Annotated in this window: 86 protein-coding genes, 4 tRNA genes, 5 pseudogenes and 1 riboswitch (1 of these 96 only partly in view); of the genes and pseudogenes, 50 read left to right on the forward strand and 45 right to left on the reverse strand. The window is 71.4% G+C overall.

The genetic code is table 11. From position 1 onward, the window contains the following. Positions 1–1,590: the 3' portion of a transglycosylase domain-containing protein gene (locus ACGFQC_RS11340; RefSeq protein ID WP_363092317.1), read on the forward strand. 1,107 nt of this gene lie to the left of the window's left edge; only the last 1,590 of its 2,697 coding nucleotides appear in the window; its start codon lies beyond the left edge, outside the window; its stop codon occupies positions 1,588–1,590. A gap of 131 nt (positions 1,591–1,721) precedes the next feature. Beyond that, positions 1,722–3,221: a glycosyltransferase 87 family protein gene (locus ACGFQC_RS11345; protein WP_363092318.1), complete on the forward strand. Its 1,500-nt coding sequence runs from the start codon at positions 1,722–1,724 to the stop codon at positions 3,219–3,221. 79 nt (positions 3,222–3,300) lie between these two features. On the opposite strand, the gene ACGFQC_RS11350 is transcribed toward ACGFQC_RS11345, so the two are convergent. The 3 genes from ACGFQC_RS11350 to ACGFQC_RS11360 all read right to left on the reverse strand — a co-directional run bounded on the left by ACGFQC_RS11350 (position 3,301) and on the right by ACGFQC_RS11360 (position 6,069). Continuing rightward, the gene (locus tag ACGFQC_RS11350; RefSeq protein WP_363092319.1) at positions 3,301–4,332 is read right to left on the reverse strand and encodes an alanine racemase; all 1,032 of its coding nucleotides are present in this window, start codon (positions 4,330–4,332) and stop codon (positions 3,301–3,303) included. A 91-nt stretch (positions 4,333–4,423) separates the two neighbouring features. Continuing rightward, positions 4,424–5,545: a peptidoglycan bridge formation glycyltransferase FemX gene (femX, locus tag ACGFQC_RS11355; protein WP_363092320.1), complete on the reverse strand. Its 1,122-nt coding sequence runs from the start codon at positions 5,543–5,545 to the stop codon at positions 4,424–4,426. Positions 5,546–5,757: 212 nt separating this feature from the next. After that, a complete protein-coding gene (locus tag ACGFQC_RS11360) occupies positions 5,758–6,069 on the reverse strand; it encodes a hypothetical protein (protein ID WP_363092321.1) in 312 nt (103 codons plus the stop codon). A gap of 286 nt (positions 6,070–6,355) precedes the next feature. Between ACGFQC_RS11360 and rpsF the strand changes: the two genes are divergently transcribed. The 4 genes from rpsF (at position 6,356) to rplI (ending at position 8,112) form a co-directional block, all read left to right on the forward strand. Then, positions 6,356–6,646: a 30S ribosomal protein S6 gene (gene rpsF / locus ACGFQC_RS11365; protein ID WP_006604399.1), complete on the forward strand. Its 291-nt coding sequence runs from the start codon at positions 6,356–6,358 to the stop codon at positions 6,644–6,646. 80 nt (positions 6,647–6,726) lie between these two features. After that, positions 6,727–7,329 (forward strand): single-stranded DNA-binding protein, encoded by a 603-nt coding sequence (locus ACGFQC_RS11370; protein ID WP_363092323.1) that lies wholly within the window; start codon positions 6,727–6,729, stop codon positions 7,327–7,329. 81 nt (positions 7,330–7,410) lie between these two features. Beyond that, positions 7,411–7,647 (forward strand): 30S ribosomal protein S18, encoded by a 237-nt coding sequence (gene rpsR / locus ACGFQC_RS11375; RefSeq protein WP_020130672.1) that lies wholly within the window; start codon positions 7,411–7,413, stop codon positions 7,645–7,647. A gap of 18 nt (positions 7,648–7,665) precedes the next feature. Next, positions 7,666–8,112, forward strand: a complete 447-nt coding sequence (rplI, locus tag ACGFQC_RS11380; protein ID WP_363092325.1) for a 50S ribosomal protein L9 — start codon at positions 7,666–7,668, stop codon at positions 8,110–8,112. A 134-nt stretch (positions 8,113–8,246) separates the two neighbouring features. Here the strand turns inward: rplI and ACGFQC_RS11385 are convergent, their stop codons facing one another. Beyond that, positions 8,247–9,584, reverse strand: a complete 1,338-nt coding sequence (locus tag ACGFQC_RS11385) for an MATE family efflux transporter (RefSeq protein WP_363092326.1) — start codon at positions 9,582–9,584, stop codon at positions 8,247–8,249. A 459-nt stretch (positions 9,585–10,043) separates the two neighbouring features. On the opposite strand from ACGFQC_RS11385, the gene dnaB reads away from it, so the two are divergent. Together dnaB and ACGFQC_RS11395 are read left to right on the forward strand one after the other, a co-directional pair. Then, positions 10,044–11,519, forward strand: a complete 1,476-nt coding sequence (gene dnaB, locus ACGFQC_RS11390) for a replicative DNA helicase (RefSeq protein ID WP_363092327.1) — start codon at positions 10,044–10,046, stop codon at positions 11,517–11,519. A 59-nt stretch (positions 11,520–11,578) separates the two neighbouring features. Beyond that, the gene (locus ACGFQC_RS11395) at positions 11,579–12,964 is read left to right on the forward strand and encodes a serine hydrolase domain-containing protein (RefSeq protein WP_363092328.1); all 1,386 of its coding nucleotides are present in this window, start codon (positions 11,579–11,581) and stop codon (positions 12,962–12,964) included. 86 nt (positions 12,965–13,050) lie between these two features. Here the strand turns inward: ACGFQC_RS11395 and ACGFQC_RS11400 are convergent, their stop codons facing one another. Beyond that, the gene (locus ACGFQC_RS11400; protein ID WP_363092329.1) at positions 13,051–13,503 is read right to left on the reverse strand and encodes a GNAT family N-acetyltransferase; all 453 of its coding nucleotides are present in this window, start codon (positions 13,501–13,503) and stop codon (positions 13,051–13,053) included. A 9-nt stretch (positions 13,504–13,512) separates the two neighbouring features. Further along, positions 13,513–13,977, reverse strand: coding sequence for a MarR family transcriptional regulator (locus ACGFQC_RS11405; protein WP_363092330.1), 465 nt, complete (start codon positions 13,975–13,977; stop codon positions 13,513–13,515). A gap of 143 nt (positions 13,978–14,120) precedes the next feature. Between ACGFQC_RS11405 and ACGFQC_RS11410 the strand changes: the two genes are divergently transcribed. Beyond that, positions 14,121–15,329: an MFS transporter gene (locus ACGFQC_RS11410; protein WP_363092331.1), complete on the forward strand. Its 1,209-nt coding sequence runs from the start codon at positions 14,121–14,123 to the stop codon at positions 15,327–15,329. Between the two features lie 128 nt (positions 15,330–15,457). After that, positions 15,458–15,869: pseudogene (locus tag ACGFQC_RS11415) on the forward strand (heme-binding protein); the annotation flags it as partial. A gap of 104 nt (positions 15,870–15,973) precedes the next feature. Here the strand turns inward: ACGFQC_RS11415 and ACGFQC_RS11420 are convergent. The 6 genes and pseudogenes from ACGFQC_RS11420 to ACGFQC_RS11445 all read right to left on the reverse strand — a co-directional run bounded on the left by ACGFQC_RS11420 (position 15,974) and on the right by ACGFQC_RS11445 (position 20,752). After that, entirely contained in the window at positions 15,974–16,840 is an 867-nt protein-coding gene (locus ACGFQC_RS11420) for a GNAT family N-acetyltransferase (protein ID WP_363092332.1), read from the reverse strand. A 188-nt stretch (positions 16,841–17,028) separates the two neighbouring features. After that, positions 17,029–17,511: an NUDIX hydrolase gene (locus ACGFQC_RS11425; RefSeq protein ID WP_363092333.1), complete on the reverse strand. Its 483-nt coding sequence runs from the start codon at positions 17,509–17,511 to the stop codon at positions 17,029–17,031. Positions 17,512–17,598: 87 nt separating this feature from the next. Continuing rightward, positions 17,599–18,504: pseudogene (locus tag ACGFQC_RS11430) on the reverse strand (LysR family transcriptional regulator). Between the two features lie 220 nt (positions 18,505–18,724). After that, a complete protein-coding gene (locus tag ACGFQC_RS11435; protein ID WP_363092334.1) occupies positions 18,725–19,882 on the reverse strand; it encodes a cystathionine gamma-lyase in 1,158 nt (385 codons plus the stop codon). Then, positions 19,879–20,367 (reverse strand): low molecular weight protein-tyrosine-phosphatase, encoded by a 489-nt coding sequence (locus ACGFQC_RS11440; RefSeq protein ID WP_363092335.1) that lies wholly within the window; start codon positions 20,365–20,367, stop codon positions 19,879–19,881. The genes ACGFQC_RS11435 and ACGFQC_RS11440 overlap by 4 nt, the downstream gene beginning before the upstream one ends. 7 nt (positions 20,368–20,374) lie before the next feature. After that, on the reverse strand, positions 20,375–20,752 hold the full coding sequence (locus tag ACGFQC_RS11445) for a phage holin family protein (RefSeq protein WP_363092336.1): 378 nt from the start codon (positions 20,750–20,752) through the stop codon (positions 20,375–20,377). Between the two features lie 48 nt (positions 20,753–20,800). Between ACGFQC_RS11445 and ACGFQC_RS11450 the strand changes: the two genes are divergently transcribed. The 4 genes from ACGFQC_RS11450 (at position 20,801) to ACGFQC_RS11465 (ending at position 23,117) form a co-directional block, all read left to right on the forward strand. Further along, positions 20,801–21,118 carry a cupin domain-containing protein gene (locus tag ACGFQC_RS11450; RefSeq protein WP_363092337.1) on the forward strand — a complete coding sequence of 106 codons (318 nt, stop codon included), beginning with the start codon at positions 20,801–20,803 and terminating at the stop codon, positions 21,116–21,118. Positions 21,119–21,296: 178 nt separating this feature from the next. Further along, complete coding sequence (locus tag ACGFQC_RS11455; RefSeq protein ID WP_363092338.1) at positions 21,297–21,509, forward strand: DUF5326 family protein; 213 nt, start codon at positions 21,297–21,299, stop codon at positions 21,507–21,509. Between the two features lie 268 nt (positions 21,510–21,777). Beyond that, on the forward strand, positions 21,778–22,572 hold the full coding sequence (locus ACGFQC_RS11460; protein ID WP_363092365.1) for an IclR family transcriptional regulator C-terminal domain-containing protein: 795 nt from the start codon (positions 21,778–21,780) through the stop codon (positions 22,570–22,572). 98 nt (positions 22,573–22,670) lie between these two features. Beyond that, on the forward strand, positions 22,671–23,117 hold the full coding sequence (locus ACGFQC_RS11465) for an SsgA family sporulation/cell division regulator (protein WP_363092340.1): 447 nt from the start codon (positions 22,671–22,673) through the stop codon (positions 23,115–23,117). A gap of 166 nt (positions 23,118–23,283) precedes the next feature. Here ACGFQC_RS11465 and ACGFQC_RS11470 read toward each other — a convergent pair whose 3' ends face one another. Beyond that, positions 23,284–24,807 (reverse strand): YibE/F family protein, encoded by a 1,524-nt coding sequence (locus tag ACGFQC_RS11470; RefSeq protein ID WP_393288126.1) that lies wholly within the window; start codon positions 24,805–24,807, stop codon positions 23,284–23,286. A 299-nt stretch (positions 24,808–25,106) separates the two neighbouring features. Next, a riboswitch (TPP riboswitch) is annotated at positions 25,107–25,296 on the forward strand. On the opposite strand from ACGFQC_RS11470, the gene thiC reads away from it, so the two are divergent. Together thiC and ACGFQC_RS11480 are read left to right on the forward strand one after the other, a co-directional pair. Beyond that, entirely contained in the window at positions 25,289–27,103 is a 1,815-nt protein-coding gene (gene thiC / locus ACGFQC_RS11475) for a phosphomethylpyrimidine synthase ThiC (RefSeq protein WP_363092342.1), read from the forward strand. It overlaps the preceding riboswitch by 8 nt. Before the next feature lie 789 nt (positions 27,104–27,892). Further along, positions 27,893–29,368 carry a VWA domain-containing protein gene (locus tag ACGFQC_RS11480; protein WP_363092343.1) on the forward strand — a complete coding sequence of 492 codons (1,476 nt, stop codon included), beginning with the start codon at positions 27,893–27,895 and terminating at the stop codon, positions 29,366–29,368. A gap of 75 nt (positions 29,369–29,443) precedes the next feature. Here ACGFQC_RS11480 and ACGFQC_RS11485 read toward each other — a convergent pair whose 3' ends face one another. From ACGFQC_RS11485 to ACGFQC_RS11495, 3 genes are all read right to left on the reverse strand, one after another. Further along, positions 29,444–30,328: a hypothetical protein gene (locus ACGFQC_RS11485; protein ID WP_363092344.1), complete on the reverse strand. Its 885-nt coding sequence runs from the start codon at positions 30,326–30,328 to the stop codon at positions 29,444–29,446. Positions 30,329–30,521: 193 nt separating this feature from the next. Next, positions 30,522–31,604, reverse strand: a complete 1,083-nt coding sequence (locus tag ACGFQC_RS11490) for a metallophosphoesterase (protein ID WP_363092345.1) — start codon at positions 31,602–31,604, stop codon at positions 30,522–30,524. A 630-nt stretch (positions 31,605–32,234) separates the two neighbouring features. Next, positions 32,235–33,347 (reverse strand): LacI family DNA-binding transcriptional regulator, encoded by a 1,113-nt coding sequence (locus tag ACGFQC_RS11495; protein ID WP_363092346.1) that lies wholly within the window; start codon positions 33,345–33,347, stop codon positions 32,235–32,237. A gap of 433 nt (positions 33,348–33,780) precedes the next feature. Between ACGFQC_RS11495 and hisC the strand changes: the two genes are divergently transcribed. The 5 genes from hisC (at position 33,781) to ACGFQC_RS11520 (ending at position 42,505) form a co-directional block, all read left to right on the forward strand. Further along, positions 33,781–34,863, forward strand: coding sequence for a histidinol-phosphate transaminase (gene hisC, locus ACGFQC_RS11500; RefSeq protein ID WP_363092347.1), 1,083 nt, complete (start codon positions 33,781–33,783; stop codon positions 34,861–34,863). A gap of 322 nt (positions 34,864–35,185) precedes the next feature. Further along, positions 35,186–36,691 carry a cytochrome ubiquinol oxidase subunit I gene (locus ACGFQC_RS11505; RefSeq protein WP_363092348.1) on the forward strand — a complete coding sequence of 502 codons (1,506 nt, stop codon included), beginning with the start codon at positions 35,186–35,188 and terminating at the stop codon, positions 36,689–36,691. A 20-nt stretch (positions 36,692–36,711) separates the two neighbouring features. After that, positions 36,712–37,716, forward strand: coding sequence for a cytochrome d ubiquinol oxidase subunit II (cydB, locus tag ACGFQC_RS11510; RefSeq protein ID WP_363092349.1), 1,005 nt, complete (start codon positions 36,712–36,714; stop codon positions 37,714–37,716). 78 nt (positions 37,717–37,794) lie between these two features. Beyond that, positions 37,795–41,286: a thiol reductant ABC exporter subunit CydD gene (gene cydD, locus ACGFQC_RS11515; protein ID WP_363092350.1), complete on the forward strand. Its 3,492-nt coding sequence runs from the start codon at positions 37,795–37,797 to the stop codon at positions 41,284–41,286. A gap of 151 nt (positions 41,287–41,437) precedes the next feature. Next, positions 41,438–42,505 (forward strand): M23 family metallopeptidase, encoded by a 1,068-nt coding sequence (locus ACGFQC_RS11520; RefSeq protein WP_363092351.1) that lies wholly within the window; start codon positions 41,438–41,440, stop codon positions 42,503–42,505. Between the two features lie 16 nt (positions 42,506–42,521). Here ACGFQC_RS11520 and ACGFQC_RS11525 read toward each other — a convergent pair whose 3' ends face one another. The 4 genes from ACGFQC_RS11525 to ACGFQC_RS11540 form a co-directional block, all read right to left on the reverse strand. Further along, a complete protein-coding gene (locus ACGFQC_RS11525; protein ID WP_363092352.1) occupies positions 42,522–43,403 on the reverse strand; it encodes a Cof-type HAD-IIB family hydrolase in 882 nt (293 codons plus the stop codon). 103 nt (positions 43,404–43,506) lie between these two features. Beyond that, the gene (locus ACGFQC_RS11530; protein ID WP_363092353.1) at positions 43,507–44,409 is read right to left on the reverse strand and encodes an LLM class flavin-dependent oxidoreductase; all 903 of its coding nucleotides are present in this window, start codon (positions 44,407–44,409) and stop codon (positions 43,507–43,509) included. A gap of 136 nt (positions 44,410–44,545) precedes the next feature. Continuing rightward, positions 44,546–45,094 (reverse strand): RNA 2'-phosphotransferase, encoded by a 549-nt coding sequence (locus tag ACGFQC_RS11535; RefSeq protein ID WP_363092354.1) that lies wholly within the window; start codon positions 45,092–45,094, stop codon positions 44,546–44,548. Positions 45,095–45,329: 235 nt separating this feature from the next. Then, positions 45,330–47,099 carry an SDR family oxidoreductase gene (locus ACGFQC_RS11540; RefSeq protein ID WP_363092366.1) on the reverse strand — a complete coding sequence of 590 codons (1,770 nt, stop codon included), beginning with the start codon at positions 47,097–47,099 and terminating at the stop codon, positions 45,330–45,332. A 499-nt stretch (positions 47,100–47,598) separates the two neighbouring features. Between ACGFQC_RS11540 and ACGFQC_RS11545 the strand changes: the two genes are divergently transcribed. The 6 genes from ACGFQC_RS11545 to ACGFQC_RS11570 all read left to right on the forward strand — a co-directional run bounded on the left by ACGFQC_RS11545 (position 47,599) and on the right by ACGFQC_RS11570 (position 51,949). Beyond that, complete coding sequence (locus tag ACGFQC_RS11545; protein ID WP_363092367.1) at positions 47,599–48,564, forward strand: ABC transporter ATP-binding protein; 966 nt, start codon at positions 47,599–47,601, stop codon at positions 48,562–48,564. Continuing rightward, entirely contained in the window at positions 48,554–49,462 is a 909-nt protein-coding gene (locus ACGFQC_RS11550) for an ABC transporter permease (protein WP_363092355.1), read from the forward strand. Before ACGFQC_RS11545 ends, ACGFQC_RS11550 begins: the two co-directional genes overlap by 11 nt. Then, the gene (locus ACGFQC_RS11555) at positions 49,459–50,370 is read left to right on the forward strand and encodes an ABC transporter ATP-binding protein (RefSeq protein ID WP_363092356.1); all 912 of its coding nucleotides are present in this window, start codon (positions 49,459–49,461) and stop codon (positions 50,368–50,370) included. Before ACGFQC_RS11550 ends, ACGFQC_RS11555 begins: the two co-directional genes overlap by 4 nt. Before the next feature lie 10 nt (positions 50,371–50,380). After that, the gene (locus ACGFQC_RS11560; protein WP_356569963.1) at positions 50,381–51,100 is read left to right on the forward strand and encodes an ABC transporter permease; all 720 of its coding nucleotides are present in this window, start codon (positions 50,381–50,383) and stop codon (positions 51,098–51,100) included. Between the two features lie 177 nt (positions 51,101–51,277). Continuing rightward, positions 51,278–51,547, forward strand: a complete 270-nt coding sequence (locus ACGFQC_RS11565) for a hypothetical protein (protein WP_393288128.1) — start codon at positions 51,278–51,280, stop codon at positions 51,545–51,547. A gap of 317 nt (positions 51,548–51,864) precedes the next feature. Beyond that, positions 51,865–51,949, forward strand: a tRNA-Ser gene (locus ACGFQC_RS11570). A 310-nt stretch (positions 51,950–52,259) separates the two neighbouring features. Here the strand turns inward: ACGFQC_RS11570 and ACGFQC_RS11575 are convergent. The 9 genes from ACGFQC_RS11575 to ACGFQC_RS11615 form a co-directional block, all read right to left on the reverse strand. Then, the gene (locus ACGFQC_RS11575; protein WP_363092357.1) at positions 52,260–53,072 is read right to left on the reverse strand and encodes an HAD family hydrolase; all 813 of its coding nucleotides are present in this window, start codon (positions 53,070–53,072) and stop codon (positions 52,260–52,262) included. Next, positions 53,069–54,346: a serine--tRNA ligase gene (gene serS / locus ACGFQC_RS11580; RefSeq protein ID WP_363092358.1), complete on the reverse strand. Its 1,278-nt coding sequence runs from the start codon at positions 54,344–54,346 to the stop codon at positions 53,069–53,071. Before serS ends, ACGFQC_RS11575 begins: the two co-directional genes overlap by 4 nt. A 515-nt stretch (positions 54,347–54,861) precedes the next feature. After that, positions 54,862–55,794 carry a prephenate dehydratase gene (gene pheA / locus ACGFQC_RS11585; protein WP_363092359.1) on the reverse strand — a complete coding sequence of 311 codons (933 nt, stop codon included), beginning with the start codon at positions 55,792–55,794 and terminating at the stop codon, positions 54,862–54,864. A gap of 93 nt (positions 55,795–55,887) precedes the next feature. Next, complete coding sequence (gene efeB / locus ACGFQC_RS11590) at positions 55,888–57,165, reverse strand: iron uptake transporter deferrochelatase/peroxidase subunit (protein ID WP_363092360.1); 1,278 nt, start codon at positions 57,163–57,165, stop codon at positions 55,888–55,890. A 7-nt stretch (positions 57,166–57,172) separates the two neighbouring features. Beyond that, positions 57,173–59,194, reverse strand: coding sequence for a copper resistance protein CopC (locus ACGFQC_RS11595; protein ID WP_363092361.1), 2,022 nt, complete (start codon positions 59,192–59,194; stop codon positions 57,173–57,175). 13 nt (positions 59,195–59,207) lie between these two features. Beyond that, positions 59,208–59,681 (reverse strand): copper chaperone PCu(A)C, encoded by a 474-nt coding sequence (locus ACGFQC_RS11600; protein ID WP_363092362.1) that lies wholly within the window; start codon positions 59,679–59,681, stop codon positions 59,208–59,210. Beyond that, positions 59,678–60,328, reverse strand: a complete 651-nt coding sequence (locus ACGFQC_RS11605; protein WP_393288081.1) for an SCO family protein — start codon at positions 60,326–60,328, stop codon at positions 59,678–59,680. The genes ACGFQC_RS11600 and ACGFQC_RS11605 overlap by 4 nt, the downstream gene beginning before the upstream one ends. 81 nt (positions 60,329–60,409) lie before the next feature. After that, positions 60,410–61,156 carry a YcnI family protein gene (locus ACGFQC_RS11610; protein ID WP_363090910.1) on the reverse strand — a complete coding sequence of 249 codons (747 nt, stop codon included), beginning with the start codon at positions 61,154–61,156 and terminating at the stop codon, positions 60,410–60,412. Between the two features lie 170 nt (positions 61,157–61,326). Further along, the gene (locus ACGFQC_RS11615) at positions 61,327–62,169 is read right to left on the reverse strand and encodes a hypothetical protein (protein WP_363090898.1); all 843 of its coding nucleotides are present in this window, start codon (positions 62,167–62,169) and stop codon (positions 61,327–61,329) included. A gap of 242 nt (positions 62,170–62,411) precedes the next feature. On the opposite strand from ACGFQC_RS11615, the gene ACGFQC_RS11620 reads away from it, so the two are divergent. The 3 genes from ACGFQC_RS11620 (at position 62,412) to ACGFQC_RS11630 (ending at position 64,770) form a co-directional block, all read left to right on the forward strand. After that, positions 62,412–62,870 carry an ATP-binding protein gene (locus ACGFQC_RS11620; RefSeq protein WP_363090897.1) on the forward strand — a complete coding sequence of 153 codons (459 nt, stop codon included), beginning with the start codon at positions 62,412–62,414 and terminating at the stop codon, positions 62,868–62,870. A gap of 100 nt (positions 62,871–62,970) precedes the next feature. Continuing rightward, positions 62,971–63,930: an intradiol ring-cleavage dioxygenase gene (locus ACGFQC_RS11625; protein ID WP_363090896.1), complete on the forward strand. Its 960-nt coding sequence runs from the start codon at positions 62,971–62,973 to the stop codon at positions 63,928–63,930. A 9-nt stretch (positions 63,931–63,939) separates the two neighbouring features. Further along, a complete protein-coding gene (locus ACGFQC_RS11630; RefSeq protein WP_363090895.1) occupies positions 63,940–64,770 on the forward strand; it encodes a triphosphoribosyl-dephospho-CoA synthase in 831 nt (276 codons plus the stop codon). Positions 64,771–64,886: 116 nt separating this feature from the next. On the opposite strand, the gene ACGFQC_RS11635 is transcribed toward ACGFQC_RS11630, so the two are convergent. The 4 genes from ACGFQC_RS11635 to ACGFQC_RS11650 form a co-directional block, all read right to left on the reverse strand. Beyond that, positions 64,887–66,128 carry an MFS transporter gene (locus ACGFQC_RS11635; protein ID WP_363090894.1) on the reverse strand — a complete coding sequence of 414 codons (1,242 nt, stop codon included), beginning with the start codon at positions 66,126–66,128 and terminating at the stop codon, positions 64,887–64,889. Between the two features lie 90 nt (positions 66,129–66,218). Further along, positions 66,219–67,592: a PLP-dependent aminotransferase family protein gene (locus ACGFQC_RS11640; RefSeq protein ID WP_363090909.1), complete on the reverse strand. Its 1,374-nt coding sequence runs from the start codon at positions 67,590–67,592 to the stop codon at positions 66,219–66,221. A gap of 99 nt (positions 67,593–67,691) precedes the next feature. Then, positions 67,692–69,155 (reverse strand): aminopeptidase P family protein, encoded by a 1,464-nt coding sequence (locus ACGFQC_RS11645; protein WP_363090893.1) that lies wholly within the window; start codon positions 69,153–69,155, stop codon positions 67,692–67,694. A gap of 117 nt (positions 69,156–69,272) precedes the next feature. Continuing rightward, the gene (locus ACGFQC_RS11650; protein WP_363090908.1) at positions 69,273–70,781 is read right to left on the reverse strand and encodes a PP2C family protein-serine/threonine phosphatase; all 1,509 of its coding nucleotides are present in this window, start codon (positions 70,779–70,781) and stop codon (positions 69,273–69,275) included. A gap of 516 nt (positions 70,782–71,297) precedes the next feature. On the opposite strand from ACGFQC_RS11650, the gene ACGFQC_RS11655 reads away from it, so the two are divergent. Together ACGFQC_RS11655 and ACGFQC_RS11660 are read left to right on the forward strand one after the other, a co-directional pair. Next, complete coding sequence (locus tag ACGFQC_RS11655; RefSeq protein ID WP_363090892.1) at positions 71,298–71,963, forward strand: bifunctional DNA primase/polymerase; 666 nt, start codon at positions 71,298–71,300, stop codon at positions 71,961–71,963. Between the two features lie 56 nt (positions 71,964–72,019). Next, positions 72,020–72,634, forward strand: coding sequence for a hypothetical protein (locus tag ACGFQC_RS11660; RefSeq protein ID WP_393288084.1), 615 nt, complete (start codon positions 72,020–72,022; stop codon positions 72,632–72,634). A gap of 430 nt (positions 72,635–73,064) precedes the next feature. On the opposite strand, the gene ACGFQC_RS11665 is transcribed toward ACGFQC_RS11660, so the two are convergent. The 3 genes from ACGFQC_RS11665 to ACGFQC_RS11675 form a co-directional block, all read right to left on the reverse strand. Next, the gene (locus tag ACGFQC_RS11665; RefSeq protein WP_363090891.1) at positions 73,065–74,030 is read right to left on the reverse strand and encodes a DUF5926 family protein; all 966 of its coding nucleotides are present in this window, start codon (positions 74,028–74,030) and stop codon (positions 73,065–73,067) included. 194 nt (positions 74,031–74,224) lie between these two features. After that, positions 74,225–74,863 carry an ATP-binding protein gene (locus tag ACGFQC_RS11670; protein ID WP_363090890.1) on the reverse strand — a complete coding sequence of 213 codons (639 nt, stop codon included), beginning with the start codon at positions 74,861–74,863 and terminating at the stop codon, positions 74,225–74,227. A gap of 212 nt (positions 74,864–75,075) precedes the next feature. Then, positions 75,076–75,915, reverse strand: a complete 840-nt coding sequence (locus ACGFQC_RS11675) for a glycerophosphodiester phosphodiesterase (protein WP_363090889.1) — start codon at positions 75,913–75,915, stop codon at positions 75,076–75,078. 313 nt (positions 75,916–76,228) lie between these two features. On the opposite strand from ACGFQC_RS11675, the gene ACGFQC_RS11680 reads away from it, so the two are divergent. Beyond that, a complete protein-coding gene (locus ACGFQC_RS11680) occupies positions 76,229–77,734 on the forward strand; it encodes a trypsin-like peptidase domain-containing protein (RefSeq protein ID WP_363090888.1) in 1,506 nt (501 codons plus the stop codon). Between the two features lie 84 nt (positions 77,735–77,818). Continuing rightward, positions 77,819–77,905, forward strand: a tRNA-Ser gene (locus ACGFQC_RS11685). A 168-nt stretch (positions 77,906–78,073) separates the two neighbouring features. Here ACGFQC_RS11685 and ACGFQC_RS11690 read toward each other — a convergent pair. Continuing rightward, positions 78,074–79,429 (reverse strand): hypothetical protein, encoded by a 1,356-nt coding sequence (locus tag ACGFQC_RS11690; RefSeq protein ID WP_363090887.1) that lies wholly within the window; start codon positions 79,427–79,429, stop codon positions 78,074–78,076. A gap of 437 nt (positions 79,430–79,866) precedes the next feature. On the opposite strand from ACGFQC_RS11690, the pseudogene ACGFQC_RS11695 reads away from it, so the two are divergent. Further along, positions 79,867–80,397: pseudogene (locus tag ACGFQC_RS11695) on the forward strand (MerR family DNA-binding transcriptional regulator). A gap of 61 nt (positions 80,398–80,458) precedes the next feature. On the opposite strand, the gene ACGFQC_RS11700 reads toward ACGFQC_RS11695, so the two are convergent. Then, on the reverse strand, positions 80,459–81,463 hold the full coding sequence (locus ACGFQC_RS11700; RefSeq protein ID WP_363090886.1) for a bifunctional DNA primase/polymerase: 1,005 nt from the start codon (positions 81,461–81,463) through the stop codon (positions 80,459–80,461). A 625-nt stretch (positions 81,464–82,088) separates the two neighbouring features. Between ACGFQC_RS11700 and ACGFQC_RS11705 the strand changes: the two genes are divergently transcribed. Together ACGFQC_RS11705 and ACGFQC_RS11710 are read left to right on the forward strand one after the other, a co-directional pair. After that, on the forward strand, positions 82,089–82,637 hold the full coding sequence (locus ACGFQC_RS11705) for a SigE family RNA polymerase sigma factor (RefSeq protein WP_363090885.1): 549 nt from the start codon (positions 82,089–82,091) through the stop codon (positions 82,635–82,637). Between the two features lie 155 nt (positions 82,638–82,792). After that, positions 82,793–84,436 (forward strand): long-chain fatty acid--CoA ligase, encoded by a 1,644-nt coding sequence (locus tag ACGFQC_RS11710; RefSeq protein WP_363090906.1) that lies wholly within the window; start codon positions 82,793–82,795, stop codon positions 84,434–84,436. 262 nt (positions 84,437–84,698) lie between these two features. Here ACGFQC_RS11710 and ACGFQC_RS11715 read toward each other — a convergent pair whose 3' ends face one another. After that, positions 84,699–85,904, reverse strand: a complete 1,206-nt coding sequence (locus ACGFQC_RS11715; RefSeq protein WP_363090884.1) for an MFS transporter — start codon at positions 85,902–85,904, stop codon at positions 84,699–84,701. Positions 85,905–86,034: 130 nt separating this feature from the next. Here ACGFQC_RS11715 and ACGFQC_RS11720 point away from each other — a divergent pair, with 130 nt between their 5' ends. Then, on the forward strand, positions 86,035–86,628 hold the full coding sequence (locus ACGFQC_RS11720) for a TetR family transcriptional regulator (protein WP_363090883.1): 594 nt from the start codon (positions 86,035–86,037) through the stop codon (positions 86,626–86,628). 16 nt (positions 86,629–86,644) lie between these two features. On the opposite strand, the gene ACGFQC_RS11725 is transcribed toward ACGFQC_RS11720, so the two are convergent. Together ACGFQC_RS11725 and ACGFQC_RS11730 are read right to left on the reverse strand one after the other, a co-directional pair. Continuing rightward, positions 86,645–91,126 carry a PAS domain-containing protein gene (locus ACGFQC_RS11725; protein ID WP_363090882.1) on the reverse strand — a complete coding sequence of 1,494 codons (4,482 nt, stop codon included), beginning with the start codon at positions 91,124–91,126 and terminating at the stop codon, positions 86,645–86,647. Between the two features lie 330 nt (positions 91,127–91,456). Then, entirely contained in the window at positions 91,457–91,963 is a 507-nt protein-coding gene (locus ACGFQC_RS11730) for an SSI family serine proteinase inhibitor (RefSeq protein WP_363090881.1), read from the reverse strand. A 156-nt stretch (positions 91,964–92,119) separates the two neighbouring features. On the opposite strand from ACGFQC_RS11730, the gene ACGFQC_RS11735 reads away from it, so the two are divergent. The 3 genes from ACGFQC_RS11735 (at position 92,120) to ACGFQC_RS11745 (ending at position 92,835) form a co-directional block, all read left to right on the forward strand. Continuing rightward, positions 92,120–92,210 (forward strand) — tRNA-Ser (locus ACGFQC_RS11735). A gap of 208 nt (positions 92,211–92,418) precedes the next feature. After that, positions 92,419–92,491, forward strand: a tRNA-Arg gene (locus ACGFQC_RS11740). 122 nt (positions 92,492–92,613) lie between these two features. Continuing rightward, positions 92,614–92,835, forward strand: coding sequence for a hypothetical protein (locus ACGFQC_RS11745; protein WP_363090880.1), 222 nt, complete (start codon positions 92,614–92,616; stop codon positions 92,833–92,835). A 332-nt stretch (positions 92,836–93,167) separates the two neighbouring features. Here ACGFQC_RS11745 and ACGFQC_RS11750 read toward each other — a convergent pair whose 3' ends face one another. Further along, a complete protein-coding gene (locus ACGFQC_RS11750; protein WP_363090879.1) occupies positions 93,168–93,296 on the reverse strand; it encodes a hypothetical protein in 129 nt (42 codons plus the stop codon). Positions 93,297–93,864: 568 nt separating this feature from the next. After that, the gene (locus ACGFQC_RS11755) at positions 93,865–94,224 is read right to left on the reverse strand and encodes a helix-turn-helix domain-containing protein (protein ID WP_363090878.1); all 360 of its coding nucleotides are present in this window, start codon (positions 94,222–94,224) and stop codon (positions 93,865–93,867) included. Between the two features lie 118 nt (positions 94,225–94,342). Here ACGFQC_RS11755 and ACGFQC_RS11760 point away from each other — a divergent pair, with 118 nt between their 5' ends. The 9 genes from ACGFQC_RS11760 to ACGFQC_RS11800 all read left to right on the forward strand — a co-directional run bounded on the left by ACGFQC_RS11760 (position 94,343) and on the right by ACGFQC_RS11800 (position 105,562). Further along, complete coding sequence (locus tag ACGFQC_RS11760) at positions 94,343–94,993, forward strand: NAD(P)H-dependent oxidoreductase (RefSeq protein ID WP_363090877.1); 651 nt, start codon at positions 94,343–94,345, stop codon at positions 94,991–94,993. Between the two features lie 82 nt (positions 94,994–95,075). Continuing rightward, positions 95,076–95,621 carry a YciI family protein gene (locus ACGFQC_RS11765; protein ID WP_363090876.1) on the forward strand — a complete coding sequence of 182 codons (546 nt, stop codon included), beginning with the start codon at positions 95,076–95,078 and terminating at the stop codon, positions 95,619–95,621. 314 nt (positions 95,622–95,935) lie between these two features. After that, positions 95,936–96,814 carry a DUF2797 domain-containing protein gene (locus ACGFQC_RS11770; RefSeq protein ID WP_363090875.1) on the forward strand — a complete coding sequence of 293 codons (879 nt, stop codon included), beginning with the start codon at positions 95,936–95,938 and terminating at the stop codon, positions 96,812–96,814. A gap of 455 nt (positions 96,815–97,269) precedes the next feature. Next, the gene (locus tag ACGFQC_RS11775; RefSeq protein WP_363090874.1) at positions 97,270–98,253 is read left to right on the forward strand and encodes an alpha/beta hydrolase; all 984 of its coding nucleotides are present in this window, start codon (positions 97,270–97,272) and stop codon (positions 98,251–98,253) included. 254 nt (positions 98,254–98,507) lie between these two features. After that, the gene (locus ACGFQC_RS11780; protein WP_192582816.1) at positions 98,508–99,248 is read left to right on the forward strand and encodes a response regulator transcription factor; all 741 of its coding nucleotides are present in this window, start codon (positions 98,508–98,510) and stop codon (positions 99,246–99,248) included. Continuing rightward, positions 99,245–100,849 (forward strand): HAMP domain-containing sensor histidine kinase, encoded by a 1,605-nt coding sequence (locus tag ACGFQC_RS11785; protein ID WP_363090873.1) that lies wholly within the window; start codon positions 99,245–99,247, stop codon positions 100,847–100,849. The genes ACGFQC_RS11780 and ACGFQC_RS11785 overlap by 4 nt, the downstream gene beginning before the upstream one ends. 14 nt (positions 100,850–100,863) lie before the next feature. Next, positions 100,864–102,384, forward strand: a complete 1,521-nt coding sequence (locus ACGFQC_RS11790) for a bifunctional glycosyltransferase family 2/GtrA family protein (RefSeq protein ID WP_363090872.1) — start codon at positions 100,864–100,866, stop codon at positions 102,382–102,384. Next, complete coding sequence (locus ACGFQC_RS11795) at positions 102,381–104,567, forward strand: glycosyltransferase family 39 protein (RefSeq protein WP_363090871.1); 2,187 nt, start codon at positions 102,381–102,383, stop codon at positions 104,565–104,567. The genes ACGFQC_RS11790 and ACGFQC_RS11795 overlap by 4 nt, the downstream gene beginning before the upstream one ends. Before the next feature lie 236 nt (positions 104,568–104,803). Next, positions 104,804–105,562: a TetR/AcrR family transcriptional regulator gene (locus ACGFQC_RS11800; protein ID WP_363090870.1), complete on the forward strand. Its 759-nt coding sequence runs from the start codon at positions 104,804–104,806 to the stop codon at positions 105,560–105,562. A 50-nt stretch (positions 105,563–105,612) separates the two neighbouring features. Here the strand turns inward: ACGFQC_RS11800 and ACGFQC_RS11805 are convergent. Continuing rightward, a pseudogene (locus ACGFQC_RS11805) lies at positions 105,613–105,711 on the reverse strand (PPOX class F420-dependent oxidoreductase); the annotation flags it as partial. Positions 105,712–105,798: 87 nt separating this feature from the next. Further along, positions 105,799–105,897 (reverse strand): annotated as a pseudogene (locus tag ACGFQC_RS11810) (PPOX class F420-dependent oxidoreductase); the annotation flags it as partial.

Here is a 105,897-nt window from a genome sequence, read left to right on the forward strand (position 1 = left end):
CGGGCCACGTTCACCACCCTGCCCAAGCTGGAGAATCCGCGGTCCAACACCCAGCTGAGCGGTCAGATCGGCTACCTCGTCGACCTTGCCAACGGCTACGTGATCACCCACAGCAAGGAAACGGGGATCACGCAGGACAAGCTCCAGCGGGGCGGTTACTCGATCTACACGACCTTCGACAAGAACAAGGTCAAGCAACTGGAAAAGGCTGTCTCGGCGGTCCAGGAGGCCAACATCAAGCCGAAGGAGCGCCCCGAGACGGACACCCACGTCCAGTTCGGTGGAGCGTCCGTCAACCCGGCGACCGGTGCCATCGAGGCGATCTACGGCGGTCAGGACGCGACCAAGCACTTCACCAACAACGCCGACCAGACCGGTGCCCAGGTGGGCTCCACGTTCAAGCCGTTCGTCCTCGCGGCAGCGATGAGCTGGGGCGTCCGCGACAAGGACCTCGGTTCGTCGCAGGCCCAGGACGAGCGCACCATCGTCTCGCCCAAGAGCCTGTTCAGCGGCAAGAACAAGCTCAAGATCAAGAACTACGACGGGACGATCTGGAAGAACGAGAAGGGCGAGGAGTGGCTGCAGACCAACGACGGCCAGGCCTCCTACGGCAGCCCGCCCAACTTCAAGGTCGACCTGCGTGAGGCGATGCGCGAGTCGGTGAACTCCGCCTTCGTCCAGCTGGGCATGGACGTCGGCCTGGACAAGGTGAAGGAGGCCGCCACGAGCGCCGGTATCAAGGAGAGCAGCCTCACCGGCGCCGACTTCCCTTCGTTCTCGATCGGCATCTCCGACCCGAGCGCGATCCGGATGGCCGGTTCCTACGCCACCTTCGCGGCCAGCGGCAAGCAGCGTGACCCCTACTCGGTCCAGAAGGTCACGAGCCAGGACGGCGTGATCTACACCCACAAGACCGAGACGAATGAAGGGTTCACCTCGAAGGTCGCGAACAACGTCACGGATGTCCTGAAGACCGTGGTCGAGAAGGGAACGGGTACCGCCGCGCAGCTGCCCGGTCGTGAGGTGGCCGGCAAGACCGGTACCACCGACGGCAACAAGTCGGCCTGGTTCGTCGGCTACACGCCGCAGCTGTCGACCGCGATCACCATGTTCCGGTACGACGACGACGAGACCAAGAAGAACCGCACGTTCCTGGAGATGTTCGGAACCGGTGGTCAGAAGAAGATCCACGGCGCTTCGTTCCCGGCGGAGATCTGGCACGACTACATGGCCGAGGCCATGAAGAACCTGCCGAAGAAGAGCTTCCCGGAACCCGAGCCCATCGGTGAGGTCCTCAACGAGGACCCGATCCCGTCGCCCAGCCCATCGGTCACGGAGAGCGAGGAGGCGAGCCCCTCGCCGTCCCCGAGCCCCACGGAGTCGGAACAGCCTGAGCCGTCACCCTCACCGAGCGATACCTGCAACAACTTCTTCGGTTGCGACGACAGCTCGGGCGGCGCGAACGGCGGGGGCAACACCGACGGCGGTACCGGGACGACTAGCCCCTCACCCTCACCCAGCGACACCGGGGACGACACCAGAGGCAACGGCAATGGCGGCGGCGACTTCTTCGGAGGAGCGAGCAGTTAGCAGGGCAATCGCCCCACCCATGCGTTTCACGTGAAACAAGGGGACGTTTCACGTGAAACGAGGGCCGCCCCACCGGACCAGGTGGGGCGGCCCTCGATGTTTTCCTAGGTCTGTACGGCAGGATGTGGGCCATGCCCAGTGCAGAATCGACGCCAGCGCGCGTGCACGAGCCTGATCCGGTGCAGCCGACCAGGAACGACGAGGTGGCCGCGGCCGGCAGTGAGCTGATCGGCGGCCCCTTGGGGCGGCGAGCCCTGACCGGGACGTCCCGGTTGTCGCCTGTGCGGGTGGTCGCGCTCGTGGCCATCGGGATGTTCGCCCTCGGCCTGATCCAGAAGGCGCCCTGCTACAACGGCGGCTGGTTCTTCGGCGCTGTCTCCCAGTACACACACGCGTGCTACTCGGACATTCCGCACCTGTACCAGGGGCGCGGATTCGCCGACGGACTCGTGCCGTACTTCGACAAGCTCCCCGGTGACATGCAGTACCTCGAATACCCGGTCCTCACCGGAGTGTTCATGGAAGTGGCCGCCTGGCTGACTCCGGGCAGCGGCAGCGCCCAGCATCAGGGCCAGTGGTACTGGATGGTCAACGCGGGGATGCTGATGGCGTGCGCGGCCGTCATCGCCGTCTGTGTGGCCCGGACGCACGCCCGGCGGCCCTGGGACGGCCTGCTGGTGGCCTTGGCGCCCGCGTTCGCGCTGACCGCCACCATCAACTGGGATCTCCTGGCCGTCGCTCTGACGGCCGCGGCCATGCTGATGTGGTCACGCGGACGGGCGCTGGCGTTCGGCGTCCTGCTGGGGCTCGCCACCGCCGCCAAGCTCTATCCCGTCTTCCTCCTGGGCCCGCTGTTCGTCCTGTGCTGGCGGGCGGGAAAGTGGCGGGACTTCGGCACGGCCCTCGGTGGTGCGGTCGTCGCCTGGCTGGTGGTGAACCTGCCGGTGATGCTCTTCGCCTTCGAAGGCTGGTCGAAGTTCTACACGTTCAGTCAGGAGCGAGGAGTCGACTTCGGGTCGTTCTGGCTGATCCTGGCTCAGAACTCCAGCGATCCACTCACCACCGACAGCGTCAACACGCTCGCCACGCTTCTGGTCGTGGCGTGCGGACTGGGGATCGGGGCGCTGACGCTCACGGCTCCGCGGCGCCCCCGCTTCGCCCAGCTGGCCTTCCTGATCGTGGCGGCCTTCATCCTCACCAACAAGGTGTACTCGCCGCAGTACGTCCTGTGGCTCGTGCCGCTGGCTGTTCTGGCCCGGCCCAAATGGCGGGACTTCCTGATCTGGCAGGCCTGCGAGGTGTCCTACTTTCTCGGCATCTGGCTGTACCTCGCCTACACCACCAGCGGAGAAGCCCACAAAGGGCTGCCGACCGACGGCTATCACTGGGCCATCGGCGTCCACCTGCTGGGGACGCTCTACCTGTGCGTGATGGTGGTGCGGGACATCCTGGTGCCCGAGCGGGACGTGGTCCGCCAGGCCGGGGACGACGATCCTTCGGGCGGGGTGCTCGATGGTGCGGAGGACGTCTTCGTCCTGGGCGCGACGGCTCATCCCGTCCGGCACGCGGCCCACTTCGAGGGGCCGCAGGTGGAGTGGGGCAAGCGGGACACCGTCGACGGTTCGCCCTGAGCGAACACGCCGGATTTCGGCAACGACGAAAGGCCGTACACGGAAACCCGTGTACGGCCTTTCGTCGTTGCCGTGCTGCTCAGCGGTCCACGATGCGGTCGAACTGCGTGGTGGTGTGCCGCAGATGGGCCACCAACTCGTCGCCGACCGTCGGCTCCGGTGCGTCCGAGGGGACGAACAGGATGGACACCTGCATGTGCGGCGGCTCGGCGAACCAGCGCTGCTTGCCGCCCCAGACGAACGGCGAGAGGTTCCGGTTCACCGTGGCCAGGCCGGCGCGTGCGACGCCCTTGGCGCGCGGCATGACGCCGTGCAGGGCCTTGGGGGCCTCCAGGCCCACCCCGTGGGACGTACCGCCCGCCACGACCACCAGGAAGCCGTCGGAGGCCGCCCTCTGCTGGCGGTAGCCGAACCGGTCGCCCTTGGCGACGCGCGTGACGTCCAGGACGGCGCCGCGGTACTCGGTGGCCTCGTGGTCCCCCAGCCACAGCCGCGTGCCGATGCGGGCACGGAAGCGGGTCTGCGGGAACTGCTGCTGCAGGCGGCTGAGTTCATCGGCCTTGAGGTGGCTCACGAACATCGTGTGCAGTGGCAGCCGGGCCGCGCGCAGCCGGTCCATCCAGCCGATGACCTCCTCGACGGCGTCCGAGCCGTCGGTGCGGTCCAGCGGCAGGTGGATGGCGAAGCCCTCCAGGCGGACGTTCTCTATGGCGGCGTGCAGCTGCGGCAGGTCCTGCTCGCTGATGCCGTGCCGCTTCATCGAGGACATCACCTCGATCACCACGCGCGCGCCCACGAGGCCGTAGACACCGTCGATCGACGACACCGACCGCACGACCCGGTCGGGCAGCGGGACGGGCTCCTCGCCGCGCCGGTACGGCGTCAGCACCAGCAGGTCACCGCCGAAGAAGTCCTTGATGCGCGCGGCTTCGTAGGTCGTACCGACGGCGAGGATGTCCGAGCCCAGCCGGGTGGCCTCCTCCGCCAGCCGCTCGTGCCCGAAGCCGTAGCCGTTGCCCTTGCAGACCGGGACGAGTCCCGGGAACTGCTCCTGCACGTGCTTGTGGTGCGCCCGCCAGCGCGCGGTGTCGACGTAGAGCGTGAGCGCCATGGCCGGACCTGGAACCTTTCTCGTGGCTGCGGTGTGTCAGAGGTGGGGAGCTGTCGAGACGTATGACGCCATCGAAGCAGCCGACGGGTGATCAGCGGCGCGACATGTAGATGTCGAGCGCCTTGTGGAGCAGCTTGTTCAGCGGGAAGTCCCACTCGCCCAGGTACTCGGCGGCCTGCCCGCCCGTGCCGACCTTGAACTGGATCAGGCCGAACAGGTGGTCCGACTCGTCCAGCGAGTCGGAGATGCCGCGCAGGTCGTACACGGACGCGCCGAGTGCGTAGGCGTCGCGCAGCATCCGCCACTGCATCGCGTTCGAGGGGCGGAACTCACGGCCGATGTTGTCGGAGGCGCCGTAGGAGTACCAGACGTGCCCGCCGACGATCAGCATGGTCGCCGCCGAGAGGTTCACGCCGTTGTGACGGGCGAAGTACAGCCGCATGCGGTTGGGGTCCTCGGTGTTGAGGGCCGTCCACATGCGCTGGAAGTACGACAGCGGGCGCGGCCGGAAGTGGTCGCGCACCGCCGTGATCTCGTAGAGCCGCTGCCACTCCTCGAGGTCGTGGTAGCCGCCCTGGACGACCTCGACGCCGGCCTTCTCGGCCTTCTTGATGTTGCGGCGCCAGAGCTGGTTGAAGTTCCTGTGGACCTCTTCGAGGGAACGGTTCGCCAGCGGTACCTGGTAGACGTAGCGGGGCTGGACGTCGCCGAAGCCGGCGCCGCCGTCCTCGCCCTGCTGCCAGCCCATGCGCCGCAGCTTGTCGGCCACTTCGAAGGCCCGCGGCTCGATGAAGTCGGCCTCGACGTCCCGCAGTCGCTTCACGTCCGGGTTCTGGATGCCCGCCTTGATGGAGGAGGCCTCCCAGCGCCGGATGATCACCGGCGGACCCATCTTCACGGAGAAGGCGCCCTGGTGCTTGAGGTGCGCGAGCATCGGCTCCAGCCACTCGGTCAGATTCGGCGCGTACCAGTTGATGACCGGGCCTTCGGGCAGGTAGGCGAGGTAGCGCTTGATCTTGGGGAGCTGGCGGTAGAGGACGAGGCCGGCACCGACGAGTTCACCGGTCCTGCCGTCGAACCAGCCGAGGCTCTCCGACCGCCACTCGGCCTTGACGTCTGCCCAGGCCGGAACCTGCATGTGGCTCGCCGCCGGCAGGCTCTGGATGTACGCCAGATGCTGCTCGCGGCTGATCGTCCTCAGGGTCAGGCTCATTCGGGGCGCTCCTCGGGCTGGTGTGTCCCCATGGGTACAGGGGCTCCGGCTCTCGCGCCGAAGCCTACTGCGCCTGGCGAGCGCCCTGACTGGGCGTACGGCACCTTTGCCCCGGCCGGTGGGACGGCCGGGGCGTTCCGCCGGGACGGCGCCGGTGCTCTGCGGCACCTCCTGCCGATGCCGGCGGGAGGTGCCGGGCCGGCTCTGTCAGGTCACCAGAGGCCGCCGAAGAGGCCGCCGTGGGCCATGCCGAGGAAGAAGCCGACGCCGGAGGCACCGAGCCCCAGGATCAGGCCGAAGCGCTCACGGGTGGTCTCGGAGATCCACTGTCCGTACGCGCCGGTGAAGATCCCCACCAGGCCGGCCCACGAGCTGAGCAGGTGGAGGCTGTGGAACATCGCCGTGATGAAGGCCACCGCGCCCAGGACCAGGGTGACGGCCGTGAGCGTGTCCTGAAGCGGATGAGGCCTGCCGTCGGTGGCGAAGAGAGAACCGGCGGTGTTGGGTCGCAATGCCTGTGCCATGAGGCACCTCCTGCGGAAAGCGGCGCATCGTAGCGCCATACACACCCGATGTGTACAGACTGACGGGCTCCGGGGCCGGATTTCAACCGGAAGCCGGTGTGCAGGTAGTCTGTACCGTCTGCACCGGTGTCTGCCCAGGCACAGCCAGGGACTCCGCCCAGCTCAGAGCGGGAACGTCGCGAAGCGACCCCGATTGTCAGTGGCGGCCGATACCGTTGCGTACGCATCACAACCCTCCTGCCACGGAACGACCGTGGCCGTTGAGTCCAAAGGAGGTGGGTTCCACATGCGTCACTACGAAGTGATGGTCATCCTCGACCCCGATCTCGAGGAGCGCGCTGTCTCCCCGCTGATCGAGAACTTCCTCTCCGTCGTCCGTGAGGGCAACGGAAAGGTGGAGAAGGTCGACACCTGGGGCCGTCGTCGTCTCTCGTACGAGATCAAGAAGAAGCCCGAGGGCATCTACTCGGTCATCGACCTGCAGGCCGAGCCTGCGGTCGTCAAGGAGCTCGACCGCCAGATGAACCTGAACGAGTCGGTCCTCCGGACCAAGGTCCTCCGTCCCGAGACCCACTGAGCTTCCCCGCTCAACTGGTCTCGGGATTCGAGTAGCAGCACCAGCAGCCAGCAGCAGCAAACCCGCCGAGAGGTTCCCCCATGGCAGGCGAGACCGTCATCACGGTCATCGGCAATCTTGTCGACGACCCCGAGCTGCGCTTCACCCCCTCCGGTGCGGCAGTCGCGAAGTTCCGTGTCGCGTCCACTCCCCGCACCTTCGACCGTCAGACCAATGAGTGGAAGGACGGCGAGAGCCTGTTCCTGACCTGCTCGGTCTGGCGTCAGGCGGCGGAGAACGTCGCCGAGTCGCTCCAGCGGGGCATGCGCGTCCTCGTGCAGGGCCGGCTGAAGCAGCGGTCCTACGAGGACCGCGAGGGCGTCAAGCGCACGGTCTACGAACTGGACGTCGAGGAAGTCGGCCCCAGCCTGCGCAACGCCACGGCCAAGGTCACCAAGACCACCGGCCGCGGTGGCCAGGGTGGCGGCGGTGGCTTCGGCGGCGGTGGCGGCGGTGGCGCCCAGGGCGGCGGCTGGGGCGGCGGCCCCGGCGGCGGTCAGCAGGGCGGCGGCGCTCCCGCCGACGACCCGTGGGCGACCAGCGCTCCCGCCGGTGGCAACCAGGGCGGCGGCGGTGGCGGCGGCTGGGGTGGAAACTCCGGCGGCGGTGCCGGTGGCGGCTACTCGGACGAGCCCCCCTTCTAGGCCTTCGGGCCCGGTTCTCCGGGCTCGTTCAGGCCGAGGGCGGGTCGTATCCCAACTTCTTGATCACACAGGAGAATCACCATGGCGAAGCCGCCTGTGCGCAAGCCGAAGAAGAAGGTCTGCGCTTTCTGCAAGGACAAGGTCACGTACGTGGACTACAAGGACACGAACATGCTGCGGAAGTTCATTTCCGACCGCGGCAAGATCCGTGCCCGCCGCGTGACTGGCAACTGCACGCAGCACCAGCGTGACGTCGCCACGGCCGTGAAGAACAGCCGTGAGATGGCGCTGCTGCCTTACACCGCCCAGGCGCGATAAGGGAAGGGTGACCGAAAAATGAAGATCATCCTCACCCACGAGGTCTCCGGCCTCGGTGCCGCGGGCGACGTCGTCGACGTCAAGGACGGCTACGCTCGCAACTACTTGATCCCGCGGAACTTCGCGATCCGCTGGACCAAGGGCGGCGAGAAGGACGTCGAGCAGATCCGTCGCGCTCGCAAGATCCACGAGATCCAGACCATCGAGCAGGCCAACGCTGTGAAGGCCCAGCTCGAGGGCGTCAAGGTCCGCCTGGCCGTCCGCTCCGGCGACGCCGGTCGTCTCTTCGGTTCCGTCACCCCGGCCGACATCGCCTCGGCGATCAAGGCTTCCGGTGGTCCCGAGGTCGACAAGCGCCGCATCGAGCTCGGTTCGCCGATCAAGACCCTGGGCGCCCACGAGACGTCCGTGCGTCTGCACCCCGAGGTGGCCGCCAAGGTCAGCCTCGAGGTCGTCGCGGCCTGATCGCTGCGCTCGGGCTTGTAGGGCTGAGAAGGGGCCGCACCCTCCAGGGCGCGGCCCCTTCCGCATGCCTCAGCCGATCCGCAGGTATCGGAACCGTGGTGTTTCACGTGAAACGCCGGTTTCGTGCGCCACGGTCAGCGGGTCGCGCCGGTGACCAGCCAGCGCCCTGAGCGGGCGCGCAGCCAGAGGGTCAGCATCCGGACCGCCATCATCAGGGTCATGGCTCCCCACAGTGCGGTGAGGCCGCCACCGAGAGTGGGAACCAGCAGCGCGACCGGCGCGAAGACCACCAAGGTGAGAACCATCGCCCAAGCCAGGTAGGGGCCGTCGCCCGCGCCCATCAGTACGCCGTCCAGGACGAAGACGACGGCACAGACCGGCTGGGACAGAGCCACCACCAGCAGGGCGGGCAGCGCGGCGTCCTTGACCCCCGGGTCCCCGGTGAACAGGGGCAGGAACAACGGCCGGGCCAGAACTACGAGCAGGGCCAGTACGACGCCCACGGCGAGGCCCCACTCCACCATGCGGCGGCAGACGGCCCGGGCACCGTGGGGATCGTCGGCGCCGAGGTAACGTCCGATGATCGCCTGTCCGGCGATGGCGACGGCGTCGAGGGCGAAGGCCAGCAGACTCCACAGTGACAGGACGATCTGATGGGCGGCGATGTCCGCGTCACCGAGTCGGGCGGCGACGGCGGTCGCGATCATCAGCACGGCTCGCAGGGACAGGGTGCGCACCAGTAGGGGCATGCCCGCCTGGGCCGACGCCCGGATGCCGACGGCGTCGGGGCGTAGCGAGGCGCCATACCGGCGGGCCCCTCGGATCACCACGACGAGGTAGGCCGTCGCCATGCCGCACTGGGCGATGACGGTGCCCCAGGCGGAGCCGGCGATGCCGAGATCCGCGCCGTAGACGAGACCGACGTTCAGAAGGGCGTTGGCCACGAAGCCGGCGACGGCGACGTAGAGGGGTGTCCTCGTGTCCTGGAGTCCGCGCAGAACGCCTGTTGCGGCGAGGACGACCAGCATGGCGGGGATGCCCAGTGCGGAGATGCGCAGATAGGTGATCGCGTACGGGGCGGCTGTCTCCGAGGCGCCGAACAACTCCACGAGGGAGGGTGCGGTGGGGAGGACGAAGGCGATCACGGCCGCGCCGAGCAGCAGTGCCAGCCAGATCCCGTCCATACCCTGGCGGATGGCTGCCGGAAGATCACCGGCGCCCACGCGACGGGCGACGGCCGCCGTGGTGGCGTAGGCGAGGAAGACGAAGATGCTGACGGCTGTGGTGAGCAGGGCGGAGGCCACGCCGAGGCCGGCGAGTTGCGCGGTGCCGAGGTGGCCCACGATGGCGCTGTCGGCCAGAACGAAGAGTGGCTCGGCGACGAGGGCGCCGAAGGCCGGGACGGCCAGTGCGACGATCTCCCGATCGTGCTGTCGCCGGGTGGCCTTGGGGATCGTGGGAGCCGGTGTCATGGCCACCAATCTAATCGTCCACAGGTAAGAGATGCAATTAGCTAATGACCCTTACTTCGTGACTCACTGTGCGTGCTCACCTGCACCCTTCGTGGCGAACTTGATCCGACTGGGGAAGTTTTTCTTCTGCACAGCCGGTGGACGGTAAAGACGCTGGTCAGCGAGGCCGCAGAGGAGAAGAAGAGGGCTTGTTCACAGGCCTGTCCACCGGGTCGTGCACAGGTTTTGAGTAGTTCTCCACAGCATCGGGGTCGTCGTCCACATGGCCTGTGGATAACCAGATTGGCTGAGGCCGTCGTCGGGCCTACCGTGGTCCGGCGCCCGCTCCGTTCCTCGGCTGTGAAAGTCCCGCAGAACCGACGCGCTCGAACCGGAGTTGGGCCTCTAGTTGTCAGTGCCGTGCCGTAGGAATGAGAGGCGCGGCGAGGTCCGCTCCGCGGACGGGAGGAGGTGGCTCGGTTGAGCATTTCCGAGCCCTTGGACGATCCGTGGGCCGACAGTGGTCCCAGTGATCGTCTGCCTTCCTCCCGTCGGCGTGACGGAGGCCGCGGACGCGACGAACAGCACGACCGGGGGCGGGACAGTGGTGACTGGGACAGTGGCGGGACGCCTTTCGAGCGGGTGCCACCACAGGACCTCGACGCCGAGCAGTCCGTGCTCGGTGGCATGCTCCTGTCGAAGGACGCCATCGCCGACGTCGTCGAGATCCTGAAGGGTCACGACTTCTACAAACCGGCGCACGAGACGATCTACCAGGCCGTCCTCGACGTCTATGCCAAGGGCGAACCGGCCGACCCCATCACGATCGCCGCCGAACTCACCAAGCGCGGCGAGATCAACAAGGTCGGCGGCGCCTCTTATCTGCACACGCTCGTCCAGACCGTGCCGACGGCGGCGAACGCCGAGTACTACGCGGAGATCGTCCACGAGCGCGCGGTCCTGCGCCGCCTGGTCGAGGCCGGCACCCGCATCACCCAGATGGGATACGCGGGTGACGACGACGTCGACGAGATCGTCAACCGCGCCCAGGCCGAGATCTATGCCGTCACCGAGCAGCGCACCAGTGAGGACTACCTCCCGCTCGGCGACATCATGGAGGGCGCCCTCGACGAGATCGAGGCGATCGGCTCGCGCAGCGGCGAGATGACCGGTGTGCCCACGGGCTTCACCGACCTCGACTCGCTCACCAACGGGCTGCACCCCGGCCAGATGATCGTCATCGCCGCCCGGCCCGCCATGGGCAAGTCCACACTCGCCCTCGACTTCGCCCGTGCGGCCTCGATCAAGCACAACCTGCCCAGCGTCATCTTCTCCCTGGAAATGGGGCGCAACGAGATCGCGATGCGCCTGCTGTCCGCCGAGGCCCGTGTCGCCCTGCACCACATGCGCTCCGGCACGATGACGGACGAGGACTGGACCCGCCTGGCCCGCCGGATGCCCGAAGTGTCGTCCGCGCCGCTCTACATCGACGACTCGCCGAACCTGTCGATGATGGAGATCCGCGCGAAGTGCCGACGGCTCAAGCAGCGCAACGACATCAAGCTCGTGATCATCGACTACCTCCAGCTGATGCAGGCCGGCGGCTCCAAACGCTCCGAGAGCCGCCAGCAGGAGGTCTCGGACATGTCCCGTAACCTCAAGCTCCTTGCCAAGGAGCTCGAGGTCCCGGTGATCGCGCTCTCCCAGCTCAACCGTGGTCCCGAACAGCGCACGGACAAGAAGCCGATGGTGTCCGACCTGCGTGAGTCCGGCTCCATCGAGCAGGACGCCGACATGGTGATCCTGCTGCACCGCGAGGACGCGTACGAGAAGGAGTCGCCGCGCGCGGGCGAGGCGGACATCATCGTGGGCAAGCACCGTAACGGCCCGACGGCCACGATCACGGTGGCCTTCCAGGGGCACTACTCGCGCTTCGTGGACATGGCGCAGACCTGATCGCGTGCCCTCGGCGAAATGGGCTCGACGTGGACTGCGCCGCCGGGTGGACTGGGGCCATGACGACACCTTTGGAAGAGCTGCTTCCCGGCACTCGGCGGGCGCTGCTGCACCGGATCGCCGTGGCCCAGTCCGAGGGGCGGGCACCCTCACTCGTCGCCGCGGTGGTGCGGGACGGGCGGGCCGTGTGGCACGGGGCACGGACCTCGGTCGACGGGCACGCTCCGGACGAGACGGTGCAGTACCGGATCGGCTCGATCACCAAGACCTTCACCGCCGTTCTCGTGCTGCGGCTGCGCGATGAAGGAGCGCTCGACCTCGCGGACCCGATCGAGAAACATCTTCCGGGTTCGGGTGCCGGGGAGGCGACCGTTGCCCAGCTTCTCGCGCACACGGGCGGCTTGGCGGCCGAGTCGCCCGGCCCATGGTGGGAGCGAACTCCCGGCTCGCTGCGTCCCCGCCTCTCCGACGTCCTCGGTGACCAGGACGTCCTGCATCCGCCAGGGCGTCGTTTCCACTACTCCAACCCTGGCTACAGCGTTCTCGGCGCTCTCGTCGAAGAACTCCGCGGTGCTCCGTGGGACGAGGTCCTACAGCGGGAAGTGCTCGAACCCCTGGGCCTTGAACGTACGAGTGTGCGACCTACCGCTCCCTATGCGGGTGGCTGGGCGGTGCATCCCTGGGCCGACGTGATGCTCTCCGAACCTGTCGAGGACTTCGGCCGGATGGCCGCGGCCGGTCAACTCTGGTCCACGAGCGGCGATCTCGCGCGGTTCGCCACCTTCCTGGTCCGAGGGGACGACAGGGTGCTGAGCGCGGACACCCTCAAGGAGATGCGGACGCCCGCGGCGCCGGCCGAAGCCACCGACCTTGTGGACGGTGGCACGTACGGGCTCGGGATGCGGATCGAGAACCTGGGCGGCCGGGTGCTCGTGGGGCACTCGGGGTCGGTGCCGGGGTTCCTGGCCGGTCTCACGATCGGCGTGGCCGACGACGTCGCCGCTGTGGTCCTGGCCAACTGCACGTCGGGTCCGATGGTGACTCAGGTGGCCGCGGACCTCGTACGCATCGTGGCCGAGGCCGAGCCGCGGATCCCCGAGCCCTGGCGGCCGCTGCGGGACGTCGATCGGTCCGTTCTGGAGTTGGCGGGCCAGTGGTACTGGGGGACCAGCCCGTTCGCCCTACGGGTCACTGCCGACGGTCACATCTCGCTCGGACCGCTTTCCGGCGGTGGGCGACGCTCGCGGTTCCGTCCGAACGGCGACGGAATGTGGTCGGGCCTGGAGGGGTACTTCGCCGGCGAGACTCTGCGGACCGTACGGCGACCGGACGGCACCGTGGACCATCTCGACCTCGGATCGTTCGCGTTCACTCGCCGGCCGTACGACGATGAGGCCGATGTGCCCGGTGGTGTGGACGCACAGGGGTGGCGGGGGATCGGCTAGCGCTCTGCGGAAGGAGGCAAGGTGCCGTGTTTCACGTGAAACGCCACACCTTGTCCTTGTGAGATCCGGACGCTGACCTCCGCCGTTCAGAGCTGGAGTTTGAAGCCGACGTGCGAGGCCTCGAAACCCAACCGCTCGTAGAAGCGGTGGGCATCGGTGCGCGTGCTGTCGGAGGTCAGCTGGACCAGTCGGCAGTTCTCCCGCCGGGACTCCTCGATCGCCCACTCGATGAACCGAGTACCAAGGCCGCCGCCGCGCTCGTCGGCGTGGACACGTACGCCCTCGATGATCGACCTGGTCGCCCCACGCCGGGAGAGGCCGGGCACGATCGTCAGTTGGAGGGTCCCCACGACACGTCCCTCGCGCACGGCCACGACCAGGCGCTGGTTCGCATCGGCGCTGATGCGCTCCAGCGCGCTCAGGTAAGGGGTGAGGTCGTCCGGCGACTCGCGCCGCGCCCCCAGAGGGTCGTCCGCGAGCATGCCGACGATCGCGGGAACGTCCTCGGCGACGGCTGCGCGTATTTCAAGATCTCCCATGGTCGCACCCTATGCAGCGGTGGGTGTCTTCAAGGACTCCACGACCCGGACCAGCGGAGCCAGTTCCGGGTTCTTCGCCGCCTCGTCGAGGGCCTCGCGAAGGGCGGTGTCATTGGTGGGGCGGGCCTCGTCCAACAGCTTCACGCCCGCCTCGGTGACGTTCGTGTAGATGCCGCGGCGGTCGGTGGGGCACAGGTACCGCTCGAGGAGACCACGGTCCTCGAGGCGGGTGACCAGTCGGGTGGTGGCGCTCTGGCTGAGGACGACGGCGTCGGCGACCTGCTTCATCTGCAGATGTCCCCCGTCGCCGTCGTGCTGGCGGCTGAGCACGTCGAGGAGGGAGTACTCGCGCACGCTCAGGTCGTGCCGGGCCTGGAGAGCGCGCTCGATATGGGCCTCGATCCTGCCGTGAAGCAGGGAGAGGGCGCACCAGCCCTGAGCGAGAGCGGTGAGTGCGGGGTCCGTCGCAGTCATGGGTGTTCTCCTCCGTCCCGGTGCGGCTGGATCCCAGGATAGGGCAATGCCGCAATAGACCGCTATTGCATGTAACCCGCGTCTGCAACTATTGTGAACGAACGTAAAGAGCTCCTGCAATCGTCTGGAAGGTCTACCCCACCATGCCTCTCGCGCTACTGGCCCTCGCGATCGGGGCCTTCGGCATCGGCACGACCGAGTTCGTCATCATGGGCTTGCTGCCCGAGGTAGCAGGCGACTTCGGTGTCTCCATTCCCACGGCCGGCTTCCTGGTGACCGGTTACGCGCTCGGCGTCGTGCTCGGCGCCCCGTTGATGACCGTCCTCGGCACCAAGGTGTCCCGCAAACGGATGCTGATGCTGTTGATGGGCTTGTTCGTCGTGGGCAACCTCCTGTCGGCAGTCGCCCCGGCTTTCGCCGTCATGCTGGTCGGCCGGGTTGTCGCCTCGCTCGCCCACGGCGCGTTCTTCGGCATCGGCTCGGTCGTCGCGGCGGATCTGGTCGCCCCGGACAAGAAGGCCGGCGCCATCGCGATGATGTTCACGGGTCTCACCGTCGCCAACGTCGTCGGCGTCCCGTTGGGCACGTTTGTCGGGCAGACCGTCGGCTGGCGCGTGACCTTCGGGATCGTTGCCCTTCTCGGCGTCCTCGGACTGGCGGGCATCGCCAAGCTCGTGCCCGAGCTGCCCCGCGTGGAGGGCGTGCGTCTGCGACACGAACTGGCCGCGTTCAAGAACACGCAAGTCCTGCTCGCCATGGCGATGACCGTCCTGGGCTTCGGCGGTGTCTTCGCGGCCCTCACCTACATCGCGCCGATGATGACCCACGTCGCGGGTTTCGCCGAGGGCTCCGTCACCTGGTTGCTCGTCCTCTTCGGGCTCGGCATGGTCGGCGGCAACCTCGTCGGCGGCAAGTACGCCGACCGCGCTTTGATGCCGATGTTGTACGTCTCCCTCGGCAGCCTGGCGGTCGTCCTTGCCCTCTTCACCCTCACCGCGCACAACAAGATCCTCGCCGCCGTCACGATCGTCCTGATCGGCGCCCTTGGCTTCGCCACGGTCCCACCGCTCCAGAAGCGCGTCCTCGACCAGGCCCACGGTGCTCCGACGCTCGCCTCGGCGGTGAACATCGGTGCCTTCAACCTCGGAAACGCCCTCTCCGCCTGGCTCGGCGGCCTCGTCATCGCTGCGGGCCTCGGGTACACCGCCCCGAACTGGGTCGGCGCCGCCCTTGCCGCGGCGGCTCTCGCTCTCGCTCTCGTCTCGGCCGCGCTGGAGCGCCGTGACAGCACCACCAGTGCCGTCGTCACCGGACGGACCCCGGTCGAACAGCCGGCGACCGTCCACCACTGATCCGCTCCGAGGCGCGGGAGCCAGGACCGTTGCCACACCTTTCGGTTCACCGCTCCCTTGAGAAATGCCCGCGAGGAATGCCCTTCGGGAATTCCCGCAGGAGAAACATCCACAAGGAGAAAGCCTCGATGACCACCGCCTTCGCGCCCCTGACCGGTCAGGATGCCGACGCCCTCCTCATGGCCGCCCGCCGCGCGGCTGAGGCGGCCGGGGTCGCGGTCAGCGTCACCGTCCTGGACGCGGGGGTCACCTGCTGGCCTTTCGCCGGGGCGACCGCGCGGTGCTGATCTCCGGCAAGACGAGCACACGCAAGGCCTGCACGGCGCTCCAGCTGAACACCCCACCGCCGACCTCGTCGACGCGGTCCGACCCGGCGGCCTGTTCCACACCCTGCCCACCGCACTCGACAGGCCGCTGTTGTTCATTGCGGGCGGCGTGCCGGTCCACCGTGACGGACACCTGATCGGGGCCGTTGGCATGGGTGGTGGTGTGCCGGAGCAGGACCACGGCTTCGCCACTGCGGCCGTGGAGGCGCTGGCCTGGTCTCTTCCCCCTCATGAAGGTGGGCCGGCGTCCTTCCGGAATGTGGATGCGCGCCGGTGTCCGAGACGTCCCGGACACCGGCTTCCGCGTCTCCGTCTGCCTCAGCCGGCCGCCACCGTGAGTGGAGCGAACCGCCGCCTCCAGTCGCCGGGCAGTTCGTTGAAGCCGTAAGTCATGACGGTGTTGAAGGTGACCGATGACAGGCCCCGCTCCTTGACCCAGGCCAGCAGTTCCTCGTGCCGGACGTCGATGTCGGTGCGCAGCGGCCGGTCGGAATGCTCGGCCAGGGACGCCAGGAGCGCTTTCGCCGTCTCGGTGTCGCGGGCGATCAGCGGTCCCACGACATGTGTGTCCATGTTGGGCCAGGCGGCCGCGTAGCCGACGATCCGGTCGCCGTCCTCGGCGACCCGCACCTGGTCGGCAAAGGCGGGCAGCCGGGCGATCACGGGGGTGCGGTCGGCGCCGAACACCTCCTCGTCCAGGCGGAGGATCGTGGTGAGGTCCTCTGCCGTGGCCGCACGCGTCATGACGCCGGGTCCCGGACCGCCGGGTGTGAAGCGGCCGGTCACCATCTCGGCGTGGCCCGTGGCCTTGAACCCCAGCTCCTCGTACAGCGGACGGCCGTTCGGCGTCGCGTGCAGTGTCAGTGGCGTCGTGCCCATCACGGAGGCGATGTGCCGCATGAGCCGGCGGCCGACGCCCTGCCGGGCATGCCGTTCAGCGACCAGCACCATGCCGACGGCGCCGAAAGCCGGCTGGTCGTGGGGGCCGTACTCGGTGACCACGCAGGCGCTGACGAGGCCCCCGTCAGGGTCGTCGATGCCGTAGCCCTTTCCAGCGGTGAGGAGGAGGCCCCACTTGTGTTCCTCACGTGGCCACCCCCTGTCCTCGGACAGGTCGGCGCAGGCAATGAGATCACGGTGCGTCAGACGGCGGATGGGGAGAGCGGCGAGGGAAGGAGTCGGCACGCAGGTCAGGCTGTCCGACCGGCACCTCTGACGTCCACCTGTTTCCCCACAGTCGTATGTGCTTTTGGCCAACGCGTGGCCCACTGCACAGCATGCGGACACCAGGCTCGTTTCACGTGAAACATCTGACGCGTGGGTGACCTGTCGGCAGTCCGGGGGTGTTGGAAGCCGACCTGGAACTCAAAGCCTCACCCCAGGTCGGGCGCGTGCATGGCGCGTACTCCCTCGATGTTGCCGTCGAGGTAGTGCCGCAGAGACAGGGGGACGAGGTGGACGGAGGCGATGCCGACCCGGGTGAACGGCACGTGGACGATCTCGTACTCCCCAACGGGTTCGTCGATCTCAGGGCCGTGCCGCAGGGCGGGGTCCATGGACTCCAGTCGGCAGACGAAGAAGTGCTGTACCTTCACGCCGGTCGCGCCGCCGTCCTCGCCGATGTGCTCGACGGTGTCGACGAAACAGGGGACAACGTCGGTGATCTTGGCGCCGAGTTCCTCGTACACCTCACGATGCAGGGCGTCGACGACGGTCGTGTCCTCGGGCTCGACTCCGCCACCAGGTGTGACCCAGTACGGATCGAGGCCGGGCTTGCTGCGTTTGATCAGGATCAGGTCGTCGCCGTCCAGCAGAACGGCACGCGCGGTGCGCTTGACCACAGGTCGGACGGTCATGGGAGGAATGTGGCCCGGCTGGTTCCACGTGAAACATTCCGCATCGTCACCATGTGATTCCCTTCCGTGATGACTGGACAAGTCGCTTCATCGCCAGCTGGCCGCCACCCTCAGCAGCCAGTCGTGCGTCCGCGCGATGAGCGGCATCGTCAGCGTGCCGGTGCGCACCACCAGAACGTAGGTCCGCAGCGGCGGCACCGGCGGACGGTGCAGTTCGACGCCATCTCCGCGGTCCAGGGCGACCGCGCACAGATGGCGGGGCAGTACCGCCAGACCCGCGCCCGTGGTCACACAGGCCAGGACGGCGCGCAGGTCGGGGAAGATGACGGCACCGGCGGCCGCGGGCCGGAAGTCGAAGGCGGACGCCCAGTAGCGGGAGACGAAGGGCAGCGACTCATGGACCTCGACCACGGGAAGGCCTTCCAGGGCGGCTGCCTTCGCGCGGTACGGCTTCTCGGTGCCGACCGGCCCGGGCCTGGCCCGGCGCGGCGATCAGGACGTGCTCCTCGTCGTACAGCGGGGTGGCGGTGAGCAGGGCGCTGCGCGGCCGGGCCGTGGTGATGGCGAGGTCGTGGTGACCGGCTGCCAGTCCGTCCAGAACCTCCTCGGCGGTTCCGAAGGAGGCGCGCAGGGTGAGCCCCTGTCCACCCTCGCCGGACAGCTCGGTGAGGGCGGGAAGGGCTCGTTCGGCGGTGAACTCGGGTGGCCCGGCGAGGTGCAGGGTTCGTAGGGAGGACTCGTCGTCCAGGCCGGTCTCGGTGATCTCCACGTGGGCGTCGAGGTGCGGGGCGGCCTTGGGGGCGAGCTCGGCCCCGATGGTCGTCGGCGTCACACCACGGGCCTGGCGCAGGAACAGGGGCGGCCGAGCTGCCTCTCCGGGGTGCGGATCTGGGAGGTGACGGCCGGCTGGGACAGGCCCAGCAGGGCGGCGGCGCGGGTGAAGGAACCGGCCCGGTGCACGGTCACGAAGGTGCGCAGCAAGGCCAGATCCATAGTGGGCGCTCCCCGTCCCTGCCTTTCTCGCGTGCTGGGGCAGGGCCCGACTATAAGTCGATAGGCCTCTGTCGCTCCCGTGATTGGACACTTACGCAGAGTCAACTATCCTTGTTCGCAGGGTTTTTCGAGCGGAACCGCTGACGGGCCGAGCCACGAGGGGGAGGCTCGGACCGTCCCCTGCACGGCGCGGGACGCCCGGCGGTCATCCGTGAGCCGGTCATCGCGCTGACTCCTCCAGCGCGCGCAGTACGTCCGCCACCAGATCCTCCGGGTCCTCGGCGCCCGCCGACAACCGGATGAAGCCCTCGGGCACCGCGTCCCCTCCCCAGCGCCCGCGGCGCTCGGCGGTGGAGCGCACCCCGCCGAAGCTCGTCGCGTCGTCCACGAGCCGCAGCCTGTCGAGGAAACGCTCGGCACGCGCGCGCGTGGGCAGTGTGAAGGAGACGACGCACCCGTAGCGCCGCATCTGCCGCGAGGCCACCTGGTGCGATGGATCGTCCGGCAGCCCCGGGTACCGCAGGCCGGTCACCTCGGGCCTTCCCCGCAGCGCCCGGGCCAGGGCCAGTGCGGTGGAACTCTGCCGGTCCACCCGCATCTGGAGGGTGGCGATCGACCGGTGCGCGAGCCAGGCTTCCATGGGCCCCGGGATCGCCCCGACGATCTTGCGCCAGCGCCGCACGGCGGTCATCGGCTCGCCGGAGCGTCCGGTGACGTAACCGAGGAGGACATCGCCGTGACCGGTGAGCTGCTTGGTGCCGCTCGCCACCGAGAAGTCGGCGCCCAGCTCCAGCGGGCGCTGTCCGAGTGGTGTCGCCAGTGTGTTGTCGACGGCCACCAGGGCGCCATGCGCGTGTGCCGCCTCGACGAGACGTCGGATGTCGCACACGTCCAGGCCCGGGTTCGACGGGGACTCGATCCACAGCAGCTTCGCCCCGTCGAGGGCGCCGAGCTGAGCGTCGTCACCGGTCGGCGCGGTGCGCACATCGATGCCGTACGCCTCCAGCTGGGCGCGGACCAGGGGGAGCGCCTGATAGCCGTCGCTGGGCAGGACGACGGTGTCCCCGGTGCGCAGCCGGGAGAAGAGCACGGACGAGATCGCCGCCATGCCGGAGGCGAACACGAGCGTCTCGATGCCGTCCTGCCCCGGCGCCTCCAGTTCGCCGACGGCGCGCTCCAGATGCGTCCAGGTCGGGTTCTCGTCACGGCCGTAGGTGTACGGCCCCGTGGGCTCGCCGGGCAGGTGGAAGTGCGCGGCGAACACCGGTCCCGGCAAGGTCGGTTCGTACTTGACCGGCGCCGGAAGACCCGCCCGCACCGCACGCGTGCCCTCACCGGAGCCTGCGACGGCACCCCCGGCCGCAATGGAGTCACTCATGCCACTGGCCCTTCCACGTCCGCGCGAACCGCGGCGAGCAGGCCCACGCTCGCCTCCTCCACCATCTGCAGGCACTCCTCGAAGCCTTCCCGGCCCCCGTAGTACGGGTCGGGAACGTCCAGGTCGGCGGCGGCGGGGTCGTACGCGCGCAGCAGCCGGACCTTCCGGGCGTCCTCGTCGGTCGGTGCGAGGCGGCGCAGGGCCCTGAGGTGTCCGGCGTCCATGGCGATCACGAGGTCCAGACGGGAGAACCAGGACCGTTCGAACACGCGGGCCGTGTGCTCGACGGTGTAGCCGTTCTCTTCCAGGACGGAGACGGTGCGCGGGTCGGCCTCCTCGCCCACGTGCCAGTCGCCCGTGCCGGCGCTGTCGGCCTCGACCAGGTCCTCGAGGCCGGCTTCCGCGACATGCGCGCGGAAGACGGCCTCGGCCATCGGGGAGCGGCAGATGTTGCCGGTGCAGACGAAGCAGACGCGGTACCCCATCGCGTGCTCAGTCCTCGTCGGGCAGGACGACGTTGAGCGCCCAGGAGACGACGGAGATGATCAGGCCGCCCAGGACCGCGGTCCAGAAACCCTCGACGTGGAAGCTGACGTCGAGTTGGTCGGCCAGCCACGAGGTGAGCAGCAGCATCAGAGCGTTCACGACCAGGGTGATCAGGCCGAGCGTGAGGATGAAGAGGGGGAAGGTCAGTATCTTCACGACGGGCTTGACCAAGAAGTTGACCAGGCCGAACAGCAGCGCCACCACGATCAGGGTGCCGACCTTCTCGCCCGTGTCGGCACCGGTCAATGTGATCTTGTCGAGCAGCCAGACGGCGACCGCCAGAGCGGCTGCGTTGGCGATCGTCTTGACTACGAAATTCTTCATGTGTCTGATCGTGGCAGAACTGATCGACCAGAAGGGCGGACGAGGGCGATGAAGGCATTCCGGTTGGATGAACTGGAGGCGGAGAGAGCCGCCAACGACGGCGCCTACCTGCAATTCCTGCGCGAACGGAACATGTCGGTCGGTCTCTACGCACTCGATGCCGGAGCCCACGACCCACAGAACCCGCACCACCAGGACGAGGTCTACTTCGTCGTGAGCGGACGCGCCTCCCTCACGGTCGGTCTGGAAACCACTCAGGTCGCGCGCGGAAGCGTCGTGTACGTGCCGGCCGGAGTGGCCCACAAGTTCCATCACATCAGCGAGGACCTGCGGGTCCTGGTGGTGTTCTCGCCGCCGGAGGGCTGAGCGTCTCCGCCCGGCAGCGGAGGCGCCGCCTCGGGGTTCCCTCAGGGATCGGTCAGGGGAGGACCGGGGGTGCACGGCCCCCGCAGGCACCCCCTCGGGACCTAGCATCGACGGCAGGACATCGAAAGATCCGGGCCGTCGGTGGCGCCGGACACCGCACAGACGAGGACGAGGACGAATGCGAGAGATCTTCGCGGGACTGCCGTGGTGGGTGAAGTGGGTGGCGGTGCCCGTCATCGCGCTGGTCGTGTTCGGCGGCCTGATAGCGAGCGTCGTCGGCTTCGTGATCGGTCTGCTCTTCAAGCTGCTGGTTTTCGTGGCACTGGTCGGTGGACTGATCTACGTGGTCCGGAAGGTCACGGCGGGTTCCTCCTCACGCGGCGGCTGGTGAGCGGTGCGGGGAGCGGGCACCGGTGACAGCGATCGCCGGTTCCCTCGGCCGGGGGAAGTTTTCCGGACAGCGGGACCGTCGGCGGCGGCGGGTCGTTAAAGTCCGGAACCCTTCGCGGGGTCACACTCCGTGAGCGGCGCCCCCTCCCTCCCGTGTTCCCCGCACGGACCGCCCTCTCGAACTTCGGGAGTGACCCTTGGCCACGGTTGACACCGCAGCGTTCGCGGCACCTCACCCACCCTCCATCCGCACGCGTTCCACCACACCCCTGCTCCAGCGCCCCGCGGGCAGAGGCGTCCCCGAACAGCCGCAACCCGGGGCGACGCTCATCGGGTCCGTGCAGCGCGCCATGCGGCTGCTGGAATCCGTGGCCCGGCATCACGGCGGGGCTCCGGCGAAGCAACTCGCCCGCGAGACCGACCTGGCGCTGCCCACGGCGTACCACCTGCTGCGCACCCTCGTACACGAGGGCTATCTGCAGCGGGACAAGGGGATGTTCTTCCTCGGTGAGGCGGCCGAGCGCCTGGGCGGCAGCGGAGCCGCGCAGAAACGTCGCAGCACCGTGGCCGCCACCCTCGCGCACTGGCGCGATTCGATCGGTGTTCCTGTGTACTACGCCCGCTACCAGGACGGCGAGATCGAGGTCATGTGCGTCTCCGACACCCCGGGCAATCCGGCGGTCGAGGAATGGGCCGACTTCCGTGAGACCGGACACGCGCACGCCATCGGCCAGTGCCTGCTGGCCCAGTTGGACGAGACGTCCCGCCGAGATCACCTGGACCGTTACCCGGTGCAGTCGATCACGCCGTACACCGTGCGCGACGATCACACCCTGTTGCGGCGGCTGGCCCGCATGCGGCGGATGGAGACGGTCGTCGAGCGGCAGGAGTACGCGCTGGGCACGGTGTGTGCCGCGATTCCGATCACCGTGGGTACGAGCGCCGCCACCATGGCCATTTCCCTTCCCGCTCATCAGGCCGACCGGCTGCCGACGGCGGTACAGCAGTTGCAGAGCGAGGTCGGGCGGACGCTGGGGTCACTTGCTGTCTCTATCAGCATCTGAAAAATCACTCCTTGTGATCTGTTGTGCGCGTTCAGCAAGATGCCAGCAGTGTCAGGGGTTGATTCCCAGCCAGTCGCCGGCGATGACGGGATAGGACGATGCGCGAGTCCGTGCAGGCAGTAGAGGCAGAGGTCATGATGAGCTTTCTCGTCTCCGAGGAGCTCTCTTTCCGCATCCCGGTGGAACTTGGCTACGAGACCTGTGATCCGTATGCCGTACGGCTCACGTTTCATCTGCCCGGTGATGCCCCGGTGACCTGGGCGTTCGGGCGTGAGCTGCTCATCGACGGGGTGGGCAGACCGTGCGGCGAGGGAGACGTGCGGGTCTCGCCGGCCGACCGGGATCTCCTGGGTGAAGTGCTGATCCGGCTTCAAGTGGGCTGTGACCAAGCGGTGTTCCGATCGTCGGCGGCTCCGCTCGTGGCCTTCCTCGACCGCACCGACAAGCTGGTCCCGTTGGGGCAGGAGGGTGCTTTCGCCGACTTCGACGCCCATCTCGACGAGGCCTTGGACCGGATCCTGGCGGAGGAACAGAGCGCCGGGTGAGGTCTTGGTGGCACGCCGGTGAAGTAACGCTTCTGCTGGAACGGCGACGGTGCGCCTGGCAATCGGCCCGCCCCGATCGGCGAAGCGGCCTGCAGGAGGCGGATGACGTCCCGGGTGCGCGAAGGGCGTCGTGTCCGATGCCGCCTTTCGCGCACCCGGGGGAGCGTCAGTGTTTGCGGCGCCTGCCCCTGCCGCCCCGAGCGATCTGCGCGGCCGGACCCGCCGTACCGGCCGACGACGCCCCCGGCGCCGCCGGAGCTGCCGCGGTGGGAGCGCCCGTACCCAACCGGTCCGCCGACACCACGAGCGCGGCGAGTGCCGTGGTCACCGGAACCGACGCGACCAGACCGATCGAACCGACCAGCGTGCGCACGATCTCCTGGGCGACCAGCTCGCTGTTGGCGACCGTGCCGACGCTGCTCTGCGCGATGGAGAACAGCAGGAGCAGCGGGAGGGCTGCGCCGGCGTAGGCCAGGACGAGCGTGTTGACCACGGACGCGATGTGGTCGCGACCGATCCGGATGCCCGCCCGGTACAGCCCCCGCCAGCTCATTGTGGGGTTGGCCTCGTGCAGTTCCCAGACCGCCGACGTCTGGGTGACCGTCACGTCGTCGAGGACACCGAGTGATCCGATGATGATCCCGGCGAGGAGCAGACCGCTCATGTCGATCGTCGGGTACAGGCCGTGGATCAGACCGGTGTTGTCGTCCGTGTTGCCGGTGAGCGCCGCCCAGTCGACGAACCAGGAGCCGAGGACGCCGATCAGCAACAGGGAGATGAGGGTGCCCAGAACAGCCACGGAGGTGCGGGCCGACAGACCGTGACACAGGTAGAGAGCGATGAGCATGATGGCGCTCGCCCCCACGACCGCCACCGCGAGCGGGTTCGAGCCTTGCAGGATCGCGGGCAGGACGAAGAAGTTCAGCACCATGAAGCTGATGGTCAGTGAGACCAGCGCCATGACCCCCTTCAGTCGCCCGACGACCACGACGGCGACGGCGAAGATGAGGGCGAGTACGGTCAGCGGGACGCGGCGGTCCACGTCGGTCACCGAGTACTGAAGGTCCTTCGGCGCGGAGGGCTCGTAGGCGACCACGACCTTCTGCCCCTCGTGCAGCTGCCGTGACTGGTCCGGCTGGACGATCTCCGTGAAAGTACGGCCCTTGTTCGCGCCGGTGTCCACGCGGATCGTGGCCTTCTTGCAGGTTCCGTTCGCCTGCTGGGCCGCGGAGGAGCCTTCAGCGGTGGAGGTGTCACCGGTGGGGGTGCCGCCCGAGGCGTTCGCCGATGAGCAGCTGATGCTCTCGACGTTGGAGACCGTCGCCCGCTGCGTCTGCCGGTCGAAGCCGACTCCGGTGCGCTCGTGTGCCGGGGCACCACCGGGCCACAGCACGACCAGACCGGCGAGCACGGCCACGGCGAAGGGGATGAGAACGGCCGCGATGACCTTGCGCAGATGCTTGGAAACAGGGGCGGCCGGGCCATGACTGTGGCTGTGCCCGTGGCCGCCGCCCGGACCGGGGCCATGGCCACCGCGCCCACCACCGTGCCCGTCACCTGGGCCGGGGCCGTGTCCCCAGCCTCCGCCGGCGCTTCCGTTTCCCTCATCAGCACCGCGCCCACGACCCGCACGGGGAACCCCGCCCTGGCCGGCCCCGGCCCCAGGCGTGTGCGCACCGTCGTCGGGCAGATGGCTGTGGCCCCCGCCGGAGCCCTGTCCGCCCTCGTGGCCGAAGCCGTACCCGCTGTTGGGCCCCGCACTCAGACCCGGACCGGCATCCGGACGAGGGCCCGATCCGGGAACGGAACCGCCACCGGGGCCGTACCCCTGACCTCGCCCGGAGCGTCCGGCGGGAGGAATGCCCGGGCCGCGGGGCTGTTCGGGCGGTGGGAACGGAGGATGGGGTGTCGTGGTCACTGCCCGATCATCGCAAGAACGACCGAGGCCCACTGTTCACCGCGCCACAAAGGACGCTAGCGTGGAGGCACTTTTGCACACGCGGGAGCTCGGAGCACCGGGCTGAGAGGACGCTGACCTCCATCTTCGCGATGTTTCACGTGGAACGTCACCTCCACCGAGTGATGTTTCACATGAATCGTCGGCAGACGGAAGCCGCTGCGTCGACCGCTGAACCTGTTACCGGGTAATGCCGGCGTAGGGAGTAGGTCTCATGACCAACAAGGACGCACGCACGCCTGCCTCCGCGCAGACCTCCGACGAGGTCTCTGGCGACGGGGAGGCCGGGAAGTCCATCGGATGGCACAAAGCGTATGTCGAGGGCCCGCGCTCCGACCTGCGCGTGCCGGTCCGTCAGGTGCACCTCACCAACGGGCAGTCGGTCACGCTGTACGACACCTCCGGTCCGTACACCGATCCGCTTGTCGAGACGGACGTCCGCAGGGGTTTGCCGCCTCTGCGGGAGAACTGGGTCATCGCCCGCGGTGACACGGAGGAGTACGCGGGCCGCCCCGTCCGTCCGGAGGACGACGGGATCAAACACACCTCACCGCGCGGCGGACTGCGCAACCTCGACGCGGTCTTCCCCGGACGGCCCCGCCTGCCGCGCCGTGGCCGGGACGGGCAGGCGGTCACTCAACTCGCCTACGCGCGCCGGGGTGAGATCACGCCGGAGATGGAGTACGTGGCCATCCGGGAGAACGTGGAGCCCGAGGTCGTCCGTGAGGAGATCGCGGCCGGACGTGCGGTGCTGCCCGCCAACGTCAACCACCCGGAGATCGAGCCGATGATCATCGGCAAACGGTTCCTGGTGAAGGTCAACGCCAACATCGGCAACTCGGCGGTGACCTCCTCCATCGAGGAGGAGGTCGAGAAGATGACCTGGGCCACCCGATGGGGCGCCGACACCGTCATGGACCTGTCCACCGGCCGCAACATCCACACCACCCGTGAGTGGGTGCTGCGCAACTCGCCGGTCCCCATCGGCACGGTGCCGCTCTATCAGGCGCTGGAGAAGGTCGACGGTCGGGCCGAGGAGCTCACCTGGGAGATCTACAAGGACACGGTGATCGAGCAGGCCGAGCAGGGCGTGGACTACATGACCGTCCACGCGGGCGTGCGCCTGCCGTATGTCCCGCTGACGGCGAACCGCAAGACCGGCATCGTCTCCCGCGGCGGCTCGATCATGGCCGCGTGGTGCCTGGCCCACCACAAGGAATCGTTCCTCTACGAGAACTTCGAGGAACTCTGCGAGATCCTCGCGGCCTATGACGTCACGTACTCGTTGGGCGACGGGCTGCGGCCCGGCTCGATCGCGGACGCCAACGACGAGGCCCAGTTCGCGGAGTTGCGCACCCTCGGGGAACTCAACCGCATCGCGAAGCGTTTCCATGTTCAGACCATGATCGAAGGTCCGGGACACGTCCCGATGCACAAGATCAAGGAGAACATCGACCTTCAGCAGGAGATCTGTGATGAAGCTCCGTTCTATACGCTCGGCCCGCTGACGACGGACGTCGCCCCGGCGTACGACCACATCACCTCCGGCATCGGTGCCGCGATGATCGCCTGGTGGGGTACGGCGATGCTCTGCTACGTCACACCCAAGGAACATCTGGGTCTGCCCAACCGTGACGACGTCAAGACCGGCGTCATCACCTACAAGATCGCCGCCCACGCAGCCGACCTCGCCAAGGGGCACCCCGGTGCGCAGGAATGGGACGACGCGCTGTCCGACGCCCGTTTCGAGTTCCGGTGGGAGGACCAGTTCAACCTGGCTCTCGACCCGGACACCGCACGGGAGTTCCACGACGAGACACTGCCGGCCGAACCGGCGAAAACGGCCCACTTCTGCTCGATGTGCGGGCCGAAGTTCTGCTCGATGAAGATCAGCCAAAGCATCACAGAGCGGTTCGGCGGTACGGCGGCTGCGGGTGCGACGGCTGAGGAGGTCGCTGAGGGGATGCTCCAGAAGTCGAAGGAGTTCGCGGCGACCGGGAACAGGGTGTACCTGCCGATCGCGGACTGAGACGACGCCCGCTCGCCGGCGTGGGCCCCTTCTGACGGGGGAAGGGGCCCGTACGGTGCTTCACCGATCCCATGGACGACGCTGGAACAGCGCATCTACGCTCGCGCCATGGTGGAAGTGGCTCGGAGACTGAGACGGTTCGGTGGGAGTGTGGTGCTGCTTTTCCGGGCCGTGGATCGCACCTTGGGCGGTGAACGCCCTCCAACCCGTACACAGCGCTACGCGGCGCGATACCCGCTGAGGGTAGGGCTGCTGGGCGCCGCCGCCGCGACCGGAGCTTTCGCATCGGTGGCGCTCACAAGTGAGACACATTTCGCCGACATCACATGGGTGCTCCTGGGCGGCGTGATGATGGGCGCAGTTTTTTCACTGGCTGCGTGGGGAGAGAGGGCGCGTCAAGAGCGCCTGCGACGGAAAGGGACCTGGAACGGGTCGTAGCGCGTCGGCACGTTGTCTTCATCAGTGATTCCGGCCCGAACTGGTCCTCGGTGAAGATCTCCCAAGACATCCGCCGTGAGCACGCAGGCCGCCGGGAGGAGGTCGAGGAGGGAATGGCACAGAAGTCCAAGGAGTTCGCGGCCGCGGACAATCGGGTGTATCCGCCGGTCGCGGACCGACGCGCGGTAACGGCGAGGCCGCCGTGCCGGTTGGGGGCACGGCAGCCGGGCCGTGATGTTCCGGGTCGGGGCGGCGTCGGTGGTGGTCGGGCCGAGGGTGGGACGCGGGCGGCCGGCCGTTGGTTTCCGTTGGGGGAGGTGCTTCTGGGCTGTGGCTCGGCAGACTGGTGTCATGACAGCGCAATCCATGAGCAAGGGCGCCAATCTGCCGGTCGACGTGCCGTCCGTACGCGTCGAGATCAGCTGGTCCGAACAGGGCGGCGGACCGGACGTGGACGTGTCGGCCCTACTGCTGACGGACGTCGGCAAGGTGCGTGACGACGCGGACTTCGTCTTCTACAACCAGCCGCGGCACGCCTCCGGAGCCGTGCGGCACCTGGGGAAGCGGAGCGTCGGCGGCGTCACCACCGACACGGTCGAGGTGGACCTGCGCTCGCTGGAGAGTGCCGTCGCCCGTGTCGAACTGTGCGCGTCCGCCGACGGCGGCACCTTCGGACAGGTGGCCGGTCTGACGCTCAGACTGCTCGACGCCGGGAGTCCGACGGAGCTGGCGCGGTTCGACATGCGGGGGGAGACCGAGACCGCGTTCATCGGCGGTGAACTGTACCTGAGGGAGGGGCGCTGGAAGTTCCGGGCGGTCGGACAGGGGTACGCCTCCGGGCTCGCGGGCCTCGCCAGCGACTTCGGGATCAGCGTCGATGAGGAGCCCGCCGTCACGGCAGCCGGCCCGGAGACATCGTCCGTGCCTACACCTCCGCCGCCTCCACCCGTCGTGCCCGCATCGCCCCCGCCTCCGTCGGCCGCTCCCTGGCCCCCTCCGGTCGTGCCCACGCCGCCGCCCCCCGCCACCGCCGTATCCGCGTCGTCTTCCGGGGGTGCCCGGCTGACCAAAGGAGAGGAACGCCTTCCCGTCGACATGCGCAAGCGGCTCTCCCTGCGCAAGCAGCAGGTCGCCGTCAGCCTGAGCAAGCGTGGTGCGGCCGGGGTCAGCGCGCGGGTCGTTCTGGTGCTCGACGCATCGGGATCCATGTCGTTCCTGTACTCCGGCGGTGTGGTGGCGGACGTGGTCGAGCGCATGGCCGCGGTGGCGGCACAGCTCGACGACGACGGCGAGATGCAGGCCTGGACGTTCGCCTCGAACCCGGCACGGCTGCCCGATCTGCGCCTGGGAGAGCTTCCCGAGTGGCTGCGGCTGCATGTGCGGGTGGGGGAGATCAGCCTGTTCCGGCGGAGCAAGAAGCCGCGGAAGGGGCTGCAGCCGGACCAGGTCGACATGCGATCGGTCGGCATCCAGAACGAGGAACAGAAGGTCATCGCCGAGGTCAGAGACTTCGTCCGGGCGAACCCGGCGGCAGCCCCGACACTGGTGCTGTTCTTCTCCGACGGAGGCGTCTACCGCGACGCCGCGATCGAGAAGGAACTGCGCGCCGCGGTGGAGGAGCCGATCTTCTGGCAGTTCGTCGGGCTCGGCCGCTCCAACTACGGCATCCTCGAGCGGTTCGACACGCTGCCCGGCCGACGCGTGGACAACGTGGGCTTCTTCGCCGTCGACGACATCAGCACGGTCCCGGACCCCGAGCTCTACGACCGGCTCCTGTCCGAGTTCCCGCGTTGGCTCACGGCCGCGGGGCAGGCGGGCATCCTCTGACCGGCTGACCGGCAGGGGACCCGCCCCTGCTCCGTACGGCTTGCGCTCCCCGGGTCGGGGGCGCAAGCCGAGGGCCTATTCCGGCTGGTGCTCGGGGCCTCCGAAGTCCGGGCTGGTGTAGTCCGGGCTGCTGAAGCTCGGGCGGGAGCTGCTCGACGTCCCCTCGTCGGGGCTGCTGAAGCCCGGACGGCCGTAACCGATCTTCGGCAGACGGCCGGTGGGCGCCGGCGGGGCCGGCGCGGGGTCGAGTGCGGCGCTCGTGCCGGGGCCGGCGAGGGCCTCGCGCAGGAAGGGCAGGATGCCGCGCTCCAGCAGGGCTTCCCGCCAGGCCTCCTTGGCGCGGTCCACCTCCTCGCTCAGTTCGCCGGACGGGACGGCCTCCAGGGAGGGACGGTTGCGCAGGGCGGTGAGCAGGAGGCCGACGGTCGCGACGAGGATCGCGGCCGCGGCCACCGCCCCGAACGTCCATCCGGTGGTGAGCATCGTCGTGGCGAACGCCGGCTCGGGATCGAGCATCCGCAGGATGTAGCCGACGAGCAGGAAGATCACCGCGGCGGTGCCGGCGAGGACGGGGGTGAGGACGGCGGCGACGGCCACGGCGCCCGCTCCGGCGACCTCGGCGGCCTGGGCCGCCTCCCCCATGGTGGTGGCGAATCCCGTTCCGGCGACGCCCGGCTCACCGGAGCCGGACGCATGGCCGGCCGAGGAGGGGCTGGACGGCGCCGGGTGGCGCAGTTCCTCGCGGACCTTCACGTAGTGCTGGTACTCGGTCGCCGCAGCCGCCGTGATGAGCGCGGAGGCGTTGAGCGCCATGGTGCGCAGTTGTTCGGGGTTGAGCCGCTGTCCCGCAGCGGTCGGTTCCGGGTGGTGTGGTGCGGAGCGCAGCGCCTCGTCGAGGATCCGCTCGTACTCCTGGCGGTCCTCGCTGTGCAGGTGCTGCGGAACGCTGTTCATGTGCATCCCCCGATGCTCCGTAGGGCTTGGGGCTCGCATGCCAGCGAGCCGTCGGGCAGAAACGGAGGGGAGCCTGCTACGGATGGACCGATGGTAGAGCGGCAACGGCCCGGGGTAACAGGGGGTCAGCCGAAATTGACCCCTGACCCACGGCGCCGCCGGGCGGGTCCGACGCGGGCGACGACGGACCCGGGAACGGTCAGACGGGCAGCGGAAGTTGCTGGACCAGCAGCTTCCCGGCCATCGTCACGCCACCGTCCATCGCGATGGCCAGCCCGTCGGCGTAGACGTGTGGTCCTTCGACCACGGGACGGGTCGATTCGTCGTCGTCCTCGGAGCCGACTTCGCCCAGCAGGTACGGAATCGGGCTGTGGCCGTGAACGATGCGGGTGCCGCCGTACGTATCGAGCAGGGAGCGAACGGCGTCGGAGCCCCCCTGGTCGCGGAAGGAGAAGCGCTTGGTGAACTTGCGGAACAGGTCCCACACCTCGTCCGCGTCGTTACGCGTGATCGTCTCGCGGACGGTGTCGTTGACCGCCTCGATCGAGTCGCCGTAGTCGAGGTAGGCGGTGGTGTCGGAGTGCACGAGCAGATGACCGTCGACCTCCTCCATGGCGTCGAGCCGGGCCATCCACTGCAGGTGGTGGTCCTGGAGGCGGTCCATGTCGGACTTCTGGCCGCCGTTGAGCAGCCAGGCCGCCTGGAAGGTGGCAGTGCCCGCACCGGAGTTGACGGGGGTGTCGCCGAACCGCTTGGCCCCGAGCAGGAGCAGTTCGTGGTTGCCCATGAGGGCCTTGCAGTAGCCGCCGGCCGCGGCGGCTTCGGCGGACAGCCGCATCACGAGGTCGATCACCCCGATGCCGTCGGGACCGCGATCGGTGAAGTCGCCGAGGAACCACAGCCGGGCGGTGCCCGCGCACCAGTTGCCCGCCGCGTCGACCAGGCCCTTCTCCCGGAGGGCAGCGACCAGTTCTTCGAGATAGCCGTGCACGTCGCCCACGACGAACAGCGGACCGGGACCGGTCGCGGCCTGCGGAGCCTGGGCGGTGTCCGGGTCGACGGTCACCTGAAGGGTGTCGCCCCGGTTGATGACGGGCAGGTCGCGCTGGGTGGGTGTGTAACCCTCGGGGGGCTCGAGGGGGTCATCGAGGGGCGGTACCGCGTTCCCTGGATGCCCGCTGTGGGCGTACGGACCGGTCTCGTGGACGTATGCGGGCACTCGGAAGTCGCGCACCGTCGCCGTACGCTCCACCTCGGGTCCCTGACCGGCCCCCTGAGTCATCAGACCCCTCCACCATCGCGCCGCATCTGCACCGCTTCGGACTGCATGGTCGCAACGGCCCGCGGTGCCGTGCGCCCATCATAGGAATGCGGATCGTGCCGTGTGATGACCCAGGGGTGGTGAATCGGAGCAAGGCTCCTGTTCACCGCGGCTTTCGCCCCGATTGGGTCGGGCTTCGGCAGTACTCGCTCACCCAGTGCACACCGTGCTTACACCCTCGGCCCACGTGAGGCCGGCGCCGCCGCGCCGTCCGGGGGGCGTGTTGCGTGGCGGAGCGGGGTGGGGCGCGAGCCGGGGACGATCATCCGTTCGAAGGATTCCGGGTGACGCCGGTCGGCTTCCCCCGGCTGCCGCCGGCCGATTCCGGTGCCGGCGAGCAGGGAAGCCGCCACCGTCGGAACAGCTCCCTTCGACGGGCTCGCCCCGGCGGCCTCCGCAAGCACCGGCCGGCCGCGGTCGACCCCGTCCGCCCTTGCCTCCGCGGCCGCGTGACCGCGGTTCCTCCGTGGCCGCCCGACCGGCGGGGCCACCGCAGGCTCGCCCCCACGCCCCCTGCCTAGAACCGGAATCAGGCCGTCCGACCTGTCTTGGCCCTCCGACCCGAGCACCCCGCTGATCGCCCGCATGTCCCTACTTCTCGTCCGGTACCCGGGGTGGGCTGACCGTCGTGCGCGGCGAACGTCGCTGGGACGAGGTACGCACGATCAGTTCCGTCGGTATCACCTGCTCGACCGGCCGGTCGGACTCGACGCCCTCGATCGCGTCGATGAGGAGCTGCACCACCGCGGTGCCGATGCGCCGGGGCTTCAGCGACAGCGTGGTGATGGGCGGTTCGGTGTTGGCGTAGACGGTGGACTCGCTGCAGCACACCAGCAGCAGGTCCTCCGGTACGCGCAGGCCGTAGCGGCGGGCGGCGGCGAGGAGATCGGTGCCGTTGGGGTCGAACAGGCCGTAGACGGCGTCGGGGCGGTCGGGCCGGGCCAGCAGCCGGTCGGCGGCGACGGCGCCCGCGCACGGATCGTGGGCCGGGTAGGCCTCGTAGACCGGGTCCTGGCCGACGCGTTCGCACCAGTGCAGATACGCGCTGGTCGACAGGTGGGTGTAGGTGTCGGTGGTGGTGCCGGTGAGGAGGCCGATACGGCGGGCGCCGGCGGCGGCCAGATGGTCGAGGATGTCGAGGACGGCCGCCTCGTGGTCGTTGTCCACCCATGCGGTGACCGGGAGCGGGCCGGCCGGACGGCCGTCGGAGACGACCGGTAACCCCTGCCGGACGAGTTCGCCGACCACCGGATCCTGGTCGGACGGGTCGATCACGACCGTGCCGTCCAGGGCGACGTTCGACCACACGTCGTGGCGCGAGGTCGCGGGAAGGATGACGAGGGCGTAACCGCGGGCGAGCGCGGCGGAGGTGGCGGCCCGCGCCATCTCGGCGAAGTACGCGAACTCGGTGAAGGTGAAAGGTTCATCCCCGTAGGTGGTCACGGTCAGACCGATGAGGCCCGACTTGCCGGTACGGAGGGTTCGGGCCGCGGCCGAGGGGCGATAACCCAGTCGTTCGGCGACCTCGCGGACGTGGCGTCGGGTGGCGTCCGGGAGCCTGCCCTTGCCGTTGAGGGCGTCGGAGACGGTCGTGATGGAGACTCCGGCGGCGGCGGCCACGTCCCTGATGCCCGCTCGGCCCGGCCGGTTGCCTCGGCGTGAGGTTTCCGCGCGGCTCACCTGGTGCTTCCCTGCTGCTGTCATGGCGAGCCGATAGTAGGGCTCATCCGGTGGGGTAGGGCGGACGCATATGCACGCATTGACAGGCACGTTTCTGCATGGACAGAAGGGATCAAGTGCCTTGGAAAGAAAGGTAGTTGATCCCTTTTACGTCAGGACGTGGCGCGTGGAAAGGGATGAGCCTGCCAAGGTGCCGATGTTTCGAAGAGGTCTCAACTCACCTGCACGAGGGATGCGCGCCACGGCGCGAGCCACCGGCGCGTAGATATATGTACAGCGCGCCCCCAGCGTGCACGCCTTCGTCCGCCTTCGTGCGGGGATGCCGCTGATGCGGGTGGCACGTGGTGGCCCCGCACGGGTTTCGCCGAGGGAGGTGCGTCTCCAGCTGTACGCATGCGGGCCGAATCCTCATAAGGTGAGCAGTATTGAGCCGGTGGTGGTCACGAGGAGGACTGCGGTGAGCGAGACAAGCCCCAAGCTGCGCGCCGAGCTGGAGGGAATCCCCACCTACAAGCCGGGCAAGCCGGCCGCGGCGGGCGGTCCCGTGGCCTACAAGCTGTCCTCCAACGAGAATCCCTATCCGCCGCTGCCGGGCGTGCTGGAGCGCGTCACGGCCCTCGCCGGGTCGTTCAACCGCTACCCGGACATGGCGTGCTCGGGCCTGGTGGAGGAGTTGTCCGAGCGCTTCGGCGTGCCGGCCTCGCACATCGCCACGGGCACCGGCTCGGTCGGCGTCGCCCAGCAGCTGATCCAGTCGACGGCGGGGCCGGGCGACGAGGTCATCTACGCGTGGCGGTCCTTCGAGGCCTACCCGATCATCACGCAGATCAGCGGTGCGACCTCGGTACGGGTGCCGCTGACGGCCGGCGATGTGCACGACCTGGACGCGATGGCCGACGCCATCACCGAGCGGACCCGGCTGATCTTCGTCTGCAATCCCAACAATCCCACGGGGACCGTGGTGCGGCGGGCCGAGCTGGAGCGGTTCCTGGACCGGGTGCCGGGTGACGTCCTGGTCGTGCTCGACGAGGCCTACCGGGAGTTCGTCCGCGACACAGAGGTGCCGGACGGTGTCGTGCTGTACCGGGAGCGGCCGAACGTCTGTGTCCTGCGGACGTTCTCGAAGGCGTACGGGCTCGCCGGGCTGCGGGTCGGTTTCGCGATCGCCCATGAGCCGGTGGCGGCGGCGCTGCGCAAGACGGCGGTGCCGTTCGGGGTGAGCCAGATCGCGCAGGAGGCGGCGATCGCCTCGCTGCAGGCCGAGGACGAGTTGCTCGGCCGGGTCGGTTCCCTGGTCTGCGAGCGCAACCGGGTGGTCGAGGGGCTGCGCGCTCAGGGCTGGACGGTGCCGGAGACGCAGGCCAACTTCGTGTGGCTGAGGCTGGGTGAGCGCACGGCTGCCTTCGCGTCGGCCTGTGAGCAGGCGGGGGTCGTGATCCGGCCGTTCGTTGGCGAGGGTGTTCGGGTCACGATCGGGGAGACCGAGGCCAACGACATCTTCCTCAAGGCGGCTGAGGCGTTCCGTGAGGATCACTTTTAGGCCCGAGCGCTGAGGCGTACGTGTAGGCGCGAAGAGTTACCCGAGGGCGCGGAGGAAGGTTCCGGCCCAGGTCGCAGCGTTCGGCGTCCCGGTTTCACGTGAAACCGGGACGCCTTTTTGCGCCAGGGGCCGAGTGGTCCACTCCTGGCGGGCCCGCCGGTCCGGGTTAGGGACCCCCCCCGCCCATCCAAGATCGAACGGGCATGCGGCATAATTGCTTGTGAATGTGAACGCGTTCACAAGCGTGTCCGGTTGCTCCGACGGTGTGCGTGGCACAAGGGGCAAATTGCCGCTCGCGTGGTTACGTAAGGAGACTGACGACGTGGACCTGGCTCTGGCGCCGGAGACGTTGGCGCGCTGGCAGTTCGGCATCACCACTGTCTACCACTTCCTTTTTGTCCCCCTGACGATCTCGCTCGCGGCGCTCACCGCCGGGTTGCAGACCGCCTGGGTGCGTACCGACAAGGAGAAGTACCTCAGGGCGACGAAGTTCTGGGGCAAGCTCTTTCTGATCAACATTGCGATGGGTGTCGTCACCGGCATCGTGCAGGAGTTCCAGTTCGGCATGAACTGGTCGGACTACTCCCGCTTCGTCGGTGACGTCTTCGGCGCTCCCCTGGCGTTCGAGGCCCTCATAGCCTTCTTCTTCGAGTCCACCTTCATCGGCCTGTGGATCTTCGGCTGGGACAAGCTGCCCAAGAAGATCCACCTGGCCTGCATCTGGATGGTCTCGATCGGCACGCTGCTGTCGGCCTACTTCATCCTCGCGGCCAACTCCTGGATGCAGCACCCCGTCGGTTACCGCATCAACGAGGCGAAGGGCCGCGCGGAGCTCACCGACTTCTGGCGCGTCCTCACGCAGAACACCGCTCTCAACCAGGTCTTCCACAGCTTCTCGGCGGCCTTCCTGACCGGTGGCGCCTTCATGGTGGGCATTGCCGCCTTCCACCTGATGCGCAAGAAGCACCTCCCCGAGATGCGGACCTCCCTACGGCTCGGCCTGGTCACCCTGGCGGTCGGCGGACTGCTCACCGCGGTCAGCGGCGACACCCTCGGCAAGGTCATGTACGAACAGCAGCCGATGAAGATGGCCGCAGCCGAGGCACTGTGGGACGGGGAGGAGCCCGCGCCCTTCTCCGTGTTCGCGTACGGGGACGTCGACGAGGGCCACAACAAGGTCGCCCTGGAGATCCCTGGCCTGCTGTCCTTCCTGGCCCACAGCGACTTCGAGTCGTACGTGCCGGGTATCAACGACACCAACGAAGCGCTCCAGCAGCAGTTCGGACCCGGCGACTACAAGCCCATCGTCCCGGTGGCCTACTGGGGCTTCCGCTGGATGATCGGTTTCGGCATGGCATCGTTCGCCCTCGGTCTGGCCGGGCTGTGGCTCACCCGCAAGCGGTTCCTGCTGCCGGCCGCCCTGCGGACCGGGGAGGACGAGGTGCCGCATCTGGTCCTGCTGAAGAAGCCCCTCGGGCCGAGGCTCACCCGGCTCTACTGGCTCCTGGCGCTGTGGACCATGGCGTTCCCGCTGATCGCCAACTCCTGGGGCTGGATCTTCACCGAGATGGGCCGCCAGCCCTGGGTCGTGTACGGCGTGATGCAGACACGGGACGCCGTCTCCCCCGGCGTCTCCCAGGCCGAGGTCCTCACGTCGATGATCACCTTCACCGTGCTCTACGCCGTTCTCGCCGTCGTCGAGGTCAAGCTGCTCGTGAAGTACGTGAAGGCCGGTCCGCCCGAGCTGACCGAGGCCGACCTCAACCCGCCCACGAAGATCGGCGGCGACTTCCGTGACGCCGACAAGCCGATGGCCTTCTCCTACTAGGCCGAGGGAGCTGCACAGTCATGGAACTGCACGACGTCTGGTTCATCCTCATCGCCGTCCTGTGGATCGGCTACTTCTTCCTGGAGGGATTCGACTTCGGGGTCGGCATCCTCACCAAACTGCTCGCCCGCGACCGCCCCGAGCGGCGGGTGCTCATCAACACCATCGGACCCGTCTGGGACGGTAACGAGGTGTGGCTCCTCACTGCGGGTGGTGCGACCTTCGCCGCCTTCCCCGAGTGGTACGCCACGCTCTTCTCCGGCTTCTACCTGCCGCTTCTGCTCATCCTGGTCTGTCTCATCGTGCGGGGCGTCGCCTTCGAGTACCGGGCCAAGCGGCCCGAGGAGAACTGGCAGCGCAACTGGGAGCACGCCATTTTCTGGACCTCGCTCCTTCCCGCGTTCCTGTGGGGCGTGGCCTTCGGCAACATCGTGCGCGGCGTGAAGATCGACCAGGACTTCGAGTACGTCGGTGGCGTCGGAGACCTCCTCAACCCGTACGCGCTGCTCGGCGGTCTGGTGACCCTGACGCTGTTCACCTTCCACGGCGCGGTGTTCACGGCTCTCAAGACCGTCGGTGACATCCGGGAACGGGCGCGACAGCTCGCAACCAAGGTCGGTCTGGCGACCGCCGTGTCCGCGCTGGTCTTCCTGCTGTGGACGCAGATCGAGAGTGGTGACGGCAAGAGCCTCGTGGCCCTGGTGGTGGCAGTCGCCGCCCTGGTCGCGGCACTCGTGGCGAATCAGGCGGGTCGTGAGGGCTGGTCGTTCGCTCTCTCCGGCCTCACCATCGTGGCTGCCGTCGCGATGCTCTTCCTGACGCTCTTCCCGAACGTCATGCCGTCCTCGCTCGACGCGGACTGGAGCCTCACGGTGACCAACGCCTCGTCGAGCCCGTACACCCTGAAGATCATGACCTGGTGCGCGGGACTCGCCACGCCGGTCGTCCTGGTGTACCAGGGGTGGACCTACTGGGTGTTCCGCAAGCGGATCGGTACGCAGCACATCGCTGAGGCCGCGCACTGAGACCGAGGTGAGGCATGTTTCACGTGAAACGAACGTTTCACGTGAAACATGCCTCTTGATGAAAAAGGTGTGTTCCACGTGAAACCGATCGACCCGCGTCTCCTCCGGTACGCCCGCGCCACCCGCTTCTTCCTGATGGCGGTCGTCGGCCTGGGCGCCATCGGGGCGGTGCTGGTGATCGCCCAGGCGATGCTCATCGCCGAGGTGGTGGTCGGCGCGTTCGAGCAGGGCCGACCGGTCGGGGACCTTCGCGCACCGCTGATGTGGTTGGTGGCGGTGGCGGTCGGCCGGGCGCTGGTCTCCTGGCTCACCGAACTCTCCGCACACCGTGCGAGCGCCGCGGTGAAGTCGGAGTTGCGGGGCCGACTGCTGGATCGGGCGGCCCGGCTGGGCCCGGGGTGGCTGAGCGGGCAGCGGACCGGTTCGCTGGTCGCGCTCGCCACCCGGGGCGTGGACGCCCTCGATGACTACTTCTCGCGGTATCTGCCGCAGTTGGGTCTCGCAGTGGTGGTGCCGGTGGCGGTGCTGGCGCGGATCGTGACCGAGGACTGGGTGTCGGCCGCGATCATCGCCGGTACTTTGCCGCTGATTCCCGTCTTCATGGTGCTGATCGGCTGGGCCACGCAGTCACGGATGGACCGCCAGTGGCGACTGCTGTCCCGGCTGTCCGGCCACTTCCTGGACGTCGTCGCGGGACTGCCCACGCTCAAGGTGTTCGGGCGGGCCAAGGCGCAGACCGAGTCGATCCGTCGAATCACCGGTGAGTACCGGCAGGCGACCATGCGGACGTTGCGGATCGCTTTCCTCTCGTCGTTCGCACTGGAGTTGCTGGCGACGCTCTCGGTGGCCCTCGTCGCCGTGACGATCGGCATGCGGCTCGTGCACGGCGAGATGGACCTGTACACCGGCCTGGTCATTCTGGTGCTCGCGCCCGAGGCATATCTCCCGCTGCGGCAGGTCGGGGCCCAGTTCCACGCGGCCGCCGAAGGGCTCGCCGCGGCAGAGGAGATCTTCGAGGTCCTGGAAACGCCGGTGCCGGTGTCGGGCACGGGCGCGGTACCGACGGGCGGCGTGGCCTTCGAGAGCGTGACGGTCCGCTACCCCGGACGCTCCGCCGATGCCGTCTCGGACGTGTCCTTCACCGTCGACCCCGGAGAGACGGTGGCACTCGTCGGGCCCAGCGGCGCGGGCAAGTCGACCCTGCTGAACGCCCTCCTGGGCTTCGTCCGGCCGGCCGAGGGCCGGGTGAGTGTCGGAGGAGCCGACCTCGCGGACATCGACCTGGAGCAGTGGCGTTCCCGGATCGCCTGGGTCCCGCAGCACCCGCACCTCTGCGCCGGCACGATCGCCGAGAACGTACGGCTGGCGCGTCCCGACGCCGATGACGCCGCCGTACGCCGGGCGCTCGGGGACGCGGGTGCGCTGGAGTTCGTGAACGCGCTGCCGGACGGCGCCACGACGGTGCTGGGCGAGGACGGGGCCGGGCTGTCCGCCGGTCAGCGTCAGCGGCTCGCGCTGGCACGGGCGTTCCTCGCGGACCGGCCCGTGCTGCTGCTGGACGAGCCCACGGCCGCGCTCGACGGGGAGACCGAGGCGGAGGTCGTGGCGGCCGTACGACGGCTGGCGATCGGCCGGACGGTCCTGCTGGTGGTGCACCGTCCGGCGCTGCTCGCGGTGGCGGACCGGGTGGTGCGGCTCGAGGCGGAGGGCACGGTGACACGAGGACCCGTGACGGCACCACGCCAAGGCTCCCGAGACGTCCGGGAAGACGCCGTGCCCGCCGTCCAGACGCCGGAGGAGGTGCGGACCGGCCCGGCCGGGGGTGGGGTCCTCGCCCGGGTCCGGGGCATGGCGGGTGCCCGGCGTGGACGCCTCGGTCTCGCGCTGCTCCTCGGCAGCCTGGCTCTCGGCAGCGCCGTCGGCCTCATGGCCACCTCCGGCTGGCTCATCTCACGTGCCTCGCAACAGCCGCCGGTCCTCTATCTGATGGTGGCCGTGACCGCGACCAGGGCCTTCGGTATCGGACGGGCGGTCTTCCGGTACGCCGAGCGTCTGGTGTCGCACGACGCCGTGCTGCGGATGCTCGCCGACACCCGGGTCGCCGTCTACCGGCGGCTGGAGCGGCTCGCCCCCGCCGGGCTGCGCACCACGCGTCGCGGCGACCTGCTGACGCGGCTCGTCGCCGATGTGGACGCCCTCCAGGACTACTGGTTGCGCTGGCTGCTGCCCGCCGCGTCCGCAGTCGTCGTCTGCGCGGGGTCCGTCGCGTTCACGGCGTGGCTGCTGCCGGAGGCGGGGGCCGTGCTCGCCGTGGGGTTGCTCGCCGCCGGGGTGGGCGTCCCGCTGGTCACCGGTGCCGTGGCACGCCGGGCCGAGCACCGGCTCGCCCCGGCACGAGGGGCGCTTGCCGTCCGCGCCGCCGACCTGCTCACCGGCACCGCCGAACTGACCGTCGCGGGCGCCCTGCCCGCCCGTACGGCCGCGGTCCGGGCGGCGGACTCCGCGCTCACCCGGATCGCCTCGCGCGCCGCGACCGCCACAGCGCTCGGCGGCGGGCTGACCGCGCTCGTCTCCGGACTGACGGTGGCCGGCGCCGCCCTCGTGGGTGCGCAGGCCGTCGATGCGGGACGGCTGGGCGGAGTGACCATGGCCGTGGTCGTCCTCACCCCGCTCGCCGCCTTCGAGGCGGTCATGGGGCTGCCGCTCGCGGTCCAGTACCGCCAGCGGGTGCGCAGAAGCGCGGAGCGCGTGTACGAGGTACTTGACCTTCCCGAGCCTGTGCGGGAGCCCGAGCCGTCCCGCCGGGTACCCACGTCGCCGTTCCCGCTCGTCCTCAAGGCACTGTCCGCCCGCCACGCGGGACAGGAGCGGGACGCACTCGCCGGCGTCGACCTCACCGTGGAGCAGGGTCGGAGGATCGCCGTCGTCGGGGCCTCCGGATCCGGCAAGACGACGCTCGCACAGGTGCTGCTGCGCTTCCTGGACTCCGGAGCGGGCTCGTACACGCTCGGCGGGGTGGATGCGTACGCCTTGAAAGGGGACGACGTACGGCGCATGGTCGGACTGTGCGCACAGGACGCCCACCTCTTCGACAGTTCGGTCCGCGAGAACCTGCTGCTGGCGAAGAAGGACGCCACCGAGGACGACCTGCGCGACGTGCTGGCGCGAGCCCGGCTGCTGGAGTGGGCGGACGAACTGCCCGACGGGCTCGACACGCTCGTCGGCGAGCACGGTGCCCGGCTCTCCGGCGGGCAGCGCCAGCGGCTCGCCCTAGCCCGCGCGCTCCTTGCCGACTTCCCCGTCCTGGTGCTCGACGAGCCCGCCGAGCATCTCGACCTGCCGACCGCCGACGCGCTCACGGCGGATCTGCTGGCCGCCACCGAAGGCCGTACCACGCTCCTCATCACCCACCGGCTGGCCGGACTCGACGCGGTGGACGAGGTGGTCGTCCTGGACGAGGGACGGATCGTGCAACGCGGCGTGTACGCGGAACTGGCCTCCGTGGAGGGACCGCTGCGCGAGATGGTCGAGCGTGAGGCGGCGACGGAGCTGCTGGTGCGGGTGGGGTGACCCCCCCTCCCGCGGTCGGCGCGGCGGCCGCGGGCTCCCGTCCTGAGTGAGCGCCCGGCACGGCCCGCACTCGGCCATTCGGAGTCGCTGGTCCCCCAGGGGTATGACCAGAACAAGACCTGGGGCGGTCGGCCGGGACAAGATCGCTGGCATGCGCTCATCTCGCCTTCGTCCACTGCTGGTTCCGGCTCTGCTGTGCGCGGCCTTGGTGCTGGTGGCGCGGCCCACGACCGCCGACGGGGCGCCGGGCGGTGACGGCCCCGGCGGACCCGGCTCCGGACTCAGCGCGCAGGTGGCGCGGCTGTACGAGGAGGCGGCCGTGGCCACCCAGCGGTACCAGGAGGGGCGCGTCGAGGCCGGGAAACAGCGGGCGAAGGCCCAGCGGCTGGAGCAACTCCTCGTCCTCGAGCGGCAGGAGATCACCGTGCTGCGCGAGGATCTGGGCCGGATCGCGCGTGCCCAGTACCGCGGCAGCGGAGGGCTGCCCGTCGCCGCGCAGCTCGTCCTGTCGAGCAGCCCCGACGCGTTGATGCGGGGTCAGCACGTCCTCTCGCGGACGAACCGGGTGGTGGACAACGCGATCGGCAAGAGCCGGCGGGCCGAGACCCGGCTGGCCGCCGACGAGGCGAGGGCGGTGCGGGCACGGCAGGCGCTGGAGCGGCGCAACACCGAACTCGCCGTTCTGAAGACAGGCATCGAGCAGAAGCTGGAACAGGTCCGGTGGCAGTTGCAGGGGCAGGCGGACGCCTCGGTCGCCGCCGGTGCCTGTCGCGGCGCCGAGCGGTTCGACCGGCTGCCGACCCATGACCCGCGGGAGTGGGTCGTGCCGGTCGACGGCTACACCCTGTCCGCGAGTTTCGGCAGTGGCGGCGCCCGCTGGGCCAGCCGGCACACCGGTCAGGACTTCGCGGTGCCGATCGGCACGCCGGTGAAGGCGGCCGGCACGGGCCGCGTGGTGCGGGTGTCGTGCGGTGGGGCCTTCGGCATCGAGATCGTGCTCCAGCACCCGGGCGGCTACTACACGCAGTACGCCCACCTGGCGTCGGTGGCCGTCGACCAGGGCGAGAACGTATCGGCCGGACAGTGGATCGGTCAGTCGGGCACCAGCGGCAATTCCTCCGGCCCGCACCTGCATTTCGAGGTGCGGGTCACCCCGGACATGGGGTCGGCCGTCGACCCGGTGCCGTGGCTGGCGGCACACGGGGCGCCCGTGAGGTAGCGCCCCGGCACCTGGTTCAGCCGGAAGCCTGGAGCCGCTCGGCGATCAGGTGCTCGATGACGACGGCGACCCCGTCGTCGTTGTTGGCCACCGTCTGCCCGGAGGCTGCCGCGATCACGTCCGGGTGCGCGTTGCCCATGGCGTACGAACGGCCCGCCCAGGTGAGCATCTCGACGTCGTTCGGCATGTCCCCGAACGCGACGACCTCGTCGTGCGAGATGCCCCGCTCCGCGCAGCACAGGGCGAGCGTGCTGGCCTTGGAGACACCGGGACCGCTGATCTCCAGCAGCGCGCTGGGGCTGGAGCGGGTGACGTTGGCGCGGTCGCCGATGGCCAGCCGGGCCAACGTGAGGAAGGCGTCGGGGTCCAGCGTGGGATGGAACGCCAGGATCTTCAGGACCGGCTCACCGGCTCCCGGCGCGTCCGGTGCCAGCAGCTGCTCGGCGGTCGCGAGGGAGTCGGGGATCTCCAGATGCATCTTGGGATACTGCGGCTCCTGGTAGAAGCCGTACGTCTGCTCGACCGCGTACATGGTCCCGGGCGCCGCCTCGCGCAGCAGCCGTACGGCGTCCAGCGCGTTCTCACGGGCCAGCTCGCGCACCTTCACGAACTGGTGGGTGCCGGGACCGCCGTGCAGATCGACCACGGCGGCACCGTTCCCGCAGATTGCCAGGCCGTGCCCGTGGACGTGGTCGCTGACGACGTCCATCCAGCGGGCGGGGCGGCCGGTGACGAAGAAGACCTCGATACCCGCCTCCTCGGCGGCGGCGAGGGCCGCGACGGTGCGTGGGGACACCGACTTGTCGTCGCGCAGCAGGGTCCCGTCGAGATCGGTGGCGATCAGCCGCGGCGGAGTGGCGGCGGCCGGGGTCTCGGGCTGTCGAGTCGCTGAGGTCACCCGGTCATTCTCCCGTATCGATGCGCACGGTCGTGCGAGAGCCCGCACGGATGAGTCACGCCGGCCGACATCGCAGGTCGGCGGGGAGGAGCCGGTACCGAGGTCAGCGCAGCTGTGTCGGGGCCTCCATGGCGATCCGCTCGAAGACCTTCTGATCCGCGGCGAAGTCGGACTCCGGGATGGGCCAGTGGATGACGATCTCCGTGAAGCCGAGCGCCTGGTGGCGGCCCGCGAAGTCCACGAAGGCGTCCAGGGACTCCAGCGGCCCTCCGCGGTCCGGGGTGAATCCGGTGAGCAGGATCTTGTCCAGGGTGGCCACGTCCCGGCCGAGTGCCACGCAGGCGTCCGTGAGCTTCTCGACCTGTCCGCGGATGGCCTCGACCGACTGCTCGGGGGTGCCGTTCTCGTACAGCTTGGGGTCGCCGGTGGTCACCCAGGCCTGGCCGTGGCGTGCGGCGAGCCTCAGTCCGCGCGGGCCGGTCGCGGCGACGGCGAAGGGCAGCCGGGGGCGCTGCACGCACCCGGGGATGTTGCGCGCCTCGTGTGCCGAGTAGAAGTTGCCTTCGTAGGACACCGAGTCCTCGGTGAGCAGCCGGTCCAGGAGAGGCACGAACTCGCCGAATCGATCGGCTCGTTCGCGGGGTGTCCACGGCTCCTGCCCAAGGGCGGTGGCGTCGAAGCCCGTGCCGCCCGCGCCGATCCCGAGGGTGACCCGACCGCCGGAGATGTCGTCCAGGGAGATCAGGTCCTTGGCGAGGGTCACTGGATGCCGGAAGTTCGGCGAGGTCACCAGGGTGCCCAGACGCAGTCGCTCGGTGGCGGACGCGGCGGCGGTCAGTGTCGGGATCGCGCCGAACCAGGGGCCGTCCCGGAAACTGCGCCAGGACAGGTGGTCGTAGGTGTACCCGGTGTGGAAGCCGAGCTGCTCGGCGCGCGTCCAGGCCGAACGGCCGCCCTCGTGCCAGCGGCGGTACGGGAGGATCACGGTGCTCAGTCGCAGACTCATGTCATCGAGCGTATGCGGCCGACGGTGTTTCACGTGAAACCGCAACCGTGCGTGCCGGGCGCGTCACGGCGTGAGTCCTCGGCCGGCCTTGTGCACGTGATCGCGCGGCAGCGGCATGATCAGGGACCGGCGAAGCTCAGTGCGGGCCAGGAAACCGCAGGTAGCGCGGCGGCACGGCCTTCGTCAGCCAGACTCCGTTCGCGCTCACGTGAAAGACGTGTCCGTCGCGGCGCATGGCCGTCGCGTCCACGGTGAGCACCACCGGCCGCCCCCGGCGCGCGCCCACCCGGGTCGCGGTCTCGCGGTCGGCGGAGAGATGCACGTCGTGCCGGTTCATGGGGCGCAGTCCCTCGGCCCGGATCGCCTCCAGATACCGGGCCACGGTGCCGTGGTAGAGGTACGGCGGTGGGGTCGCCGCCGGGAGGGCGAGGTCCACGTCGATGCTGTGGCCCTGGCTGGCACGAATGCGGGTGCCCTCGACCGCGAAGCGCCTTTTGTCGTTCGTGGCGACGACGTGATCCAGTTCGTCCCGCGTGAAGGGGAAACCGTGGGCCGCGGCTGCCGCGATGAGCGTCCCGATCTCGACCCAGCCGGCCTCGTCGAGGGTGAGGCCGATGCGCTCGGGCTGGTGGCGCAGGTGCTTGGAGAGGTACTTCGACACCTTCACGGTGCGTCTTTCGTCCATCCGATCAGCATGACGGGAGAGACAGGGATCACGCACGGAGTTTTGCTCCCGATGTTTGATCCACAAGCGACTGTGTTTATCCACAGGCAACTTGGCGAATCTGTGGACAACCACCGTGTGGGTGAGAGCATTTCGTCAACATCGCCGGAAGTCACGGAACTTGATGTGCCGGGACCGGAAGAGGCCGCCCTCGAACCGACTTGGGCGCCATCACGGTGACCGGCCGACAAGTCCCCTACAGCCGAGGCTCCACACGCGCGAGCCGTCTCAACACCCCCGGGGCGAGCCTGGACAGAGCGTGGGAAACCCTCGCCTCCGGGGTCACCGGGACCACCGCCTCGTTACGTGCCACCGCTCGCAGAATCGCGTCGGCGACCTTCTCCGGAGGGTAGTTGCGCAGCGCGTACAAGCGCGTCGAGCGCTTCTGCCGACGCTTCTCCTCCTCCGCGTCGACACCGACGAACGTCGCCGTCGCGGTGATGTTGGTGTTGACCAGTCCGGGGCAGACCGCCGTCACTCCGATTTCCTGCCGGGCGAGTTCGGCACGCAGGCATTCGCTCAGCATCAGCACCGCGGCTTTGGACGCACTGTAGGCGGGAAGTGATCTGGAGGGCTGGAAGGCCGCCGCGGAGGCGGTGTTGACGATGTGACCACCCTGACCACGCTCCGTCATCTGCCTGCCGAACAGGCGGCAACCGTGAACGACTCCCCACAGGTTGACGTCCAGGACCCTGCGCCAGTCCTCCGAAGCGGTGTCGAAGAACGAACCCGACAGTCCTACGCCCGCGTTGTTCACCAGGACGTCCACCACACCGTGTTCGGCGAGCACCTTCGCCGCCAGCTGCTCCATGGCCCGTTCGTCGGAGACGTCCACCGTCTCCGGCCAGGCACCCGCGGCCCCCATGAGACGGGCCGTCTCCGCGGTACGGAGGGCGCTTTCGGTATCGCGGTCGACCGCGATCACCCGAGCGCCCGCCTCGGCGAACGCGAGTGCCGTCGCCCGTCCGATGCCGCTTCCCGCACCGGTGACCAGCACCAACTGCCCACCGAAGCGCTCGGCGTACGGACCGGCCGCCTGCGGCCGCGGTTCTCCCTCCCGCGTGCCCCTGCCGCTCTCCGTCGAGTTCACGAACTCCGTGATCCAGGAGGCCAGCTGATCGGGGCGGGTGCGCGGCACCCAGTGCTTCGCCGGAAGCGTCCGGCGCGTCAACCGGGGAACCCACAGCTCCAGTTCGTCGTACAGCCGCTCGGACAGGAAAGCGTCCCCCAGGGGCGTGATGAGCTGCACGGGCGCGTGCGCGTGGGCGTCCGGGCGCGGACGGCGCAACCGGGACCGGACGTTGTCGCGGTACAGCCAGGCGCCGTGGGCGGCGTCGGAGGGCAGCGACGGCGTGGGGTACCCGCCACCGGGCACCTTCTCCAGTCGCCGCAGGATTCCCGGCCAGCGCCTGCCGAGAGGGCCACGCCAGGCGAGTTCGGGCAGCACGGGAGTGTGGAGCAGGTACACGTACCAGGACTTCGCGCCCTGGCCCAGGAGCTGGCCGATGCGGCGCGGGGTGGGCCGGGTGAGACGTTTGTTGATCCAGTGACCGAAGTGGTCGAGGGACGGGCCGGACAGCGACGTGAAGGACGCGATCCTGCCCTTGGCGCGCTCGACCGTGACGAACTCCCAGGACTGCACCGAGCCCCAGTCGTGCCCGACCAGATGCACCGGACGGTCCGGGCTGACCGCGTCCGCCACCGCCAGGAAGTCGTCCGTCAGCTTCTCCAGGGTGAAACCGCCCCGCAGCGGCCGCGGTGCGCTGGACCGGCCGTGGCCCCGGACGTCGTAGAGGACGACGTGGAAGCGGTCGGCCAGCCGGGACGCGACCTCGGACCACACCTCCTTGCTGTCCGGATAGCCGTGCACCAGGACGACCGTCGGCCGCCCGGGATCCCCCAGTTCGGCCACGCACAGCTCGATCCCGCCGGTCCGCACCCGGCGCTCGCGCGCGCCCTCCAGCATCGTCACTCCGCCTCCGCCTCCGCCTTCCCCTGCGCCCGGCGCCGCACCTGCGGCAGATCGTTCCGGTACCCGATCCACTTCCGTCAGCTCGTCCTGGAGCGGTCCCGCGCGCGGTCACCCGTGCTGTGTCCGCGCGGCCTCGCGCTCCGTGAACCCCGGCCGGCCGGGGCCGTCACCGCTTGGGCGCACCCGCCCCCGGGCGCTGCACCCGTCGGGATCCCGGCAGGCCAGGGTAGGGTCCACGGGGTCGTGCCGTCGTCGTGCCACCTCGCCCCGCCGGTCCGCGCCGGCTGCGGTACGTGTCCGTAGCGTGACCCCGCCGAATCTGGCACTTGTTAGAGAGGGCGTCAATAGGGCGGGCGGGACCCCCGGTTCCCGTGTTGTCTAGATCTCAGGATGGGGAACCCCTACGGGCCCGTACATCTCGAGTCTGAGACGAGGACAGCCCTGCGGTCTGACGACTGGCGTGGTCCGCGTCACTATCGTCGAAGCCGTGACTGTGATCGCGACCGAAAGCCTGAGCAAGCGGTTCCCCCGGGTGACCGCTCTTGACCGGCTCTCCGTGGACGTCGGGCCCGGTGTGACCGGACTCGTCGGTGCCAACGGGGCCGGCAAGTCCACACTGATCAAGATCCTGCTGGGTCTGTCCCCCGCTTCCGAGGGCCGCGCCGAAGTGCTCGGACTCGACGTCGCGACCGAGGGCGCCGCCATCCGGGAGCGCGTCGGGTACATGCCGGAGCACGACTGCCTGCCGCCCGACGTATCGGCCACCGAGTTCGTCGTGCACATGGCCCGCATGTCCGGCCTGCCGCCGACCGCCGCACGTGAACGCACCGCCGACACCCTGCGCCACGTCGGACTGTACGAGGAGCGCTACCGTCCCATCGGCGGCTACTCCACGGGCATGAAGCAGCGCGTCAAACTCGCCCAGGCCCTGGTCCACGACCCGCAGCTGGTCTTCCTCGACGAGCCGACCAACGGCCTCGACCCGGTCGGCCGCGACGAGATGCTCGGCCTCATCCGCCGCATCCACACCGACTTCGGCATCTCGGTCCTGGTCACCTCCCACCTGCTGGGCGAACTCGAGCGCACCTGCGACCACGTGGTCGTCGTCGACGGCGGCAAGCTCCTGCGCTCCAGCTCCACCACCGACTTCACCCAGACCACCACCACCCTCGCGATCGAGGTCACCGACACCGACGAGCATCCGGACGGCACCCGCGCGGTCCGCCAGGCGTTGCACGCGCGCGGTGTCGACGTCCTCGACGCCGAGAGCGGACTGCCCGGCGCGGGACACGTCCTCCTGCTGACCGCACAGGGCGAGGACACCTACGACGTCGTACGGGACGTGGTCGCCGACCTGGGCCTCGGCCTGGTGCGCATGGAACAGCGCCGGCACCACATCTCCGAGGTCTTCCACGACAGTGACGAGCAGCGGAAGGAGGCCGTCGGCCATGGCAGTTGAGCATCCGGTGACCACCCCCTCGGGCGACCAGACCCGCATCCACAACATCGGCTACCGCAGTTACGACGGCCCCCGCCTGGGCCGCGCCTACGCCCGCCGTTCCCTCTACTCGCAGTCCCTGCGCGGCGCCTACGGCCTCGGCCGTTCGGTGAAGTCCAAGGTGCTGCCGATGCTGCTCTTCGTGGTGATGTGCGTGCCCGCGGCAATCATGGTCGCCGTCGCCGTCGCCACGAAGGCCAAGGAACTCCCGCTGGACTACACCCGCTACGCGATCGTCATGCAGGCCGTCATCAGCCTCTACGTCGCCTCGCAGGCACCCCAGTCCGTCTCGCGCGACCTGCGCTTCAAGACCGTGCCGCTGTACTTCTCCCGGCCGATCGAGACCTCCGACTACGTCCGCGCCAAGTTCGCGGCGCTCGCCTCGGCCCTGTTCATCCTCACCGCCGCACCCCTGCTGGTGCTCTACGCGGGCGCCCTGCTGGCCAAGCTCGACTTCGCCGACCAGACCGAGGGATTCGCCCAGGGACTCGTCTCCGTGGCACTGCTCTCGCTGCTCTTCGCCGGCCTGGGACTGGTCATCGCGGCGGTCACCCCGCGCCGCGGTTTCGGCATCGCGGCCGTCATCGCCGTCCTGACCATCTCCTACGGCGCCGTCTCCACGCTCCAGGCCATCGCCGACGCCCAGGGCAGCACGGGCGCCATCCCCTGGATCGGCCTGTTCTCGCCGGTCACCCTCATCGACGGCGTGCAGTCGGCGTTCCTCGGCGCCGGTTCCGCCGCCCCGGGCGGGATCGGCCCCTCCCACGGGGAGGGCGCGGTCCACGTCCTCGTCTGCCTGGGCCTGATCGCCGCGTGCTACGGCCTCCTGATGCGCCGCTACAAGAAGGTGGGACTGTGACCACGCTCTCCCTCGACCACGTCTCCCGCTGGTTCGGCAACGTGGTCGCCGTCAACGACATCACCATGACCGTCGGTCCCGGAGTCACCGGCCTGCTCGGCCCCAACGGCGCCGGAAAGTCCACCCTCATCAACATGATGGGCGGCTTCCTCGCGCCCTCCACCGGCACCGTCACCCTCGACGGCCGACAGGTCTGGCGCAACGAGGACATCTACCGGCACATCGGCATCGTTCCCGAGCGGGAGGCGATGTACGACTTCCTCACCGGCCGCGAGTTCGTCGTCGCCAACGCCGAGCTGCACGGCCTCGGCGCCAAGGCCGCCCAGAAGGCCCTGGCCACGGTCGAGATGGAGTACGCGCAGGACCGCAAGATCGAGACGTACTCCAAGGGCATGCGCCAGCGCGTGAAGATGGCCAGCGCCCTCGTCCACGACCCGTCACTGCTGCTGCTGGACGAGCCCTTCAACGGCATGGACCCGCGCCAGCGCATGCAGCTCATGGACCTGCTGCGGCGCATGGGCGACGAGGGCCGCACCGTGCTGTTCTCCTCGCACATCCTCGAAGAGGTCGAGCAACTGGCCTGGCACATCGAGGTCGTCGTCGCCGGACGCCACGCGGCCAGCGGCGACTTCCGCAAGATCCGCCGGCTGATGACCGACCGGCCGCACCGCTACCTCGTGCGTTCCAGCGACGACCGCGCGCTCGCGGCCGCGCTGATCGCCGACCCGTCGACCTCCGGCATCGAGGTCGATCTCGCCGAGGGGGCGTTGCGCATCCAGGCCGTCGACTTCGGCCGCTTCACCTCGCTGCTGCCGCGCGTCGCCAGGGACCACGGCATCAGGCTGCTCACGGTCTCGCCGTCCGACGAGTCCCTCGAGTCCGTGTTCTCGTACCTGGTCGCGGCGTAGGAGGCCGAAGATGTACGACCCCACAGTCGCCCGACTCACGTACCGGGCCCTGCTCGGCCGGCGCCGGGCCCTCATCCTGGGCGCGCTGCCCCTGCTGCTGATCGCGATCTCGGTGGTGGTGCGCGGCCTCGCCGGCGCCGACGACCAGACCGCGTCCGACCTGCTCGGCGGGCTAGCGCTCGCCACCATGGTGCCGATCATCGGCGTCATCGCCGGCACGGGCGCGATCGGGCCCGAGATCGACGACGGTTCCGTGGTGTACCTCCTGTCCAAGCCGCTGAAGCGGCCGACGATCATCTTCACCAAGCTCATCGTCGCCATCGCGGTGACGATGGTGTTCTCGGCACTGCCCACGCTGATCGCCGGGTTCATCCTGAACGGCAACGGACAGCAGATCGCCGTCGCCTACACGGTCGCCGCACTGGTGTCCTCCATCGCCTACGCGGCGCTTTTCCTGCTGCTGGGCACGGTGTCCCGGCACGCGGTGGTCTTCGGCCTCGTCTACGCCCTCGTGTGGGAGGCGCTGTTCGGTTCCCTGGTGCCGGGTGCGCGCACGCTCAGCGTCCAGCAGTGGTCGCTGGCCGTCGCCGACAAGGTCGCCGGCGGTGACCTGATCACCTCGGACGTCGGACTGACCACGGCGACCGTCCTGCTGGTGGCGGTGACGGTGCTGGCCACCTGGTACGCGGGACAGAAGCTGCGGGCACTGACGCTGGCGGGGGAGGAATAGGCGACGGGGCCCCTCGCAGGGCCGCTGAGGGAACTCTGACGGGGCCTTGACCTCCGCCCGGGCACACTGGGCGGACGGATACGGCCGTGAGGACGGCAGGAGGTCGGGATGGCGGACGAGTCGACGTGGTTCGACGGTCGTGAGCGCGGGGACGACCGCGGGCGGTCGGAGGGCGGGATGCCCGACCGGGCTGCGGACCAGCCCTCGTCGGACCAACACCCTCGGGACCGGGTCGCGCAGCAGGGGCCGGACGGGGGCCGGGGCGATGTCGTCCTCGACGAGGACTTCGTACGGGCCGCCGAGACCTCCGAGCCGTCCGCCCGGGCCCGGATGCTTGCCGCACGCTGGCGCGCGGAGGAGCCCGAGCCCCAACCGTGGCGCTCGGACGAGCCGTCGGCGGGATGGTTCTTCAGCAAGGCACGTCGGCGCAGGTGGCGCCGCAGGTAGGCCGGCACCTCGACGAGGCGGCTCGGCCGGATGCCGGACCCGACGAATCCCGCGACTCGCACATCTGTTTTATTCAGTGGCGTCCAACTCGGCGCGCGGGCAGGATGGTCGTCGTCCGCAGCGCCGGGAACACGGCGCCACACGCCGGGAGAGGAGCAGGGCGATGTCCATGCACGGCAGTACGTCCAGCTCCCGACAGGGCAGCCGGCGGCGGTCTCCGGAGTAGTTACCCCTCCATGGAGTCCGCCCCACACGGGGAGCTGCCCGGGGCGGCCGCTTCGAGCACGCGATGTCGCTCTCGCGTGGGCCGCCCACCCGGAGGATTGGCCGAGTGGTAAGGCACCGGCTTGCTAAGCCGTGGTCGGGGGGAACCCCGCGCACGTTCGATCCGTGCATCCTCCGCAGGACGTTGTCACTTTGACCGGGCCGAGGGCTTTGGCCGGGGTATGCCGGGAAGCTCGATGGGTTGCCGCCCCGCAGCCCGCAGCCCGCAGCCCGCAGCCCCGTCAGTCCGTAACTGCCGCCGCTGCCGGGCCGGATGGTCCGGGCGGGTGCGGGTAGGGGGTGGCCGGTCGCGCAGTTCCCCGCGCCCCTGATCGCCTGCGGCGATCCCCCCTCGCAGTCTCCGCGTGACGGAGCCTTGCTGTCGGCCTGTCGGCCTGTCGGCCTGTCGGCCTGTCGGCCTATCGGCCTGTCGGGTGCTCTGCCGTGTCTACGCCAGGAGTCTTTCCAGCACCACCGCGATGCCGTCCTCCTCGTTGGAGGTGGTCAGTTCGTCGGCCACCGCTTTCAGGTCCGGATGGGCGTTGGCCATGGCCACACTCCTGGCGGACCAGGCGAACATGGGGATGTCGTTGGGCATGTCGCCGAAGGCGATCGTGTCGGCGGCCTTCAGGCCCAGGCGGCGGGCCGCCAGGGAGAGGCCGGTGGCCTTGGACAGGCCGAGGGGGAGCAGCTCCACGATTCCCGCGCCGGCCATCGCGACCGAGACGAAGCCGCCCGCGGCCTGACGGGCAGCCTCGGCCAGCTCGTCGTCCGACAGCTCGGGATGCTGTATGTAGATCTTGTTCAGCGGGGCCGACCAGAGGTCCGACGCGTCGGTGAACGGCGTCGAGGGGAGTGTTCCGGTGACCGCGTAACCGGGGCCGACCAGCACCTCCCCGTCCAGTCCGTCCCGGCTCGCCGCCAGGTACAGCGGGCCGACCTCGGCCTCGATCTTGGCCAGTGCCACTCCGGCCAGCTGCCGGTCCAGGGTCACCGATGTCAGCAGGCGGTGCGCGCCGGCGTCGTAGACCTGGGCGCCCTGACCGCAGACCGCGAGGCCGTCGTAGCCGAGGTCGTCGAGGATGTGCCGGGTCCACGGGACGCCGCGGCCGGTCACCACGATGTGGGACGCGCCCGCCGCGGTGGCCGCGGCGAGGGCGTCACGGGTGCGGAGGGAGATCGACTCGTCGGAGCGCAGCAGCGTCCCGTCGAGGTCGGTCGCGATCAACCGGTACGGCAACCCCGGGGCGGTGTCGCTCACTTGACCACCGGCTCCAGGACCTCCCGGCCGCCGAGGTAGGGCCGCAGCACCTCGGGCACGCGCACGGAGCCGTCGGCCTGCTGGTGGTTCTCCAGGATCGCCACGATCGTGCGCGGGACGGCGCACAGGGTGCCGTTGAGCGTGGCCAGCGGGCGGACCTGCTTCCCCTCGCGGACGCGGATCGACAGACGGCGGGACTGGAACTCGGTGCAGTCCGACGTCGAGGTCAGCTCGCGGTACTTGCCCTGGGTCGGGATCCAGGCCTCGCAGTCGAACTTGCGGGCGGCCGAGGAACCGAGGTCACCGGAGGCGACGTCGATCACACGGAACGGCAGCTCCAGCGAGGTCAGCCACTGCTTCTCCCACTCCAGCAGGCGCTGGTGCTCGGCCTGCGAGTCCTCCGGGGCGACGTAGGAGAACATCTCCACCTTGTCGAACTGGTGGACGCGGAAGATGCCCTTGGTGTCCTTGCCGTGCGAACCGGCCTCGCGGCGGAAGCACGGGGAGAAGCCGGCGTAGCGCAGCGGCAGCCGCTCGGCGTCGATGATCTCGTCCATGTGGTACGCGGCGAGGGCGACCTCGGAGGTGCCGACGAGGTAGAGATCGTCCTTGTCGAGGTGGTAGACGTCCTGGGCCGCCTGGCCGAGGAAGCCGGTGCCCGCCATGGACTGCGGGCGGACCAGGGCGGGGGTCAGCATCGGCGTGAAGCCGGCTGCCGTGGCCTGGGCGATCGCCGCGTTGACCAGGGCCAGCTCCAGCAGTGCGCCGACGCCGGTGAGGAAGTAGAACCGCGAACCGGAGACCTTCGCGCCGCGCTCGACGTCGATGGCGCCCAGCAACTGGCCGAGCTCCAGATGGTCCTTGGGTTCGAAGCCCTCGGCGCCGAAGTCGCGGATCGTGCCGTGCGTCTCCAGCTCGACGAAGTCCTCCTCGCCGCCCACGGGCACCTCGGGGTGCACGAGGTTGCTGAGCCGCAGGACGAGCTCCTGGGTCTCGGTGTCGGCCGCGTCGCGCTCGGCGTCGGCGGCCTTGACGTCGGCGGCGAGCTGGCTCGCCTTCTTCAGCAGTTCGGCCTTCTCGTCCGGGGAGGCCTTGGGGATGAGCTTGCCGAGTGCCTTCTGCTCGGCGCGCAGCTCGTCGAAGCGGACGCCGGACGACCTGCGCCGCTCGTCGGCAGACAGGAGAGCGTCGACGAGCGCGACGTCCTCTCCACGGGCGCGCTGGGAGGCGCGCACACGGTCGGGGTCCTCACGGAGCAGGCGAAGGTCAATCACGTGGTCAAGGCTACCGGTGTGGGGTCACGGCTCACGACTCACTATTGCGGAACACGCCTCGCGGTCCGCTATGAGGTAAATGCCCTGTGCATTCCCACGTGTCGGCCGGGCGGGTGGCGTTGCGGCTGGGGATGACTCGACTTCCTTCTGTGGAGCGGTACTTGAAGGCGGTTGTCCACAGGGGTGTGCGCTCCCGAAAAGTTATCCACAGGCTGTGCGAAAGATCTGTGGACATCGAAATCGATCATTCCGAAGGGGTGTCGCAGTGGCGAATTCGTTGGCCAAACCCCTTCCGCACTCACTTTCGGGTGGAAAAAGGTCGCCTCAAAGGGTTGATCGAAGGAAACGGGTGGACGAGGAGTGACGCGATGCGTGGGGGATCCACCGAGGGGCTCCAGGGTGATTTGTCGACCGGATGGCGCTTCCGTGTCGACTTGTCCCCAGGTCGAGATGGTTCCCTGTGGATAACTCCTGTGGATAACGACGATATGCAGGTAGGACCGGTTTGACGTGGTTCAGAACCGGCCGTCCTGGCAGCGCGCGACCCATTCCGCCGCCGCCATGAACTCGCCCTCCGAGGTTCCCGGCAGCGGGGTCCGCACCTGCGCCGCGGTCACGTCCGCACGCGGGTACGAGCCGAGGAAACGCACATCTCGGCAGATGCGCTTCAGGCCCATGAGCGCCTCCGCCATCCTGCGCTCGGAGATGTGACCGGCCGCGTCGATGCAGAAGCAGTAGTTGCCGATTCCGGCGCCGGTCGGCCGCGACTGGAGCACCATGAGGTTGATGCCACGGGTGGCGAACTCACCCAGCAGGTCGCGCAGCCCGCCCGGATGGTCGTCACGCTGCCACAGCACGACGGACGTCTTGTCGGCGCCGGTCGGCGCGGCGGGCCGGGCCGGACGGCCCACCAGCACGAAACGCGTCTGCGCGTTCTCCGCGTCGTGGATCTCCGTCTCCAGCGCCTCGAGGCCGTACCGGGCGGCCGCGAACTCACCCGCGAAGGCGGCGTCGTAACGGCCCTCGCGGACCAGGCGCGCGGCGTCCGCGTTCGAGGCGGCCGACTCCCACACGGCGTCGGGGAGATGGGCCTTGAGCCAGTTGCGCACCTGCGGCTGCGCGGCCGGGTGGGCCGAGACCGTCTTGATCTCGGACAGCTTCGTGCCCGGCCTGACCAGCAGCGCGAAGGTGATCGACAGCAGTACCTCGCGGTAGATCATCAACGGCGCACCCGCGACCAGCTCGTCGAGGGTCGTGGTGATGCCGCCCTCGACCGAGTTCTCGATCGGTACGAACGCGGCCTCGGCCTCGCCGGTCCGGACCGCGTCGAGGGCGGACTGCACGGACACGTACGGAATCAGCTGCCGGGTGGCTGCCTCCGGAAGAGTGCGCAGGGCGACCTCCGTGAAGGTGCCCTCGGGGCCGAGATACGCGTAGCTCGCTGACATGACCTCACCCTAATGGGCCTTGCGGAACGAGGAGCCGACGTTTCAGGGGCACGCCTCACGCGAGTGAACCGGCGTGACCCACCCCGGCGTGTCTCACCCCTCCAGCAACCGCTGCCCCACGTACTCGCCCTCCGGTGCCCCGCCCGGCACCGCGAACAGGCCGCTCGACTCATGGCGGACGTACGCGGACAGCGCGTCCCCACGGTCCAGCTTGCGCTGCACGGTGACGAATCCGCGCAACGGATCGGCCTGCCAGCAGACGAACAGCAGCCCCGCGTCCGGCACTCCGTCGGCATCGATGCCGTCGTGGTACGAGAACGGCCGGCGCAGCATCGCCGCGCCCCCGTTCTGGTCGGGGCGGGTGATCCGGGCGTGGGCGTTGATCGGGACGACCAGATCGCCGTTGGCGTCCGTCTTCTCCAGGTCCATCTCGGTCGTCTCGGTCCCGCCGGACAGCGGTGCCCCGTCGGACTTGCGGCGCCCGATGACCTGCTCCTGCGCCTTGACCGACAGCTGCTCCCAGTCGTCGAGAAGCATGCGGATCCGGCGTACGACGGCGTAGGAGCCGTTGGCCATCCATGCCGGGTCGTTCGACCCCGACTCCGGCACGAAGATCCGCCGGTCGAAGTCGGCGTCCGCCGGCTTCGGATTGCGGGTGCCGTCCATCTGCCCCATCAGGTTCCTGGCCGTCATGGGGTGGGCGGTCGCACCCGGTGTGCGATTGAAGCCGTTCATCTGCCAGCGGACCTTCGCCGCCCTGCCCGCGTCCTTCTGGATCGCGCGCAGGGCGTGGAAGGCCACCAGGGCGTCGTTCGCGCCGATCTGCACCCACAGGTCGCCGTTGCTGCGGGACTTGTCGAGCCGGTCGGAGGAGAAGTCGGGCAGGGGGTCCAGGGCGACCGGACGCTGCTTCTCCAGGCCGGTGCGCGCGAAGAAGCTGTGGCCGAAGCCGAAAGTGATCGTCAGCGAGGACGGGCCCGCGTCCCGCGCGATGTCCGTGTCGTCGTGTGCCGCGGCCTCGCCGGCCATCAGCCGTCGGGCCGTCTCCGACCAGCGGCGCAGCAGTGCTGCGGCTTCCTTGCGGCCTGCGCCCGCCGCGAGGTCGAAGGCGACGAGATGGCCGCGGGCCTGGAGTCCCTGGGTGATGCCGGGCTGATGTTTCACGTGGAACATCGCCTGGCCGGAGCCGATCGAGGACAGCGGGGCGGCCTGCGCGGATGCCGCGGCATAACCGGCTGCCCCGCCCGCGGCGCCGACCACGAGCCCGGTGGCCCCGGCGGTGCCGAGCAGCTTGCGCCGGGTCAGGCCCGCCCGGGGTGCGTCGGGGGACAGGGGCTTCTCCGGGGCCTTCGGGAGGGTCTGGTCAGACATGGGTCGTTCAGCCGATCTGCGCGTTCTTGGAGACGGTCACCTGGTCGATGTCGGAGGTCCGTACGGTCACGGCGACCTGCCATTCGCCGGCCACGGGAATCTGGACCCCGTTCGCTGACCAGTGGCCGGTGGTGATGTGGTCGGGGTCGACGGGCAGCGGCCCGATCTTCTTGCTCTCGAGAGTGAAGGCGACCTTCACCTCGGGCACGTCGAAGGCGCGCCCGTTGGGCCGGGTCACATAGACGTGCATCTCGTTGGCGCCGGTTCGCGCGGGGTCGATGTCGACGCTGACGACGCCCTTGCCGTCGGTACCGCCGGTGTCGAAGGACATGTCGAGGGTCACGGCTCCGGAGGTGTCCGGCGAGGCCGCCGTGGCCGCCTCGGCGGCCTGCTCCGTACGGCCGGGTTCGGTGGAGGTCAGCGCCGTGGCGACGGCGAGCAGGACGACGGCGACGCCCGCCTCGGCGAGCACCGAACGACGCAGGCCGAGCCGGTGGGGATCGGCGTCACGCAGCCGCTTCTGCCGCGTCGCGTCCACGGCGGCCCGCTGGCGCGCGAGCTGGACGGCCCGCTCGGCGTCAGCGGCCTCGATCCCTGACGCGGCTCCGGCCGTGGAACCGGACTCCGACCCGGCCGCGGACCCGGCCGCCTTCCCGGCACCCGTCTTCGCCGCAGTCCCTGCCGCCCCGGCCCCCGCCGTTTCCACAGACGCCGTCTTCGTGGTAGCCGCCGCCTTCGTGGTAGCCGTCTCCGTGGCCGCCACCTCCGTGGCCGCCACCTCCGTGGCCGCCGGCTCGGCCTCCGCCGTCTTCCCCAGCCGACTGGTCCACCGTCGCGAGATCCGGGCGACGCCGACGAGCAGTGCCACCAGCCCGATCTTGATGAGCAGGAGCTGCCCGTAGCGGGTCTCGGTGAAGGCGGACCAGGAGCCGAGCTGGCGCCACGACTGGTAGACGCCGGTCACGACGAGGGTGACGACACTGCCGAAGGCGACCCGTGAGAACCGGCGGACGACCGACGCCTCCACCGGGGTGTCGCTCCTGTACAGCGCCACGAGGAGCGCGCACAGTCCGCCGAGCCAGCCGGCGACGGCCAGCAGGTGGACGACGTCCACCGGCATCGCGATGCCCGGCTGGAGCCCGGTGGACGCGTGCTCGGCCATCGCCCAGCTCGCCGCGAGCCCGGCCGCCACGACGGTTCCGCCGATGGTGAGTCCGAAGGTCAGGTCCCGTTTCTCCTCGCCCTCCCGCTTGTCGTACGCGCCGAAGAGCACGGCGATGAACAGGGCGGCCGCGGCGAGCAGCAGCAGCCGGGAGACGAGCGCGGCGCCCGGCTTGGTCTGCAGGACCTGCCCGAGCAGTTCGAGGTCGAAGACGTCGCCGATCCTGCCGGAACCGGTGTAGGAGCCGCGCAGGAGCAGCAGGAAGAGCGTGGCGGAGGTGAGCGCGAGCCAGCCGGAGACGACGAGCCGCTGCACGGCCCGCACGCCCGCACCGCCCGGCCAGCAGCCCAGGACGAAGGCGGCCCCGCCGGCCAGGACGACGAATCCGGCGTACGACAGGTACCGCCCGAATCCGTACAGTCTGCCGACGACTCCTCCGCCGGCCTCCCGCGCGGTGGCCGGGACGCTGGTCGCGGAGGGAGCACCGATGGAGAAGGTGTAGGCGCCGGCGACGGGATGGCTGTCCGCGGACACCACCTGGTAGGTCACCGTGTACGTGCCGTCGGGCAGCCCGGAGTGCAGCCGGACGGCGTAGGTGGTGGCGCCGACGGCGGACGGCTCGCCGGTGTCGACGCGCCTGCCCTTCGGGTCGAGCACGCGCACGGAGTCGGCGCCCGCGGAGACCTGCTCGGAGAAGGTCAGCGAGACCTGTGCGGGCGCCTTCTCGACCACCGTCCCCTGCGCGGGGTCGCTGCCGGTCAGCGCGGCGTGCGCGAAGGCCTGCCCGGCGCCGGCGAGGAGCACGCCGGTGACGGCCAGGAGCAGCAGCACCAGCGTCCGGATCCTGGGGGCGATGGTCGTGGGCAAGGCGGTCCCTCCCTCAGCTTCCGGTGTTCGGGGTGTAGGTGGCGGATTCCACCGGCATCTCGACCTCGACGGTCCCGGAGTCGGCGAAGTGCAGTTCCACGGTCACCTTCTCGCCCTGCAGCGGCTTCCGCTTCAGCTTTTCGAACATCAGGTGGTTGCCGCCGCTGGCCAGCTGGAGCCGGCCGCCCGCCGGCACCTCCAGGGAGTCGACCTCCCGCATGGCTCCGCCGACGGTCTCGTGGACGGTCACGCTGCCGGCGACATCGCTGGTGACGGAGGTCAGCTCGTCCTTCGCGCCGCCCTTGTTGGTGATGGTCAGGAAGCCCGCGGCCATGGAGGCGGAGACCGGCTGCGGCATGTAGGCGGCACTGACGGACAGCTCGGCCGCAGTGTCGGCGGAGCCGGATCCGGAACCGCAGCCCGCGAGGACCAGGGCGGCGGTCAGGACGCCGGTCAGTGCCGTGACGCGGGCGGTGGCCCGCTTCACGGGTTCTGTCCCTTGACGATCCTGGGCAGGTCCTTGACGTAGTCGTCGACCTCGGCGTCCTCGCCGTAGAGGAGGTACCCGCCGTCGGTCTTCGGGGAGAAGGCGATGACCTGGGTGCCGTGGGTGGAGACGACCTTGCCGTTCTTGTCCTTGTGTGGCGGCTCGATGGAGATGCCGAGGGCGCGCGCGGCGGTCTGGATGGTGGCGAAGTCGCCGGTCAGGCCGATCACCTGGGAGTCGATGCCCTTGAGCCAGGCGCCGAGCGCGGCCGGGGTGTCGCGGTCCGGGTCGGTGGTGACGAACACGACGCGCAGGGCGTCCTGGTCCGCCTTGGGCAGCTGCTTCTTCGCGACGGCGATGTTGTTCATCGTCAGCGGGCAGACGTCCGGGCAGTGGGTGTAGCCGAAGTACACCAGCGTCGGGCGGCCCGCGGTCTCCTTGCGGAGGTCGTAGGGCTTGCCCTGGGTGTCGGTCAGGACCAGGTCCGGCTTGGTGAAGGGCTGGTCGAGCACGGTCACGGCCTGTTGCGAGGAGTTCTCGGAGACGGCGGCGACAGGGCTGGAGCCGCTGTCGTCACCGCCGCAGGCGGAGAGGGTGAGGGTGGCCGCGGCGAGCAGCGCGGCCGCGGCGAACGTCTTCTTGCGCATGGAGAGATGTCCCAGTGGTGTGAACTCCGGTGCGCGCCGGGGGCGTGGAGGCCCCCGGCGCGCACCGCGGACGAGCAGGCCTCAGGAGGCGTCGGCGGCCCGGCGGCGGCCGGCGAGCACGCCGTAGGCCACACCGGCGGCACCGACGACGATGCCGACGACGCCCAGGACCCGGGCGGTGGTGTCGGTGCCGTCGGAGGAGTCGGCGGCCTCGGTGGTGGCGGCGGCCGGCTCGGCGTCACCGGACTTGTCGGACGACTTTTCCGCGGACGAACCGTGGGAGTGGTCGTCCGCGGCGGCGGACAGGGCGAGCACCGGAGCCGGGTTCGCCGGCTCCTCTGCGCCTTCCTTCTGCACCTCGATCCAGCGCACGACCTCCTTGTTGGAGTACGTCTGGATCGCCTTGAAGACGAGCTGGTCGGCGTTCTCGGGCAGCGCGCCGATGGAGACCGGGAACTGCTGGATGAAGCCGGGCTCGACGCCCTTGCCGTCGGCGGTCCAGGTCACCTTGGAGACGGCCTCGGAGATCTGCCGCCCGTGCACCTCCAGCGGCTTGGCGAGCTTGCTCTTGGTGACCGTGATCTTCCAGCCGTCGATCTTCTGCGGCATCACCGAGGAGAGGGGGGCGTCGGCCGGGAAGGTGACCTCCAGCCCGGTGGTCGAGGCGTTGTCGCGCTCGTTGGGGACGCGGAAGTTCACGACGGCGTAGCCGCCCTTCGCGGCCGTGCCCTCCGGCTGCACGCTGACGTGCGCGAAGGCGGGCGAGGACAGGACGAGGACGGCGGACCCGGCGACGGCAGCGGCGGCGGTGAGACGGGAAACCTTCAGGGCAGGCTTCATGACAGTGAGCACTCCACTTCGAGTGAGGTACGACAGTGGGAAACGGTGAGATCCGACCGTGAGGGGTCGGGCGTGGACACGCGGAAGCGTGCGCACGCGCGCGTGCCGCACGACGGCGGCCGCCCCTCCCCGTGAAGTGGAGTGCTGGTCGCGTCGTGTCAGGCAGCGAGGACGAGAGCGGCGGCCGGTGGACCGCGCCTGATCACCGTGTGCTGGAGCGCCTCGACGGGCGGCCTGGGGGAGGGGAGCAGGGCGGTGCGCGGAACGCGCGGACCGGCCTCCGGCAGAGCGGGCAGTCCGGCGAGCAGGGCGCGCACCAGGGCGAGCGCCCCGCGCAGGGACCGTACGCACGCGGCTTCGACGACGCCGTGCGTGGACAGGTCCATGAGTCGCAGCAGGGCCGCGTCGCCGCGCCGCAGCAGCCATCCGGCGGCGACGGCCGCGAGGACGTGGGCGAGCAGCATCGGCAGGGACGGCAGCAGCGCCATCGACGAGCCCGTGGTGTCGCCCAGGGCGTCCGCCGGATGGTGCATGGACCCCGTACCGGCCCCGGTACCCGTGCCGTCACCGGCCGGCTGGAGCCGCGCCTCGACGAGGATCCTCTGGGCCTGCGCCGGGCTCAGTGCGGCGGCGGTGGCCCCGCACACGAGCCGTGCGGCCCGCTCGATCAGTGCGGCGTCGGAGGCAGCGGTCGTCGTCGTGGTCGACGCGACGGCCGTCGACGCGTGCTGGCCGAGGCCGAACAGGGTGTGCAGGACGGTCTGCCCGACGGCGAGCAGGGCCGCGATGCCCGGCAGCGACCGTTCGCGCCCGGCGAGCGGCACCACGACCGCGAGGGCTCCCAGGAATCCGGCGCCCAGCGTCCACAGCGGGACGGCGGCGCAGGAGGCGAGCGTGTGACCGGCCCCGGCCAGCACGACGCAGACCGCGGCGAACACCGCGGCCCGCAGCAGCCGGAGAGCACCTCCGGAGCGCGCCGTGCGCTGGTGGGGGTCGGTCATGGCGGGCTCATCATCGCACTGGCTCCGCGGCGGCCGTACGTCAGGTCCGCAGGATTCCCCCTGAGCCGCAGGAGCGCCTTCTGATGCGACAGGTAGGGGTGCTCTCCCTGGGGCGCGCATACACCGTTCTTCGCGGCCCACGCATCCCCCGTATGGGCGGCTTCACGCGGAAATCGCGCTTACTTACGGTGCAGGGCGGCAATACGTATCGGTATGTCGAGCCGCGGCCTGGAGGCTGGAGCATGAGCATCTGGTGGTCACTCCATCTGCGGCGTGAGGCCGCGAGCGTGCCGCTGGCCCGGCGTCTGCTGCTCGGCACGATGGAGACGGCGGGTGTCGACCCCGACGTCTCGTACGACCTCTCCGTCGCCCTGAGCGAGGCCTGCGCCAACGCCGTCGAGCACGGCGGGAGGGGCGCGGCGCACGGCGGCTGTTCGGAGGCCTACCGGGTCACCGCCTACCTCGACGGCGAGAAGTGCCGCATCGAGGTCGCCGACTCGGGCCCCGGCTTCACGGCCGAACGCCCCGCACCCACCCCCACTCCCGCACACGCGGATGCCGAGGCGGGCCGCGGCCTGTACCTCATCCGGGAACTCGCCGACCACGTCCACATCGGCAACGAACCGGGTCTCGGCGGTGCCGTGGTCAGCTTCGACAAGATCCTCAAGTGGCGCAAGGGCGCACCGCTCATGGCCGTCTGACGTCCCGTCGGCAGGACGGTCCGGGCTCCGACGGCACTCACAGCCGATCGACAGCTTCCGCCCACGTCCCTGACGGGTCGGGTTCCTAGGTTTCGTGTCCATGACGGGAAACCACAAAGACGCCTCCATCACCCGGCGCCGCGCCCTCGCGGTGACCGGCGGCACGGTCGCGGCCGGCGGCCTCGCCGTCGTCGGCTACCAGTCGGCGTTCGCCGGCACGGCGACGGAAACGGAAGCCACGACGGCCGCGGCCGCGGCTTCGGCGACCTCGGCCGACGGCGCCTGCATGACGCTGATGTCGAGCGTCACCGAGGGGCCGTACTACCTCGACGGTGCCTTGGTGCGCAAGGACATCACCGAGGGCAAGAGCGGCGTCCCGCTGACCCTGCGCCTGACCGTCGTGGACGCCACCGACGGCTGCACCCCGGTGCCCGGCGCGGCGGTGGAGATCTGGCACTGCGACGCGTGGGGCTACTACTCCGGCTACACCACCGCCAATCCCGGCGGCTCGGCCCCGGCCGAGAGCGAGGACGGTTCGACCGCCGACGACGACACCTACCTGCGCGGCTACCAGATCGCCAACGCCAATGGGGTCGTCAAGTTCGAGACGGTCTTCCCCGGCTGGTACACGCCCCGCACCTGCCACATCCACCTCAAGGTCCACACCGGCGGCGAGAAGGAGGACGGCACCTACGAGGGCGGCAAGGTCAACCACACCGGCCAGCTGTTCTTCGCCGACGACATCGCCGAGGAGGTCTTCACGCTGGAGCCCTACGCCCAGCACTCCGGCACCTACACCAGGCTCGACGACGACATGGTCTACGACGGCGGCGGCGCCGCCAGCGGCCTGCTGACCCTCAAGCCCGTCAAGAAGGCCGACCCGTCCAAGGGCTACAAGGGCTCCCTGACCCTGGGAGTCGACCCCGACGCGGAGAACACGGGCGCGGGCGGCGGCGGTGGCGGCACCCCTCCGGGCGACGCCCCGACCGGCACCCCGCCGAGCGGAGCCCCGACCGGTACTGCGCCGAGCGACGCCCCGACGGCCTCCGCGTCCTCGTAGGGCACGGCGATGACCAGCCGCGAGGACGACACGCTCGCGCAGGCCGCCGTGGCCGCGCTGACCGGACAACTGGCACTGGCTCCCAAGCCCGGGCTGCCCGACCCGCGCGACCTCGCCGCCCGCGTCACCCGCCGCGACCACTGCCGACTGCGCTGGTCGGCGAAGGCGCTCGCGCCCGGCCTCGCGGCGATGGCCGCCGCCGCCCGCCGCACCGGCGAACCCACCCCGCGGCTGCGTGCCGAGCTGGGCGCGATCGGGCGGTGCGCCGAGCACGCGGTGGGGCTGGCCGGCGGCGGCCACCGGGGCGCGCTGTGGACCCTCGGCCTGCTGGTGTCGGCGGCCGCCCTGGACCCCCGCGCGCGGGGTGCCGAGGTCACCCACACCGCCAAACGGATCGCCGCGCACACCGACCGGGGGGCCCCGCGCCGTCCGTCGCGCGGCTCGACGGTGTCGGCGAGGTACGGCGCGGCCGGCGCCCGGGGCGAGGCGCGGGCCGGGTTCCCGCACGTCCGGCGGGCGCTGACCGCGCTCACCGGGGCCCGTTCGGCGGGTGCGAGCGAGGCGGAGGCCCGGCTCGACGCCCTGCTCACCGTCATGTCCACGCTCCAGGACACCGAACTCCTCCACAGTGCGGGCCCGGTGGGCCTGCGGCACGTCCAGGCGGGCGCCCGCGCCGTCCTCGGGGCGGGCGGCACGGCGACGCGGGCGGGCCGCACGGCCCTGACCGCGTTCGACGCCGACCTCCACGCGCGCGGGTGGAGCCCGCGCGGCAGCGCCGGCCTGCTGGCGGGCGCACTGTTCGTGGACACCCTGCCGCTCCCGCCGCGCAGGCCCGGCTGACCGGTGCCGGGTTTCCCGGCGTCCTCCGCCTGTCCGGCGGCGGCCCGTCGTGCCGTCGGGCTCGTGGTGTGCGAGGTCGTCGGGGGCGGTTCCCCCGTGGGCGGAGCGCCCGCCGCTCACGCTTCGGAGTGGCGGGTGGCCGGGGCCGGCCGAGCGGTGCCGGGTTTCCCGGTGTCCTCCGCCTGTCCGGCGGCGGCCCGTCGTGCCGCCGGGCCCATGGCGTACGAGGCCGTCAGGGTCAGTCCGCCGAGCAGCAGCCAGCCCGGCGTGCCCCACTCCACCAGGAGGGTGGTCAGGGCGAGCGGGCCGAGGGTGCGGGCCACGGTGACGCCCGTGCCGAACAGCCCCTGGTACTCGCCCACGCGGTCGGCCGGGGCCAGGTCGAAGGAGAGCTGCCAGGATCCCGCCGACTGCCCCGTCTCGGCCGCCACCTGGAGCACCGCCCCCACCACCAGGACGCCCGTCGCCACCCACGCGGAGGTCCCGGCGGACAGCGCGAACACGACGCAGGCGGCGCACATCACCCAGCCCGCACGCCGCAGGACGCGTGTGGCACCGGCCAGACCGGTGACGCCCCGCGCCACCCGCACCTGGAACACCGTCACCGCGGCGGTGTTGAGCACGAACAGCGCGGACACCAGCCAGGCCGGCGCCCCGGTCCGCTCGGTGATCCACAGCGGGAGGACCAGACTGAGCAGCGGCAGCCGCAGCAACAGCACGGTGTTCAGCAGCGCGACGACCGCGTACGGCCGGTCGCGCAGCACGCCGAGGCCACCGCGCGGGCGGACCGGGACGGAGGCGACGCGGGGCAGGGCGAGGAGCAGCAGCGCGCACACCAGGAAGCTCACCTCGTCGACCGCGAACACCGTCAGGTACGCCGCCCGCGTCCCGGCGTGCAGGGCGAGCCCGCCGAGCCCGGCGCCCACCGCCAGCCCCGCGTTGAGCGTCGACTGGAGCCGGGCCAGCAGCCCCGTCCGCTCCCCGGCGGACACCAGCCCCGCCAGCAGTGCCTGCCGCGCCGCCCCCAGCCCGGACTGCGCGGCCGCGTACGCGCAGGCCACCAGCACGAACGGGACGAAGCCGCGTACGAGCGCGAAGGACGCCACCGCCGACCCGGTCGCCAGCGCCAGCAGCACCGCCGTGCCGCGCGGGCCGCGCCGGTCGGCCAGCCGGCCCAGCGGGAGTCCGGCCAGCGAGCCGATCGCCCAGCCGATGGTCAGTCCGAGCCCCACGCGCGCGGGAGCGAGACCGACGACCTGGGTGAAGTAGAGCGCCGACGTCGTGTAGTAGGCGCCGTCCCCGACGGAGTTGCTCAACTGGGCCAGGGTGAGCAGCCGCTGCGGCGGCGTCTTGGTCATGCTCACGAAGCTAGGGGCCCGGTGGGCCCGTCGACAGCACCAATCGGACACCGGCTCGTTGGTCCACCGAGCCGGACACCGGAGCACCGCTCAGACCCCTTCCAGCACCTTCACCAGCACGTCAAGCGCCTCCGGATAGGCCCGCTCCCGCGGTGTCCCGTACCCCACCACCAGTCCCTGCGGCCGCCCCCCGGCGTCCTCACGCGCGTGCCAGTGGTCGCCGAGCCGGCCGACCGCGAGGTCTTCGGCCTCCGCCCGTTCCAGTACCTCCGCCTCGTCGCGGACCTCGACCAGTGCGTGCAGCCCGGCCGCGACCCCACGCACGCCCCGGCGCGCCCCCAGCCGGTCGAGGAGCAGGTCCCTGCGGCGCCGGTAGCGCAGCCTGCACGCGCGCACATGACGGTCGTAGGCGTGGCCGTCGATCAGTTCGGCGAGGGCCAGCTGGCCGATGGTCTCGGTGTGGTGGTCGCTGTGCAGCTTGGCGTCGGCGACGGCGTCGACGAGGTGCGGCGGCAGCACCATCCAGCCCAGCCGCAGCGCCGGCCCGAGGGTCTTCGAGGCGGTGCCGAGGTAGGCCACCTGCCCCGGCGCCATTCCCTGGAGGGCGCCGACGGGCTGCCGGTCGTAGCGGAACTCGCCGTCGTAGTCGTCCTCGACGATCAGCGCGTCACGCGCGCGTGCCCAGTCCGTCAGTGCCCGCCGCCGCTCCGGATGCAGCGTCACACCGGTCGGGTACTGGTGCGCGGGCGTGACGACGACCGCCCCGAGGTCGCCCAGCTCCCGTGTGCGCACCCCCCGCTCGTCGACCGGCACCGGCACCACGTGCCCGCCGTTGCGCCGTACGACCTGCCGGTGGAACGGCAGCCCGGGGTCCTCCATGCCCACCGGGGTGCCCTCCAGCGCGCGCGTGAGCAGCGCGAGCCCCTGCACGTACCCGGAGGTGATCACGATCCGTTCCGGCGGCGCGATCACCCCGCGCGCCCGCCCCAGATACCCCGACAGTGCCGTCCGCAGCTCCGTCCGCCCGCGGGGATCGCCGTAGTCGTACGCCAGGGAGGGGGCCGTGGCGATCGCCCGGCGCAGCGCGCGCAGCCAGGCCGCCGCCGGGAAGGCGCCGACGTCGGGGCTGCCGGGCCGCAGGTCGAAGCGGGGCTCACGCGCGCGTGCCGCGGCGGCCGGCGGATCGGCGGCGGCGCAGGGCAGCGCGGCGACCCGGGTGCCCGACCCCTGGCGTGCGGTCAGGTAGCCCTCGGCGACCAGCTGGTCGTACGCGGCCTTGACGGTGTTGCGCGAGATGCCGACCTCGGTCGCGAGCCGCCGGGTGGCCGGCAGCCGGGTGCCCGGGGCGAGCCGCCCACCCCGCACGGCGTCCCGCAGCGCCCGCTCCAGCCCGGCCCGCCGCCCCTCCGTGCCGTCGGTCTCCAGATGCAGGTCGACACCGACCCCTGACCAGAAGTCGTCCACGAAGCCCTCCCCCAGGTACGTGCACGTGTGCGTGAACATGCGTGAAGCGGACACGGCGATGGCCGGGCACCGCACCGGTACCCGGCCATCGGCTCGGTATCAGCCCCTGAGCGAAGCCATCCACGCCTCGACCTCGGCGGACCGCCGCGGCAGACCGTCGGACAGGTTGCGGTTCCCGTCCCGGGTGACGAGGATGTCGTCCTCGATGCGGACGCCGATCCCGCGGTACTCCTCCGGCACGGTCAGGTCGTCGGCCTGGAAGTACAGTCCCGGCTCGACCGTCAGCACCATGCCCGGCTCCAGCGTCCCGTCGACGTACGACTCCACGCGCGCGGCGGCGCAGTCGTGGACGTCCATGCCGAGCATGTGCCCGGTGCCGTGCAGCGTCCAGCGGCGCTGCAGGCCCAGCTCCAGCACCCGCTCCACCGGTCCCTCGACCAGACCCCACTCGACGAGCCGCTCGGTCAGCACGCGCTGTGCGGCGTCGTGGAAGTCGCGGTACTTGCCGCCCGGCCGCACGGCCGCGATGCCGGCCTCCTGGGCGTCGTACACGGCGTCGTAGATCTTCTTCTGGATCTCGCTGAAGCGGCCGTCGACCGGCAGCGTCCGTGTGACGTCGGCGGTGTAGTACGTGTGCGTCTCGACGCCCGCGTCCAGCAGGAGCAGGTCGCCGGAGCGCACGGGCCCGTCGTTGCGCACCCAGTGCAGCGTGCAGGCGTGCGGACCGGCGGCGGCGATGGTGCCGTAGCCGACGTCGTTGCCCTCCACGCGCGCGCGGAGGAAGAACGTGCCCTCGATGTAGCGCTCGCTCGTCGCCTCGGCCTTGTCGAGGACCTTCACGACGTCCTCGAAGCCGCGGACCGTGGAGTCGACGGCCTTCTGCAGCTCGCCGATCTCGAACTCGTCCTTGACCAGGCGGGCCTCGGAGAGGAAGACGCGCAGCTCCTCGTCGCGCTCGGCGGTGACCTTGTCGGTCAGCGCGGCCTCGATGCCGGCGTCGTGGCCACGCACGACCCGCACCGGGCCGGTGGCCTCGCGCAGCAGGGCGGCCAGCTCGCGCACGTCGGCGGCGGGGATGCCGTACAGCTTCTCGGCCTCGGAGAGGGAGTGCCGGCGGCCGACCCACAGCTCGCCCTGGCCGGAGAGCCAGAACTCGCCGTTCTCCCGGTCGGAGCGCGGCAGGAGGTAGATCGTCTCGACGTGGCCCTCGCCCCTGGGCTCCAGGACCAGCACGCCGTCCTCGGTCTGGTTGCCGGTGAGGTAGGCGTACTCGACCGAGGCGCGGAAGGCGTACTCCGTGTCGTTCGAGCGGGTCTTCAGGTTGCCGGCGGGGATCACCAGACGCTCGCCCGGGAAACGGGCGGAGAGCGCGGCGCGGCGGGCGGCGGTCTCGGCGGCCTGGGCGATCGGCTCCAGGTCGCGCAGCTCCGTGTCGGCCCAGCCGGACTTCATGTTCTCGGCCAGCTCGTCGGACACGCCCGGGTACAGGCCGTTCTTGCGTGCCTTGACGGGCTCTTCTTCAGCGGTCTCCGGGGTCTCCGGGAGCTCTTCCGCCACGGTCATCCTCCTCGATACGGCACTGGGCCCCCTCCATCGTACGGTCGTACCGAAGGGGGCCCAGGGGCGAAGGACCTCTTACCGCTCCGGGAACGGGACGGGGCGGACCCCCTGCTCCGGTCCTCACTCGAAGCGCGCCGCGAGCAGGACGACGTCGTCCGCGCCGTCGGCCGCGTCCAGCCCTTTCGGCAGCACCGTCCGCAGCACGTGGTCGGCGACCGCGCCCGGGTCGTGGCGGATCGACCGGGGGACTCCGGCCGCGGCCGCGTGCAGCCGGGCGAAGGCGCGGTCCACGGGGTCGCCGGTACGGTGCAGCAGGCCGTCCGTGTAGAGCAGCACCGTCTCCCCGGCCTCGGCCTCCAGCTCCACGCTCGGCGCCTCCCAGCAGGCCAGCATGCCCAGCGGCGCGGACACGGACGTCTCGACGAACTCGGTGCGCCGCGCGCCCACCAGCAGCGGGGGGCAGTGCCCGGCACCGGCCAGGGTGATCTTTCGCAGCGCGGGCTCGCAGTAGGCGAACAGCGCGGTGGCCGACCGTGCGGGCTCGGTCAGCCGCAGCAGCAGCTCCAGGTCGGACAGGACGGCGACGGGGTCCTCGCCCTCCATCACGGCGTACGCCCGCAGGGAGGCGCGCAGCCGTCCCATCGCGGCCACCGCGCTCGGCCCGGAGCCGGTGACGGAGCCGACGGCCAGGCCCAGCGCCGCGTCGGGCAGCGGCAGTGCGTCGTACCAGTCGCCGCCGCCGCGCGGACCGGTGCGGTGCCGGGCGGCGAGCTGGACGCCGGCCACCCGCGGCAGCCGAGAGGGCAGCAACTCCTCCGTCATCGTCGTCATGCACGCGCGGGCGCGTTCGAGTTCGAGGAGGCGCGCGAGGTGCTCGGCGGCGTGGCGCACGTACAGTCCGACCAGGTGGCGGCGGCGCTCGGCCGGCTCGGCGGGCTCGTCGTAGAGCCAGACGGCCGCGCCCAGGCGTTCGGCGCCCTCGCCGGCGGTCAGGGGCAGGGCATAGCTGGCGGCGTAGCCGAGGCGGGCGGCCACTTCACGGTGCCGGGGGTCGAGGCCGTCCTCGGAGAGCAGGTCGGGCTGGGCGATCTCGCCCTCGCCGCCGGGCAGACCGTCGAGGATGCGGCCGTACGGCATGGAGCGGCGCGGCACGGTCTCGATGTGGCCGAGGTCGGCGCGGCCGAGGCCGAGGCCGATCGTGGTGTCGGGGCCGAGGCCGTCGGCGGGTTCCAGGACGACGAGCCCGCGCCGGGCGCCCACCAGGGCGGATCCGGCCCGCAGCACTTCCTGGAGGGCGTCGGGCAGCGTGTCCGTACGGGCCAGGCGTTCGGTGAGTTCGTGGAGGGTCGTGAGATCGGAGACCCAGCCGGCCAGCCGGTCCTGGAGGAGCGCTCCCGCGCCGGGGGGAACCGGTGGGGCGGCCGGGACGGCGGATGCGGGGGCGACAGTGTGTGCGGGAGAGGGAACCGTTGAATCGATTCCGGCCACTTTCGAAGGGTGAGGGGCGTTCATGGCGTCCGGCTCTCGGACCGGTGCGTATTGCTCAGAAGCATCGCAAACCCCCATGTCGTTCTGCGCCGCCAGCGGTGTCTCCACATGTACACGCACTCGTGAGGGGATGTCCAGCATTGTCCTGCTGGGATTGCTGGTGTCCGTGAGGTCGGAGGGTTTGTCGGTCACGCTTTGTCCGGCTCCCTTGCGCAATGGCGAAGTTGGCTGAAAACTGCATCGGGCAACGGGTGTTTGCGGTCGACTGGGTTTGCTCCACGGAGCGTCACAGCGGTCGTGATGGGTACGTACTCGGTGAGGACCAGGGGTCGTTGGGAGCCACCCGCAACCTGGTGACCCGCTCCGGCGTCCTAGCCACCGACGACCGTGCCCCATCCTCCCGTGGTGGAGGCGGAGAGAAATACGCGCACGGCAAAACGCCAGACTTCGCCACCCCACGCCAGGCCCATGCTCGAGGTGGGCGCAGTACGACACGGAGTGGCCGCGCAAGCGCAGCCAGTGCTCGACCCTCAGGGGTTTCCCTTGTCTCGGACAGGGGTGTGATGCGCCAACAGGTACGCACAGTGAAGTGATCGACACATGACGTGATGTGACCCACGGTGTTGCCAGCGGTGCAACGGAAAGGAACGAGCGCTCATGCGCGAGATCCTCGGAAGGCGACGCAGGCTCCTGTCCCGGCGCAGCGACGGGGGGCCTGAACTGATCGACGCGGCCCTCACCTTCGCGACGGAGTGGCAGTGGCCCGTACTCCCGGGCGTGACGGCGAACCCACGGGGGACCTCCCGGTGCGGCTGCCCCGACCCGGAATGCTCGGTGCCCGGTGCCCATCCCTTCGACCCCGGCCTCCTGACGGCCACCACCGACGCGCGCATGATCCGCTGGTGGTGGACCAACCGTCCGACGGCACCGATCGTCCTGGCCACCGGCGGGAAGGCGCCCTGCGCGGTCAGCCTGCCCGCCCTCGCGGCCTCCCGCGCGCTCGTCGCGCTCGACCGGCAGGGCATGCGCCTCGGTCCGGTGGTCGCCTCGGCCACCCGCTGGTCGATCCTCGTCCGGCCGTACTCCCTGGAGCAGTTGGGCGAGCTGCTGTACGCCAAGGACTTCGTCCCCGGCTCGCTGCGCTTCCACGGGGAGGGCGGCTACCTCGCCCTGCCCCCCTCGCGGACCGGCCAGGGAGACATCCGCTGGGAGCGCGCGCCGCTGCCCGGTTCGGTCTCGCCCTGGGTGCCCGACGTGGAGGCCGTGGTGGACGCGGTCGTCGACGCCCTCACTCGTACGGGTGTGAGCGCGCCCGAGTTGTGAGGGTGTCGGGCGCCCACCGGACGGGACGCCCGCCTCCGCTCGTTATCTTCCGCACCATGCAGCGACATTCTGGGGGACGGCCCCCGGGTCCCCGATGGCTCCGTCTCCTCGGCCTCGGGGGCACCGTGGTGTGCGTGATCGCCCTGCCCCTGGCGATGGCGTCCGCGGGGCCGACGGGCGACGGACCCCGCCCGGCCGAGCGGCGGGACGTGGCCCCCGGCACCGACTACCGCGCCGGCCGGCCGTCGGCCGGTCACGGGGCGGACGCCAAGGCGCCCCCCGCCGAACCCTCCCGCACACCCCTGCTGCTCGGCCTCGGGGTGGCCACCGCGGCCCGCTGCGGTCCCGAAGTCACCTCCCCCGAGGGCGTCGAGGCGCAGACCTGCGTGCTCACCCAGGGCGAGGACACCTGGGCGCGCGCCTACTACCGCAACGCCACCGGCAGCGCCCTGGAGGCCGCCCTGAGCTTCATGGGGCCCGACGGGCGCACGGTGCAGACGCGGTGCGCGGTGGGCGCCGACGACGAGCCGGGCACCTGTGAGACACCCCGTGGACGAAGCCGGGGCGGGCCCGCGGACCACACCGCGGTGGCGGAGTTCGCGCGAGTGGCCGGCGCCGGGCCGCTGCTGTTGCGTTCCGGCAGCAACTCCGGTGCGGGTGAAAGGAGTTGAAGACCTGTGCCGGACCGGCTCGGGGCGGGTCGTCGGGTCGGGTGGCGGGGCCGGAACGGGGCCGGGCATGGAAAGACCCGGTTGCTGGCGACGGGGGATGCACCAGCAACCGGGCTGTTGGAACGGTAACAAGAGATCGGCTCCAAGCAAATTCGATCTCATGTTTTCATCGGCTTTCCGGACACCGGCAGATCGGCTCTTATGGCGCCGACTCGCCTTGTGCGAAAGGGAGTTGTGAGCGGAGTCACGTCGTCCGGCCCGGTGCGGCGGGGGGGGGCCCCCCGGCCCCCCCCCCCCGGGGGCCGCGGGGGGGGGGGGGGGGGGGCCCAGGGGGGGGGGGGGCGGGGGGGGGGGGGGCGGGCGGCCGGGGGGGGGGGGGGGGGGGGGCGGGCGCCCCCCCGCCCCCCCCCCCCCGCCCCGCGTCCGGGCTTCAGCTGAGCGTCACCTGCCGGTTGGTCAGGCCTCCGCGCGCGCGGCGTTCGTCGGTCGTGAGGGGAGTGTCCGAGGCCAGCGCGGTGGCGAGCCGCTCGGCGAACTCGGCGGCCGGCTTCTCCACGTCCGCCGCCGAGACCCCGCTCGGCAGGTCCCAGACGGGCACGATCAGGCCGTGCGCCCGGAAGGAACCCACCAGCCGGGTGCCCTCGCCCAGGCTCGACCGACCTGCCGCGTGCAGTCGCGCGAGCGCGTCCAGAAGCCGCTCCTCCGGATGCGGCATGACCCAGCGCAGGTGGTTCTTATCCGGGGTCTCGCACCAGTACGCGGCGTCGACGCCGGTCAGCTTCACGGTCGGGATCGCCGCCGCGTTGGCCCGCTCCAGGGAGGCGGCCACCTCCGGCGCGGCGTTCTCCGGGTCCGGGACCCAGAACTCGAACCCGCTGTGCACAACTGGCTCGAAGGCGCCTTCCGGGTCGAGCAGGTCCTGCATCCGCGGGCCGTCGGCCGGTGCGCGCCGGGCCTGTACGGGCGTGCCCGGTTCCGCCTCCAGCGCCCGCAGGAGGGTGTCGGCGAGGTCGCGGCTGATGTCGCCGGAGGGGGTGTCGTTCTGCAGCCCGAGGAGGACCGAGCCGTCGTCGCGGCGCAGGGCCGGCCAGGCCATCGGCAGCACCGTGGCGAGCGTGACGGAGGGGACGCCCTCGGGCAGGCCGTCCTTCAGGGGCAGTTCGACCGTGGCGGCCGGGACCAGCTCGCGCAGCGCCACCCAGTCGCCCTCGCCCGGCAGGCCCTCGAAGGGGCGCTGGACCAGCTCCGTCACGGCGTGGGCGGCGGCCCGGCCGTGACAGGCCTTGTAGCGGCGGCCGCTGCCGCAGGGGCAGGGCTCCCGCGCGCCGACGACCGGGATCTCTCCCTCGGTGAGCTGCGGCCGCGTGGCCTTCGTCTGAGGTCGCTTCTTGGCCATCTGGGTGTCTCCCGGGTACGGCTCGTCTGGTACTGGCGGGAGCCTAGCCGTTCGCGCCGGGAGCCACGGGAACCTGTGGACGACGACCTGGCCTGTGGACAGTCGCGGCGGGCCAACGCGCCGGTCCGCGGGCGGTCGCACCGGGGCCGGTCACCCGGGCCCGCCGGACGGGGGTGCCGGCCGTCCGTCCCGGCCTAGTCGAGGTCGTCGAACGCGTCCGCGAAGTCCAGGCCCGGCATCGAGGCCACCGGCGGGGCCCAGACCCGGGAGGCGAAGTCGTCCCGGCGGCAGCCCGCGTCGGGGTCGTACACATCCGCGTGGACCACGACCCACACCGTGACCTCACCGCGGGCGTCGTCCCGGACGCCCCAGTCGTCGGCCAGCGCCGTGATGATGTTGAGTCCGCGTCCGCCGTGCGCCGTGACGGAAGGGGTCGCCGGGGCCGGCCGGGTCGGCCCGCCGCCGTCGGTCACCTCGACGACCAGCCGGCCGGCGGGGTCCACCCGCCACGCGGCCCGCACGTCGCCGTCCCCGGCCAGGGCGTCGCCCAGCGGACGGCCGTGTTTGCACGCGTTGCTCAGAAGTTCGGAAAGGATCAGTACGGCATCGTCGATGACTGCCTCCGAGACCCCGCCCGTACGCAGTTGATCGCGCATACGGTGTCTCGCCTCACCCACGCCCGCAGGGCCATGGGATACGGCCATGCTCGACGACGTGGGCACCTCTTGTGCCACCACCAACGCCACCCCCGAGACCTCCTTCGCCCCACGCCACGGTGTGGATGCCCCATTGGCCTGTACCGGAAACCGGCCAATCCCCGTCCCATGACGCACTCGCAACGGTCGGACACGGAGCGAATGCGCCGGAGCACTCCTGGTGAGTGGAAGGTCGTCGTGTGGCTGGATTTCTTCAGTATGGCTGAGAAGTGAGGATGGTTCAGGCGGTGCTTGTGGTCAAGAGGCGTGGATGGGGCCAGTGGGGTTTCCGGGACTTTCTGTTTCTTCCCACGGAAGCGGCGCGGGGGCCGGCCGGGAGGTCGGAGTGCTCAGCGGCCCAGCTGGTTCAGCACCCCGCGCGGGCGGTTCGTGATGATGGCGTCGACGCCCAGCCGGACGCAGAGGTCCACGTCCTCCGGTTCGTTCACCGTCCATACGTGCACCTGGTGGCCGGCCCGTTTCAGCCGCTCCACGTAGGCGGGGTGACTGCGCACGATCCGCATCGAGGGCCCCGCGATCCGCACGCCCGCCGGCAGCCGGCCGTCGCGCAGCCGGGGTGAGACGAACTGCATCAGATAGACCGTGGGCAGCGCCGGTGAAGCGGCACGCACGCGATGCAGCGAGCGCGCCGAGAAGCTCATCACCCGCACAGGGGAGGCGTCGGCCGTGGCGGGCGCGTCCAGGCCGAACCGCTTCAGGAGGACCAGAAGCCGCTCCTCCACCTGTCCCGCCCAGCGCGTCGGATGCTTGGTCTCGACGGCAAGTTCCACCCGGCGCCCCGCGTCGGCGACCAGTTCCAGCAGTCGTTCCAGGGTGAGGACGGAGGTGGCGTCCCGGTCTTCCGGACGCACCTCCCAGTCGGGCTCCTCGTCGCGCGTGTTCCAGGCCTCCCGCGCCGCCCGCGTCTTCCAGGAACCGAAGTCCATGGCCGCCAGGTCCGCGAGCTCCAGCTGGGAGACCGCGCCGCGGCCGTTGGACGTACGGTTGACGCGGCGGTCGTGGACGCAGACGAGGTGGCCGTCCGCGGTCAGCCGTACGTCGCACTCGAGGGCGTCCGCGCCGTCCTCGATCGCCTTGCGGTACGCGGCCAGGGTGTGCTCGGGGGCATCCTCGGAGGCCCCGCGGTGGGCGACGACCTGGATGCGTTGCTGCTGCCGTGCGTGGGTCACCGCGTCATGGTGCCACCGGTGCGGGGTACGCGTCCGGCGGGCCGGATCGCGGGCGTCGGTGAGCGGCCGTCTGAGAACCCTGTGAGAACCCGCTGAGATGTTCCGGGGATGTGTCGTTTATGCAGCAAAATACACCATATAAAGAATGGTCAAGGACCCACAGGCACCGCTTATGGTGCTCTGACGGCCCGTGGGAAAAGCTGACACGTACAAAAGCACATGCACAGCTACATCGCGCAGGGTCGACGACAAGCGTGAACGAGCGTGACCGAGTGCGACCGAGAAAAACAGCCGTGGACCGAGGAGAAGAGCTGTGAGCACCGAGAACGAGGGCACCAACGAGGGCACCCCGGTTCCCCCGGCCCCGTCCGCACCCCCCGTGCCGGTGGAATCTCCCGCGGCCTCCCTGCGGCAGGCCGCCCCCGACACCGGCGCACCCACCACCCCACTGCCGACGACGCCCCCGCCTGCCGTGCCCCACGCCCCGCGGGGCGGCGCCCCCGAGAGTGCCTGGCCGCCGCCCACCGCCCCCAGCGCGGCCGCCCCGGCGGACGCCGCCTGGCCGCCCCCGCAGCCGCCCGCCCCGGCCTACGCCGACGACGGCTTCGGCGCGCACTCCGCGCACTCCGGGAGTCCCGGCGGCCCCGGAGCCGGCACCACCGTCTGGGGCGCCGCCCACCAGGAGCCCGTCCCGCCCAAGGCCCGCCGCGGCCGCGGCGGCCTCGCCGCCGCCGTCCTGGTCGCCGCCCTCGTCGCGGGCGGCCTCGGCGGGGGCCTCGGCTACACCCTCGCCAAGAACGACGACACCGGCTCCACCACCGTCTCCGCCTCCGACAGCGGCGGTTCCGTCAAGCGCGACCCGGGCACCGTCGCCGGCGTCGCCGCCAAGGCGCTGCCCTCCACGGTCACCATCCAGGCGGAGTCCAGCGACGGCGAGGGCGGCACCGGCACCGGCTTCGTCTTCGACACCCAGGGCCACATCGTCACCAACAACCACGTCGTCGCCGACGCGGTCGACGGCGGCAAGGTGACCGCCACCTTCCCGAGCGGCAAGAAGTACGACGCCGAGGTCGTCGGCCACGCCCAGGGCTACGACGTCGCGGTCATCAAGCTGAAGAACGCCCCTTCCGACCTCAAGCCGCTCACCCTCGGTGACTCCGACAAGGTCGCCGTCGGCGACTCGACGATCGCCATCGGCGCGCCCTTCGGCCTGTCCAACACGGTCACGACCGGCATCATCAGCGCGAAGAACCGCCCCGTGGCGTCCTCCGACGGCACCGGCAGCAGCTCCTCCTACATGAGCGCCCTCCAGACGGACGCCTCCATCAACCCGGGCAACTCCGGTGGCCCGCTGCTCGACGCCCAGGGCAACGTGATCGGCATCAACTCCGCGATCCAGTCCACCGGCAGCGGCGGCCTGGGCGGCGCCGCACAGTCCGGCTCGATCGGCCTCGGCTTCGCCATCCCGATCAACCAGGCCAAGTACGTCGCCCAGGAACTGATCAAGGACGGGCAGCCGGTGTACGCCAAGATCGGCGCCTCCGTCTCCCTGGAGGAGTCCACGGACGGCGCGAAGATCACCGACCAGGGCGCGGGCGGCGCCGCCGCCGTCGAGGCGGGCGGCCCCGCGGCCAAGGCCGGCCTCAAGCCCGGCGACGTGATCACCAAGCTCGACGACACGGTGATCGACAGCGGTCCGACCCTCATCGGCGAGATCTGGACCCACAAGCCGGGCGACAAGGTCACGATCACCTACGAGCGCGACGGCAAGAGCCGCACCGTCGACCTCACCCTCGGCTCCCGCAAGGGCGACAGCTGACGCCCCGGCGCTCCCGCAGGGCGCCACGCGCTCACAGCCACCCGTTACTCTTGTCCCCGCGTCGTCCGATCAAGGCCGACGCGGGGAGGCGTGCCCGAGCGGCCTAAGGGAACGGTCTTGAAAACCGTCGTGGCAGCGATGTCACCGTGAGTTCGAATCTCACCGCCTCCGCTGGTCGCGGACGTGCCGGCCGGAAGGGGTGTCCCTCTGTGAGGGGCGCCCTTTTCGCGTGTCGCCCGCCGTACCGTGGTCCGGCCGTCTCGTCTGCCGCTCCTCCGGGGGGACAGGGGCCGGCGCTCGTGACGGCCGGGGCGGGGAGTCGTTCGGGCCGTCAGCGGGTCAGGTGCGGGCGCCGGCGGCCGGGTCGTGCAGACAGAGCGCGATGTTCCGGACCGCGGCGGTGAGTTCCTCGATCACCCGGGCCGCCTGCTCGGCGTTGTGGAAGGCCGGGCGCCCGGCCAGGGACAGGCCCAGCTTCTCCGCCGCCTGGAGGGCCTGCCCGGCGTCCTCGGCAGGAGGGGGGACGGCGGGGGCGGCCGCCTCGGCCGCGGGAGGCGGCGGGGGCGCGGCGGGCCGGGCCGGCACGATCGGATCCGCCGGGGGTGCGTCGGAGATCGAGTGCGCACCGGAAACTGCGGGTGTGCCGGGGAACGAGTGGGCGCCGGAGTCCGTGGGTGTGCCGGAGAACGAGTGGGCGCCGGAGAACGAGTGCGTACCGGAGACCGCGGGCGTCGGCTCGGGGGCGACCGGTGCCGGCGGACCGGCCGGCATCGCGCCGCTGGTCGCTTCCCCCCGGTACCGGTCGAACGGGACGTGGAAGGCGCCGGAGTCACCGGTCGTGGAGACGCAGTCCTCCTCCCCCGGCCGTGACGGTGCGATCGGCACGGAGTGCGTGTTCCGGGAGATCTGCTCGGCGTGCGGGCCCAGGTCCGGCGCGTTGCGGGTCCGGGGCAGCACGAAGTGCTCGAAACCGGGGAACGCCAGGGTGGTGGGGTGCGTGGCGGGACGTGGGTTGTACTCGGTCTGCCACTGCATGCGGTAGCAGTCGACCTGGTCGGCGCAGGCGGCGCGGGCGTGGAAGACCGCCGTGTCCTCCCCCAGCGGCGGGTACCAGAGGTTCGGTCCCGGGAAGCGCACGGTCCGCACCCGCGGCCGGATCGGCTCGGCGCACCCCATGCAGCAGCCCTCCGGCACCATGAGCGGGATGCCGCCGTTCTGCTCCGGCCAACGGGGGCCGCCCTCCCAGCGGTACTCCCCGTGACGGCAGGGCGGCAGTTCGCCGCAGGCGCGGCAGACGGCGTAGTGCTCGGGGAGGACCTGCCAGTCGTGGCTGGCGGGGGCGCACCAGTGCTTCGGCGTGGACCGGGGCAGGTTCTCGTTGCGCAGGACGAGGACCACCGGCCGCTTGTAGAACTCGGCCCGTTCGGGAGCTGGTTTGCCCGCCTGGTTGTTGGCCCGGCGCAGCTCGTTGGCGTGCCACCACAATTCCACGTGGTCGCGCCACGCCTTCTCGTAGATGTCCGGCCACCGGTCGCCGACGTAGCTGTTGATCTCCAGGATCCGCCATGCCTGCCGGTCGAGTACCACGATGGAGCCGGCCCGCAGCCGCATGTGTGTTCCGTTGTCACCCTCGTCCGGCCAGTCGTGCCGACCGATACGAGTGGGCTGGTCTGGGTGCCATCTGCGAGCCTGCATGTCATGCTCCTCGGCACGAAACTTCATAGTTTCAACTGGGGCAGTTGATGACATTCTGGACAATCGGGACGTTTAACTCGGTGTAGACACGCGCACACTGTTGACCGAAGACGGCCGGAAACGCTTTCCGCGACACCGATTCTTTTGGAAACACCCTTGGATGCGGGCTTTTTCGGCCCTCGGGAGCCACCGGACCCCGACGTTCCGCCGGGCACGGAACAGTGACTCCGTACCCCGTCGTCCTGCCTCGACGCCCACCGTACGGGTGATGGCGCTTCGGTGGACGGCACTCCGTACGTGTGTATTGCACCGTGTCCCCGTCACCGGATGCCGTGCGGGACCTGGTGATGGTCGGTCACGGACGGCGGGCGAGCGGAGCGCTTGACCCTCACGTCACCTGATGCCGGGGGGCCGTTGGTCTGGAAGAGCACCTGGCCGTGGGACGCGTGGCCGAGCCGGCCGACGTGACCGTCCGCACGCCGCACCACTACGACGAGATCGGCCTCGTGCGGCCGTCCGTGCGGACGGCCGCCGGATACCGGGCCTGCTCGGTCGGTGACGTGGAGCGGCTGCGGGAGGTGCTCGCCCACCGGTGGCTGGGCTTCGGACTGCGCGAGATCGCGGATCTGGTTCACCCGTGACTACCGGCCCGAGGCCGCCGTCCTGGTCGCGGGCCGGCCCCCGGCGGACCGGCTGGCCCGGGTGATCGGGGCCCGCGTGGAGCCGGTGCTCGTTCCGTGGGACTGTGCCGACGGCTTCCGGAGGCCTACTGGTGCCGGCCCGAGGCGTACCTGGACGAACGTGTGCGCCGCGCGGTGTCGGCATGGACCAGGGTCGGGCCGGAGGTCGAGCGGCGGGCGGTGAACGAACTCCGCGACGACCTTTCCTCGGGCCGGTGTGCCGAACGCAACCCCGATCTCGGCGCCCTCGACGCGGCGGAGCTCGGTCTCCGCCTGCTCGTGGTGTGAATCGCCGTGAGGCCGGAAGGGGTGCCGCCCTCCCAGGCGACACCCCTTCCGTGTTCCCCCGTCACGGTGGCTCGTGGTGGGGGCCGGTGACCCCGGGGGTGGTGCCGGGGGGCGGTGGGGGCCGGTGGCGGGTCATGCGGGCCGCCGAGGCCAGGGTCGAGCGGGCCTCTCGGGACGGGAGGCCGGTGCGGACGGCCGCGTCGACGAGGGCTTCGCAGAGGGCCTCGCCGATGCCGTCCTCGTAGGCCCGGCAGGCCGCCCAGTACAGGCGGGTGTTGCGTTGTCCCCGGTGGGCCGCGAGGACGAACTGGACGAGGCCGTCGCCGTGTGCTCCGCCGGCTGCCGGGGACGCCCGGCGGGGGAGGCGGGGCGGAGGGAGGAGCAGGCGCAGCAGGGCGCGGGGGCAGGGGGCGGGTACGAGGTGCCCGGTGCCGGGGGCGATGGCGTACGTGCCGCGGTCGGTGCGGGAGCCGGGGCCGACGAGATAGCCGCCGGCGCCGCGGATGTCGATGCCGGGGGCGAGGCGGCCGGCCGAGTTGGGGACGACGACGTCCGCGGGGCCGGTGAGCCAGAGGTGGCGGCCGCCGGAGGGGGTGAGGACGACGACCGTGGGCGGGATGGTGAAGAGGTGGCGCAGGGCGAGTTCGCGCAGGGCGGTGGTGGAGTCGGTGCCGGACTTGGTGTCGAGGTCGACGCCGATCAGGTGGTGCGGGGGGAGTCCGCAGGCGATGCCGTAGCCGGTGGCCCAGGGGGCGGCGGCGAACAGTTCGCGGATGCGCGCGGGGTCGGTGCTGGCGTCGTACACGCCGTGGCCGGGGCGGCCGCATTCGCCGTGGCAGGGCGGGGCCGTGGGGTCGTCGTGGTGGGGGGAACACAGGGTGGGTGGGTGGGGGGAACACAGGGTGGGTGGGTGGGGGGAACACAGGGTGGGTCGGTGGGGGGAGCGCAGCGCGGGGAGCTTGGTCCGGGACAGGGGGATGACGGCCAGGCCGCGTTCGGCGGCCGACAGGGCGTGGGCGAGGGCCAGGGTGGTGGCCTGCCGGGGGTACCGGTCCGTGGTGGCCATGACTCTATTTTCGTACGTGCGTTCGAAAAAGGGAAGAGGGTCGGCCGGCTCCGGCGTCGCTCGGTCTCCTTCTGTACCGGGTGTGCTCGGTGAGGGTGGGAACGCGTCCGCGCGGCGGTGCTTCGGTGCCGCCGCGCGGACGCTTTCGTACAGACGCTTTCGTATGGGTGCGGAGGGGGCCGCTCTCGACGGTGGCGTGAGCCTGGCGGTCCGTCAGCGGCATTGCGCGGAGGGGGTGGTGGTGCGGAACGGGTGATGCGGGAGGGCCGCCGGAGGTGCCGCGCACGTCGGACGGGCCGGAGGCGTGACTGAAGGCGCGACTGAAGGCCCACGAGGGCCGCCCCGCCCCGCCGGCCGTGGTCGCCGCGGCCGCCCGGGGTGCCGCCCGTACCCTGGCCGCCGCGGGTGCGGGGGTGCCGAGCCCGGGGCCGGTGCCGCCGGCCGGCGGCCGAGGTGTGCCGGTGCCGTCGGTGTGCGGCCCCCAGGGGTGATCCCGCAGGAGTGGGCGTGGTCTCGTCCACCTTCAGGAGGTGGAGCCGGCACCACCCCTACAACCTGAGGCGGACTCGTCTTCGGCACCTGCGGCCGATCCGCGGGAGGCGGGTGCGAACCTAGCGTGGAGCCCATGACCACACCCGTCTGCACCCGCGCTTCGAACGGCAAGACGCGGCCTTCTTCGTACCCGTCCTTCACGTCGTACGTCAGCGCCCGTCAGCCGGTGCTGCTGCGCACCGCGCGGTCGCTGACCGCGAACCCGAGCGACGCCGAGGACCTGCTGCAGACCGCGCTCGCCAAGACCTATGTCGCGTGGGAGCGGATCGAGGACCACGGGGCGCTCGACGGCTACGTCCGCCGGGCCCTGCTGAACACGCGCACCTCGCAGTGGCGCAAGCGCAAGGTCGACGAGTTCGCCTGCGAGGAGCTGCCGGAGCCGGAGCCGCAGCCCGGCGACGGGGACCCGGCCGAGCGGCAGGCGCTGCACGACGCGATGTGGCGGGCGATCATGAAACTGCCGGCCCGGCAGCGGGCGATGGTCGTCCTCAGGTACTACGAGGATCTCAGCGAGGTGCAGACGGCCGAGGTGCTCGGCGTCTCGGTGGGCACGGTGAAATCGGCGGTGTCGCGGGCGCTCGGCAAGCTCCGGGAGGACCCTGAGCTGGTCGTTGTCCGCTAGCGCGCGGACGTCGCGGTACGGCGTGGGCGGCAACGTGACTCGATCGATTCTCGCTCCCTAGTGACATACCGCTTGGTATGTGCGCAGAATCAGCGCAACCGTTACCACCGCGTAGGCAATGTCGCCGCACCTGGGAGGACGCCGTGCTGAGCACCATGCAGGACGTACCGCTGCTGATCTCGAGGATCCTGACCCACGGGTCGACGATCCACGGCTCGTCGCAGGTGATCACCTGGACCGGTGAGGGCGAGCCGCAGCGGCGCACCTACGCCGAGATCGGCGCCCGCGCGGCCCAGCTGGCGCACGCCCTGCGCGAGGACCTCGGTGTCGCCGGCGACGACAGGGTCGCGACCCTGGCCTGGAACAACGCCGAGCACGTCGAGGCCTACTTCGCGATCCCCTCCATGGGCGCGGTGCTGCACACCCTCAACCTGCGCCTGCCCGCCGAGCAGTTGGCGTGGATCGTGAACCACGCGGCCGACAGGGTCGTCATCGCCAACGGCTCGCTGCTGCCGCTGCTGGCCCCGCTGCTCCCGCACCTGAAGACGGTCGAGCACGTGGTCGTGACCGGCCCCGGCGACCGCTCGCTCCTGGCGGGCGCCACCGCGCGGGTGCACGAGTACGAGGACCTGATCGCCGGGAAGCCGACCGTCTACGACTGGCCCGAGCTGGACGAACGCCAGGCTGCCGCCATGTGTTACACCTCCGGCACGACCGGCGACCCCAAGGGCGTGGTCTACAGCCACCGCTCGATCTACCTGCACTCCATGCAGGTCAACATGGCCCAGTCGATGGGGCTGACCGACCAGGACACGTCCCTGGTGGTCGTTCCCCAGTTCCACGTCAACGCCTGGGGCCTCCCGCACGCCACCTTCATGACCGGCGTCAACATGCTGATGCCGGACCGCTTCCTCCAGCCCGCGCCCCTCGCCGAGATGATCGAGAGCGAGAAGCCGACCCACGCCGCCGCGGTGCCCACCATCTGGCAGGGCCTGCTGGCCGAGCTGACCGCCAAGCCGCGGGACGTCTCCTCCCTCACCCAGGTCACCATCGGCGGCTCGGCCTGCCCGCCCTCCCTCATGGAGGCCTTCGACCGGCTCGGCATGCGGGTCTGCCACGCCTGGGGCATGACGGAGACCTCCCCGCTGGGCACCATCGCCCGCCCGCCGGCCGCCGCGGTCGGCACGGACGCGGAGTTCGGGTACCGCCTGACCCAGGGCCGTTTCCCGGCCGGGGTCGAGGCCCGCCTCACCGGGCCCGGCGGCGAGCGGCTCCCCTGGGACGGGGAGTCCGCGGGCGAGCTGGAGGTCCGCGGTCCGTGGATCGCCGGCGCCTACTACAACGGGCCCGGCGCCGAACCCCTGCGCCCCGCCGACAAGTTCAGCGAGGACGGCTGGCTGAAGACGGGGGACGTCGGCACCATCTCCACCGACGGCTTCCTCACCCTCACCGACCGTGCCAAGGACGTCATCAAGTCCGGCGGCGAGTGGATCTCGTCGGTGGACCTGGAGAACGCGCTGATGTCCCACCCGGCCGTCGCCGAGGCGGCCGTGGTCGCCGTCCCCGACGACAAGTGGGGCGAGCGCCCGCTGGCCACGGTCGTCCTCAAGGAGGGTGCCACCACCGACTTCCAGGCCCTGCGTGCCTTCCTCGCCGAAGAGGGCGGCGTCGCCAAGTGGCAGCTCCCGGAGCGCTGGACGATCGTCGAGGCGGTCCCGAAGACGAGCGTGGGCAAGTTCGACAAGAAGGTGCTGCGCAGGCGGTACGCGGCGGGCGACCTGGACGTCACCCGGCTCTGACAGCTCTGACAGCTCTGACAGCTCCGGCAGCTCCGGCAGCTCTGACGCACCCCGTCCGCCCGGCAGGGCGCCTCGCGGCCCCTGCCGGGCGGACGGCTGCCCGCGGCGGACCGGCCGGGGGACGCGTCCGCCGACGGGGCCCGGCCGGCGACTGTGTCCTGCCGGGCCGTCATGGCGCCGCGGTGCCGCGGTCCTGGACCTTCTCGACCGCCGTGGTGCCGCGGGCGGGCCGACGCCTTCTTGACCGCGTGGTGTCGCGGACCTACGCCTTCTTGCCCCGGGTGGTCCCCCATCCGGCCGTCAGCCACAGTCCCGCGATCGCGACCACGCCGGTCCAGCCGAAGTGGGTGAAGGCGAGGCCTGCCAGGGCCGAGGCGGTGGCTCCGCCGGCGAAGCCCGCGACGACGTAGGCGCTGTTGGCGGTGGCGGGGGCGCCGGTGGTGGTGAGGGCGAGGGTCTGGTTGGCGACGTGGGAGGCGACGAGGGCCGTGTGGATCACGATCGCGGCGACGAACAGCGCGACCATCACCTGACCGCCCAGCCAGAACAGCGGCACCGACACGGCGGCCAGCAGATACGCGTTGCGGACCACCTTCGCGGCGCCGAAGCGGTCGACCAGGCCGCCGGCCAGCGGGGCGACGACGCTGGCGGCGAGGCCGAAGAGGCCGAACAGGCCGGCGGTCGCGGTGGAGAGGCCGTACGCCCCGCCCGTCAGCAGCAGGGCCAGCGAGGTCCACAGCGCGCTCCAGGCGCCGTACATGCCGGCCTGCCGCACGCACGCCCGCCACAGGTCGGGCGACCGGCGCACCAGGCCGGGCATGGCGCGCAGCCCGGCGAAGAGGCCGCCTTCGCGGGGGCGACGGTGTTCGGAGGGCAGGGCGGCCGCGGTGAGCAGGCCGAGGACCGCGGTGAGGCCGGCGGCGCCGACGAACACCGCGCGCCAGCCGAAGGCCTGTCCGGCGAGTCCGCCGAGGACGCGGGCGGCGACGATGCCGGTGAAGAGACCGGCGATGACGGCGGCGACGTGCCGGGCGCGGTGGTGGGCGGGGGCGCGTTCGGCGACCAGCGGTACCAGGAGCTGCGGTACGACGGTGGCGGCCGAGGCGACGAACACGGCGGCGGCGAGCGCGGCCGTGCCGGCCGCCGCGGCACCGGCGACCAGCGCCGCCGTGGTGACCAGCGAGAGGGCCGCGACGAGTGGGCGGCGGTTCACGCGGTCGCCCAGCGGGGCGAAGAAGAGGAGGCCGGCGGCGTAGCCGAACTGGGCGACCGACGCGATCCAGGCCACGGCCGAGGGTGCGGAGCCGAAGTCGCGGGCGATGAGGGGGAGGAGCGGGGCGGCCACGTAGATGTTGGCGGCGGTGACGGCGGTGCAGACGGCGATGAGGGGGAGGAACAGGCGGTGGGCGAGCCGGGCCCGCCCGACGGGCCCGGTGCGCTGCTGCCTGACGGTGACTGCGGACGGCATGGTCGACGCGCTCCTTCGAGCAGACTCCAATAACCAACCAGTTGGTTGGAACAGTGGGGGGAACAGTCTCGGCCGGGCGTCCATTCCCTGTCAACCAACCAGTTGGTTACCCACGCGCTACCCTGGCCCCATGGCAACGACCAGGACCCCCCGCGACCCCGAGGCCACCAAGGCGCGGATCTTCGAAGCGGCGGTCGCCGAGTTCTCCCGGTACGGCATCGCGGGCGCCCGCATCGACCGCATCGCCACCGAGGCCAAGGCCAACAAGCAGCTGATCTACGCCTACTTCGGCAACAAGGCGGAGCTGTTCACCCAGGTCCTCGGCCGCCGCATGGTCGACCTCGCCGCCGCCGTCCCCGTCGACCCCGACGACGTCGAGGGCTGGATGGACCGGCTCATGGACTACCACGCCGCCCACCCCGAACTCCTGCGGCTCCTGTACTGGGAGGGCATCGAGTACGGCACCGCCGAACTCCCCGACGAGGCCGAACGGCAGGAGCACTACGCCCGCAAGGTCGCCGCCCTCCAGGACGGCCAGGACCGCGGGGTCATCGGCGACGCGATCCCCGCCCGCGACCTGTTCTTCCTGCTGATCGCGCTCGCCAACTGGGCCACCGTCGTCCCCCAGATGCGCCGCATCCTGGTCGGCGGGGACGACCCCGACCGCGACCGTCTGCGCGCCTCCGTGAAGGAAGCGGCCCGCAGGCTGGTCGCCCGGCCGTGACGGAGGGCCCGGCCCCTCAGTTGGTGCCGATCCGCGCCAGCAGGTCGACGATCCGGACCTGCACCTCCTCGCTGGTGGAGCGTTCCGCGAGGAAGAGGACGGTCTCGCCGGAGGCCAGCCGGGGCAGGTCCGCCTGGTCGACGGCGGCCGTGTAGACGACCAGCGGCGTGCGGCTGAGCTGCCGGTTCGCCCGCAGCCAGTCGATGATCCCGGCCTGCCCCCGGTGCACCTGCATCAGGTCCATCACGACCAGGTTCGGCCGCAGCTGCCCGGCGAGCGTGACCGCGTCCGCGTCGCCGGCCGCCCGCGCGACCTGCATCCCGCGCCGCTCCAGCGTCGCGGTCAGCGCCAGCGCGATCTCCGCGTGCTCCTCGATCAGCAGCACCCGCGGCGGGTGCTGCTCACTGTCCCGCGGCGCGAGCGCCTTCAGCAGCACGGCGGGATCGGCGCCGTACGCCGCCTCGCGTGTCGCCTGCCCGAGCCCGGCCGTGACCAGCACCGGCACCTCGGCGGCCACCGCCGCCTGACGCAGCGACTGCAACGCGGTCCGGGTGATCGGCCCGGTCAGCGGATCGACGAACAGCGCGGCCGGGAACGCGGCGATCTGGGCGTCGACCTCCTCGCGCGAGTGCACGATGACCGGCCGGTAGCCGCGGTCGCTGAGCGCCTGCTGCGTACTGACGTCCGGAGCCGGCCACACCAGCAGTCGGCGCGGGTTGTCCAGCGGCTCCGGCGGCAGCTCGTCGTCCATCGGCTGCGGCCGCGGCGGATCGGCCACCTCGACGGCCCCGCCCGGCCCGTCCAGCGGCTCCGGTCCCTCGGCGGCGTTCTTGTCCGGCGCCCCTATGGCGTACGACCGCCCCGCACCCTCGGTCCCGGGCGCGAGCCGCGACTGACCGGCCAGGGACTGACCGGCCGTCGGCTGGCCGGGAAGCGGCTGCCCGGACAGCGGCTGGCCCGCGAGGGAGGGATGCGCGACGGGCGCGCCCGGAGCCGCCGGCGCCTGCGGTACGGCGGCCTGCCCGGCCGGCGGATGCGGACGGGCCGTCTGCTCCTGTCCCGCCGCCGGGTCGGGCCGCGTGCCCAGCTTGCGGCGCCGCCCGGAGCCGTTCGGGTGGTGCGGGGCAGGGGTGGCGGAGGCGGAGTGGGCGGCCGTGGACTGGGCGGCCTGCGGGGCCTGCGGGGCCTGCGGGGCCTGCGGGGCCTGCGCGGCCTGTTGCAACCGCTGGACCGGCTGGGCCTGCGGTGCTTGCTGCGCCTGCTGCACCTGCGCGGCCTGCCGGGTGAAGGGCACGCCCTGGCCCAGCGTCCGCACGCTGATCGCGCGGCCCTGGGTGGAGTTGGGGTCGACGGGCGGGACCGGAGCGGCCTCGGCGGGCAGGGGCTGAGCCACCCGCGGCGGTGCCGTGGCCGCCTCGGGCGGCAGCGGGGTGCCCGAACCGGGGGTCGGCGTCGCGGGGACGGCCGCTTCGGCGGGGAGCGGCCCGACGGGCGGGACCTGCGCGGGGGCACCCGCCTGACCCGGCACGGTCGGTACGGCCTGGGGGGCCGCAGCGCCCGGACCGGTCGTACCGGTCGTACCGGCCGGATTGACCTGGCCGGGGATGACGGGCTGCCCGGCGATCGGCCCACCGGGCAGCGGCTGCGCGGGTACCGGCACCGCCTGACCGGGGAGCGGCTGAGCCGGAAGCGGCAGTTCCGCTGCGACCTGGACGGCCGCGCCCGGTGCGGGCGCGGGACCCCGCACCTGAGGGGCCTGCGGTGCCTGGACCTGAGGCGGCCGCACCTGCGGTGCCTGAACCTGTGCCGGAACGGTGGCGGCGCCCTCGGTCCCGGTCCCCGCCTCCGTCACCGGCTGGCCGACCGCCCGCCGCCGGCGGCCCGTGGGCGCGGTGGTGGGGTGCGGCTGCGGCGGGGTGTGGTCGTCGGCCCGGCCGTGCGGGACGGCGTCGTGCCGGCCGTGGTCGATCAGCGAGTCGTCGGACGCGGCCTGAGCGGGCACCTGAGCCTGCCCGGGAACGGGCACCGGGACCGGAACGGGCACCGGTACGGCGTCCTGCCCCGGAACGGGTGCGACCGGCACCGGCCCCTGCTGCCCCGGAACCTGCCCCGCTTCCCGTGCCTCCGCGCTGCCGTCCGTCCCCTCCGCGCCGGGCGTTCCCCCGGTCGGCCGGTCCGCCTCCGCGGGCGGCAGGGCGAACACCGTGCGGGGGCCCGCCTCCTGCGCGGCGGCGCGTTCGTTCGCGGCGGCCAGGGCGCGTCGGCGGCGGCCCGTCGGCTGTTCGGCGCCCTCCGCGGGCACCGGGGTGCTCGCGAGCGCGGGCAGGGCGGGCGGCAGGGCCGCCTGCGGTGCGTCGCCGTCGCGCCGGGCCCGCCGTCCGCTCGGCACCGGCACGCCCTGCGGCGGGACGGTGCCGCCGAGTCCCGTGCCCGAGGCGGCGGTGCCCGCCGCGTGCTCGGCGGCCGTGACCACGGCGCCCTCGCTCACCCCGGCGTCCTCGCCGGACCGCGCGTGCCGTCGGCCGGTCCCGCCGGGAGCATCGGCCTCCTCGACGGGGGCCGGGGCCGGCATCTCCTCGGCGGCCGGGCCGCGGCGGCGCCGGCCGGTCGGTACCGCGGACTCACCCTCGGCACCGACGGGCGCCGCGCCCGCGACCTCGCTCTCCAGGAAGGCGTCCACGGAGGACCGCCGGGCCCGTCGCCGCCCCGCGACGGTGGTCTGTCCGTCGGCCGGGTCACCCGCGGCGACGCCGTCGGCCGGGTCACCCGCGGCCCCGCCCGGCGAACCGGCCGGCAGCGCGACGGCGGAGCCGACGGCGGGAGCCGCGACGGCGCCCGCCCCTCCGCCCAACGGGACCTCGAGGACGTACGCGCTGCCGCTCATGCCCGGCACCTCGTGCGTCTGGAGCACGCCGCCGTGCGCCCGCACGATCCCGCGCACGATCGGCTCGTGCACCGGGTCGCCGCCCGCGTACGGGCCGCGCACCTCGATGCGGACCACCTCGCCGCGCTGGGCGGCGGCCACGACGACCGTGTTGTCCATGTAACCGCCCGTCGAGACGGGCGCGTTGCCGGTGGCGTCGACGCCCGCGACATCGGCGACGAGGTGGGCGAGCGCGGTCGCGAGGAGCCGCGCGTCGACCTCGGCCTCGATGGGCGGCGCGTGCACGGCGAACTGGACCCGGCCGGGCCCGACCAGCTCGACGGCCCCGTCGACACCGGCGGCGACGACGGCGTCGAGCATCACCTTCGTACGGGTGATGGCCTCGCCGCCGGCGTCCAGGCGCTGGTAGCCGAGGACGTTGTCGATGAGGGTGGTGATGCGGGCGTACCCGGCCGACAGGTGGTGCAGGACCTGGTTGGCCTCGGGCCACAGCTGCCCGGCGTCGTCGGCGGCGAGCACCGACAGTTCGCGGCGCAGTTCGTCCAGGGGGCCGCGCAGCGACCTTCCGAGCAGGGTCAGCAGCTGGTCGTAGCGGGCGGCGAGGGCCTCGTACCGGTCCTTCTCCCGCTCGCCGAGCGCGGCGTAGCGCTCCTCGCCGGCCGCCAGCTCCTCCTGGTGCCGCTCGTGCAGCTCCTCCACCTCGGTGACGTGCTGCTGGCGCAGCGCGGTGAGGTCGGAGGCGTGCTCCTCGGAGAGCCGCTCCAGCTCGTCCCGGTGCCGCTTCTCGACGGCGTCCTTCTCCTCGGCGAGGGAGTCGTACGGCCGCCGGTCGGTGAAGGTCATCACGGCGCCGACGAGCTGGTCGCCGTCGCGGACGGGCGCGGTCGTCAGGTCGACCGAGACCTTGTCCCCGCTCTTGGACCACAGCACCTGCCCGCGCACCCGGTGCTTGCGCCCGGAGCGCAGGGTGTCGGCGAGCGGCGACTCGTCGTAGGGGAAGGGGGAGCCGTCGGCGCGGGAGTGCAGCACGAGCGTGTGCAGCTCCTTGCCGCCGAGGTCGCTCGCCCGGTAACCGAGGGTCTGGGCGGCGGCCGGGTTGACCAGCACGATCCGCCCGTCGGTGTCGGTGCCGACGACGCCCTCGGACGCGGCCCGCAGGATCATCTCGGTCTGCCGCTGCGACCGGGCCAGCTCGGCCTCGGTGTCGACGGTGCCCGACAGGTCGCGCACCACGAGCATCAGCAGCTCGTCGTTGGCGTAGCCGTAGCTGTCGTAGGCCTGCTGGCCGTTCTCGAGGTTGGCGCTGGTGACCTCGACGGGGAACTCGGTACCGTCGGTGCGCCGGGCGGTCATCCGCGTGGGCTTGGTCCGGCCGCGCGGGTCCATGTGGTCCGGGCGCCGCATCGAGCCGGGGATGAGCTTGGAGTCGAACTCCGGCAGGAGATCGAGCAGCCCCCGCCCCACGAGCGCGGTGCCCGGCGTCTCGAACGCCTCCAGCGCGATGGTGTTCGCGTTGACGACGGTCCCGTTGGCGTTGACCAGGACCAACGCGTCGGGCAGTGCGTCGAGTATGGCTGCGAGGCGAGCAGCGCCTCGGGATGGCCTGCTGCTCACGAGTCGCTTCCTCCCTGTTACCGCACCTTGCCGACCGCCCGGGCCATATTGCCAACCCTCCCGCAGCGTGTCACGCGAGCGAGTCTAAGGGTTGGGGCCGTGCCCGCGGCGCCGGATGAGAGGCAGCTCGCACGACGAAGTGCCCCAGAACGTACGACCACCCGCCCCGCCTGCGCGGGACCTTCGCGCGACATTCACGCGACGGGTGCTCCCGCCACGGGAAACCTGTACGACTTCTGTGGGGTGCGGGGGCGTACGACCCGCCGTCCCGGCGGGCGTCCTCGGGCTGCTGCGGGACGGAACCCGGTCGACCGCCCCCGGCACTCCTCGTCAGGGGCCGGCCGGTGTCCGCCCCACCTCGGGCAGCAACGGCGTGAACCGGTCCCAGCGCTCGATCTGACACCCGTTGCCGCGCTCGAACGTCGTGTCGACGGGTCGCCCGGCCCAGCGGCCGGTGACATGGGCGGTGGCCGGACCGCCGTACCGCATGGTGCACACACCGCCCTCCGGCACGGGCGCGAAGGGATCCCTCCCCCACCGGGTGTTGCGGTCCACGGCCGCGCAGGCCCCCGACACGTCCGGGTGCGTCCCCCGGTCCGGACGGCACCGCACCGCGAAGGTCCCGTCGGCGCCCCCGCCCGCGCCCCGGACGATCACGGTGAGGTGATCGCCGGAGGCGGGCCGGTCCTCGTCGCGGACGGGAGGCGGCGCGAGGGGCGGCCGGGCCGGGCCGGATCCGGCGTGGGCGGTGACGGAACCCGCGCCGAGCGAGCCGACGACGGCGACGGAGGCGGAGAAGGCGAGAACGAGCCGCCGCAGCGGTGTGACCTGGACCATGACCTGCCTAACGCCCCACCCCCGGCGACGTTCCGCCCGGCGAATGCCTTTGCCCTGCGGGCCGCCCGCCTAGTACCGTGGACGCCGATTGGTGACACGACGCTCGACTGTGTCATCATCTGCACGCGCCACTCGCAGTCACGCGAGCGGCTGTGTGGAGGCGTCGCCTAGTCCGGTCTATGGCGCCGCACTGCTAATGCGGTTTGGGCCTCAAAGCCCATCGAGGGTTCAAATCCCTCCGCCTCCGCTCGACTTCGAAGCCCCGGTCCTCCGCGACCGGGGCTTCGTCGTTCCCGGCCACCTGTTTCCGCACCCCCGGATCGGGTCTTCTCGCAGGTCACAAGGGGTGGGGGAATCGGATTTCACATGGCGGCGGCAGTCATGTAATGTTCTTCCTGTCGCCGCGAGCGGGCCGCAAGGGCCGGGAGCGGAGACGGAAAACAGAAGAAGAACAAGCACTCGTAGCTTAACGGATAGAGCATCTGACTACGGATCAGAAGGTTGCAGGTTCGAATCCTGCCGAGTGCACACCGACGAGAGGCCCCGGAGAGATCCGGGGCCTCTCGCGTTGGACCGCCGAAGCCCTCCCGGAGACGGAAGAGGTGTTCGAGCGCTGCCGGGCGGCCGCGGTCGGGCGCATACTGGGGGCAATGACAAAGCCTGCTGCATCGAAGCGCCATCTGCCCACCAGCCCCTTCAAGGCTCCGGTCGCGCCGCCGCCCAAGCAGTTCGCCGTGGGTGACCAGGTCACGCACGACGTGTACGGCCTCGGCCGGGTGATCGGCATCGAGGAGGGGATCGCGGTCCTCGTCGATTTCGGCTCGGCACAACAGCGGATCCTCAGTCCGTACCCCAAGCTGACCAAGCTGTAGAACCCGCAGTGCCCTCTCACGGCACGTCGGCTTCCTCACAGCCCTGTAACGAATGGGAGTCCTCTCATCGACTCGACCTCGCTGTTCTCCGCTCCGGAAGGGGCGCCGCGCAGTTCCCTCGCGACCTCGCCGCCTCCGGCGGCGAACCCCTTCCAGGCACCGGACTTCGGAGACTTCGTGGAGTCCGCGGAGAACGACCACTTCCCGCTCGAGGACGTGCCGGAGTTCGTCCCCGAGCGCCGTTCTGCTCGGCGGAGGTCCGGCTAGCTCCCGCCCGGGGCTGTCCGACCCCGACACCGACCCCGGTGTCGGCCTCGGTCTCGGTCTCGGTCTCACGAGCCGTGCGGGTCTTCGACGAGGACGGTCGGGGCCATGGTGCGGCTCGTGTCCAGGACGTGCGCCGTGCCGGCGAGACGCGTCCGGCCGTGGCGTGCGGGGTCGGCCAGGTGACGTCCCGCCACGCGGCGCGACGGTGTGCCGTGCCCGACAGCCGTCGCCGGGCCCGGTGGGGATCAATCGCGACCGGCGCCGCCGCTCGGCGGTGACGCCCGGGACGCCACGCGTCCCGCCGGTGTGCGGTCCGTCGTCGCTCGGTCGGCACGCGGGTCCGCCGTCCGGCCGGTGACCGCCCGCGCGACCTCGACCCGATCGGGGCGCGGACCCGCGCGAAAGCCCCGGCCCACAGCATCGGAAACTCCCTCTCCGCGCCGACCGCCGGCCGCGCCGTGATCACTCCGGCGGGCTGGTGGACCTGAACCCGCTCCGGCTGCGGCCTCGCTCCGGCTCCGCCCTCGGTCCTGCCTCCCGCTCCTCCTCCGCCGGCCGCGTCACGGCTCTCCGGGTGTCCGCTCTCCGGGTGTCCGAAGGAGCGCGGTTCCGGCCGGTTGCCGGTGCGGCGGCAGAAGCCCCGTCCGGCGCGGTCGCGGTCGGCGGAGCCGTGCGTGGCCCGCTCGGGACGGCCGCGCTCCTCCGGTACGGATTCGGTGTCCCCGGGGCGCCGTGCCGGCACGCAGGGTTCCGGCGGCTGCCTCAGCAGACGCCGTCGGTCTTGAGCAGGTGTTTCTCCGCCCAGCGGCCCAGTTCCTGGAGGGCGGGGCCCAAGGCGGCCCCGGCGTCGGTCAGGCGGTACGAGACGCGGAGCGGCGGGCCCTCGTCGACCTCGCGCACCACGAGACCGGCGGCGCTCAGCTCGGTCAGGCGGTCGGACAGCATGCGTTCGCTGATGCCGGGGATGCCGCGGCGCAGCGCGGCGAAGTAGACGGGGCCCTGCATCAGCGCGGCCACGATCATGCCCGTCCAGCGCTTGCCGAGCAGCCCGAAGACGCTGGTGATGCCGTCGCCGACCCGGCTGCACGCCCCCGGCTCGTGATCCGTCCTCGTGTCCGCCATGCCTCCAGGGTACCGCCCGGTCGTTCGGGGGTGAAAAAAAGTAAGTAGCTGTGTTATTAGTTGTCACGTAGCTATTGATAGCTGCGTACGGAAACGTATCCCGACCTTGGAGTGCCCCATGGCCACGTTGCTGCACCTGGACTCGTCGCTGTTCCCCGCCTCCGCCTCAGCGTCCCGCGCGGTGACGGAGGCCTTCCGCAAGGCGTGGGAGGAGGAGCACCCGCAGGGCACCGTGAACTACCGCGACCTCTCCGCGGAACCCGTCCCGCACCTGGACGCCCTCACCGCCTCGGCCGGCTTCGCCGACCCGGCCGCCCACACCCCGGAGCAGGCCGCGGCGTTCGCCGAGCGGCTGAAGCTGGTGGAGGAGCTGGAGGGGGCGGACGCCGTGCTGATCGGCGCCCCGATGTACAACTTCACCATCCCCTCGACCCTCAAGGCCTGGCTGGACCAGGTCCTCCTGATGGGCCGTACGGCCGGACCCGACTCGACCCTCAAGGGCCTCCCGGTCACCGTCGTCGCCAGCCGGGGCGGCTCCTACGCGCCGGGCACCCCGCGCGAGGGCTACGAGTACGTGCAGAACTACCTCCAGGCCGTCCTGGTCGACATGGCCGGCGCCGAGGTCGACTTCATCGTGCCCGAGCTGACCATGGCCGCCACCAACCCCGCGATGGCGGACCTCGTCCCCCTCGCGGAGGCGTCCCGTGAGCGCGCGCTGGTCAGCGCCGCCGAGAAGGCCAAGCGGCTCGCCGCCCGCGTCGCCGCCTGAGGTCCGTCGTCCGGATCGGACCGCGGGACGGCGACCGGACCGTTCCGCCCCGGCCCGCGGGGCAGTCGCCGAGACTGGGCGCATGGAGTTCTTCTGTCATCACCGTGACCGGCCCGGCTCTCTCGCCCTGCGCACCCAGCTGGTGGAGGAGCACTGGTCCTACATGGACCGGTACGAGGCGGAGCTGATCGCCCGGGGGCCGACCTTCGACAAGGGCGTGCTCAGCGGCAGCGTGCACGTCGTCGACCTGCCGGACCCGGCCGCCGCGCGGGCGTTCGCGTTCGACGAGCCGGGCTACCAGGCCGGGGCCTACCGGGACGTGCTGCTGCGGCGGTGGCGCAACCTGCTGGGGCGCACGATGTGGGACTTCCCCGGCGGCCGGGACGGGGGCGAGCGGTACCTGGTCCTCGGGCTCGGCGCGGGGGAGGCCGCCGATCTCGACGTACCGGACGACCGGGACGAGCTGATCGCGTACGGGCCGCTGCTGTCCGACGACGGCGCCGCCTGGCTCGGTACGGCGGTGCTGCTCCGCGCCCCGGACCCGGACGCGGCACGGGCCGTGCTGACCCCGGACCGGTACGCCGGCATCGAGGTCCACGAGTGGGAGTTCGGGGGGCGGCGGTCCTGACCTCGCCCCGGGCCCCGGGGGGGGGGGGGGGGGGGGCCCGGCGGGGCGCGGGGGGGCGGGGGGGGGGGGGGGGGGGGGGCGGCGGGGGGGGGGGGGGGGGGGGGGGGGGGGGGGGGGGGCGGGGGGGGGGGGGGGGGCCGCGCCCCCCCCCCCCCCCCCCCCCCCCCCCCCCCCCCCCCCCCCCCCCCCCCCCGCCCCGCCCCCCCCCCCCCCCCCCCCCCCCCCCCCCCCCCGGGGCCCGCGGGCTGTCCGGCGGTCTTCCCGGCGGGTGGTCGCAGGGGCGGTGTCAGTGGTGGCGCCTACCGTGGTGGGTGATGGCACAGGCATGGAAGTGCGCGGGGCTGCGCTGGTCGGGGACCGGCCCCGAGCTGCTGTGGGACGGGGGGCGTCGTAGCCCGCTGTCGTGGGGGAAGCGGGTGGCCTTCGGGGTGGCGGAGGGGGGTGTGCGGGTGTGTACGGGGGCTCGGGGACACCCGTGCCCGGTGCGGGCGGCCGTGCCGGCCCGCAGTACGGGGGCGCGCTGCGAGGAGTGCGGGCGGCTGGACCGGGCGCACTCCGTCGCCGCGGACGGTGTCGCCGACGACCCGCGGCCGTACCGCGTGTACCTGGCCTGGTTCGGGCCCGGTCTGGTCAAGGTGGGGATCACCGCGGCCGGGCGGGGGCCGGCGCGGCTGCTGGAGCAGGGTGCCGTCTCCTTCAGCTGGCTCGGCACCGGCCCCCTGATGGCCGCCCGGCGCACGGAGGAACTTCTGCGGGCCGCGCTGCGCGTCCCGGACCGGGTCCCGTACGCCGAGAAGCGTGCCGTACGGGCCGAGTTGCCGCGGCACGAGGGGGAACGGGCGCTGGAGATCCGTGAGCTGCACGCCAGGGCGGTCGGACTCGGCGGCTGGCCCGAGTCGTTGGCGCGGGAGCCCTTCCGGGCCGTCGACCACGTGGGGGTCTTCGGCCTCGCGGCGGCACCGGCGGCCGTCGGCGCGGTGAGCGAGCTGGCCGCCGGGGGCGCGGTGGGCGGGGAACTGGTCGCCGCCGCCGGCCCGGATCTGCATCTGGCGACGGCGGCGGGAGTCGTCGTGCTGGACACCCGGCTGATGCGGGGCTGGGAGCTCGTCCCTGCCGGGGAGACGGACGAAGTGAAGGTGCCGGTGCGGGAGTTCAGAAAGGCGACGGGACATCTTCAGGACGAGCTGTTCTGAGGACCGAGCCGCCCCGGCGGACCTCCGGTGGACCCGCCCGGGCCGATTCCCGTCTTCCCTCGGTGGACCCGCGATCCAGCCCGCCCGGCCGCCGCGCGCCCCGCTGCCCCGCCATGTGTCCCGTTCCCGCCCGGGCCGATTCCCGCCCGCCCCCCGGCGGACCCGCGGCGGTCCCGCGAGCCCTCCGCTCGCCCCCCGGCGGACCCGCGGCGGACGCGCGAGCCACCCGCCCGGTCGCCCCGCGACGCGCGCCCGTCCCGCCCGGCCGCCCCGCGACCAGGCCTGCCCCGGCCCCCACTCCCGTTTTGCCGAACCGGCAAGTCCCCTCGCACCGCTCCGGACCGCCCCCGCAGGATGCCGGTGACGGAGCTCCGCCCGGGCGGGGCTCCACCGGACGGGGCCACCCCGTGACCGGGCGGCCCGGCACCTCCCGGGCCCGGACCTCTGGAGCTCTCATGCCGCAGCAGACCTTGGACGTCACCCACCGGACCGTTCCCTCCCCCGCGGGACGGATCCACCTCGTGGAGCAGGGCACCGGCCCGCTGGTGCTCCTGGTGCACGGATTCCCCGAGTCCTGGTACTCCTGGCGCCACCAGTTGCCCGCCCTCGCGGCCGCCGGTCACCGCGCGGTCGCCCTCGACGTCAGGGGGTACGGCCGTTCCTCCCGGCCCGCCGCCCCGGAGGCGTACCGCATGCGAGAACTGGTCGAGGACAACGCCGCCGTGGTGCGCGCCCTCGGCGAGGAGCGCGCGGTGGTCGTCGGTCACGACTGGGGCTCGTCCATCGCCGCCCACTGCGCACTGCTCCGCCCGGACGTCTTCCGCGCGGTCGGCCTGCTCGGCGTCCCCTACACGCCCCGTGGCGGACCGCGGCCCAGCGAGATCTTCGCGCGGATGGCGGGCGCGCAGGAGGAGTTCTACGTCTCCTACTTCCAGGAGCCCGGCCGGGCCGAGGCCGAGATCGAGCCCGACGTACGCGGCTGGCTCGCCGGGTTCTACGCGGCCCTGTCCGCCGACACCATGCCCGCCCCCGACGCGCCGAGCCCGTACTTCGTGCCCCGCGGCGGCCGGATGCGCGACCGCTTCCCCGCCGGCCGGCTGCCCGGATGGCTCACCGAGGAGGAACTCGACTTCTGCGCGGCGGAGTTCGAACGGACCGGGCTGAGCGGGGCGCTGGCCCGCTACCGGAACATGGACCGGGACTGGGAGGACCTCGCCGACCACGACGGCGCCCCCGTCACCCAGCCGTCCCTGTTCGTCGCCGGTCGCCTGGACGCCTCCACCACCTGGCTCGCCGACGCGATCGACGCCCACGCCGCCACCCTGCCCGGCCTGGTCTCCTCCCACCTGCTCGACGGCTGCGGCCACTGGATCCAGCAGGAGCGGCCCGAGGAGGTCAACCGCCTCCTCGTCGAGTGGCTCGCCGCCCTCCCGGACTGAGCCCCGGGCGGGCGCCGGACCGGACGGGTTCCCTCAGGGAACTCCCGGGAACGCACAGGAACCCGCAAGGGGCCGCCGCACGGAGGCAGCCGCTCCACGAGACCGCCCCGGCCGTGCGACCGGGGCGAACGCCGACGGACGGGCCGCCGGCCCGCGCCCGCACCGCGCTTCCCTGAGAGCTTCCTGTGCGTTTCTCAGGGAAATCACAGACAGCGGAAAGCGTGTTCTCAGAGGACCCCGACATGGTGTCCTGCATGACCACGACCTCGCCCCAGGGGCGCACCGAACTGCTGAGGCCGGACGGGAGCCCCGTCCGAGTGCTTGTGGTGGACGACGAGTTGTCGATCACCGAACTGCTGTCCATGGCCCTGCGCTACGAGGGATGGCAGATCCGGAGCGCCGGTGACGGCACGGGCGCCGTCCAGACCGCCCGCGAGTTCCGGCCCGACGCCGTCGTCCTGGACATGATGCTGCCCGACATGGACGGGCTGACCGTCCTCGGCCGGCTGCGCCGCGAGCTGCCGGACGTCCCCGTGCTGTTCCTCACCGCCAAGGACGCCGTGGAGGACCGGATCGCCGGCCTCACCGCCGGCGGCGACGACTACGTCACCAAGCCGTTCTCCCTGGAGGAGGTCGTGGCCCGGCTGCGCGGGCTCATCCGCCGCTCCGGCGCCGCCGACCGCCGCTCCGAGTCGGTGCTCGTCGTCGGCGACCTCACCCTGGACGAGGACAGCCACGAGGTCTCGCGGGGCGGCGACAACATCCACCTCACCGCCACCGAGTTCGAGCTGCTGCGCTTCCTGATGCGCAACCCGCGGCGGGTGCTCAGCAAGGCCCAGATACTGGACCGGGTGTGGTCGTACGACTTCGGCGGCCAGGCCAACGTGGTCGAGCTCTACATCTCCTACCTGCGGCGCAAGATCGACGCGGGGCGCGAGCCGATGATCCACACGCGGCGCGGCGCCGGTTACCTGATCAAGCCCGCGGCGTCATGAGCGGGCGACGACGGCCGCGTGCGCAGAGGCGAGCGGGCAAGCCCCGCAAGCCCCGCACCCTGCGGACCCGGCTCGTCGTGGCGTCGGTGGTGCTGATCGCGGTCGTCTGCGCGGTGATCGGCACGGTGACGACACTGGCCCTGCGCTCGCACCTGTACGAGCAGCTGGGCGACCAGGTCGTCGAGGCCGGCAAGCGGCTGTCGGGACCGCCGTTCGGCCGGGACGGCGAGAAGAACACCCTGGTGGAGGACCGCGTCGACGGCTTCGTCACCAACGGTCCGACGCAGGAACGGACCGTGGCCGCGGAGGTCGCCGCCGACGGCACGGTCTCCAGGGCCGTCGTCGCCGAGCGGGTGTCCGACGACATCCGGCAGCGGATGAACGCCACCGCGCTGAGCGCGTCCCAACGTGCCGCGTTCGAGGGCGTGCCCGTGACCGGCACCCACACCGTGACCCTTCCGGGCCTCGGCGACTACCTCGTGACGTACGTGCCCGGCGACGACGGCTCCGGCTACTACGTCGCCCTGCCCACCGCCGTCGTCGACAGCACCGTCAACACGCTGATCCTCGTGGAGATCAGCGTCACCGCAGCCGGTCTCGGCGCCGCCGTCATCGCCGGCTACGTGCTCGTCGGGCTCGCCACCCGCCCCCTGCGCAAGGTCGCCGCCACCGCCACCCGCGTCTCCGAACTCCCCCTGCACACCGGTGAGGTCAACCTCTCCGAGCGGGTCCCCGAGTCCGAGACCGACCCGCACACCGAGGTCGGCCAGGTGGGCGCCGCGCTCAACCGGATGCTGAACCACGTCCACGGCGCCCTGCACGCCCGCCAGGAGAGCGAGATGCGGGTCCGCCAGTTCGTCGCGGACGCCAGCCACGAACTCAGGACACCCCTGGCCTCCATCAGGGGGTACGCCGAACTGACCCGCCGCGGACGCGAGCAGGTCGGGCCCGACACCCGGCACGCGCTGGGCCGGATCGAGTCCGAGGCCGGCCGGATGACCTTCCTCGTGGAGGACCTGCTGCTGCTCGCCCGCCTCGACGCGGGCCGCCCGCTCCAGTTCGAGCAGACCGACCTCGTCCCCCTCGTCATCGACACCATCAGCGACGCCCGTGCCGCCGGACCCGACCACGTGTGGCGCCTCGAACTCCCCGAGGAGCCGGCCCCGGTGTCCGCCGACCCGGCGCGGCTGCAACAGGTCCTCGTCAACCTGCTCGCCAACGCCCGCACCCACACACCGCCGGGCACGACCGTCACCGCGCGCGTGCAGCGGCGCGGCCCCTGGCTGTGCGTGGACGTCCAGGACAACGGCCAGGGCATTCCGCAGGACCTGCTCCCCCGCGTCTTCGAACGGTTCGCCCGCGGCGATTCCGCGCGCTCCCGCGCCACCGGCTCCACCGGCCTGGGCCTCGCCATCGTGCAGGCCGTCGTCGGCGCGCACGGCGGCGCCGTGACCGTCGACAGCGTGCCCGGACGGACCGTCTTCACCGTGCACCTGCCCGCCCTCGCCCCCGCCGTGCCCCGGCCCGCGCCCGAAACCGACTGGCAACGGGACTCACAGGGCCAGCACAGGGCCAGCACATGGGTGCAACAGGGCGTCTGAGGAGAGTCGTCGGCATGCGAACCGACTCTTCTCCCGGCACCCTGCCGGCGCGGGAGCACCTCCCGGCCGCCACAGCCGGTACGCCTGTCCTGGACGTAGTGATCCCCGTCTACAACGAGGAGAAGGACCTCCAGCCCTGCGTGCGCAGACTGCACGACCACCTGACGCGGACGTTCCCCTACCCGTTCCGCATCACCGTCGCGGACAACGCGTCGACGGACAGCACCCCCGACGTGGCGCGGCTGCTGGAGACGCGGGTCCCCGAGGTGAGGTCCGTCCGCCTGGAGCAGAAGGGCCGCGGCCGGGCGCTGCGGACCGTCTGGTCGGCCTCGGACGCCCCGATCCTCGCCTACATGGACGTCGACCTGTCCACCGACCTCAACGCGCTGCTGCCGCTGGTGGCACCGCTGATCTCGGGCCACTCCGACCTGGCGATCGGCTCCCGGCTGGCCCGCAGCTCGCGGGTGGTGCGCGGGGCCAAGCGGGAGTTCATCTCCCGCTCGTACAACCTGATCCTGCGCGGCTCGCTCCAGGCCCGGTTCTCGGACGCGCAGTGCGGTTTCAAGGCGATCCGCCGCGACGTGGCGCAACTTCTGCTCCCGCTGGTGGAAGACACCGGCTGGTTCTTCGACACTGAGATGCTGGTGCTCGCCGAACGGGCCGGTCTGCGTATCCACGAAGTGCCGGTCGACTGGGTCGACGACCCGGACTCCACGGTGCACATCGTGAAGACGGCGACCGACGACCTGAAAGGGGTATGGCGCGTGGGCCGGGCGCTGGCCACCGGTTCGCTTCCCCTGGACCGGCTGACCAGGCCGTTCGGCGACGATCCCCGCGACCGCGAGATCATGGACGTACCCAAGGGCCTGGCCCGTCAACTTGTCGGCTTCTGTGTCGTCGGTGGCCTGTCCACCCTCTTCTACCTGCTGCTCTACAGCGGTTTCCGGCAGTTCTCCGGCTCCCAGACGGCCAACGCGCTCGCGCTGCTGGTCTCCGCGGTCGCCAACACCGCCGCCAACCGCCGGCTCACCTTCGGGGTGCGCGGCCGGAGCGGTGCCGTCCGCCACCAGGCGCAGGGACTCGTCGTCTTCGGCATCGGCCTCGCGCTGACCAGCGGTTCGCTCGTCGCGCTCGACGCGGCGACGTCCGACCCGGCACACGCCACCGAACTGGCCGTCCTCGTCGCCGCCAACCTCGCGGCGACCGTGCTGCGCTTCCTCCTCTTCCGCGCCTGGGTGTTCCCGGACCGGCGGGGCGACGAGGAGCCCCCGGCCCCGTCCCAGCCCCTGGGGCGGACCGCCGCCTCACCGGCGTACCCCGCGCCCGGTCCACTGCCGCAGCGGCCGTACCCCCACGCGCCGCACCCCCACACCCCGCCGCACGACAGCGGCACGAACCAGTTCCGCGCCGGCGAAGCCGCGGACGGCACCGTGGGGGTGCCCCCGATCGAGCGAAGCCGAGAGTGGGGGAGGGACGCCACCATGCGGCTGCAGCCGGTGCGTCCCCACGACACCGATCCGGGGGACGCCCGATGACCACCCACCTCGACGACACGGCGCGGACGGCCGACGGCCCGGCCACGCCCACCGCCTGGGGCCCGCCCGAGACCGCTCCTCCCGCGATACCGCGGGAACCCGACGCCCCCGCCCCCGGTGCGGGCGAGCCGAAGCAGCCCCTCGCCCGCAGACTGTGGCGCGGCCGGCCCGAGGACCCCCGCTGGGCGCGCCCGGCCCTCCTCGGCCTGCTGCTCGCCACCTGCGCCCTGTACCTGTACAACCTGAGCGCCTCCGGCTACGCGAACTCCTTCTACTCCGCGGCCGTCCAGGCCGGCAGCCAGAGCTGGAAGGCGTTCTTCTTCGGCTCGCTGGACTCGGCCAACGCCATCACCGTCGACAAGCCGCCGGCCGCGCTGTGGCCGATGGCGCTGTCCGTGCGGATCTTCGGCCTGAACTCGTGGGCGATCCTCGTTCCCGAGGTGCTGATGGGCGTCGGCTCGGTCGCCGTCGTGTACGCCTCCGTGCGCCGCCGCTTCAGCCCCGCCTCGGGCCTGATCGCGGGCGCCGTGCTCGCGCTCACCCCGGTCGCCGCGCTGATGTTCCGGTTCAACAACCCGGACGCCATGCTGGCCCTGCTGATGACCACGGCCTGCTACCTCGTGGTCCGCGCCCTGGAGGACGGCCGCACGAAGTGGCTGGTGTGGGCCGGTGCCGCGATCGGCTTCGCGTTCCTCGCCAAGACCCTCCAGGCCTTCCTGATCCTGCCGCCGCTGGCGATCGTGTACGCCGTCTGCGCGCCGGTCCCGCTGCGGAGGCGTTTCTCGCAGCTGGCCCTGGCGACGGCAGCGCTGGTCGTCTCCGGCGGCTGGTGGGTCGCGGTCGTCGAGCTGTGGCCCGCCTCCTCCCGCCCCTACATCGGCGGCTCGCAGAACAACTCCTTCCTGGAGCTGACCTTCGGCTACAACGGGCTCGGCCGCCTCAGCGGCGACGAGACCGGCAGTGTCGGCGGCGGTGGCGGCGGCGGAACCGGGCAGTGGGGCGAGACCGGCTGGGACCGGATGTTCAACTCCGAGATCGGCGCCCAGATCTCCTGGCTGCTGCCCGCCGCTCTGATCCTGCTGGTCGCGGGCCTGGTGGCCACGCGCGGGCGGAGGCGGACCTCCGTGACCCGGGGCGCGTTCCTGGTCTGGGGCGGTTCGCTGCTGATCACCACGGTGGTCTTCAGCTACATGGCGGGCATCTTCCACCAGTACTACACGATCGCGCTGGCCCCCTACCTGGCCGCCGTGATCGGCATGGGCGCCGGCCTCCTGTGGGAGAGGCGGTCCGGGATCCGGGCGTCGCTCACCCTCGCCGCCGCCTCGGTGGCCGCCGCGGCCTGGGGGTACGTCCTGCTCGACCGCACCCCGGACCACCTGCCCTGGCTGAAGTGGCTGGTGCTGGTCGGCGGCCTGACGGGCGCGCTCGGCCTGGTCTTCGCCGGCCGGCTGACCCGGCGGCTCGCCCTCGCGGCGGCGGCCGTGAGCATGGTCGCGGCGCTGGCCGGACCGACGGCGTACACGTTGAGCACCGTGAACTCCGCGCACACCGGATCCATCCCGACGGCGGGCCCGGCCGGCGCGTCCATGATGGGCGGCGGCCGGGGCGGTCCCGGCGGCGGTGGCGCCTTCGGCGGCCTGCCCGGCCAGCAGGGCCAGGGCCGGCAGAACGGCGGCTTCCCCGGCGGCGGCCTGCCCGGCCAGCAGAACGGCAACGGCGGCACACAGGGCCAGGGCCAGGGACAGGGCCGGACCGCCCCCGGCGGACAGACCGACGGCGGCGGCCCGGCGGGCGGCGGAGGCGGCATGGGCGGCCTCATCAACGGCGCCACCGTCACCGACGAGGCCAAGAAGCTGCTGGACACCGACTCCGACAAGTACACCTGGGCGGCGGCGGCCATCGGCGCCCAGAACGCCGCGAGCTACCAGCTGGCCACCGGCGACCCGGTGATGGCCATCGGCGGCTTCAACGGCACCGACCCGTCCCCGACGCTGGCGCAGTTCAAGCAGTACGTCGCCGACGGCATGATCCACTACTTCATCAGCAGCGGATCGGGCGGCGGCATGGGCGGCAGCGGCGACGGCACGTCCGCGCAGATCACCGAGTGGGTCGAGGCCAGCTTCAAGCAGGTCACGGTCGGTTCGACCACGTTCTACGACCTGACGGGGGAGGCGGCCGGCTGAGGTCCGGCGGCCGGCACGGCAAAGGGGCGGTGACCGCGGTCACCGCCCCTTTCCGCGTGGCGCGCCGGGCCCGTGCCACCGGACGGACCGGTGGCGGCGGTGCCGCGCCGCCGTGCCGCCGTGCCGCCGTGCCGTGCCGCCGTGCCGCCGTGCCGCGGGCCTGCGGCCTCGAAGGCCCGGCCGCCACCTAGCATCGTCATCAGGAGTGACCCGGAGAACCCCCAGGAAGGTGCGCCATGGCGAAGGCTGCCGAGCAGGCCGGGCGGACCAGCGTGTGGCTGGAGGGCAAGGCGCGCCGGGGGCGGGGCGGGAGCCAGCCGTCGGGACTCGACCGGGACCGGATCACCGGGGCCACCGTACGGCTGCTGGACGCGGAGGGACTGGACCGGTTCTCCATGCGCCGCCTGGCGGCCGAGCTGGGCGTGACGGCGATGTCCCTCTACTGGTACGTCGACACCAAGGACGACCTGCTGGAACTCGCCCTGGACGCGGCCTTCGGCGAACTGGAACTGCCCGATCCGGAGGCGGCGGGCGAGGACTGGCGCGAGCAGCTGCGGGCGCTGGCGTCGGCGTACCGGGAACTGCTGGTGCGACACCCGTGGCTGTCGCCGCTGGCCGGACGGTACCTCAACATCGGGCCGAACTCCCTGGTCTTCTCCCGCACGGTCCAGAGGGTGGTCCGCAGCACGGGCCTGCCCGACCACCGCATCACGAGCGCGATCGCGGCGGTCTTCCAGTTCGTGTACGGCTACGGCACGATCGAGGGCCACTTCTTCGGCCGGGTCGCGGACGCGGGCATGACCCCGGACGAGTACTTCCAGCACTCCCTGACCGAGGCGACCGAGGCGCCGCGGACCGCCGAGGTCGTCGAGGAGTCCAGGAACCTCATGGCGGCCCGCGGCGGCGACACGGTCGCGGAGATGCTGGACCGCGACTTCACCTTCGCCCTGGACCTGCTGGTCGCGGGCATCGAGGCGATGGTGGAACGCGGCTGAGGCCGCGCCGGACTCCGTCCGCCGGTCGAGGGGGCCGGTGGTCGGTCCTGGGGGGCGAGGCGTGCCGGGAAGCCGCCGGTGGCGACGGGGCTCCAGCGCTCGGGCGTGACCCGGATGATGGACTTGCCCTGCTTGACCATCGCCGCCCGGGCCCCTTCTTTTTGCGTCGCTCGCGCTGCTGCGCAGGCTTCGGGACGCCGCGCCGGACTCCGTCCGCCGGTCGAGGGGGCCGGTGGTCAGTCCTGGGGGGCGAGGCGTGCCGGGAAGCCGCCGGTGGCGACGGGGCTCCAGCGCTCGGGCGTGACCCGGATGATGGACTTGCCCTGCTTGACCAT

Source organism: Streptomyces sp. NPDC048734, from assembly GCF_043198675.1.
Taxonomy (GTDB): domain Bacteria; phylum Actinomycetota; class Actinomycetes; order Streptomycetales; family Streptomycetaceae; genus Streptomyces.

Excerpts from the sequence above, each read along its gene's own strand:
- ACGFQC_RS11345 (WP_363092318.1), top strand. The coding sequence starts at position 1,722 with ATGCCCAGTGCAGAATCGACGCCAGCGCGCGTGCACGAGCCTGATCCG.
- ACGFQC_RS11350 (WP_363092319.1), bottom strand. The coding sequence starts at position 4,332 with ATGGCGCTCACGCTCTACGTCGACACCGCGCGCTGGCGGGCGCACCAC.
- femX (WP_363092320.1), bottom strand. The coding sequence starts at position 5,545 with ATGAGCCTGACCCTGAGGACGATCAGCCGCGAGCAGCATCTGGCGTAC.
- ACGFQC_RS11360 (WP_363092321.1), bottom strand. The coding sequence starts at position 6,069 with ATGGCACAGGCATTGCGACCCAACACCGCCGGTTCTCTCTTCGCCACC.
- rpsF (WP_006604399.1), top strand. The coding sequence starts at position 6,356 with ATGCGTCACTACGAAGTGATGGTCATCCTCGACCCCGATCTCGAGGAG.
- ACGFQC_RS11370 (WP_363092323.1), top strand. The coding sequence starts at position 6,727 with ATGGCAGGCGAGACCGTCATCACGGTCATCGGCAATCTTGTCGACGAC.
- rpsR (WP_020130672.1), top strand. The coding sequence starts at position 7,411 with ATGGCGAAGCCGCCTGTGCGCAAGCCGAAGAAGAAGGTCTGCGCTTTC.
- rplI (WP_363092325.1), top strand. The coding sequence starts at position 7,666 with ATGAAGATCATCCTCACCCACGAGGTCTCCGGCCTCGGTGCCGCGGGC.
- ACGFQC_RS11385 (WP_363092326.1), bottom strand. The coding sequence starts at position 9,584 with ATGACACCGGCTCCCACGATCCCCAAGGCCACCCGGCGACAGCACGAT.
- ACGFQC_RS11395 (WP_363092328.1), top strand. The coding sequence starts at position 11,579 with ATGACGACACCTTTGGAAGAGCTGCTTCCCGGCACTCGGCGGGCGCTG.
- ACGFQC_RS11400 (WP_363092329.1), bottom strand. The coding sequence starts at position 13,503 with ATGGGAGATCTTGAAATACGCGCAGCCGTCGCCGAGGACGTTCCCGCG.
- ACGFQC_RS11405 (WP_363092330.1), bottom strand. The coding sequence starts at position 13,977 with ATGACTGCGACGGACCCCGCACTCACCGCTCTCGCTCAGGGCTGGTGC.
- ACGFQC_RS11410 (WP_363092331.1), top strand. The coding sequence starts at position 14,121 with ATGCCTCTCGCGCTACTGGCCCTCGCGATCGGGGCCTTCGGCATCGGC.
- ACGFQC_RS11425 (WP_363092333.1), bottom strand. The coding sequence starts at position 17,511 with ATGACCGTCCGACCTGTGGTCAAGCGCACCGCGCGTGCCGTTCTGCTG.
- ACGFQC_RS11435 (WP_363092334.1), bottom strand. The coding sequence starts at position 19,882 with ATGAGTGACTCCATTGCGGCCGGGGGTGCCGTCGCAGGCTCCGGTGAG.
- ACGFQC_RS11440 (WP_363092335.1), bottom strand. The coding sequence starts at position 20,367 with ATGGGGTACCGCGTCTGCTTCGTCTGCACCGGCAACATCTGCCGCTCC.
- ACGFQC_RS11445 (WP_363092336.1), bottom strand. The coding sequence starts at position 20,752 with ATGAAGAATTTCGTAGTCAAGACGATCGCCAACGCAGCCGCTCTGGCG.
- ACGFQC_RS11450 (WP_363092337.1), top strand. The coding sequence starts at position 20,801 with ATGAAGGCATTCCGGTTGGATGAACTGGAGGCGGAGAGAGCCGCCAAC.
- ACGFQC_RS11455 (WP_363092338.1), top strand. The coding sequence starts at position 21,297 with ATGCGAGAGATCTTCGCGGGACTGCCGTGGTGGGTGAAGTGGGTGGCG.
- ACGFQC_RS11465 (WP_363092340.1), top strand. The coding sequence starts at position 22,671 with ATGCGCGAGTCCGTGCAGGCAGTAGAGGCAGAGGTCATGATGAGCTTT.
- thiC (WP_363092342.1), top strand. The coding sequence starts at position 25,289 with ATGACCAACAAGGACGCACGCACGCCTGCCTCCGCGCAGACCTCCGAC.
- ACGFQC_RS11480 (WP_363092343.1), top strand. The coding sequence starts at position 27,893 with ATGACAGCGCAATCCATGAGCAAGGGCGCCAATCTGCCGGTCGACGTG.
- ACGFQC_RS11485 (WP_363092344.1), bottom strand. The coding sequence starts at position 30,328 with ATGCACATGAACAGCGTTCCGCAGCACCTGCACAGCGAGGACCGCCAG.
- ACGFQC_RS11490 (WP_363092345.1), bottom strand. The coding sequence starts at position 31,604 with ATGACTCAGGGGGCCGGTCAGGGACCCGAGGTGGAGCGTACGGCGACG.
- ACGFQC_RS11495 (WP_363092346.1), bottom strand. The coding sequence starts at position 33,347 with ATGACAGCAGCAGGGAAGCACCAGGTGAGCCGCGCGGAAACCTCACGC.
- cydB (WP_363092349.1), top strand. The coding sequence starts at position 36,712 with ATGGAACTGCACGACGTCTGGTTCATCCTCATCGCCGTCCTGTGGATC.
- ACGFQC_RS11520 (WP_363092351.1), top strand. The coding sequence starts at position 41,438 with ATGCGCTCATCTCGCCTTCGTCCACTGCTGGTTCCGGCTCTGCTGTGC.
- ACGFQC_RS11530 (WP_363092353.1), bottom strand. The coding sequence starts at position 44,409 with ATGAGTCTGCGACTGAGCACCGTGATCCTCCCGTACCGCCGCTGGCAC.
- ACGFQC_RS11535 (WP_363092354.1), bottom strand. The coding sequence starts at position 45,094 with ATGGACGAAAGACGCACCGTGAAGGTGTCGAAGTACCTCTCCAAGCAC.
- ACGFQC_RS11540 (WP_363092366.1), bottom strand. The coding sequence starts at position 47,099 with ATGCTGGAGGGCGCGCGCGAGCGCCGGGTGCGGACCGGCGGGATCGAG.
- ACGFQC_RS11550 (WP_363092355.1), top strand. The coding sequence starts at position 48,554 with ATGGCAGTTGAGCATCCGGTGACCACCCCCTCGGGCGACCAGACCCGC.
- ACGFQC_RS11560 (WP_356569963.1), top strand. The coding sequence starts at position 50,381 with ATGTACGACCCCACAGTCGCCCGACTCACGTACCGGGCCCTGCTCGGC.
- ACGFQC_RS11565 (WP_393288128.1), top strand. The coding sequence starts at position 51,278 with ATGCCCGACCGGGCTGCGGACCAGCCCTCGTCGGACCAACACCCTCGG.
- pheA (WP_363092359.1), bottom strand. The coding sequence starts at position 55,794 with ATGTCAGCGAGCTACGCGTATCTCGGCCCCGAGGGCACCTTCACGGAG.
- efeB (WP_363092360.1), bottom strand. The coding sequence starts at position 57,165 with ATGTCTGACCAGACCCTCCCGAAGGCCCCGGAGAAGCCCCTGTCCCCC.
- ACGFQC_RS11605 (WP_393288081.1), bottom strand. The coding sequence starts at position 60,328 with ATGCGCAAGAAGACGTTCGCCGCGGCCGCGCTGCTCGCCGCGGCCACC.
- ACGFQC_RS11615 (WP_363090898.1), bottom strand. The coding sequence starts at position 62,169 with ATGACCGACCCCCACCAGCGCACGGCGCGCTCCGGAGGTGCTCTCCGG.
- ACGFQC_RS11620 (WP_363090897.1), top strand. The coding sequence starts at position 62,412 with ATGAGCATCTGGTGGTCACTCCATCTGCGGCGTGAGGCCGCGAGCGTG.
- ACGFQC_RS11625 (WP_363090896.1), top strand. The coding sequence starts at position 62,971 with ATGACGGGAAACCACAAAGACGCCTCCATCACCCGGCGCCGCGCCCTC.
- ACGFQC_RS11630 (WP_363090895.1), top strand. The coding sequence starts at position 63,940 with ATGACCAGCCGCGAGGACGACACGCTCGCGCAGGCCGCCGTGGCCGCG.
- ACGFQC_RS11635 (WP_363090894.1), bottom strand. The coding sequence starts at position 66,128 with ATGACCAAGACGCCGCCGCAGCGGCTGCTCACCCTGGCCCAGTTGAGC.
- ACGFQC_RS11645 (WP_363090893.1), bottom strand. The coding sequence starts at position 69,155 with ATGACCGTGGCGGAAGAGCTCCCGGAGACCCCGGAGACCGCTGAAGAA.
- ACGFQC_RS11650 (WP_363090908.1), bottom strand. The coding sequence starts at position 70,781 with ATGCTGGACATCCCCTCACGAGTGCGTGTACATGTGGAGACACCGCTG.
- ACGFQC_RS11655 (WP_363090892.1), top strand. The coding sequence starts at position 71,298 with ATGCGCGAGATCCTCGGAAGGCGACGCAGGCTCCTGTCCCGGCGCAGC.
- ACGFQC_RS11660 (WP_393288084.1), top strand. The coding sequence starts at position 72,020 with ATGCAGCGACATTCTGGGGGACGGCCCCCGGGTCCCCGATGGCTCCGT.
- ACGFQC_RS11665 (WP_363090891.1), bottom strand. The coding sequence starts at position 74,030 with ATGGCCAAGAAGCGACCTCAGACGAAGGCCACGCGGCCGCAGCTCACC.
- ACGFQC_RS11690 (WP_363090887.1), bottom strand. The coding sequence starts at position 79,429 with ATGCAGGCTCGCAGATGGCACCCAGACCAGCCCACTCGTATCGGTCGG.
- ACGFQC_RS11700 (WP_363090886.1), bottom strand. The coding sequence starts at position 81,463 with ATGGCCACCACGGACCGGTACCCCCGGCAGGCCACCACCCTGGCCCTC.
- ACGFQC_RS11705 (WP_363090885.1), top strand. The coding sequence starts at position 82,089 with ATGACCACACCCGTCTGCACCCGCGCTTCGAACGGCAAGACGCGGCCT.
- ACGFQC_RS11710 (WP_363090906.1), top strand. The coding sequence starts at position 82,793 with ATGCAGGACGTACCGCTGCTGATCTCGAGGATCCTGACCCACGGGTCG.
- ACGFQC_RS11715 (WP_363090884.1), bottom strand. The coding sequence starts at position 85,904 with ATGCCGTCCGCAGTCACCGTCAGGCAGCAGCGCACCGGGCCCGTCGGG.
- ACGFQC_RS11720 (WP_363090883.1), top strand. The coding sequence starts at position 86,035 with ATGGCAACGACCAGGACCCCCCGCGACCCCGAGGCCACCAAGGCGCGG.
- ACGFQC_RS11730 (WP_363090881.1), bottom strand. The coding sequence starts at position 91,963 with ATGGTCCAGGTCACACCGCTGCGGCGGCTCGTTCTCGCCTTCTCCGCC.
- ACGFQC_RS11745 (WP_363090880.1), top strand. The coding sequence starts at position 92,614 with ATGACAAAGCCTGCTGCATCGAAGCGCCATCTGCCCACCAGCCCCTTC.
- ACGFQC_RS11755 (WP_363090878.1), bottom strand. The coding sequence starts at position 94,224 with ATGGCGGACACGAGGACGGATCACGAGCCGGGGGCGTGCAGCCGGGTC.
- ACGFQC_RS11760 (WP_363090877.1), top strand. The coding sequence starts at position 94,343 with ATGGCCACGTTGCTGCACCTGGACTCGTCGCTGTTCCCCGCCTCCGCC.
- ACGFQC_RS11765 (WP_363090876.1), top strand. The coding sequence starts at position 95,076 with ATGGAGTTCTTCTGTCATCACCGTGACCGGCCCGGCTCTCTCGCCCTG.
- ACGFQC_RS11770 (WP_363090875.1), top strand. The coding sequence starts at position 95,936 with ATGGCACAGGCATGGAAGTGCGCGGGGCTGCGCTGGTCGGGGACCGGC.
- ACGFQC_RS11775 (WP_363090874.1), top strand. The coding sequence starts at position 97,270 with ATGCCGCAGCAGACCTTGGACGTCACCCACCGGACCGTTCCCTCCCCC.
- ACGFQC_RS11780 (WP_192582816.1), top strand. The coding sequence starts at position 98,508 with ATGACCACGACCTCGCCCCAGGGGCGCACCGAACTGCTGAGGCCGGAC.
- ACGFQC_RS11785 (WP_363090873.1), top strand. The coding sequence starts at position 99,245 with ATGAGCGGGCGACGACGGCCGCGTGCGCAGAGGCGAGCGGGCAAGCCC.
- ACGFQC_RS11790 (WP_363090872.1), top strand. The coding sequence starts at position 100,864 with ATGCGAACCGACTCTTCTCCCGGCACCCTGCCGGCGCGGGAGCACCTC.
- ACGFQC_RS11795 (WP_363090871.1), top strand. The coding sequence starts at position 102,381 with ATGACCACCCACCTCGACGACACGGCGCGGACGGCCGACGGCCCGGCC.
- ACGFQC_RS11800 (WP_363090870.1), top strand. The coding sequence starts at position 104,804 with ATGGCGAAGGCTGCCGAGCAGGCCGGGCGGACCAGCGTGTGGCTGGAG.